We start from the raw sequence: 111,486 nt of genomic DNA on the forward strand, positions 1-111,486 counted from the left end.
CTCGGCCACCGGGGCGCCCTGCCCGGGGAGCTCGACCGGCGGGTCGGTCTGCGGATGGAGCGTCAGCGGGTGTTGCGTCGCAGCGACCCGCCCCAGCTCTGGGCGGTGCTCGACGAGGCCGCGCTGCGCCGGCCGATCGGCGGCGTCGAGGTGATGCGCGAGCAGCTCGACGCGCTGATCGAGGCCACCGCCGTGCCGCAGGTCCGGCTTCAGATCATCCCCTTCGACGCCGGTGGGCACGCCGCCGCCAGCGGCGCCTTCAGCATCCTCCGCTTCGGTGACGTGGACCTGCCGGACATCGTCTACATCGAGCAGCTCACCAGCGCGATCTATCTGGACAAGCGCGACGATCTCGACTACTACGCGCTGGCCATGGAGCGGCTCTGCGTGGAGGCCACGCCGCCGGAGCGGACCCGCGAGCTGCTGACCCGGGTCCGCGACGAGCTCTACGCGGGCTGACCGGATTTTCCCGTTGACCCTCGCCGGCCGTGCGAGTAATCTCTGAATCGATTCAGTAACTGGATCGATTCAGAAGGGGGTGCCGGGTGAAACCGACCCTGCAGGACGTCGCGGACGCGGTCGGCGTCTCCCGGAGCACCGTCTCCAACGCCTACAGCCGGCCCGACCAGCTCTCGGCCGCCCTCCGCGCGAGGATCCTCGACGCGGCGGGTCGCCTCGGCTATCCCGGCCCCAACCCGACCGCCCGCTCGCTGCGTCGCGGCGTCGTCGGGGCGGTCGGCGTCCTCTTCACCTCGCGGCTGTCGTACGCGTTCACCGATCCGTTCGCGGTGCGCTTCCTCGCCGGCGTCGGCGAGGCGGTCGAGCGGCACGGCAGCAACCTCCTGCTGGTGCCGCTGCCCGCCGAACGCGCCCGGGTCCGCGCCGCCATCGACAACGCGGCCGTCGACGGCTTCTGCGTCTACTGCGCCGGAGACGAGGACTGGGCCCTGAACGCCATCCGTGCCCGAGGGCTGCCGTACGTCACCACCGCCCCCCGGGCGGACGCCGGCCCGACCGACCGCTACGTCGGCATCGACGAGCGGGCGGCCGCCCGGTCAATCGCCGACCACGTCGCCGCGCTCGGCCACCGCCGGGTGGCCCTGCTCGGCGAGTCCGTGCTGCCCCAGGCCGCCGCCGGACCGCTCCGCCTGGCCGGCCCGGCCGACGCCCCGCACCCGACGACGCGCGGCCGGCTCACCGGCTTCGCCGAGGCGTTCGCCGCCGTCGGCGTGGAGTGGTCCGCCGTCACCGTGCTCAACGCCACCGACAACAGCCGCGCCGCCGGCGCCGCCGCCCTCAGCGCCGCCCTGGCCGGCGACCGGCCGCCCACCGCCGTGCTGGCCTGCTCCGACGTGCTCGCCCTCGGCGCGCTCGACGCGCTCGCCCGGGCCGGCGAGCGGCTGGCGCATCCCGTCTCGGTCACCGGCTTCGACGACATCGCCGAGGCCGCCTCCGCCGGGCTCACCACCGTCCGGCAACCGGCCGAGGAGAAGGGCCGGCTCGCCGCCGCGCTGCTGCTGGAACCGCCGGCCGACCCGGCCGACGGACACGTCCTGCTCCCCACCGACCTCGTCGTCCGCACCTCCACCGGTCCCGCCCCAAGGAGTTGACCATGGAACACCACACCGGTTTCGTCCTCGCCGTCGACGCCGTGACCCGGCACGTCAACTCGGCCCGCCCCGACGCGCCCGTCCGCCCCGACCGGCCCCGTACGCCCCGGCTGGCCCCCACCCGGCTGGCCGCGGCGAGCGCCCTGCGCCGGCTCGCCGACCGCATGGAACCCCGTCCGGTTTCCGCGCCCACCTGCTGCTCCTGACCCAGGTCGGGGAGGCGTCCTCCGGGTGACCGGTGCCACCCGGAGCGCCCCCCGACCATCCCGGACCCGTCCCCGCCGGGCGGAACCGGGCACCGGGCTGGTGCCGCGCGTGACGCGCCAGGCAGACTGGATCACCATGTCGCCGTTCACGCCCGCACTTCGGCTGCACGATCGGTACGTCCTACGCGAGCGCATCGGGCTCGGCGGGATGTCCGAGGTGTGGCGCGCCGACGACGAGGTGCTGCACCGCCCCGTCGCGGTCAAGGCCCTCGCCACGCAGCTCGCCGCCGACCCGCAGCTGCGGGCCACCATCCAGCGCGAGGCCCGCGCCGCCGCCCGGCTCACCCACCCGCACGTCACCCAGGTGTACGACTACGCCGAGGCGACCCTGCCCGACGGTTCCCTGGTGCCGTACCTGGTGATGGAGCTGGTCGAGGGGCACACCCTCGCCGACCGGCTGGCCGGTGGGCCGCTCGCCTGGCCCGAGGCGGTCCGCCTGGCCGGTCAGGTCGCCGCCGCCCTCGCCGCCGCGCACCGGATCGGCGTGGTGCACCGCGACATCAAGCCCGGCAACGTGATGCTCACCGAGACCGGCGCGAAGGTGCTCGACTTCGGCATCGCCACCCTCGCCGGGCCCCGGCACCCCCTCGCCGGCCAGACCGGGGAGCTGCTGATGGGCACCCCCGCGTACTTCGCCCCGGAACGGATGACACCCGGCCCGGCGAATCCGGCCAGCGACGTGTACGCCCTCGGCGCGCTGCTCTACCGCACCCTCACCGGGCTGGCCCCGCTGCCCGTGCAGACCTGGCAGGACGTGCTCGACGTGCAGGCCCGGCAGACGCCGATCCCGCCGCTGCGCGTCCCCGGGCTCCCCGCCGACGTCGCCGAACTCACCCTGGCCTGTCTCTCCGTGGACCCGGCCCGGCGACCCACCGCCGGCCAGCTCGCCGCCCGGTTCGGCGCCGGCCAACCGGCCGACCCGCCCACCGCGATCCTGCCCACGGTCACCCGGTCCGAGCACCCACGAACCCTCATCGACCGTTCCGCCGTGCCGGTGCGCCCGGTCCCGCCGGTGGCCGCGTCCCGCCCGACCGCTCGGTCGAACCGGCTGCTCGGCGTACTGGTCGCCGCCGGGGTGGCGCTCCTGATCGGCCTGGGGGGCACGCTGCTGCTCGGCGGCGGCACGGCGCAGCCACAGGACGGCGGCTCGGCCGCCACGACGCCGGCCGACGAGGCCGCACCGGAGTCCACCACTCCGGAGCCGTCCGCCCCGTCGGAGCCGGCCACCACGGCCCCGTCGGCGCCGCTCACCGCGCGTCAGCTCGCCGTCGAGTTCGCCGAACTGCTCGCCCAGGCTCAGGCCGTCGGGCACATCGACCGCAAGACCGCGGAGAGCCTGGGGAAGAAGGTCGCCGAGCTGGAGCGGGGCAAGCCGAAGGACCGGAACAAGCGCCTCGCCGACCTGCGCGAACGGATCGCCGACGCGGCCGACGACGGGAAGATCGACGCCGGCACCGCCGCCAACCTGCAGGGGCTGCTCGACGTCTACGAGCAACTCAGCGGCGGCGGCCGGGACGAGGACTGACCCGGCCAGCCCGGGGACACCGGCCGCCTGCGCGTCCCGCGTCCGGAGTACGCCGTCGCGTCGGGTTTCGGGTCCGCACCCCGGCCCGACGAACGCGCGTGGGCCTCGATACGGCGCGCGAGGCGCACGCGCGGGTGGCGTGGGCGAGGGGACGTGCGCCCCGTGGGGCCACTTTCGGGGAAGTTGCGGCTTCGTCATCCAGGGATAGGCCCCTTTCGGGGATATTGTGTGGATCTTGGCGGCATCGCCAAACCGGCCTGGGAGATACGCGTCGGGTGTCCGGTTCCGGGGCGGCGGGGGTGGCGTCGTGGAGGGAATGGTCGGCGGTCGGCGGGTGTTGTACCGGGCTGCACGGCCGAGGAAGGCCCCCGAACCTGGGGGCTGGTGGCCGCCCGCTGCGATCGGGGTGGCCCGGGCCCGGAATGTTGGTGGGTCGTCGGTCGTTGTACATGGTCCCGGCGCCGCGAAGAGGCGATCCCCCGCCCCGCGAGCCAGCCGGTCGAAGACCTTCCCCCCTTGTTTGGGCGCCTGACGGTGCTTGCGCATGCCCCGACCCCCGGTCGGCGTGTGTGCCAAACCCCCGAATGGAGCTTTGGTCATGAATACGATGCTGCGTAAGAGTGTTCTGGGTGTTGCTGGTCTGGCTTTCGCCGGTGGTGTGTTCGCCGGTCCGATCGCCGCTCACGCCGCCGCCCCCGTACACGCCACTCCGGTTGCTGCGGTGCAGGGCGCCCAGTCGAAGATCGACCTGAACGGTGAGCAGACCGCGAACGCGAAGGCGATCGTCGCGGCGACGAAGAAGGCCGGCATGCCGGAGCGGGCCGCGGTCATCTCGATCGCCACGTCGCTTCAGGAGTCGAAGCTGGAGAACCTGGGTCACCTCGGTGACCAGAACGATCACGACTCGCTGGGTCTGTTCCAGCAGCGGCCGTCCTCTGGTTGGGGTAGCCCGGAGCAGATCACCGACCCCGAGTACGCGACGACCGCGTTCCTGAAGGGTCTGAAGCAGGTTGACGGGTGGCAGGACATGCCGTTGACCAAGGCCGCGCAGACGGTGCAGGTGTCGGCGTACCCGGACGCCTACGCCCAGTGGGAGCAGCAGGCCGCTGACCTGGTCGCCCAGAACTGGAACAGCTGACCGACCCGAAAGGACCCCTCCCCCCTGGGAGGGGTCCTTTCGTATTCGGCCCTTGCCGGGGTGGGCCTTGGGCAAAGGTCCTGGAATGAGGATGAGACTCGGCGTCGCGGTGCTGCTGGTGCTGCTGGCGGGGGCGTGTACGGAGCCGGCACGAGTGGCTCCGCGTCACTCCGCCGCTCCGCGCGCCACATCCCCGGACCCGGGGACGGGGACGGGCCCGAAGAACCAGCTCACCGTGGTGGCCGCCGGGGATCTGCTGGTGCATCCGCTGCTCACCGAGCAGGCCGCCGAGGACGCGCGGGCGGCGGGCCGCGCCGGCCACGACTTCAGTCGGGTGCTCGCCGCGATCCGTCCACGGGTGAGCGCCGCCGACCTCGCCATCTGCCACATGGAGACGCCGCTGGCGGACCCGCAGGGTCCGTTCACCGGATGGCCGGCCTTCAGCGTTCCTCCGGAGTTGGCCGACGCGGCGGCCTGGGCCGGGTTCGACACCTGCTCCACGGCGTCCAACCATTCCCTGGACGAGGGCATGGCGGGCATCACCCGAACCCTGGACAACCTTGACCGGGTCGGGCTACGGCATGCCGGCACGGCCCGCAGCGCGGAGGAGGCGGCTCGGACGAACCTCCTCGACGTGGGAGGCGTGAAGGTCGCGCAGCTGTCGTACGCGCTGAGCTTCAACGACATCCCCCTGCCGGAGGGCAGGCCGTGGGCGGCGAACCTCATCGACCGGGACGCCATCCGCACGGCGGCGCACCGGGCGCGAGCGGCGGGCGCCGAGATCGTCATACTCTCCATGCACTGGGGGACCGAGTACCAGAACGCGCCGAACGACGACCAGCTGGACCTGGCCGAGCAGTTGCTCGCCTCGCCCGACATCGACCTGATCATCGGGCACCACGTCCACGTGGTGCAGCCGTTCGAGAAGATCGGCCGGAAGTGGGTCGCCTACGGGATGGGCAATCTCACCGCCCGGTTCGACGACGGCTCCCCGGAGAACACGCAGGACGCCGTGGTGCCCGAGTTCACCTTCACCCGTACCGAATCGGGCGGCTGGGAGGTCACCAGCGTGAGTGTGCTGCCGACCTGGATGGAGTACCGCCCGGCGGCGCGCGTGGTCGACCTGGTCGGCGCGGCCAGGGATCCGGCGGTGCCCGACGCCCAGCGGGCGCACTACGCCGAGATCGAAAAGCGGATCAACGGGTACGTGGGCATGCGCGGTGCGTTCGAGGCGGGGCTGCGTCCGCTCTCCTGACGGCCCTGAGGGCGGCCGGGTGACCGTGACGGAGCCACGGTCACCGGCTCGGCCGTCAGGGGCAGGGCGCGTAGAGCCGCCGGGTTCCGGAGCCGGCCGCGTACGCCGCCGGGTCGCTGAACCGGCAGCCGAAGTCCGGCGCCGCGACCGCCTTCGGATCGGTGACCGCGTCACCGGCGGGTCGCCGGCCGGTGCGTACCCAGGAGACGAGGTCGTCCCAGGCGGCGCCGGCCTCGGCCGGGCTGAACTCGCAGTGCTGCGCGGCGCGGACGGCGCGCTGTACGACGAGCCGGCTCCGCCCGTGCCCCGCCGCGTCCCGGGCGTACGCCTGCTCCATGCTGAACGGTACGAAGAGGTCGCCGAGGTCGTGCAGGGTGAGCACCGGTACGGTCGGTCGGCCGCTGATCCGCGGCACCTCGGTCAGGGTCGGGGACAGCCGCTGGCGCGGGTTCTCCGGGGCGACCCGCTGCACGGTGGCGTTGACGTTCACCGGGCTGTTCGGGGAGTACCGGGTGAGCAGGTTGGTGGCAAGCTGGCCGGGCCGCTGGGCGGGGGAGTCGCCGCCGTCGGTGACGGCGATGCCGAAGAGGAAGTCCTTCCACACCGCGAAGGCAGCCTCCGCGCCGGGCCGTTCCCCGCCCGAGCGGTTGACGGTGACGGCCCGCAGTTGCCGGCCGAGGTCGTTGGTGGTGTCCGGCCCGCCTGGCCGCAGCCCGGCCAGGCCGAGCGCGACCTGGATCCTCGGCACGGCGTTGGTGAGGTAGTCGGCCGGCGGCGGGTACGCGGGCAGCCCGGCGAGGGCCTGCGCGACCAGGTTGTAGTCCAGGAAGAAGTCGAACAGTTCGTGGTCGCCGAGGACCCCGCACATCGGCAGCGCCCCGGCGTAGTAGTTCGGGTACTGCTCCAGGGAACGACCGATGACGTGCCCGCCCATCGACACCCCGGCGATGAGTGTCCGCTTGGGCCGCTTCACCGTCCGGGCGAAGAGGTCGGCGAGGTCCCGGGTGCCCAGCACGCCGGAGCGGATGTCGTAGCCGTTGCGGTCGTACGAGGAGGACGCCCAGGCGTATCCCTGGGCCAGCATCCGCTGCCGCAGCTCGAACGCGGGCGGCTCGGGGGTGAGCACGCTGGTCTGGCCACGGTAGCCGTGGGCCCACATCACCAGGTCGCCGTTCCACCGGGCGGGGGTCTCGATGATGTAGCCGGCGTGCCGGTGCACGCCCTGCCGGACGGTGCTGGCCGCGCCGTCGACGACCAGCGGAGCCAGCGGTGGGTTGCTGATGGTGTGGCCGGGTAGCGGCTGGCTGCCGTCGTCGTGGGCGGCGACGGCCGGCGTCGCGCCGGTGAGCCCGACCGTGAGGATGAGGGCCGCGCCGACGGCGCGCAGCCCGCGACCCAGGCGGGTGGTTGAGGCCAGCATCGTTGCTCCCCCGGGGGACGGTGCCGCCCACCCGGGCGGCCGGGCGGGACGGATGCCTACCGGCTGGTAGCGTCCCTGAACCTAGGTCTGCCGTCGACCTCTGTCAATCGCTGCCGGCCGAACGGCCAACCATCCCGATCCGTCCATCCACTGTGGCCGATCAGATCAGGCCCTGCGCGAGCATCGCCTCCGCCACCCGCCGGAAACCGCTGATGTTCGCGCCGGCCACGTAGTCGCCGGGCAGGCCGTACTCCTCAGCGGTGGCCCAGCAGCGGGCATGGATGTCGCGCATCGTCTCCCAGAGCCGCGCCTCCGACTGGGTGAAGTTCCACGAGTCCCGGCTGGCGTTCTGCTGCATCTCCATGGCGCTCACCGCCACGCCGCCGGCGTTCGCCGCCTTGCCCGGCGCGAACTTCACCCCGGCCGCGGCCAGGATGCGGACCGCCTCCGGGGTGGTGGGCATGTTCGCCCCCTCGACCACCGCGACGCAGCCGCCGGCCACGAGCGCCGCCGCCTCCGCGCCGCCGATCTCGTTCTGCGTCGCGCAGGGCAGCGCCAGATCGCAGGGCACCTCCCAGACGGTACGACCGGAGACCGCCACCGCGTGCGGCACGTGCCGGACGTAGTTGTCGAGCCGGACCCGGCGTTCCTCCTTCAGCTCGCGCAGCAGCTCCAGGTCGATGCCGGCCTCGTCCAGCACGTACCCGTCGGAGTCGGAGCAGGCCACCACCCGGCCGCCGAGCTGGTGCACCTTCTCGATGGCGTAGATCGCCACGTTGCCCGATCCGGAGACCACCACCCGCTTGCCCTCCAGGCTTTCCCCGCACTGCTTCAGCAGCTCCTCGGCGAAGAACACCGCGCCGTACCCGGTGGCCTCGCGGCGCACCTGCGCGCCCCCGTAGGCCAGGCCCTTGCCGGTGAGCACCCCCGACTCGTACCGGTTGGTGATCCGCTTGTACTGGCCGAACAGGTAGCCGATCTCCCGGCCGCCGACGCCGATGTCGCCGGCCGGCACGTCGGTCTGCGCGCCGATGTGCCGGTACAACTCGGTCATGAAGCTCTGGCAGAAGCGCATCACCTCCCGGTCCGAGCGGCCCTTCGGGTCGAAGTCCGCCCCGCCCTTGCCGCCGCCGATCGGCAGGCCGGTCAGCGCGTTCTTGAAGATCTGCTCGAAGCCGAGGAACTTCACGATGCCCAGGTAGACCGACGGGTGGAAGCGCAGGCCGCCCTTGAACGGGCCGAGCGCGCTGTTGAACTCCACCCGGAAACCACGGTTGACCCGGACCCGGCCGTGGTCGTCCTCCCACGGCACCCGGAAGATGATCTGCCGCTCCGGCTCGCAGATCCGTTCGATGATCCGCGCGTCCGCGTACTCGGGGTGGCGGGCCAGGGCCGGGCCGATGCTCTCCAGCACCTCCCGTACCGCCTGGTGGAACTCGGGCTCACCCGGGTTGCGGTTGACCACGCTCGTGAACACCGTCTCGACGGTCTCCGGCATCACCGACACGTCCCTTCCGGTCACCGGGGCAGCCCGGTCGTCCTCCCCGTATCGGTCCGCGCTGACCGTCACCGCACACGATAATCACCGCCATCGGGTTCACTGGTCCGGTGGACGAGTTGATCTGGAACACAGCCCGGGCCTCCCGTGACTGGCTGGACGCCGCCAACGGCGTCGGAGACACCGAGCTGACCTGCCGCATCCTCAAGCTGACCGAGGAGGCGGGGGAGGCCGCCGCCGCGTGGATCGGGACGCTCGGGCAGAACCCGCGCAAGGGCGTGACCCACACCCGCGAGGACGTCGCGGCGGAGCTGGCGGACGTGGTGTTCACGGCGCTCGTCGCGATCGAGAGCCTGGGGCTGGACGCGCGGTCCGTGGTGTCGGGGTGCGCGGCCAAGGTGCGGTCCCGCCTGACTGTCTGACCGCCGGAGGAGCCAGCGCGTACAGTCGGGCGGTGGACCGTACCGAATCCCTGCCGGCGCAGACCGTCCCACCTGGTGTGGGGCCGACGGACCCGGGCAGCGTGCTGCTGCCCGGCCACGACGTGCCGCTCGGCCGTTACACCACGGTGCGGCGACTGCTGCCGCAGCGACAGCGGCGGATGGTCGGGGCCTGGTGCTTCGTCGACCACTTCGGACCGGACGATGTCGCCGAACGGCCGGGCATGGAGGTGCCGCCGCACCCGCACACCGGGCTCCAGACGGTCACCTGGCTGCTCGACGGCGAGATCCTGCACCGGGACAGCCTGGGCAACGTGCAACCGATCCGCCCCGGACAGCTCAACGTGATGACCTCCGGTCACGGCATCGCCCACTCGGAACGGTCCCCGGTGGTGCATCCGCCGGTGATGCACGGCGTCCAGCTCTGGGTGGCGCTGCCGGACCCGGCCCGCGCCGGCGCGGCCGACTTCGCCCACCACGCGGATCTTCCCGGGTGGCGCGACGGCGACCTGGAGGTGATGCTGCTGGTCGGCGAGCTGGGCGGCGAGCGTTCCCCGGCAGTGGTGCACACGCCGCTGGTCGGGGCGCAGCTGGAGGTGCGCGGGTCGGCCCCGGTCAGCCTGCCGCTGCGCCGCGACTTCGAGTACGGGTTGCTGGCGATGTCCGGCTCCGCCGAGGTGGACGGGGTGCCGTTCGCCCCGGGCGCGTTGCTCTATCTCGGCACCGGTCGGGACGCGCTGACCCTGCGCGCAGCCCCCGGCAGTCGGCTGCTGCTGCTCGGCGGGACCCCGTTCGAGGAGCCCCTGGTCATGTGGTGGAACTTCGTCGGCCGGTCGCACGAGGAGGTCGTCGCCGCCCGGGAGGACTGGATGGCGGGTCGACGCTTCGGCACGGTCGCCGACGACCCGGCGCCTCCGCTGCCCGCCCCGGCGCTGCCCAGCACCCGGCTGAAGGCCCGGGACCGGCACGGTGGCCTGCTCGGCTGAATGCCCGGCCCCGGTCCGGGTACACCCGGGCATGCCGACCAGTGGGATTTCCAGCATCGAGGAGAAGAAGCGGCTGGTCCGCCGGCTCGCCGGGGACGGTCGCGGGTTCGCCGAACGGTACGGGTTCCGGGTCACCAACAACCCGTCCCAGCTGTTCCAGGTGCTCTATCTGTCCGTTCTGCTCGCCCGACGGGGAGACTTCCGCAAGGCGGTCGACGCCGCGCAGGCGTTGCGGGACAACGGCTGGGACAGCGCCGCCCGGATGGCCCGGTCGCTGCACGCCGACCGGGTACGCGTACTGCGCGAGGCCGGTCAACGGGGCGATGTGGACGGGCTCGCGGACACCCTCGGCGACCTCGCCCGTGCCGTGGTGGACCGCTATCGGGGCGACCTGCGCCGGCTGCGGACGGCGGCGCAACAGGATCCGGCTCGGGAGCGGCGACTGCTCGCCGCTCTGCCCGGGGTGGACGACCAGGTGATCGACCTCTTCCTGCGCGAGACGCAGGCGGTGTGGCGTGAGGTGGCGCCGGTCGCCGACCGGCGGGCGCTCGCCGCGGCCCGCCGGCTCGGTCTCGGACGGTCCGCCGACGACCTGGCCGGGCTTGCCGGCAGCGGTGAGTCGGAACGGCTGGCCTGGCTGGTGGGCGCACTGGCCCGGGTGGACCTGGAGAAGCGGTACGCGGAGCTGACCGGCTGACCCGCCGCGACGTGCGCCTGGCCACAGTTTCGCGATAGTCACCCGTTCGGCTGATCCCATCTCGTATGATGATCGTGGCAGCGATGCCCGCCCGGTTCGGGCGAACACTCACCGCCTGGCGGTCGCGACCCGGTTCGGGCGCGGAGCGGCAGGGACAGGTGTTGCGTGGCGCCCCAGGTCGCGGTTCGTGACCCGGGGCGCCCGCCTGTTCGTGGTCGCTATTTCGCCAGGCCGGCGAGCAGGTTCACCACCGTCGCCACGATGACCGCACCGAACAGATACGACAGCACAGCACGTGCGGCGCAGCTCACTGCTGCTCAGGTTGGTGTCCGAGACCTGGAACGCGCAGCCGACGGTGAACGCCAGGTAGGCGAAGTCCACGGAGCAGGGCGGCTCGCTCTGGTGGAAGTCGACGCCTCCCGGCTCACCGCCGTAGAACAGCCGGGCGTAGCGCGTGGTGAAGACGGTGTGCACCACGAACCAGGACACCACCACGCTGAGTACGCCCACGCCGCGGTTGGCGTCCAACGGGAGGCCGGGCCGCATCCGGCGTCCGGCGGTCGGTAGCACACCGACCGCCAACAGGCTGACCAGGAAGGCGGCCAGCAGCAGCACGTCCCGTACGGCCCGGTCCGGGTCCTCGCGCCGGGCCAGCCGTGCCGCCGCCGCGGCGTCCATCCGCCACAGCCGGTGCCAGACCAGGCCCAGCCAGGCCAGCGCGGCGGCGTCCCAGCCCACCAGCGGGCCGAGCGCCGGCGACGTGAGCGCCCCGACGAGTCCACCGCAGACGGCCCCGACCAGCCCCATCACGGCGAGCTGGAGCCCGGCCGTGAGGTGCCCGGCCGGATGGTCCGCTCCGCGCGCCGGTGGGTGTCAGATGCCGCGTAGGTGCTGCGAGACCCGCTGGTGGCGCTTGTCCCGGGACTGCGCCGCGCGCTGGGAACGGCCGACCTCGGGAGCGGCGTCGATGCCGGCCGACCGGGCCACCTCGCTGCCGTTGGCGTAGTCCACCGGAGGTAGCGCCCGCAGCGCCTGCAACACGTCCGGCGGTGCGCCCTCCCGCTCGGCCTCGCGGATGACGTCGTCCTTGCCGGCCGGGTAGTCCAGCGCCGACAGGTACTCAAGGACGTCCGTGTAACTCGCCATGGGTCGGGCTCCTCGCGCCTGTGGTTGCGGTCACGACCGGCGGCGGTTACCCGGCGGGCGGCCGGTCACGCACGACCGCCGCGAATTTCGCGGTCGTTTTCGTCGCGCCGAGGTGGGTAGGCGGCACGGCGCCAGGCAGCCGCGAGGGGGGACGACGGATGAATTACGAGACCTTCGTCGACAAGGTCGCACAGCGGGCCCGAACATCTCCGGAACGGGCGGTCGGCCTGACCCGGGCCACGTTGGAGACCCTGGCCGAGCGGCTGACCGGGGGTGAGGTGCTGGATCTGGCAGCGCAGCTGCCGAGGCCGCTGCAACGGATCCTGAAGCCGCACCCCGACACCGAGGCGGCCGACCGGTTCGGGGCGGCCGAGTTCATCGCCCGGGTGGGACAGCGGGCCGGTGTCGACGGCAACGCCGCCCGGAACGCGGTGCGAGCCGTCTTCACCACGCTGCGGGAGGCGGTCACCGGCGGCGAGTTCGACGACGTGGTCGTCCAGATGCCACGCGACTACCGGGACATGGTGGAGCCGGCCCTGGCACCCGGCGCGATGCGGCGCTGAGCCCCGGCGGCTGCCGACCCGCCGACGGTCGGTCCATCGACGCGGGGTCTGACGGTCGTTGCGAGCGGCCGGATCCGCCGGGTCAGGCGACCGCGCCGGCGGCGCGCAGCGCGGCGATCCGCTCGGCGTCGAAGCCGGCCTCCGCGAGCAGTTCGTCGGTGTGCTCGCCCGGCCGCGGCGGCGGCCGGCGTACGGAGGTGGGGGTCGCGGAGAAGCGTGGCGCGGGGGCCGGCTGGGTGACCCCGCCGTGGTCGACGAAGACACCCCGGGCGGCCAGGTGCGGGTGTGTCGGGGCCTCCGTCCAGTCCAGCACGGGCGCGACGCAGGCGTCGGTGGCGGCCAGCAGCTCCGTCCACTCGTCCCGGGTCCGGGTACGGAACAGCCGCGCCCACGCGGCGCGCAGCGCCGGCCAGTTCGCGGGGTCGGTCCGGTCCGGGGCCTCGTCGCCGTCGACGGGGAAGCCGGTGAGCCGGACGAGTTCGTCGTAGAACCGCGGCTCCAGCGCACCCACCGCGAGATACCGCCCGTCGGCGCACTCGTAGGTGTCGTAGAAGGGCGCCCCGCCGTCGAGCAGGTTCACCCCGCGCGGGTCCTGCCACCTGCCGGCCTGGCGCAGCGCCTGGATCTGGGTGGCGAGCACCGACACCCCGTCCACGATGGCCGCGTCGACGACCTGACCGGGGGCGCCGGCGCGGACCGCGTACAGGGCGGCGACGACGCCGAGGGCCAGCATCATCCCGCCACCGCCGAAGTCGCCGAGCAGGTTCATCGGCGGCACCGGACGTTCACCGGCCCGGCCGATGCCGTGCAGCGCCCCGGTCAGCGCCAGATAGTCGATGTCGTGGCCGGCGGTGCGGGCGAGCGGGCCGTCCTGTCCCCAGCCGGTCATCCGCCCGTACACGAGTCCGGGGTTGGCGGCGAGGCAGTCGTCGGGGCCGAGGCCGAGCCGTTCGGTGACCCCGGGCCGGAAGCCCTCGACCAGCGCGTCCGCGCCGGCGACCAGGGCCAGCGCCACCTCGCGTCCCGCGGCCGACCTGAGGTCGACGGCGATCGAGCGGCGGTTGCGGTTCAGCAGGTCGCCGGGGATGTCGCCGAACCCGCCGGGGGTGGTGCGGTCGACGCGGACCACCTCCGCGCCGAGGTCGGCCAGCATCATCGCGGCGAAGGGGCCGGGCCCGATGCCGGCCAGCTCGACCACCCGTACGCCGGTGAGCGGCCCGTGGTTGCTCATGGCGCCACGATAGGACGGCCGGGCGACTTGGTAAACGAGATGAGGTTGCCCTAGCCTGGAGCGCGGCGAGGGGAGTACTTCCCACGAATCATCCCGGTCAGTACGGCACGCCCCGGGCGCGCCCCGGGTGGTTGCCCACGAAAGTGGGTGAAGGAGACCTCGAACATGACATGGTGTTCGAGGAGTCCCTGTGCCCGAATTGTCGTATCTGTCCGCTGGCGCGCTGTCGTCGATCGGCACCCCCACCCTCTGGGCGGTGACCATCGCCGGTGTGCTCGGCCTGCTGGTACTGGACTTCCTGGTCACCCGCCGCCCGCACGAGGTGTCGCTCCGTGAGGCGTTGGGCTGGTCGGCGTTCTACATCGCCCTGCCGCTGGCCTTCGGCGGCTGGCTCTGGTACCGCTACGGCTCGGCGCAGGGCGTGGAATATCTCACCGGCTACCTGGTGGAGAAGTCCCTCTCGGTCGACAACCTCTTCGTCTTCATGCTGCTGCTGGCGGCGTTCGCGGTGCCCGCCGTGCTCGCCCAGCGGGTGCTGCTCTACGGCATCGCCGGCGCACTGGTGCTGCGCGCGGTCTTCATCGCCATCGGCGCCGCCGCGCTCCAGACGCTCGACTTCGCCTTCCTGATCTTCGCGGTCGTCCTGATCGCCACCGCGGCCAAACTGCTCCGCGACGCCCTCTCCGGGCACGAGCAGGAAGTCGACATCAACAGGATGCGGTCGGTCCGGCTGCTCCGCAGGTTCATGCCGGTGGTCGACGAATACCGGGGCACCCGGATGACCGTCCGGGAGCAGGGCCGGCGGACGCTCACCCCGCTCGCCCTCGTGGTGGTCGCGGTGTTCGCCACCGACGTGGTCTTCGCCGTCGACTCGGTGCCCGCCGTCTACGGCATCACCGAGGACCCGTACCTGGTCTTCGCCACGAACGCGTTTGCCCTGCTCGGCCTGCGCGCGCTCTACTTCGTGCTGTACGCCGCGCTGAGCCGCCTCGTGCACCTCAGCTACGGCCTGGCCGTCATCCTCGCCTTCATCGGCGTCAAGCTCGGCCTGCACTGGGCGCACGGCATCTGGTCGGGCGTACCGCAGATCCCCACGCTCGCCTCGCTCGGCGTGATCATCGGCGTGCTGGTGGTGGTCACCCTGACCAGCCTGCGCGCCACCCGCCGCTGAGGGGAGTTGGCCGGAAGCGGTCGGGCGGTGCGCCGGCAGGTGGTACGACAGACGGGTGGGAATCGTGTCGCCGGGGTTCCAGGGCCGGCCCCGCTCGGCCGAGCCGGCCCTGCCGCCGGGGCAGTACCTCGTCGAGGACTGGCCGGTGCTCTCCGCCGGCCCGACGCCGAAGGTGCCGCTGGACACCTGGGAGTTCGTCGTCACCGCCGAGACCGGCGCGGAGTACCGCTGGTCCTGGGACGAGTTGATGGGCCTGCCGCAGGAGACCCCCACCGTCGACATCCACTGCGTGACCCGCTGGTCCAAGCTCGGCACCACCTGGCAGGGCGTCTCGTTGGACACCCTGCTCGACGGCATCGACACCACCGCCCGTTACGCGCTCGCCCACTCGTACGGCGGCTACAGCACCAACCTGCCGCTGGACGACCTGCGCGGCGGTCGGGCCTGGGTGGTGCACACCGCCGGCGGCGGCCCGCTCCCCGCCGAGCACGGCGGACCGGCCCGGCTGCTCGTCCCGCACCTGTATTTCTGGAAGTCGGCGAAGTGGGTGCGCGGCGTCCGGCTGCTCGTCGACGACCAGCCGGGCTTCTGGGAGACCGCCGGCTACCACGACTACGGCGACCCCTGGCGCGAGCAGCGCTACCAGGGCGACTGACGTGTCCGCGCCCACCGCCGGCGGCCGGGTCGCCACACCGCTGACCTGGCGGGTGGCCCGCCTCGCCGAGCGCCGGATCGAGACGCCGACCGCGCAGACCCTGGTGCTGGACGTGCCCGGCTGGCCGGGGCACCTGCCGGGGCAGCACCTCGACGTCCGGCTCACCGCCGCCGACGGCTACCAGGCGGCCCGGTCGTACTCGCTCGCGGCACCCGTGGCGGACGAGCGGATCGCGCTGACCGTGCAGCGGGTACCCGACGGCGAGGTGTCGCCGTACCTGACCGAGGTGTACTCCGAGGGCGACCCGGTGGAGGTGCGCGGGCCGGTCGGTGGCTGGTTCGTCTGGCGTACCGACGAGACCGCGCCGGTGCTGCTGGTGGCCGGCGGCTCCGGCGTGGTGCCGCTGATGGCGATGGTCCGGGCCCGTCGCGCCGCCGGCAGCCGGACGCCGTTCCGGCTGATCTACTCGGTACGCACGCCCACCGACGTCTTCTACGCCGACGAGCTGCGCCGCCGGGCCCGCGACGACCACGGCCTCGACGTGGCGTACGTCTACACCCGCCAGGCGCCGGAGGGATGGCGCGGCGATCCGCACCGGATCAACCTGGCCGACGTGAGCGCCCACGGCTGGCCGCCCGACCTGGAGCCCCGCTGCTACGTCTGCGGCCCCACCGGCTTCGTGGAAACCGTGGCGGACCTGCTGGTGGGGCTGGGCCACCCGACCCGGCGGGTGAAGACCGAACGCTTCGGTCCGACCGGCTGAGCACCGAGGAGGACGCATGACGGACATGTCCTACGTGGACGGCAACATGCTCGACGGGCCGTTGCGGGAACTCTTCGCGGTCGACCTGAGCGCCGCCACCGGACGGTGCGCGTCCTGCGGCGCGGTCGGCCCGATGGCCGGGCTGCACGTCTACTCCCACGCACCCGGCCTGGTCGCCCGCTGTCCGGCCTGCACCGGGGTGATGCTGCGGCTGGTCCGCGCGCCCGACCGGGCCTGGCTGGACGTGCGCGGGTCCACCTACCTGGAGGTGCCGATGCCGTTCGACCAGCCCCACCCGGGCCCGCTGTGACGGCTCGCCCCGGGCCGGCGGCGGATCGCCCGCCGCCGACGTGGGCGATTCAGGCCGGGACGACGTACCCGATCTCACCCGTGCTGGCTGACGGCGCCGACGGTGGCCGCCGGGGAGCCGGCCGGGTGGACGGCTGCCGGCGCGGCCCGGCGCCAGCGTCGGCGTAGCCGGCTGACCAGTTGGCCCGCGGTCACCGGGACCACGGAGAGGACGAGCTGCCCGTTGCGCGGGTCGACGGTGGCGGCCACCCCGTACAGGCGGGTGCCGTGCCGGAGCAGCCGGGGCCGGCCGGCGGCGAGCCGGGGGGCGCGGACCGGGGCGCTGCCGTGGCCGTGCGAGCCGGTCACCTCGGCCCGGACCGGGTGACGCCGGCCGGTGGCGGCGCTGGCGGCGAGGAGCCGGTCGACCGGGAAGTCGGTCCGGACGGTTCGGCCGCTCGGGTCGGTGGCGTCCAGCAGGGTGGTACCGGCGACCTGCCCGGCCGTCAGCCGTACCGGTCCGGCCTCGGCGGCGAACCGGGGATGAGGGCTGCGCGTGGTGACCGCGAGGGTGTGGCCACCGTCCCAGCGCACCTCGACGGTGTCGAGCTTGGCCAGCCAGTCGGCGCGTACGTCGGTGACGTCCGCCCAGCCGGCCGGGGTGCCCGGGTAGCCGGCGTACCACCGACCGCCCTCGACCACGGTCGCCGGTACGCCCCGCGCGGCGTCCTGGTCGATGACCGCGAGCAGCTCGTCGACGCCCCCGGCGGTGACCGCGCCGAGCCGCAGCCGGGCCTCGATGCCGAGCCGGTCCCGCAGCCCGGCGGTGACGTACCGCTCGACCAGCCGGCGGACCACCGCGTGCACCCGCTCCTGCTCGGCGCGGTCCAGCCGGCGGAAGTCGTCACCGACCAGGTTGGCCAGCTCCAGCCCGACGTGGCGGCGCAGCACCGCGTCCCGGCGCGGGCCGGCCGGGATCAGCTCGGCCACGAACGCGAACAGCCTCTCCACGCTGACCAGCCGCTTCTCCATCCGGCTGTGGTAGGTGATGTTGCGGGCGTCGAGCCGCCGCACCGCGTGGTAGTAGTCGTAGTCGGCGAGCACCGAGATCCGCCGCGCGTGGTAGCAGGCGGCCAGGGTGAACGGCTGGTCGCTGAGCACCGGCATGTCCTCGGGGAACCGCAGCCGGTGCCGGTCGACCAGCTCGCGGCGGAACAGCTTGGTGTTCGCCAGCGACCAGGGCAGCGCGGAGCCGAAGAGGTCCACGTCGACCGCGTTGCCGCCGTCGAAGACGTCGGAGAAGACGTGCCGGCCGTTGACCCCGACCACCCTGCCGAGCACCACGTCCGACCCGTGCCGGTCGGCGGCGGCGACCAGCCGTTCCAGGGCCTCCGGGCCCAGGTGGTCGTCGGAGCCGAGGAAGAAGACGTACCGGCCGGTGGCCAGCTCCAGGCCCCGGTTGCAGGGGGCGGCCGGGCCACCGGAGTTGGCCTGGTGGGTGACCTTCAGGGTGCCGGGGTGCCGGGCGGCGAGCCGGTCGAGCAACCGCCCGCTGCCGTCGGTGGAGCCGTCGTCGACCGCCACGATCTCCATCCGCTCGGGGCCGATGGTCTGGCGCAGCAGCGAGTCGAGGCAGGCCCGCAGGTACGGCAGGGTGTTGTAGACGGGTACGACGACGCTGACGTCGGGGCCGGTCATCGGGGCGCTCCTCAGGGTCCGCAGCTCGCTGGACCTTTTATCAACGAGCGTGGCCCCCGGCCGCAGCGTGGCGGCGGCTTGTCGTCCACTGGTGGTCCTCGGCTGGTCGGCCGGCGGGTGCCGGCGCGAAACCACGCTGGTGGAGCCAGTCGTCGCCGGGGGGACGCCGAGATGACGCAGGGGCGACCCCCAGGCGTCGGTTGGGTGGTGACCCCGCCCGGACGGGACGCCGGTGGGCAGACCGGGTACGCGAACTCGACTGGACAGCGGGCGGGCCGGTGGCCGAAAGTGGGGCAACGTGAGATACCTGCGTACCGACGGGCGGGTCGGCATCCGCCGTCCGCGACCCGCCGACGAGGCGGAGTTCGTCGCCGCCGCCCGGCGCAGCCGGGACCTGCACCACCCGTGGCTGTCGGCCCCCGACGACGCCGAGCGGTTCGCGGCGTACCTGCGCAAGATCCGGGGGCGGCACGACTCCGGTTACCTGTTCTGCGACGTGGCCACCGGTGAGATCGCCGGCTACGCCAACATCAGCGGCATCGTCATGGGCGCGTTGCGCGGCGGCTACCTGGGCTACGCCGCCTTCCGGCCGTACGCCGGCACCGGGCACGCCTCGGCCGGGGTCCGGCTGGTCGTCGCGCACGCGTTCACCGCGCTCGGTCTGCACCGGCTGGAGGCGAACATCCAGCCCGGCAACGAGCCGTCGAAGCGGCTGGCCGGCCGCCTGGGCTTCCGGCAGGAGGGCTACTCGCCGGACTATCTCTTCGTCGACGGCGCCTGGCGGGACCACGAGCGGTGGGCGATCACCGCGCCGCTACCGGGCTGACGTCGCGTTCGTGGTCGACGCCGGATCGCGGAAACGGCGGCATCCACCAGCACGGACACCGCCGTCTCCGGAACCGGAGTTGATCACGGTCGGCGCGCCTCCGGGCGCTGCCCGGTCAGCCGTCGCACCTTCGCCTCCTTGTGCTCCACGCGCCGGCGCTGCCGGGGCGTGAGCTGCGGGCGGCGACTCTGCTGCCGGTAGTTGGACACGCGCCGGTCGGTCGGCAGGATGCTCACAGCGGGCTCCCCTCGATCGTCTGGACGGCGAGCGGGACGTCCCGCAGCGCCGGCACCTCCTGCCGCTGCGGCTCCCGGGTCAGCGTCGCGGTGCCCCGGTCCGACCGGACCTCCAGGTACGGCGGGGTGTCGCCCTCGGCGTGACCGGCCATCGCGACCGCCACCGGGGTTCGGCACTGCCGGTCCGGCCGGACCTGGATGGTCTGCCCCGGGCTGACCAGGTACGAGGCCCGGTTGACCTTGCCGCCGTCGACCGTGAACGTGTTGTGCGCGACCAGATCGCGGGCCTCGTTGATGGAGCGGGCGAACCCGGCGCGGTGCACCAGCGCGTCCATCCGCTGCTCCAGTTGGCCGGCCAGGTTCTCCGCCGAGTCGCCGGGCTGACTGACCGCCGCCACCAGGGCCCGGGCGAGTTGCCGGTCCCGCAGCTCGTAGCGGGCGCGTACCCGGTGCCGCGCGGTGTCGTCCAGCCAGGGTCCCCCCGGGGCGGACCGCGGCCCACCGCGTACGCCCACCGGGTGCCGTTGTCGCCGCATCCGGTAGCCGTACGCGGGGTGGATCGGGAACACGTCCTCGGGCGAGGGACGTACCGTGGTCCGGACCGCCATGTCGTTTCCTCCCTCGGCTCTCGCGGTCCCACCACCCTCCGCCGCCACCGGGTGAGGACACCCCACCCGGTCCGGGTGAACCGGTCGTCAGCTGCCAGGCTTCGGGAAGGCCACCGGGCTGCGCTGTCCGTCCCGGTCCACCGCCCGTACGCCGAAGAAGACGTTGTCCTTCGACAGCGCGATGGTCACCTCGGTGACGTCGCCGACCGCGAGGACCTTCTGCCAGTCGGCCGCGGTGGTCTCCCGCCACACCACCTCGTAGCCGGCCAGGTCCGGCTCGTCGCCGCGCTGCCAGCGCAGCGTGGTGTCATTGGTGAGGTTGGTGGTGACGACGGTGACCCGCTTCGGGGTGCCCGGCGCCTGGGCCAGCGACCAGAGCGTCGCGCCGTTCACCCGGGCCACCCGGGTGATGTAGTCGAAGTCGCAGAACTCCGGCAGGTCGCCGTACTGGACGCCGTCGACCACCCGGACGTCCTGGTGCTGGTGGGCGAAGTCCTCGGCCGGCTCGGTGAACCGGCCCGCCGGCCAGCCCTCGCGCAGGAACGAGATGTGGTCGCTGCCGCGCAGGTAGCGGTCCCGGCGGTAGATCACCCGGACCCGCATCCCGGTGGCCCCGTTGTCCGCGACGTCGGTGACGAACCGGGCGAGCTGCCGGGACGGGGAGTCGTTCTCGCCGCCCACGGACTGCCGGGTGCTCGCCTCGGACGAGGTCTCCGCCGTCGGCACCCCCTCGGCGAAGAGCCGGACGCTACGCGGGTCCCGGGTGCCGTCGTCGGCGGTGCTGCTGCCGATGATGTCGTTGCTGAACATGCCCTGCACGTCCGCGCCGGCCGCCTTGAGCTGCTTCGCCAGGTACGTCGAGCCGTACAGGTTCTGCTCCTCGCCGGCGACGGCGGCGAGGACGATGGTGGCCTCGGTACGCCGGGTGGCCAGCACCCGGGCCAGTTCCAGCACCACCGCCACGCCGGAGGCGTCGTCGTCGGCGCCCGGGGCGTCGCTGACCGCGTCCATCACGTCGGTGGCGCGCGAGTCGTAGTGGCCGGTGATCACGTAGACCCGGTTCGGGCTGGAGTCGCCACGCAGGGTGGCCACCACGTTGGTGATCCGGGTGGGGGTGGGGATCCGGGTGGCGGGCTGCTGGACGTACGACTGGAGTTCGACGGTCATCCGGCCGCCGGAGGCGGCGGCGTACCCGGAGAGCTGCTCGTAGATCCAGTCGCGGGCGGCGCCGATGCCCCGGACCGGGTCGTCCTGGCTGGAGAGGGTGTGCCGGGTGCCGAACGCGGCCAGCCGGCGTACGGTGGCCTCGATCCGCGCCCGGTCGACCTCGCGCAGCAGCGCGGTCAGTTCGCGGCCGGGCTGCTGCGGCTTTGCCGGATGGCCCGGGCCGGGCGGCACGACGGCCTCCTCGGCGGCGGCGGGGCCGGCGGCGACGGTGGCGGCGACGGTGGCGGCGGTGGCCGCGGCGGAGGCGGTCAGGAACGTGCGCCGGGTCGACCTCGTGGGGCGCCCGTGTCCGGTGTGGCGGTCCATCACCGAATCCTGCCCGGATGCATGCATCTCTGTCTATCTTCACGCGACGGAAGCAGTCGGCCTCCGACCCTACGTTTGTCGGCCGTGTCGGCGGGAACGGGAGCGGGCATGACGAAACCTCGTGTGGTGATCGTGGGGGCCGGGTTCGCCGGATACCACGCGGCGAAGACGTTGAGTCGGCTGGCCGCCGAGCGGGCCGAGATCGTTCTGCTGAACACGACCGACTACTTCCTCTACCTGCCGCTGCTGCCCGAGGTCGCCGCCGGGGTGGTCGAGCCGACCCGGATCTCCGTGCCGCTCGCGGGCACCCTCGACGGGGTACGGGTGGTGATCGGCGAGGCGGACCGGGTGGACCTGCAGAACCGCTGGGTCGGCTACCGCTCCCCGGAGGGCGACCACGGCCGGCTCGCGTACGACCGGCTGGTGCTCTCCGTCGGCAGCGTCAACAAGCTGCTGCCCATCCCCGGGGTGACCGAGTACGCGCACGGCTTCCGCGGCCTGCCCGAGGCGCTCTACCTGCACGACCACGTGGTCCGTCAGATCGAGCTGGCCGAGCTGACCGAGGACCCGGCCGAGCAGCGGGCCCGGACCACCTTCGTGGTGGTGGGCGCCGGCTACACCGGCACCGAGGTCGCCGCGCACGGGCAGCTCTTCACCGACCGCCTCATCGCCCAGCGTCCCCACCTCAAGGTCCGCCCGCGCTGGATGCTGCTCGACGTGGCGCCCCGGGTGCTGCCCGAGCTGGACCAGCGGATGTCGGTCACCGCCGACCGGGTGCTGCGCCGGCGCGGGGTGGACGTGCGGATGGGCACCTCCGTCTCCGAGGCCACCCCGGACGGCGTCATGCTCACCGACGGCGAGTACGTGCCGACGTGCAGCCTGGTCTGGTGCGTCGGGGTACGCCCCGACCCGTTCGTCGCCGAGCTGGGACTGCGTACCGAGAAGGGGCGCCTGGTGGTCGACGAGTACCTCAACGTCCCGGGCTGCCCCGAGGTGTACGCCTGCGGCGACGCGGCGGCGGTGCCCGACCTGAGCCGCCCCGGGCAGATCTGCGCGATGACCGCGCAGCACGCGCAGCGCCAGGGCAAGCTCGCGGCGCACAACATCGCGGCCTCGTACGGGCAGGGCACGCGGAAGCCGTACAAGCACTACGACCTGGGCTGGGTGGTCGACCTGGGCGGCAAGGAGGCGGCGGCCAACCCGCTGAAGCTGTCGCTGTCCGGCCTGCCGGCGAAGGCCGTCACCCGCGGTTACCACCTGTTCGCCATGCCGGGGAACCGGGCCCGGGTGGGCGCCGACTGGGTGCTCGACGCGACGTTGCCCCGCCCGGCGGTGCAGCTCGGCCTGGTACCGGCGAACGCGGTCCCGCTGGAGAGCGAGTCCCCCGAGGTGGTCGTCCGCGGCCGCTGACCTCCGCCGTCCGGCGCGGACGGACTCCGCCGATCATGGAGTCATGGACTTTCCGGTTTGTCGTCTGCCGCACCTCGTCGCCTCAGCCGTGGCAGGTGGAGCCGCCCGCCCGCGCCGGTCGCCGGCGGGGGCAGGGCGTGCCCGGCGGGGGTGAACTCGCGCAGCAGGATCTGCACGATCCCGGCGGCCGGGATGGCCAGCAGGGCGCCCACCAGGCCCGCCAGTTCGGCCCCGAGCAGCACGCTGATCAGCACGGCCAGCGGGTTGAGCCGTACCGCCCGGGACATGATGACCGGTGCCAGCAGGTGGTTCTCCGCCTGCTGGTAGACGATGAAGAAGCCCAGCACCACCAGGCCGGTGGTGGGGGAGTGCACGAAGCCGGCGGCGGCGGCGATGATGGCGCCCAGCGTCGCCCCGACCAGTGGGATCAGGTCCGCGATGGCGACCAGCAGGGCGATCACCGCGGCGAACGGGACGCCGGTGAACAGGAGCACCAGGAAGGTCATCCCGCCGAGCAGCACGCTGATCAGCAGGTTCCCGCTGAGGTAGCCGGTGATGGTGCGGGAGGATTCGCGGCCGATCCGGCGCAGCCGCTCCGCCCGGCGGTCGCCGGCCAGGGTCAGCGTGGTGTCGATGATCCGCGGCGCCTCCAGCACCATCAGGTAGGCGAGCACCACCACGGTGACGAGCCCCGCGACGGTCTCGACCACCCCGCGCAGCACCCCGACGGCCGGCTGGCCGAGGCGGGAGCCGAACTGTTCGAGCTGGGCGGCATGGGAGACGGCGAGCTGGCGGAGGTGGAACCGCTCCAGCAGCCGGCCGACCGGACCCTGGCCGGCGCGGGTCTCCCGGAGCAGCTCGGGTGCCCGTTCGGCGAACCGGCTCAGCTCGTCGACCAGCGGGACCAGGATCACCGCGGCCAGCGCGGCGAGCAGTACGAAGGTGGCCACGAAGACCAGCAGGGTGGCCAGTGCACGACGCCGGACGAACCGGCGTTGCAGCCGGTCTACCAGGGGATTCAGGGCGACCGCGAAGAACGCCGCGACCAGGATCCAGATCAGCACCTGTTGGGTCGCCCGGATCAGCGCCAGGGCGATCAGGGTGGCGAGCACCAGGCCGATGACGATCAACGTACGCCGGGCGGTGGACCGGTCGTCGGCGTTGCTCATCCGGCGCGGCTACCCGCGCCCGCCTCGGGGAAACCACGCCGGCCGGGGACCCCGGAACCGGCCCGTCGATCACTGGCCCTCGCGCCCGAGGGCGAGCCGGCGTCGGGTGGGCGGGTCAGCCGCCGGCGAGGCCGGCGTCGGTGGCCGGGCGGGCGCCGGCGACGAACGCGTCCAGCTCCGCCCCGTGCAGCACGCCGCCGGGCACCGGGTCCCTCGCGACCCGGGCGGCGAGTCGGCGTACCGGGAGCCGGTCGGGGTGGTGGGCGGCGGCGAGCACCAGGTTGCCGTAGCGCCGGCCGCGCAGCATGCGCCGGTCCGCGACCAGGCAGACGTCGGCGAAGACGGCGCGCAGCGTGGCCACCTGGGTACGGGAGAAGACCAGCGGCGGCAGATCGGTGACGTTGACCAGGTAGACGCCGTCCGGGCGCAGCACCCGGGCCACCTCGGTGACGAACTCGACGCTGGCCGCCTGCGGGGGCATCTGGGCCGCCCGGTAGACGTCGGCGAGCACCAGCTCGTACCCGCCGGACGGCGCGTGGGTCACCGCGTCCCGGGCGTCGCCGACCTCCACGGCCACCTCGGCGGGCGTCGGCGGCAGCTCGCGGCGCACCAGCTCGACCACCGCCGGGTCCCGCTCGATCACCCGCTGCGGGGAGCCGGGCCGGGCGGCGGCCAGCCAGCGCGGCAGGGTGAGCGCCCCGCCGCCCAGGTGCAGGGCGGTCAGCGGCCGGCCCGGCGGCGCGGCCAGCTCGACCACCGCGGCCATCCGGCGGACGTACTCGAAGTGCAGGTGCCACGGGTCGGCCACGTCCACGTAGGACTGTTCCACCCCGGCGGCGAGCAGCGTACGCCCGGTCGGCCGGGCCCGGTCCACGACGATCTCCAGCCGCTCCGCGCTCCCCACGGCGGGCAACGGTACCCGGTGCGGGCCGGCGGGCGGGGTGCCCGCCGGCCCGGGGCGGCTCAGCCGGCGTTCACACCGGCACCCGCCTCGTCGATGGCGTCGTCGACCCGCCGGGCCAGGTCCACGTCCAGCGCGGTCACCCCGTCGACCTGCTGGGTCTGTACGGTCAGCACGGCGCTGTCCGCGTCGGGGCGGCCGATCTGCGGGCCGCGTCCGGTCTCGCCCCGGAGCTGGTCGAGGCGGTCGAGCACCCGGTCCAGGTTCCCCGCCGGCAGTTCGATGGTGCGCACCAGCGACTGCCGGTCGCTGGACCAGTACGGCAGCCGGGCGAGCGCGTCGCGCAACTCCTGCTCGTCCAGGGGCGCGGTGGCGGACGCCGGGCCCACCAGCCCACCGCCGGGCGACGGCGGCGCCAGCAGGTCCCGCAACCCGTCCGGTACGCGCAGCGACTCGACCAGGTCACCGTCGGCGTCGGCCAGCGCGGCCAGGGTCGCCTCGGCCTGGTAGCGCGCCTGCTCCGGGGTGAGGCGGCTGCGGCGGCCCACCTCGGCCAGGAAGCCGGGCAGGTCCCGGTGCCGTCCGACGCCCTCCACCGGCACCACGTCGTGCAGCTTCAGCGGCACCGCTTCGAGCAGCCGTTCGCGCGCGACCTCGTCCAGCGCGCAGGCGAGGGCGAGCACGGTCGCCTCGGCCGCCACCTTGGCGGTGGAGAAGTCCACCCCGGCGCGCCGGCTGACGTCGTCGACGAGATCCCGGTAGCCCAGCGTGGTCACGCGCCCGCCCGGGGCCTCGTCGGGCCGGGGCCGGGGGCGTTCCGGTACGCCGGCCGGCGGCGGCGCCGGACCGCCGCGCGTGGTGTTGGGCTTGTGCCGCCCGGCCGGCGGCGGGCCGGACCGTTCCCGCTGGTCCAGCGAGGTGACCTGCTTGGACGCGCTCAGGCTGGCGCCGGTCTGGCTGGGCCGCCGACCGCGTTCCCGGGCCTCCCGCGCCAGGGTCCGGCGGCGCTGGTTGTCGCCCTCCATCTGCTTGCGCATCGTCGCACCTCGTTCCTCGTCGGTTCCGCCTTCCGCGGCCCGCCTTCCCGGCGCCGCCGGGAAGGAAACGGCTGCCGTCGGCGGCCGGCGAGCTTCACTCGCCGGGGGTGAGGGCCGCTCACCCCGCGGTGTTCCACGATCGGGGTGGACCGGAAGACTTCCGACGCACGCGGAAGGGAAGGTCGTCATGAAGAGGATCATCGAGATCGTCCCCGCCCGCCCCGGCTGGTACGCACGGTGGCAGGTCACCCCGGAGGCCACCCGCTGTTACCCGGTGACGCTGTGGGCGCTGCTCGAAGAGGCTGACGGGACCGGCCGCGAGGTGGTCGGCGTCGACTGTGTGGGGCAGTGGCCCGGAGCGGACGACAACGAGGCCGGTGCCGACTTCGTCCGCTATCTCTTCCAGACGCCCGACTCCGGCACCCCCGACGACGCCGCGTCGCCCACGGAGGCGGAGCTGCGCGAGTCGGGGCCGCGCCGGCAGCCGGTCCCGGCCTCCTGAGCCACCCTCCCCGGCCCCCGACCCCTGGTCCCAGGGTCGGGGGCCCTCCCCTGCCCGCGCCGTGTCCCGGCCGGGTCGGCGGGCCGTGCCGGTGTCCGGGTCGACCGGTCCGGCCGGGGTGCCGATGTCGTGGCACCGGTGGTGGCCGGGAAGGCGCGTATACTTGCCGCGCTGCAAACGTCCGTCTTGCGGTAGGAGCGGGAGGGGCCACGGTGACGTTCACCGTCACGTACGGCCAGCGGGTCGGGGGCGCGGCCCGCCTCCGGCTCGCCGGCGAACTCGACCTGGGCACCGCCGCGGAGCTGAACGCCGCCATCGACCGCCTGGTCGCCGAGGGGCAGCGGGAGCTGCTGGTGGACCTCACCGAGCTGACCTTCTGCGACTCGACCGGCATCGCCGCGTTCGTCCGCGGCGACAACCGCGCCGCCGCCGTGGGCGGCTGGCTGCGGGTCACCGGGGCGACCGGCCGGGTCGCCCGGGTGCTCCAGGTGACCGGGCTGGCCGACGTCCTCCGCTACGAGGGGGAACGGCCCGACCGTCCGTGATCGGTTAGATTTCCCGCCAACGGGTGGCCGCCCGGTTCCTGGCGTCGAGACGAAGCAGGTGTCCCTTGGGTCCACGCACCCCGAGCCCCGTGCGCATCCTCGTGGTGGACGACGACCCGGGCGACGTCCTGATGATCGAGGAGGCGCTCGTGGACTCCGACGTCGAGAAGGTCATCGACGTGGTCAACGACGGCCAGGAGGCGATGGAGTTCCTTCGGCGCGAGGGGCGACACCGCGACGCCCGGCGCCCCGACGTCATCCTGCTCGACCTGAACATGCCCCGGATGGACGGCCGGCAGGTGCTCGGCGCGGTCAAGCAGGACGTCGACCTGCGGACCATCCCGATCGTCGTGCTGACCACCTCCAACGCCGACACCGACATCGTCGGCAGCTACACGTTGCAGGCCAACGCGTACGTGACGAAGCCGATCGACCTGGACGACTTCAACGACGTGGTGCACCGTATCGACGAGTTCTTCGGGCGTGTGGTGGTGCTGCCGAAGCGTTCCTGAGCCGCCGGCGCTCGGATGCTGAACATTTTTGGCGAACCGCCGCGGCCGTGGCCGCCACCCAGGAACATCGTCAGGTGGGGGAAGTGACACCAGCTGCCTGGGGGGCGACAGTATGAGTTTCTCCGTCGTTGACACCGGTTACGACCAGCGGCAGGTGGACTCCTGCCTCGATGAGCTGGGGCTCCGGTTGGTCCGGCTCGCGGCGCGCGCGGAGAGCGCCGCCGGCGTCGGCCGCGAGTGGGACCGGATCCGGCAGGAGGCGACGCAGCTCTGCGACTTCCTGCGCCGGCGTGCCGTGCCGGGCGACGAGGCGGCCGTGCGGGCCGGTGCGGCCATCGTCGAGCGGGAGGCCGCCGAGCTGCTGGCCCGGGCGCGCGGCGAGCTGGACGCCGCCCGCGAGGAGGCCCGCCAGGTCCGCGAGCAGGCGTACGCGGAGGCGCTGCGGGCGCGCCGCGACGTCGAGGCGGCGCTGCTGGCCCGCCGGCGGCGGGAGGCCCGGGTGGAGGAGATCCTGTCCGGGGTACGCGGGGAGACGGTGCCGGCGGACACCCCGACCGCCGCGGCCGGGGTGCCGGCTACCCGGGTGGCCGCGGCCGCTCCCGGCGACCCCGCGACCGGGCCGACCGAGCGGAGCGCAGCCTGAGCCTCGGCTCAGACCAGCGCGGCGACGACGGTGGTGGCGCGCTCCTCGTGCTGGGCGTACGCGTCGGGGTAGGCGGAGACCTGCACCGCCTGGGCCGCCTCGGTGAGGCTGAGGTCCGCCCAGCCGGGCACCTCGGCGAGCGCCGCGAAGAAGGCGCGGGCCGCGTACGCCGGCTGCATCAGCTCGGCGACCGTGCCCCAGCCGCTGCTCGGCCGCTGCTGGAACAGCCCTACCGAGTCGTGGTCGGAGCCGCTGCCCTGGTGCGGGTAGTTGTACGACTCCGGCAGCACGTCGCTGGCCAGGTTGTAGAGGTTGCTCTCCTGCATGGCGGTGGCGACGGCCACGACGAGCGCCCGGCGCGGCAGGTTCATGGCCCGTCCGGCGTCGACGATCACCTTGGCGTTGTCCATCTGGCGCTGGTCGAGGCCGGCGACCGGGCGGGGGCGCGCCGGCCGGCTGGGCTTCTTCGTCGCCTGCCTGGTGGGCTTCGGGCTCGGGGTGGCCGTCGGGCTCGGGGTGACCGGGACGGCCGCCACCGGCGGCGAAGTGCGCGTGAAGTCGCGGGAGGCGCGTTGCTCGGCAACGGCGCGGTCGGCCAGCGCCTCGTGGACCGGCTCGTGGCGCTGCCCGTTGTCCCGGGCGCCGACGACGCCGATCACGCCGAGGCAGCAGATCACGCCGGCCGCGAGAGCGATCCGGGCGGGCGTCGACGTGAGCGGGCCACGGCGGGGCGGTGCGACCCGGTGTCGCCCGTTCCTCCGTTCGGCCGATGTGGGGTCCATCGGCTGGCCACAGACGCAGGTCACGGTCAGGTTCTGCTGCGGGGGGTGGTCGGGGTGCACCCGCCGAGGCTAGAGAGCTTTCCGGCGCGGGCCACCGGGGTGATTGGTGGCTTGCGCCACAATTTGCCATGATCCACCCCCGCATTGCGCTCAGCGGATGACGAATGCCGTGCGACTGGCTTTTCGGGTTTGTCGGTAATAGCGGAAAGGGCGGATCGGGACGGTCTTATGATCCATCTCCCGGTGGCTCGCCTCGGCATCCACCGTTCGGCGGACGGGCACCCCCGCCACCTGGGGCGCGGCTCCTCGGCGGAGCGGCCGGGACGGCGGCGGCCCGGATCTGCCGGGATCCCGGCAACCGGGGGCCTCCCCTCTCGATACGATGCGGGCGGTGACGCAGAAGGCCGATGAACGGGCCGCCGGCGATCCGGCCGGTCGCCGGGGCCGGCGGGGGCTGGTGGTCACCGTCGTCGCCGTCCTGCTGGCCGTGCTCATCGCCGGCCACCGCGCGGTGCCCAACGTGCACGGCGTGGGCAGCCTGGTCGACAGCGCCACCCCGTTGCTCGGGCTGGGCGTACCCCTGCTCGGGCTCGCGGCGCTGCTGCGCCGCTCCCGGCTCGCGCTGCTGGCGGTGCTCGTCCCGGCGGTCGTCTGGGGCACCCTCTACGGCCGTGCCTGGCTGCCGCCGGCGGCTGCCGCCGGGCCGGCCTCGCTCCGGGTGGCCAGCCAGAACCTGCGCTCCGGGAACCCCGACCCGGCCGCCACGGTCGGCGCGCTCGCCGCCACCGACGCGGACCTGATCGGGTTGCAGGAGGTCGACGACGACGACCGGGTCGACGCCGCGCTGCGCCAGCGGTATCCGCACCGGGCCGCGGTGTCGACGGTCGCGCTGTGGAGCCGGTGGCCGATCCGCGACTCCGTCGGCGTGGACACCGGCCTGGGCTGGGACCGGGCGCTACGCGCGGTGGTCGCCGCCCCGCAGGGCGACCTCGTGGTGTACGTGGTCCACCTGGGCTCCGCCCGTGCCGGGCACACCGCCACCCGGGACGAGACCCTCGCCGCGCTGGCCGCCACCGTGCGGACCGACGACGCGTCCCGGCTGGTGGTGCTCGGCGACCTGAACACCGCCACCACCGACCGGGTGTTCGTCCCGCTCACCCGGCTGCTGCACGACGCGCAGGCCGAGGCCGGGCAGGGGTTCGGCTTCACCTGGCCGGCGGAGCTGCCGGTGGCCCGCCCCGACCACGTGCTCTACCGGGGGCTCACCCCCACCACGGCGGGCGTGCTGCACACCCCGGACAGCGACCACCGGGCGGTGACCGCCGCGTTCCGCTGGTGACGGGTCAGCGCCGCCCGTTCTCGGCGGGGGTGACGGTGAGCCGGTGCCGGCTGGTGTCGCCGCTGGAGAACGGCCAGAGCCGGTCGGCGTAGGCGACCAGGTCGGCCAGCTGCCCGCGGGTCAGCCCGGCGGAGGAGATCTCGGCGTGCACGTCGGCCCGGTACCGGCCGTCGTCGTCGCGGCCGAGCTTCGCCTCCGCGGTCACCTCGACCGTGTGCGCCTCGTCGGTGATCTCGGCGGCCGCCTCCACCGCGGCGTGGTGCAGGCAGGACGCGAACGCCGCGGCCAGCAACTGCTCGGGCGTCAGGCCGGTGCAGTGCGGCGCCAGCGGGGACGCCAGGGCCGTGGAGAGCCCGCCGTCCTCGGTGCGTACGTGACCCCCCGCGGCGGTCGCCGTGGCCTTCTCCGGCAGCCAGGAACTCGGATTCGCCATCGCGTTCCTCCCGTCACTCACCCGCCCGGCTACCCGGCCCCCGCACCGCGAAACAGGCCCGGTCCCATGGAGTCAGCGGCCCGCACCGGTCGGACCCGCGTCGGCGGCCATCGCCTCGGTCGCCTCGCCGGCCGCCCGGTCGGTCCACGGGGACACCGGGGCCGGACGCCGCCGCGGCGGCGTCACCAGCATCGGCACGTACACCCGGGCGTCCACCGCCTCGGCGAGCAGCAGCGCGGCCATCAGGCTGGTCGGCCGGGTCACCGGCGCCTCGGCCAGGCAGCGCCGGCACAGCTCGGCGATCTCGGCCGGCAGGCCGGGGATCTCCGGCAGCGGCTCCGGTGGTCGGCGTCGGCGCGCGCCGAGCAACTGGGTGGTGCTGCCGGCGGCGTACGGGAGCCGGCCGGTCAGGCAGTAGTAGAGCAGTACGCCGAGGGCGTACATGTCGGCGGCGGGGGTGGCCGGCTGCCGGTCGAGCTGCTCCGGCGCCAGGTACGCGGGCGTGCCCACCACGACGCCGTCCGGGGTGTGGTCGGGCGCCCCGGCCGGGGCGGCGATGCCGAAGTCGAGCACCTTCACCCCGGACGGGGCGAGGATGACGTTCGCCGGCTTCACGTCGCGGTGCACGATGCCGTGCGCGTGCGCGGCGGACAACGCGGCGCTCACCTCGGCGCAGACCCGCGCCGCGATCCGCCAGTCCAGCGGACCGTCCCGCAGGTGCTCGGCGAGCGTCTCGCCCTCGGCCAGCTCCATCACGATGTACGGCACCTCCCGGCCGTCCGCCGCCGCGGCCGTGCCGAAGTCGTGCACGCTGGCCACGTTCGGGTGCACGAGGCGGGCCGCGGAGCGGGCCTCCGCCCGGATCCGGTCGACCGAGGTGATCTCTCCGGCCAGCCCCGGGGAGATCAGCTTCACCGCGACGGTCCGGTCCAGCACGAGGTCGTGCGCCCGCCACACCTCCGACATCCCGCCGACGCCGACGCGCCGTTCGAGGTCGTACCGCCCGCCCAGGGTTCGCATCGACCTCTCCTCGTCCCGCCCCGCCCGGGGAACCGTTCCCCCGGCGTCGCGGATTCGCGGTACCCCCGCCCCGAGCAGGGCAAACCGCCGGGAGTTTCGCGGTGCGGGGGCGGCCGTCCCGGGGTAGCTTCCGGGCAGCGGTGCCGTGCCGGGGCGGGCCGGCGGAGGAAGCGGAGGGCAGCGGTGGCTCTGGTGCGCGTACGGTTCGTCGGCGGGCCCGCCGACGACCTGGTCCGGGACCTGCCGGCCGACCCGGCCGGGGCGCCACCGCAGCGGTGGATCATGCGCCATCCGGGCCGCCCCGCTCCGGGCGGCGGCGAGGCCGACCACCTCTACGAACGGGACCACCGCGACGGCTGGGGCACCTGGACCATGCGGTACGTGCGCACCGAACCGTTCGGCGCCACCGAGTGAACCGGTCCGGCCGGCCCGGACCGTCACCACCCGGCCCGCCGGGGCCGCACAGCTGGTACACAGGATCGGGACAGGCTCGGCACAGCGGACCCGCCCACGATGGGGGACATGGTCATGGAGGGGCAGGCCGCGCAGGGCCGGATCGAACTGCGCCGACCGGACGGCGAACCGGTGCGCGTACTCGTGGTGGACGACGAACCCACGCTGACCGACCTGCTCTCGATGGCCCTGCGCTACGAGGGCTGGCAGGTGACCACGGCCGGCAACGGGATGGCCGCGATCAGCGCCGCCCGGCAGTTCAGGCCGGACGCGGTGGTGCTCGACGTCATGCTCCCGGACCTGGACGGTTTCCAGGTGCTGCGCCGGCTGCGCGAGGACACCCCGACCGTGCCGGTGCTCTTCCTGACCGCCAGGGACGCGGTGGAGGAGCGGATCGCCGGGCTCACCGTCGGCGGTGACGACTACGTCACCAAGCCGTTCAGCCTGGAGGAGGTGATCGCCCGGCTGCGCGCCCTGCTGCGCCGCTCCGGGTTCGCGGTCGCCACCCGCGAGGAGGCCGTGCTCACCGTCGGCGATCTCACCCTCGACGAGGACAGCCACGAGGTACGCCGCGGCGGCGACCTGATCACCCTCACCGCCACCGAGTTCGAGTTGCTGCGCTACCTGATGCGCAACCCGCGCCGGGTGCTGAGCAAGGCGCAGATCCTCGACCGGGTCTGGAACTACGACTTCGGCGGCCAGGCCAACGTGGTCGAGCTGTACATCTCGTACCTGCGCAAGAAGATCGACGCGGGCCGCGAGCCGATGATCCACACACTGCGGGGCGCCGGGTATGTCCTCAAGCCCGCGGAGTGAGCGGGCCGGACGGCTGCGTGGCTGGCTGGCCGGCTGGTCGCTGCGCCGCCGCCTGGTGCTTTCCGTGGTGGCGCTGCTCGCCCTGGTCAGCGTCGGCATCGGCGGCCTGACCACGGTCGCCCTGCGGCACTTCCTGGTGGCCCAGGTCGACAACCAGCTCACCGGGGACCAGCCGCGCCGGCAGGACCGCCGGACGTCCCCGTTCGACCTGCCCCAGTGGCGGGAGGGCAACGTCCCCCTCGGGGTGCCGCCCGGCTTTCCGCAGGACTCCATCTCCGCCAAGATCGTCAACGGGCGGGTCGTCCAGGCCAGCCGACTGACCGCCGCGAACGCCGTCCCGCTGTCGGCCGGCGAGGTGACCGCGCTGACCCGGGTGCCCGCCGACAGCCGGCCACACTCCGTGGCCCTCGACGATCGCGGGGACTACCGGGCGGTGGCCCGCCAGGTGCCCGACGGCGACGTGCTGGTCTTCGCCATCCCGCTCGCCTCGGTGGAACAGACGGTCATGTGGATGATGGTCGCCCAGGCGGGCGTGGTCACCGCCGGGCTGCTCATCGCCGGCAGCCTCGGCGCGCTGATCGTCCGGGCCACGCTGCGCCCGTTGAACCGGGTCGCCGCCACCGCCAGCCGGGTCACCGAGCTGCCGCTGGACCGCGGCGAGGTGGCGCTGTCGGTCCGGGTGCCGGCGGCCGACACCGATCCACGGACCGAGGTGGGGCAGGTGGGCGGCGCGCTCAACCGGATGCTCGGCCACGTCGCCGCCGCGCTCGCCGCGCGGCAGGCCAGCGAGACCCGGGTACGCCAGTTCGTCGCCGACGCCAGCCACGAGCTGCGTACCCCCCTGGCGGCGATCCGGGGATACGCCGAGGTGGCCCGCCGGGGTCGCGACGAGGTCCCGCCCGACGTGGCGCACGCGCTGCGCCGGGTGGAGTCGGAGAGCACCCGGATGACCAGCCTCGTCGACGACCTGCTGCTGCTCGCCCGGCTCGACTCCGGCCGGCCCCTCGTGGCCGAGCCGGTCGACCTCACCGCCCTCGTGGTGAACGCGGTCAGCGACGCGCACGTGGCCGGCCCCGAGCACCGCTGGGAGCTGGACCTGCCCGACGAGCCGGTCACCGTCACCGGCGACGGGCACCGGCTGCACCAGGTGGTGGCCAACCTGCTCGCCAACGCCCGGGTGCACACCCCGCCGGGCACCACGGTCACCACCCGGCTCGCATCGGGGGCCGAAGGCGTCGTGCTGAGCGTCACCGACGACGGCCCCGGCGTCCCGGCCGAACTCCAGCCGGAGGTCTTCGAACGGTTCGCCCGCGGTGACAGCTCCCGGTCCAGGGCCCACGGCAGCACCGGCCTCGGCCTGGCCATCGTGGCCGCCGTGGTGGAGGCCCACCACGGGCGGGTCGAGGTGTCCAGCCGTCCCGGCCGTACGGTCTTCACGGTGCTGCTGCCGCGATCCACAGCCGACGCATAGGCCGTTCATGGGGCCGGGCCAGCGGCCCGAACGAGGCTGGCCGGCATGGACAGAACAGAGAGCCTGCTGACCGCGCCCACGCCGCAAGCGGCGGCCACCGACCCGGCCCCCGCCCCGGAACCGCTGCCCACGACAGTGGCGCGGGCGCCGTCCGGGCCGCCCCGCCGCGACCCGCGCTGGGCGCGACCGGCCCTGGTCGGACTGTTGCTGGCCACCGCCCTGCTCTACCTGTGGGGCCTGGGCGCTTCGGGCTGGGGCAACGCGTTCTACTCGGCGGCCGTGCAGGCCGGCTCGGAGAGCTGGAAGGCGTTCTTCTACGGCTCCTCCGACGCGGCCAATTCGATCACGGTCGACAAGACCCCCGCCGCGCTGTGGCTGATGGCGCTCTCCGTCCGGCTCTTCGGCCTGAGCAGCTGGTCGATCCTGGTGCCGCAGGCGCTGCTCGGGGTGGCCTCGGTCGGCGTCCTGTACGCCGCCGTCCGCCGCTGGTACGGCCCGGTCGCCGGCCTGGTGGCGGGCGCGGTGCTCGCGGTCACCCCGGTGGCCACCCTGATGTTCCGGTTCAACAACCCCGACGCGCTGCTGGTGTTCCTGCTGGTCGCCGCCGCGTACGCGACGACACGCGCGATCGAGACGGCGAGCACCCGGTGGATCATGCTGACCGGCGCGCTGGTCGGCCTCGGCTTCCTCACCAAGATGCTCCAGGCGTTCCTGGTGATCCCGGTCTTCGCCGGCGTCTACCTGCTGGCCGCGCCGACCGGCTTCTGGCGGCGGATCCGGCAGTTGCTGCTGTCCGGGCTGGCGGTGCTGGTCTCCGCCGGCTGGTGGGTGGCGGTCGTGGAGCTGGTCCCGGCCAGCGCCCGCCCCTACATCGGCGGCTCGCAGCACAACAGCATCCTGGAGCTGACCCTCGGCTACAACGGCCTGGGCCGGATCACCGGCAACGAGGAGGGCAGCGTCGGCCCCGGCCGGATGGGCGGCGGTGGCGGTGGTCCGTTCTCCGGGCAGACCGGACTGCTGCGGATGTTCGACGCCGAGGTCGGCGGGCAGATTTCCTGGCTGCTGCCGGCCGCGGTGCTGCTGCTGGTCGCCGGGCTGGTGCTGGCCGGTCGGGCGGCGCGTACCGACCGGACGCGGGCGGGACTGCTGCTCTGGGGTGGCTGGCTGCTGGTCACCGGGCTGATCTTCAGCCTGATGTCCGGGATCTTCCACCCGTACTACACGGTGGCCCTGGCCCCGGCGGTCGGCGCGCTGGTCGGCATCGGCGTGACCCTGCTGTGGCGGGCCCGAACCAGCCCGGTCGCCTCCGGCGCGACCGCCGCCGGGTACGTGCCGGCCGTCGCGTCCGGCCCGCTGCCCCCGATCACCGGCGTCCCGGCCCCGCCCGCCGCGTCCGACCCGGTGCCGCCGGTCGCCGGCATCCCGGCCCCGCCCCGGTCGGACGCGACCGCGCCGGCCGGTGCCCGGACCGTCCCGGGTCGGCGCCGGGCGCTGGCGGCCACCACGACGCTCGCCGTCACCCTGGCGGTCACCACCTGGTGGTCCTGGCGGCTGCTCGGCCGCAGCGTCGACTGGTACCCGTGGCTGCGTACCGTCGTGCTCCTGGTCGGCCTGGCCGTCGCCGCGCTGCTCGTGGTCGTCGACCGGCTGCCCCGCCGGGTGGCGCCGCTGCTGTTGGCGCTCGGCGCGGCGACCGCTCTCGCCGGCCCGGTCGCGTACTCCATCCAGACCGCGTCGACCCCGCACACCGGATCGATCCCCAGCGCCGGCCCGTTCGTGGCGCGCGACTTCGGCCCCGGCCGTGGCGGGTTTCCCGGCGGCGGCCAGTTCCCCGGCTTCCGAGGGGGCGGCGCGACCGGCGGCGAAGGGCAGGCCGGGCTGTTCCCCGGCCAGAACGGCGGCACGAGCCAGAACGGCCAGTTCCCGGCCTTCCCGGGTGGCGGTCCGAACGGCCAGCTCCCGGGTTTCCCCGGCGGCCAGAACGGCACCGGCCAGAACGGCGGCACCGGGCAGAACGGTGGGTTCCCCGGTTTCCCGGGTGGCCAGGGGCAGTTCCCGGGCGGCGGCCGGTCGGCGCGCGGCGGCGGCATGGGCGGGCTGCTCGACGCCCGTGAGCCGAGCGCGGAACTGAAGGCGCTGCTGACGGCCGACGCCGACGGATACACCTGGGTCGCCGCGACCGTCGGTTCGAACAACGCCTCCGGCTACCAGCTCGCGACCGAGCGGCCGGTGATGCCGGTCGGCGGCTTCAACGGCAGCGATCCGTCCCCGACCCTGGCCCAGTTCCAGCGGTACGTCGCCGACGGGAAGATCCACTACTTCATCGGCGGCGGCGGGTTCCGCGCCAACGGCGGCAGCAGCGCCTCGCAGGAGATCGCCACCTGGGTCGCCGACAACTTCTCCGCGCAGACCGTCGACGGCGTCACCGTGTACGACCTGAGCAGCGGAAGGGAGGGCTGACCGTGACCTGGACGAGCGAACCCCGGGCCGCGGTGCAGGCCCGACCGACGACGCCGACGGCCGTACTGGACGTGGTGGTTCCCGTCTACAACGAGGAGGCCGACCTCGGGCCCTGCGTACGACGGCTGCACGCCCACCTCACCGCGCACTTCCCGTACCCGTTCCGGATCACCGTGGCCGACAACGCCAGCGTCGACGGCACCCTCGCGGTGGCCGAGGCGCTCGCCGCGGAGCTGCCCGAGGTGAGCGTGCTGCACCTCGACGCCAAGGGCCGGGGCCGGGCGCTGCGGGCCGCCTGGTCCGCCTCACCGGCGCCGGTGCTGGCGTACATGGACGTGGACCTCTCCACCGACCTGGCGGCGGTGCTGCCGCTGGTGGCACCGCTCATCTCCGGCCACTCGGACCTGGCCATCGGCACCCGGCTGGCGCGGACCAGCCGGGTGGTCCGGGGCGCCAAGCGGGAGGTGATCTCGCGCGGCTACAACCTGCTGCTGCGCGGCACCCTCGCGGCCCGCTTCTCCGACGCGCAGTGCGGGTTCAAGGCGATCCGCGCCGACGTGGCCGTCCGGCTGCTGCCGCTGGTCCAGGACACCGGCTGGTTCTTCGACACCGAGCTGCTGGTCCTGGCGCAGCGGGCCGGCCTGCGCATCCACGAGGTGCCGGTGGACTGGGTGGACGACCCGGACAGCCGGGTGGACATCGTCGCGACCGCCGTGGCCGACCTGCGCGGCATCGGGCGGCTGGGCCGGGCGCTGCTGACCGGAGCGCTTCCCCTGGCGGAGCTGCGCGAGCAGCTCGGCCGGGCGCCGTTGCACCCGCCGCCGGCGCAGGTGCCGGTCGGGCTGCCCCGGCAGCTCGTACGGTTCGCCGCGGTCGGGGTGGCCAGCACGCTCGCGTACCTGGTGCTGTTCGTGCTGGTCCGGGGTCCGCTCGGGGCGCAGCCGGCGAACCTGCTGGCGCTGCTGGTCACCGCGGTGGCCAACACGGCCGCCAACCGGCGGCTCACCTTCGGCGTCACGGGCCGCCGCCACGCCGGCCGGCACCACCTCCAGGGGCTGCTCGCCTTCGCCCTCGGCCTGGCCCTGACCAGCGGTTCCCTGGCGCTCCTGCACGCCGCCGTGGCCACCCCGCCCCGGACGCTGGAACTGGCCGTGCTCATCGCCGCGAACCTCGCGGCCACCGCCCTGCGCTTCCTCCTGCTCCGCCTGGCCATGCACCACCGCAGCCCCTGACCGTCCCGCCCCACCTCGTCCGGCCGATCAGGAGGTTGTTGTCGCGACCCGCCGGAAGGCCCGACCACGACGTCGTGATCAGCGGGGTCGGTGGGCGCGTGGCAGGGTGGGGGAATGTATCGGGAGGGGGCGGCGGCGGGGATCCCCGGGGCGGTGGTGTGGGAGAGCATCGCCGCCGGTGGGGCGGCGACCCGGGTGCTGCCGGACGGGTGCCTGGACCTGCTCTGGTCCAGCCGGGCCGGCCTGCTGGTCGCCGGTCCGGACCGGACCGCCCACCTCTCCGGCAGCGCACCCGGCGAGCGGTGGGTCGGGCTACGCCTGCCACCCGGCACCGGACCCGCCGTCCTCGGCGTTCCCGCCGACGCGTTGCGGGACCGCCGCGTCCCGCTCGCCGACTTGTGGGGCCGCGCCGCCGTCGAGTTGGCCGACCGGCTGGCGGTGACCGTCGAGGCCGACCACCCGCGACGGCCCGGCGTGGCGGACGCCGCCGCCCCGGGTCGTGCCGGATTTTCGGCCGGGCCCCCGTCCCCGGGTCGTGCCGGGTCGTCGGCCGGGCCCGCCGTGCCGGCCACCGGTGTGGCGCCCGACTGGCCGGGCCGCACGGAGCCGGTGGCCGCCGCGCTGGAGGCGGTCGCGGTGGCGCGGCTGCGGGCCGCCGGCGGGCCCGACCCGCTCGGCGCGCGGGTCGCCGCCCGGCTGGCGGCCGGGGCCACCGTGGCGGCCACCGCCGCCGAGGTCGGCCTCGGCGCGCGGGCGCTGCACCGACGCAGCCGGACCCTCTTCGGGTACGGCCCGAAGACCCTCGCCCGCATCCTGCGGATGCGCCGCGCCCTCGACCTGGCCCGCGCCGGCACCCCGTTGGCCGAGGTCGCCGCGCTGGCCGGGTACGCCGACCAGGCCCACCTCACCCGCGAGGTGAAGGAGTTCGCCGGGGTGTCCCCGACCCACCTCCTGCCCGCCCGCCACGCCTGACGGGGGTGCCGGCGTCAACCAGGTGTCCTCGCTACAGCGGGGCGAACAGGTCGACGCCGTTTCCGTCCGGGTCGTGCACGACCGCGTACCGCTGGCCCCAGACGGCGTCCCAGGGCGGCAGGTGGCCGTGGTGGCCGGCCGCGGTCAGTTCGGCGTACCAGCGGTCGACCTCGGCGGGGTCGGCACAGCGGAAGGCCAGGTTAACCCGGGGGCTTCCGGTCGCCGGGGTGTGGTCGGGGTCGAAGGTGCGGACCATCTCGACCGTGTCCCACGCCAGCCGGACGCCGTTGTCCAGGGTGATCTCCACGTGTGCTTCGCGCTCCGCGCCGGGCGGGATCGCCAGCCCGAGCCGGCGGTAGAAGTCCAGAGTGCGGCCCATGTCGGTGACGGCCATGCCGATCAGGTCGAGATGCGGTGTCATGGCCGCAACGGTAGGGGCGGGCGGGTCGGGGCGTCTTGAACGGAACGGACGTGGGTGGAGTGTCGGGTGTGCCCGACACCGCCGACTTCGGCGGCGTACGGTGGAGGGCAAGTCCGGCTTAAAGGTCGAAAGCCCCTATATCGGGCCGGCCTTCATCAACGGCGAGGGAAGGGGGCAGCCGTGACGCACCTGGCCTACCTGGATGCGGGTTCCGGCAGCCTGATCGTGCAGGCGGTGGTCGGCGGGGTGGCCGGCGCGGCGGTGGCCGCCAAGCTCTACTGGCGACGGCTGGTGGCCCGGTTCCGCCGGCAGCCCACCGACCGGAGCTGACCGGCGTGGCCGTCTCCGACGCCGACGCCCGGGTGGAGCCGGGCTCCTTCCGTGACCCGGGCAACCGGGTCTTCCACCGTCGCGGCGAGGTGCTGCGCGGCCTCGACGAGCGGTCCACCCGCGACTGGCGGGCCCTCGCCGCCAGTGACTTCTTCCGGGACCTGCTCGCCGCCGGCAAGGTGTGCGGCACCGAGGAACTGCTCCCGACCCCGGTCGACCTGCCCTGGGCCACGGTGCTGCGGCACGAGCGCATCCCGTTCGTCTCGCACCCCTACGAGTGGTCGTACGGGATGCTGCGCGACGCCGCGCTGCTGCACCTGGAGGTCCTGCGGTCGGCGGTGACCGCCGGCTTCACCACCAAGGACGGCTCGGCGTACAACCTCCAGTGGCGGGGCGCCACGCCGGTCTTCATCGACGTCGGCTCGTTCGAGCCGGCCCGCGACGGGGAGCCCTGGGCCGGATACCGGCAGTTCTGTCAGACCCTGCTCTATCCGCTGCTGCTCCAGGCCCACCTCGGGCTGGACTTCCAGCCCTGGCTGCGGGCCCGGATCGACGGCATCGAGCCGGAGCAGATGCGCCGCCTCTTCTCCGGCGCCCGCCGGCTGCGCCCCGGCGTACTCACCCACGTCCACCTGCACGGCGCGATGCAGGACCACCACGCGCACGCCAGCACCAGCGACGTCCGCGCCCAACTGCGGGCCGCCGGCTACTCCCGGGAACTGGTCCTGGCGACCGTACGCGGCCTCGAGAAGCTGGTCCGCCGGCTGGACGTCCGGCCGGGGGAGAGCCACTGGTCGGACTACCAGCGCACCTGCGCGTACTCGGTGCCGGACCGGCGGGCGAAGGAGGACTTCGTCGACCGGGCGGCGGAGGTGACCGTACCGGGGCTGGCGCTCGACCTGGGCGCCAACGACGGCCGGTACGCCCGGATCGCCGCCCGGCACGCCGACCACGTGGTCGCGGTCGAGCAGGACCCGACGGTGGTCGACGCGCTCTACCGCGTGCTGCGCGACGAGCGGGAGCGGCGGATCCTGCCGCTGGTGATGGACCTGGCCGACCCGTCGCCGGGCGGGGGCTGGCGGGGTGTCGAGCGGGCCGGCTTCGCCGACCGGGCGCGGGCCGACCTGGTCCTCGCCCTGGCGCTGGTGCACCACCTGGCGATCGGCCGGAACGTGCCGCTGGTCGAGGTGCTGGACCAGTTCGCCGGGCTGACCGTACCGGGCGGCACGCTGGTGGTGGAGTTCGTCCACCCCGAGGACCCGATGGCCCGGCGGCTGCTGGCCAACAAGCCGGACGGGCTCTTCCCGGACTACCGGCGCGAGGGGTTCGAGCGGCTGCTCGTGGCGCGCGGCCGGATCGTCCGCCGGGTCGAGCTGCCGTCCGGCACCCGGACGCTCTACCAGGTGGTGACAGGTGGCTGAGCAGACTCTCGCACCCCCCGAGGTACGCCCGGTCGCGCCGCCGCCGTCCGGCCGTCGCGGCGACTGGCGCGACGAACTGGGCCGGCTGCTGGAGGTGGTGGCGCTGGTCGGGCTGGTGGTCACCCAGCCGCTGCTGGACGTGCTGGGCCACAGCCCGGACTTCTTCCTGTTCCACCGCGCCTCCCCGGCCGACGTGCTGCTCCTGGTGGCCCTGATCGCCATCGCGCCGACCGTGCCGTTCGCACTGCTCGGCGCGGTCAGCCTGCTGGTCGGCCGGATCGTCCGGGCGGTCGTGCACACCCTCGTGGTGGGGCTGCTGCTGGCCGCCCTCGCCGTCCAGGTGGGACGGCACACGACGCCGCTGCGTGGCGCACCGCTGCTGCTGGCGGCGGGCGTGGTCGGCGCCGCCGCGGCGGTCGCGCACCGGCGCTGGCGGGCCCCGGGCCGGGTGCTGCGGCTGGCCGCCGCCGGACCGGTGGTCTTCGTCGCCCTCTTCGCCTTCGCCTCGCCGGCCTCGGCGGTGGTGCTGCCGAAGGGCCACGGCGGGGCCGCCGGGGTGGCCGGCGCCGGCGCCCACCCGCCGGTGGTCATGATCGTGCTGGACGAGCTGCCGCTGGTCTCGCTGCTCGGCCCGGACGGGCGGATCGACGCCACCCGGTACCCGCACTTCGCCGAACTCGCGAACGGCTCGACCTGGTACCGGAACGCCACCGGGGTGAGCGGCTGGACGCCCTACGCGCTGCCGGCGATGCTGACCGGCCGCTACCCGGCCGAGTCGGTGGCCCCGCACTACTCGCAGTACCCGGACAACCTCTTCACCGCCCTCGGCGGGCTGTACGAGATCAAGGCCGAGGAGAGCATCACCCGGCTCTGCCCGCCCAGCCGCTGCGAGCAGCCGGCCAGCCCGGAGCAGGGGCTCGGCGTCCTGGTGCGGGAGAGCGGCAAGCTGCTGCGCCAGGTCGCCGCGCCGGTGGACAGCCGGATCGACCCGGAGAACTCGTACCGCGAGCTGACCCGGGCCGAGGCGGGGCTGGACGCCGCCGAGCCGGTCCCGGCGGACCCGAAGTTCCGCTGGGACGCCCTGAACGCCAACCAGCCGGCCCGGTTCACCAGCTTCCTCGCCGGGCTGCGCCCGTCGTCCCGGCCCACCCTGCACTTCCTGCACCTGCTGATGCCGCACGCGCCGTGGGCGTACCTGCCGTCCGGTGCGCAGTACGCCGCGCCGGAGGACCTGCCCAACGACGGTGCCGGCTGGGTCGACCTGGCCCGCCAGCGGCACCTGGCCCAGCTCGGCTACACCGACCGGCTCATCGGCGAGACGCTGCGTACGCTGCGGGCCAGCGGGCTCTACGACAAGGCCCTCATCCTGGTCACCGCCGACCACGGGGTGAGTTTCCTGCGGGACTGGCAGGGCCGGGGGATGGACGCCATCAACCACGCCGCCGACCAGGTCGCCTGGGTGCCGATGTTCCTCAAGGAGCCCGGCCAGCAGGCCGGCCGGATCGACGACCGGAACTGGCAGCACGTCGACCTGCTGCCCACCATCGCCGACGAGACCCACGTCAGCGTCCCGTGGCGGGTGGACGGCCGCTCGGCGAAGCAGGCCCCGCGCGAGCAGGCCGAGAAGCTCTTCTACGACCGCCCCGGCGAGCCGGTACGGATCGGCGGCGGGGTGCCGTCGTCGCCCGCCCCGGTCGCCCCGGACCCGTTGGTCGGCACTCGGGTCGGCGACAAACCCGCCGGCGGTACGGCCACCGTGGCGAACCTCGCCGCGTTCCGCGCCGTCGACCCCGCGACCGGCGAACTGCCCGCCCTGGTGTGGGGCACCGTGCCCGCCTCGGTGCCGAACGGGACGAAGCTCGCGGTGGCGGTCAACGGCACCGTCGGCGCGGTCGTCCCGGTCGTCCCGCCCGACAAGGGGGGCCGACGGTTCGCCGCCTTCCTCCCGGACGACCGGCTCTTCGCCGCCGGGGCCAATCGCCTGGACATCTACCGCGTGGGCGCCGACGGTAGCCTGCGCAGCCTCCGCCTGTCCTGACCGCTTCCACCCCGTTCATCAGCCTGCCCGACCACCCCGGCTTTCGCCGGGGTGGTCGGGCGTGCACCGGGTTTCCGAGCCCGCCGGTCGGGAATCGGGTGACGCATACCTCACCACCGAACCACCACGAGCGGTGTCCTCCAGACCGTAAGTACGGTAAAAGCGAAGGCAACTCAACGAAGATCTTGCCGGCGAAGCGAGGAACAGATGACGGAAGTCAAGCTCGACCACCCTGGTGGCCAGCTGTCGATGCCGGTGCAGTCCGCGGTCGAGGGCCCCGGCGGAATCAAGGTGGGCACCCTGCTCAAGGAAACCGGGATGACGACCTACGACCCCGGTTTCGTGAACACCGCGTCCTGCTCGTCCGCGATCACCTACATCGACGGTGACGCGGGCATTCTGCGGTATCGGGGCTACCCGATCGAGCAGCTGGCCGAGAAGTCCTCCTTCCTGGAGGTCTCGTACCTGCTGATCTACGGCGAGCTGCCGACCCAGCAGCAGCTGACCGAGTTCAGCGAGCGGATCCGGCGGCACTCCCTGCTGCACGAGGAGATGCGCCGCTTCTTCGACGGCTTCCCGCGCGACGCGCACCCGATGGCCGTGCTCTCCTCGGCGGTCAGCGCGATCTCGACCTTCTACCAGGACAGCCTGGACCCGTTCGACTCCGAGCACGTGGAGATGTCCACGGTGCGGCTGATGGCGAAGGTCCCCACCATCGCCTCGTACGCGTACAAGAAGTCGATCGGCCAGCCGCTGCTGTACCCGGACAACTCGCTGGGCTACGTCGAGAACTTCCTGCGGATGACCTTCGGCGTGCCGGCCGAGCCGTACGAGGTCGACCCGGTGGTGGCCCGGGTGCTGGACATGCTGTTCATCCTGCACGCCGACCACGAGCAGAACTGCTCCACCTCGACCGTGCGCCTGGTCGGCTCCAGCAACGCCAACCTCTTCGCCTCGGTGTCGGCCGGGGTGAACGCGCTGTTCGGCCCGCTGCACGGCGGGGCCAACCAGGCCGTGCTGGAGATGCTCCAGGGGATCCAGGCCGACGGCGGCGACGTCCGCTCCTTCGTGCAGAAGGTGAAGGACAAGCAGGCCGGCGTGAAGCTGATGGGCTTCGGCCACCGGGTCTACAAGAACTACGACCCGCGCGCCGCGATCGTGAAGAAGGCGGCCCAGGACGTGCTCGGCCGGATGGCCAAGCCGGACCCGTTGCTGGACCTCGCGGTGCAGTTGGAGGAGATCGCCCTCGCCGACGACTTCTTCGTCTCCCGGCGGCTCTACCCGAACGTGGACTTCTACACCGGCCTGATCTACAAGGCCATGGGCTTCCCGACCAAGATGTTCACGGTGCTGTTCGCGCTGGGCCGGCTGCCCGGCTGGATCGCCCAGTGGCGCGAGATGATCAACGACCCGGAGACCAAGATCGGCCGTCCGCGGCAGATCTACACCGGCTACGCCGAACGGGACTACGTCCCCGCCGCCGAGCGCTGACCTCCGGCTGACGACGAAGGCCGCCGACCCCGCACGGGGCCGGCGGCCTTCTCGCGTACGAGGTGTGCGGGTCAGTGGCTCTTGTGGCCCGTGCCTCCGGTGACGGGCAGGTTGCCGAGCACCCGGTTGATGATGTGGATGCGGGCGTCGGCGGCCCGGTAGTCGGCGCAGACGGTGTCGGCCTTGTCGGCCAGCCGGGCGGTCGTCCCGCCGCCGGTGACCCTGATCTTCGAACCGGCGAGCGTGGTGACCTCGCCGGCGGCCTCCAGGTCGGCCAGCGACAGCGATCCGGCGACGAGGTGCTCGCGGAGCAGGTCGCGCAGCTTGTCCTTCTCGGCGATGAAGAGCTTGTCCACGTCGTCCTCGGAGAACTGCGCCTCGAACGCGTCGTCGCTGGGGGCGAGAATGGTCACCCCGGACGCGCGGTGCAGCTCGTTCGCCAGGCCGGCGGCCCGTACCGCCGACTCGAACGTGGTGAGGACGGGAATCCACTGCAGGGCCGCCTCGGGGGGCTCCTTGGTCAGCGATGCCGGGTTGCCCGGCTCGGTGCCCGTGGGCAGCGCGTCACACAGCGGCCCCTGGATGGCGACCGCCGCGGGCGCGCCCGCACCGCCGGCCGCTGCGGCCGCGCGGCTCTCCGACCCGCCGTCGGAGCAGCCCGTGCCGGCAAGCGTCAGGGACAGGCCCACCGCGGCGAGCGCGGCCAGCCGGCGTCGTGCACCGGGACGGCCCGGCCGACGAAGACGGGATGGTGCGGTGACGAACTGGTCCACTGCGTCTTCTCCAGGTCAAATTTGGCCGTACCGGCCGGACCGGCCCGAAGGCCGGCCCAGCCGGTACGACGTTCAGCGGGTTACAGACCGGCGCACTGGCCGCTCTTCGGACCCTGCACCGAGTTGGCCACCTCGAGGTTGAACGGAGCCGCGGCGTTACCGGCGCACTGCAGCGGGCCGGTAACCGTGTTGGCCGCCACCAGGGGCGCGCCGCCGCGGTTGTTCGACACCTCGACCGGGCCGGTCACCTTGGCATCGACGACGACCACCGGGCCGGCGGTCTCCGTGATCCGGACCGGGCCGTCGAACGTGCTGTTGGTCAGGAAGACACCCGCGGCGCCGTTGGCGTCCACCGGGCCGGTGAACGACGAGCCGGTCGCGACCAGCGTGGCGCCCGGCTGGACCCGGACCGGGCCGGTTACCGTGACGTCCTGCAGGCAGGCGAAGCCGGAGACGGTCAGCTTGCCGTTGTGCTTGCCGGTCAGGGTCGGGTACACCCGCTCGCCGGCCACCAGGTTCTCGGCGCCCTGCCCGTCGAGCAGCAGCGGGATCAGGCCCCGCTCCGGCTGGGTCAGCGGCACGACGTACCCGTCGGCGGTCTTGACGACCTGCCAGCCGTGCGAGGCGAGCCGCTCCGCGACGGTGGTGCGCAGGCCGGCCGGGCCGTCGGTACGGGCCCCGTTGTACTGCTCCTCGGTGAGCTTGTACGCGCACGGCGCGTTGTCGAGGATCTGGTTGGCGCCCGGGGCGTCGATCGGCGGCGGAGCCTCGCCCGGGTGCGGGGCCGGGTGGGCCGGGATCGGGCGGGACCCGCGGAAGACGATCCGGCCGGTGTTCGACACCTGGAACTTGATCGCCTCGGCCCGCGCCGTGGTGATCGCGTTCAGGTTCGCCCGGTGGTAGTCGAGGAACTGGTTGAACGTCCACAGCCCGGAGAAGGTCTTACGCCGCCGGTTGTTCGCCGTGTTGCCCTCGTCCGGGCGGGTGGTGCCGCCGGAGCTGCGCAGCTCCAGCAGCGAGTTGACGACGTTCTTGAGCCCGGCCGTGTTACGGAGGATCGTCTCCTCGCTCAGGCCCACGGCCCCGCCGCCGGAACACCCGTACGGGCACGGCCACCAGCCGTCCTTGGCGCCCTGGGTGTACATGTGGCCCTCGATCATGTGCTGCGACTCGTCGAAGATCGACTGGGCCACGTTCTGGTGCCGCGGCGGCAGCATGGGCAGGTCACCGGCGTTGGCGTTGCCGAACTCGTGCCCGTCGTAGCTGGCCACCGGGTGGTAGTCGCGCAGCATCCGCACGAACGCGGCGTTCTCCGGCTGGCGGATCAGCGAGTAGTCCCGGTTCAGGTCCTGCCCGGTCGAGTTGCCCCGGGTGTTGGCCGCCCGGCCGTCGCCGTTGATCGTCGGCACGATCAGCACGGTGGTGTGCGACAGCAGGTCGATGGTGCGGGCGTCGTTGCTGAAGGCCAGCTGGCGCGCCATGATCAGGCAGGCTTCCCGGTCACCGGGCTCGTTGCCGTGCACGTTGCAGTTGATCAGCAGCGGCGAGGTGGCCGCCACGGCCGCCGCGGTGGCCGCCGGCTTCGGGTAGCCGAGGACGAACATGTTGATCGGCCGGCCGAGCACGGTCCTGCCGATCTCGGTCACCCGGACCCGGTCGCTGGCCGCCGCGAGCGCCTCGGTGTAGGCGTACTCGTTGACGTCGCTCGTGTACTGCGCCGCCAGGGTGGTCTCCCACTGGGTACGCAGGTTCTCGCCCGGCACGTTCGGGTCGCCCCAGGGGGCCGAGGTGGCGCCGGAGATCGGCTCCGAGTACGGCTGCGCGGTGGTCCCGAAGCGGGCGCGAACCCGCCACTGGAACCGGACGCCCGGGTTGAATCCCGAGTCGGCGAAGGTCGGCGACTCGTTGTTGATCTGGCGGTTCGGCCGCCAGACGCCGGTGATCACGGCAGCGCCGGTCGCCGACCCGTCGTCGGCGATCGGGGTGCGCTCGATCTGGTAGTCGGTGGCGCCGTCGACCGGCGTCCAGGCGAGGGTGGCGTAGCCGTCACCCTGCACGACCGACAGGTTCTGTACCTGGTTCGGTTCGGCCTGGGCGGCGACGCCGGCCGGTTCGGCGTAGGCGGGCGCGGGCGCGACCGCTGCCGCGAGGGTGGCGGCGAGCAGGACGGAGAAGATGGTCGTCCGTCTGTCTCTCATGGATGCTCCAGAACAGGTGGGATGACACGGTGCGGACAGCACACGCCAGCCGTCCCGTCCACGAGCGAGCGTCCGAGATTTCTTGAGGATGATCTGAGAATCGATGGGAATCCCACGGCCGCCGGCTAGCTCGGCCGTAGCCGGTAGCCCACCCCGCGTACGGTCTCCACCAGGCCGGCGTCCGCGAGCTTGCCGCGCAGGGCCGCGACGTGCACGTCGAGGGTGTGTCCGGCCTTCCACGTGGTCTGCCAGATGTCCATCAGCAACCGCTCGCGGGACACCACCGTGCCCGCCTGCCGGGCCAACGCCATCAGCAGGTCGAACTCCTTGCGGGTCAGGCTCACCTCCCGGCCGGAGAGCCAGACCCGCCGGGCGTTGAGATCGACCCGCAGGTCGCCGACCTCCAGCGCCGTCTCGGCCCGCGCGGCACGGGCCGTCCGGCGCAGCACCGCCTCGATCCGGGCCTGCAACTCCGCCATGGAGAACGGCTTCACCACGTAGTCGTCGGCGCCCGCCCGCAGCCCCGCCACCCGGTCCCGCTCCTCGGACCGGGCGGTCACCGCGATGATGGCGACATCCTCGTTCTCCCGGCGGATCTGCCGGCACAACTCCAGGCCGTCCCGGTCGGGCAGGTTGAGGTCGAGCAGCACGAGGTCGACGGGTCCCGCCGTGGCCGCCTCCGCCACGGTCGTGGCCGGGATGACCGTGTAACCCCGGCGGCGCAGCGCGGCGCCCAGCGCGGACGCGACTCGTAGGTCGTCCTCCACCATCAGCACCCGCACCCGCGTCTCCTCGGCCGTCGTCCCGACAGGTCCACGCGAGTCTGTCCGATGGGCACCGGCCGTGACCAGCCCGGACGCAAGATCGTGACCGCACGACGACGCGCCTCTGCCCGTCTCGGTGATCTCTGCGGCCGGGCCGCCGCCGCACCGTCAGCGTAGGCCGGCTCCGGCGAGCAGGTTGCCGTCCGGCACCGGGGGCAGGGCGTTGCCGACGGCCATCCGCAGTTCGGCCCGCTCCGCGGTGAACGCGGCGTCCCTGGCGATGGCGGACGCGTACGTGGCGGCGGTGCGGGAGGCGATGGCCGACCAGGCGTACCGCTCGTGGACCATGGCGCGGGCACGGCGGGCGAGGGCGCGGGCCCCTTCCCGGTCCGACAGCAGCGCGTGCACCGCCTCGGTCAACCCGTCCGGGTCCTGCGGGGCGAAGGTCATCCCGGTGACGCCCGGCTCGACGATCTCGGCGAGCCCGCCGGTCCGCGTCACCGCGAGGGGCGCGCCGGCGGCGGCGCCCTCCAGGGCCACCATGCCGAACGGCTCGTAGATGCTCGGCACGGCGAAGCAGTCCGCGGCGGCGATCACCGCGGGCAGGTCGGTGCCGCCGAGGAAGCCGGGCAGGCTCACCGCGCCGGCCAGGCCGAGCCGCTGCACCTCGGTCTCCAGGACCGACCGGTACGGCCCGTCGCCGACGATCACCGCACGCAGCCCCGGGTGCCGCTCGCGCAGCGCCGGCAGCCCGGCGAGCAGGTGCTGTACGCCCTTCTCGTAGACCAGTCGGCCGGCGAAGGCGACCAGTGGGCCGTCGCCGCCGAAGCGGGCCCGGGCGGCGTCCACCGCCGCCGCCGGCACCCGCCAACGGTGCGGCTCGACCCCGTTGGGGACCACGTCGACCCGCCCGGCCGGGACGTCGAACAGCGCGGTCACCTCGTCGCGCATGTATCCGGAGCAGACGATCACCCGGCCGGACTCGCTGGCCAGCCAGTGTTCGACGCCGTGGATGGTGCGGTTCATCTCCTCGGGGAGCCAGCCCTGGTGTCGGCCGGCTTCGGTGGCGTGGATGGTGGTGACGAGTGGGATGTCGAGGTGTTGGGCCAGGGTGATCGCGGTGTGGGCGACGAGCCAGTCGTGGGCGTGGATGACGTCGTAGTGGCTGGTTTGGGTGGCGCGGAGGGCGGTGCGGGTGAGGGTGTGGTTGAAGGCCATGGTCCAGGGGAGCAGGGAGTTGGTGGTCAGGGGGAAGCGGACGGGGTCTTCGGGGGCGCGGAGGATGCGTACGCCGTCGGCGTATTCCTCGAGGGGTGCGCCGTCGGTGTGTCGGGTGATGACGGTGACCTCGTGGCCGGCGGTGGCCAGGGCGACGGAGAGGGCGTGCACGTGGCGGCCGAGGCCGCCGACGAGTACGGGCGGGTACTCCCACGACAACATCAGGATGCGGCGCGGCCGGGACGGCCCGCCGGCCGGCCGGGGGATCGTGGGGTGGGAGGGGAGGGTGGGCCGGTGGGTCCGGTCGGTCGCGGTGGCGGGCTGCTCGCCGACCCGCAGGAGGGTCACATCAATCTCCGTCCATGCATGCTGATCCGCGCCGGCGACACTGGCGGCGAGGGAAGCGCGGGGTGGGGGTGGCCGATGGGCCGGACGGACGGGCGGGCGCACACGTCCGACATCCAGGAAAGGCCATCCCGCGCGAATCCGCCATGGTGAAACGGGCGATCGTGATGGACGACACCCGAAGTTCGCGCCGGGCCCCAGGTGCGGCGAACGCCGCTGACGATTTCCGGTCATCGTGTCAGGGACATGTGCACCGGTCGGGTCTACAGTGGGTCTGAGCTGCTCCTTCATGATCTGTCGAGGACCTGTCCCGTCGCCCCGCTGGCTCCCACCGATTCCGTGGAGGCTGCCGCATGACCGAGTTCACGGTGTGGGCGCCCGAAGCCGCCCCGGTCCGGCGTCGCCTGCCCGGCAGCATCCGCTACGAGCTGCACGTCGGCGCCTTCACCCCGGAGGGCACCTTCGACGCGGCCATCGGCCACCTCGACCACCTCGTCGACCTCGGCGTCGACCTGGTCGAGCTGCTGCCGGTCAACGCCTACGACGGGGTCGCCCGGTACGCCCCGCCCCAGCCGGACGGCGGGCCGGACGGTCTCAAGCGGCTGGTCGACGCGGCCCACGCCAAGGGGCTGGGGATGATCCTCGACGTCGCCTACCACCACTTCGGGCCCCGGGTACGCCGCCGCTTCGTCGACGGCGTGCTCGGGTGGCTGCGCGACTACCACGTCGACGGGCTCCGGCTGGACGGCGTACCCGCCGCGCCGGGTTCCCGGCTCGTGGACGAGTTGACGGCGGCGGTCGAGTCGCTCGCCGTTCACCTGGGCCGGCCGCTGTCGCTGATCGCCGAGCCCGACCTGAACGGTCCGGCGCAACCCGCCCTGCCCACCCTGCTCACCGGGGACCGGGCCGCCCAGCCGCTCTCCGCCGGCCTGCTGCGCGTCGGCGCCACCCTGCTGATGACCGCGCCGCTCACCCCGACGCTGTTCATGGGGGAGGAGTGGGCGGCCAGCACGCCGCGGCAGCTCGTCGGGCGCGGCTGGCCGGCGGGAGCGACGCCCGACCGGGGGACCCTGGTTCGGTCCCGGCTGGACTGGGCCGAGCTGGACAAGCCCGAGCACCGCGAGATGTACGACCTCCACCGGCGGCTGATCGCCCTGCGCAGGAGCCGACCCGACCTGTCCGACCCACGGCTGAACCGGATCGACGTGCGGCACGGCGACCAGTTCCTGCTGATGCGCCGGGGCGAGTGCCTGGTGGTGGCGAACCTGGCCGGCAAGCCGCAGCGGATCAACCTGCCCGGCCGGGTCCGCAACGTGCTGCTGGCCACCGCGACCGGCGTCACCGTGATGCGCGACGGGATCGAGCTGCCGCCCGAGTCGGCGGCGATCGTCGCGCTCTGACCGCCGGACGGCCGGCTGCCGGCTTCCTCCGGACGGGCGGGGGCGGTCAGGGGATCGGCCACTCGTGGACCGGGCGGTTGCTGTGCATCAGGTCCACGTAGTGGCGCATCACCTCGCGCAGCGCCGCCGGGCGGTCCAGCTGGTCGGTCGACTCCAGCCGGTGCAGCGTCTCCACCTGCCAGGTCGCGCCGTTGCGGCCGGTCAGGCAGCGCTGCTCGACGATGCCGAGCAGCCGGTCCCGCTCGCCCGGGTCGAGGCCCCACCGGTCGAGCCCCTGGTGGGCCAGCGGCAGCAGCCGGCGCAGCACCAGCTCGGTCGCCGGCAGGTAGCCCAGCCCCGGCCAGAACACCTGGGCGTCGATGCCGTGCCGGGCACAGCTGGTGAAGTTCTCCTCGGCCGCGCTGAACGACATCTGCGACCAGAGCGGCCGGTCGGATTCGGCCAGCGCGCGGACCAGCCCGAAGTAGAAGGCCCCGTTTGCGACGGTGTCCAGCACGGTCGGGCCGGCCGGCAGCACGCGGTTCTCCACCCGCAGGTGCGGGCGTCCCTTCAGCACGTCGTACACGGGGCGGTTCCACCGGTAGACGGTGCCGTTGTGCAGGCGCAACTCGGCGAGCTTGGGTACGCCGCCGCTGGCCAGGGCCTCGGCCGGATCCTCCGGGTCACAGACCGGGAGCAGCGCGGGGAAGTAGCGCACGTTCTCCTCGAACAGGTCGAACACGCTCGTGATCCAGCGTTCCCCGAACCAGACCCGGGGGCGTACCCCCTGGGCCTTGATCTCCTCGGAGCGGGTGTCGGTGGCCTGCTGGAACAGCGGCACCCGGGTCTCCCGCCACAGCTCCCGGCCGAACAGCAGCGGCGAGTTCGCGCCGAGCGCGACCTGGACGCCGGCGATGGCCTGGGCGGCGTTCCAGTAGTCGGCGAACTGGGCGGGGTTGACCTGCAGGTGGAACTGGGTGCTGGTGCAGGCCGCCTCCGGGGTGATGGTGTCCGCGGTGACGGCCAGCCGCTCCACCCCGCTGATCGCGATCCGCAGGTCCTCGCCGCGGGCGGCGAAGATCTGTTCGTTGAGCAACGTGTAGCGCGGGTTCGCCGAGAGGGTGGCGGCGGTCAGGTGCTCGGGTCGCAGGGTCGGCAGGATGCCGATCATCACCATGTGCGCGTCGACCGTACGGGCCTTCTCCTCGGCGGCGTTGAGGCTGGCCCGCACGTTCTCCTCGAACTGCGCGGTGCCGGTGCCGGCGAGCCGGCGCGGGGCCACGTTGATCTCCACGTTGAACTGGCCCAGCTCGGTCTGGAAGCTGGGGTCGGCGACCGCCGCCAGCACGTCCGAGTTGCGCATCGCCGGCTGGGAGTCCTCGTCGACCAGGTTGAGCTCGATCTCCAGCCCGGTCATCGGCCGGTCCACGTCGAAGCGGGACTCGCGCAGCATCTCGGCGAAGACGTCGAGGCAGCGGTGGACCTTCTCCCGGTAGCGGGCCCGATCCTCGCGGCTGAAGGTGCGCGCTCCCACATCCTCGCCCATGGTCACCACCCTGTCACCGTTGGCTCCTCCTAACCTCGCACGGGACGGCGGGGCGGGGAAGACCCGAAGGACCGTTAACTACCCGATCGCGGGCAGCGTGATCCCCGCCGCGTCCGGCGCGTGTGTCGCGGTCCGGCCGGGCCGGCTGGCTAGCATGGCCGCCGAGGGTGGGAGGAGTGGCTGATGCGCGAGAAGATGGTCCGGCTGTTCGTGGCGGCGGCGATCGCCGAGGCCGGCTCCTGGGCGGCCCTGCTGGCCAGCATGGCGGTCAAGTACGGCCCGCCGCGCGACGAGATCGGCGTGCACGTGTTCGGGCCCGTCCACGGCGCGCTCTTCGTAGCGTACGGGATCCTCGTGCTCGTGGTGGCCCGACAGCGGCGCTGGTCCCTGGCGCACACGGCGGTCGCGCTGGTCTGCGCGGTGCCGCCCTTCGCCACGGTGTTCTTCGAGCGCTGGGCCCGCCGGCGCGGCCTGCTCGGCGAGCCGGCGCGGGCCGCGCGTCCGCTCAACCCGGTGGGCTGACCCACCCGGCGGGCCGGGCTCGACGCGCCGGCCGACCCCGGGCCGGCGCGGAGGTTCGGCTGGGCGCGGAAACTCAGGTGAGCGCCGAGCAGGCGGCGACGCCGAGCACCAGCAGCACGCCGAGCGCGGCCTGGAGCAGCAGCGGCGGGCCCAGGTGCGACCAGACCGTGGCGGTACGCGGGGTCAGCAGTTGACCGGTGGTGAGGTTGACGATCCGCTCGATCCGCTGCGGCAGGTCGGCGTCCCGCTGGGGGCGCAGGGTGAGCTGCACGTGGTCGCCGGGGTGCAGCGCGCTCTGCGGCAGGTGGCCGTGCAGTTCCACCTCCAGCAGCCGGTCCGCGGTGTCGCGCAGGCGTACCGGGGTGACCAGGTACTCGGGGCCCTTCTTCAGCTCCTTGAAGCGGCGCCCGCCGCCCCCGCCGCCGCTGCGCAGCACCCGGGTCAGCAGCCGTACCACGCCGGCGGCGGTCAGCACCGCGAGGAGCACCGGCTGGCCGACCCGCACCTCGCGCGGGTAGCCCTCCATGAAGCGGAGCAGCCGTCCGGTGACGATCCGCTCGGTCGGGTGGACGACGCGCCGGATGTGGAGGTCATTATCCATGGTCACCACCGAGAGTCCGGTTCCGTTCACTGATGGTAGCGGCTCTGGAGGTTGAAGGACGTGAATGAACTTGGTCACGCGGCCGGCGGCTCAGGTGACATCCCCGGTGGCGCGGGTATGCGTGCGGCCGAGCTGGAAAGGGGTCGAGCATGCAGCTGTCCTTCCTGCGTCCGCTCTACGACCGTCCCGGGCCGTGGTGCTCGGTGTACCTGGACGCCTCCCGGGACACCCACGACTCCCGTCCCGCGGTCGACCTGCGCTGGCGGGCCCTGAAGGGGCACCTGCTGGAGCAGGGCGCCGACCCGGTGACCGTCGACACGGTCGAGGAGGTCGTCCGGCGGCACGACCCGATGCCCGGCGACTACGGCCTGGCCGTGTTCGCCACCCGGGGTCGGGTGGTGCTCACCGAGTACCTGTCCGCGCCACCACTGCGGGACCTGGCCACCTGGGCCCTGGTGCCGCACACCATGCCACTGGTCGCCCAGCGGGGCGAGCAGGTCGCCTGGGTCCGGGTGCTGGCCGACCGGACGGGGGCGGACGCCGTCGCCGTCAGCGCCGGCGGGGTGCCCCGGCGGGCGCACGTCAAGGGGCGGGAGAGCTACCAGCTACGCCGGGTGAAGCCGGGCGGCTGGTCGCAGTCGCGCTACCAGCGCGCCGCGATGGAGGCCTGGCACCACAACGCCGGGGACGCCGCCGCGGCCACCGCCGAGCTGGCCGACAAGGTCGGCGCGGACGTGGTGGTGGCGGCCGGGGACATCCGGGCCACCGGCATGATCGCGGCCCAGCTGCCGGAGCGCTGGCAGGACGTCCTCGTCCGCACCGACGCCGGCGCCCGGACCGGCGGCGCCGACCCGGCCGCCATGGACGACCTCACGGTGCAGACCATCGCCGAGGTCGCCGACAAGCGGATAGCCGCCGCGCTGGACCGGTTCGGCATGCAGGAGGACGTCGGGGCGGGCCTCGACGCGGTGGTCGCCGCCCTGCAACGCAACCAGGTGGACACCATGCTGATCGTGGACGACCCCTCCGCGGACGGCGAACTCTGGATCGGCCCCGAGCCGACCGAGATCGCCACCGACCCGCGGCAGCTGGAGGCGATGTCGGTGGCCGACCCGCAACGGGTCCGCGCCGACGCCGCGCTGCTGCGCGCGCTGGTCGGCACCGACGCGGAACTCACCGTGCTCGCGCCCGAGGAGGCACCGGAACTCACCGACGGGGTCGGCGCGGTGCTGCGTTACGTCGACGCGAGCACGCCCGGGCGGGGAAATGGCTGACCGTACGGTCGCGGACCTGGTCGTCGAGCGACTGCGCGCCTGGCACGTACCCCGGGTCTTCGGCTCTCCGGGCGCGGCGATCGCCCCCGTGGTGGCCGCGCTGGACGCCGCCGGTGGGGACCCGGAGTTCATCCCGGCCCGGCACGAGGAGTCCGCGGCCTTCATGGCCTCCGGCCATGCCAAGTTCACCGCCGAGGTCGGCGTCTGCCTGGCCACCCAGGGCCCGGGCGCGGTGCACCTGCTCGACGGCCTCTACGACGCCAAGCTGGACAGCAAACCGGTGGTGGCGATCGTCGGCGAGGACGTCACCGGCCCGCTCGGCGGGGCGTACGAGGAGATCGGGCTGAGCCGGCTCTTCGGCGACGTCTGCCACCAGTTCGTCCGGTACGGGCGGCTGCCCGGACAGGTGCCGGCCCTGCTGGACCAGGCATTCCGTACCGCCACGGCGACCCGGAGCCCGACCTGCGTGGTGCTGCCGCACGCGTTGCAGGTGGCCACCGTGCCGGACCTGCAACCGCAGGCCGCCGGCGTGATGTCGGGCGTTCCCGGGGGGCCGCTGGCCCGGGTGCTGCCGCACGACGCCGACCTGGACGCCGCCGCCTCGCTGCTCACCACCGGCCGGCGGGTGGCGATCCTGGTCGGCCAGGGCGCGCACGACGCGGCCGCTGAGATCGTCGCGCTGGCCGACCGGCTGGGCGCGGGCGTGGCCACCTCGTTGCTCGGCAAGCCCGTGCTCGACGAGCGGCTGCCCTTCCACACCGGCGTGCTCGGCGAGGTCGGCACCACCGCCGCCGCCCAACTGATGGGCGGGTGCGACACCCTGCTGCTGGTGGGCACGAACGACCCGTGGACCGACTGGTTTCCGCTGCCCGGCCAGGTACGGACCGTCCAGGTCGACATCGACGGCCGACGGATCGGCACCCGCTACCCGGTCGACGTCCCGCTGGTCGGCGACGCCACCGAGACGCTGCGGGCGCTGCTGGCCCGGGTGCCGGCCCGACCCAACCAGCGGTGGCGGGGCGTCGTGGAGAGCGCGGTGGACCGGTGGCGGCAGACCGCCGCCGAGCGGGCCGCCGCGCCGGCCGAGCCGATCAACCCGCAGCGCGTGCTCCAGGAGCTGTCCGCCCGGCTGCCGCACCGGGGAGCCGTCGCCGTCGACGTCGGGTCGGTCATCTACTGGTACGCCCGGCACCTGGAACTGCCTCCGGGCGTCCGGGCCCAGCTCTGCGGCACGCTCGGCTCGATGGGCTGCGCCCTGCCGTACGCGTTGGCCGCCAAACTGGCCCGACCCGACGAGCCGGTGCTCGCGCTGCTGGGCGACGGGGCGATGCAGTTCAACGGCCTGGCCGAGCTGATCACCGTGGCGCACCACTGGCGGCGGTGGCGGGACCCACGGCTGGTCGTGCTGGTGCTCAACAACCGGGACCACTCCGGTGCGGGCGGTGACGGGCGGGGTCCCTTCGGTGCCCTCGGCGACCGTCGACCCGACGTGCCGTACGCCGGCTGGGCCCGGCTGCTCGGCCTGCACGGCGTCCGGGTGGACCGCCCCGAGCTGGTCGGTCCCGCCTGGGACGAGGTCCTCGCCGCCGACCGACCCAGCGTGCTGGAGGCCGTGGTCGACCCGGCGGTGCCGTTGGAGTCGCCGGAGCCGGCCTTGGCCGACCTGCGCGGCCTCGTCGCCGACGGGGACGCCGCGCGCCGCGTCCGGGATCGGATGCTGGACACCCGGATGACGGTGGAGGCGGAGGACCTCAGGTAGCGGGACCGCCGTCCCGCTCGGCGGCGCCCCCCGACGGGGCTCCGCCGATTCGTTCGTGCCATCAGCTCGACAGCCGGCACCGGACACCGTGCCGGCTCTCCGGCGGTCCCCCGCCCGTCGCCTACCGGCGTGCCGGCCCGCCGTCCCGGTACGGCCGAAACCCGTCCCGCACTCCGGTTCCCGCCCTGGGCGGCGGGCCACGGTGCCCTCGACGTGCCTGGGTTCGGTGCGCGGCTCGGACCCTGCTGCGGGACACCCGAGGATTGGACCGGCCCGTGGGGTGATGCCCGTTTAGGCCCCATAGGGACGGGAAGTCGGGCCGCGTGGTGAGCGAACGAGGCAAGGTGGGGCCGGTGCGGAAGGTGTCCGTGGGGCAGGTGGGCGACGGCGCGAGCCTGGCCGGCGACCGGGTGGTGGCGGCGGGCAGCGCGGCCCGGGTCCTGGTGGCGGCGACGGTGCGGGCGCTGCGCGGCGACGACTGCGCCGACCTCGGCCACGCCACCCCGCTCTCCCGGTTCACCGGCGCACCCGAGCCGGTGCGGCGGGCCGCCGCGGCCCGGGCCGCCGGCCGGCTCGCGCTGGCCCCGGAGCAGGTCGCCGAGGTGGACGCCGAGCGGGTGGCGACCTGGATCGTCGACCAGTACCCGTCCCACCGCTGGCCCGGCGTGCTGGTCGGCTCGCCGCACGGCGCGGCGGCCCACCTGGCGGTGGCGCTGGGCGTGCCCTGGCTGCCCGCCGGGTTCGAGATGACGGTGCACTGGACCCGTGGCGCGGTCGACCGGCCCCGGGCCGCGCTCGACCACGGCGCCGCCCTCGCCGGCCGGCTGCTCGCCGGCAACGGTGCCGTGCACGTCCGGCAGGTGCACTGCCCGGCCAGCCGGGGCGCCTCGGCCGGCGCCACGGTCGCCCTCGCGGTGCGGTGGCGCGCCCTGCCCGGGGCGTACGCCCGGTTCCTGGCCGAGAACCTGGCCCCCGGCGCGCCCGTCCTGCTGCTGCACGACGCCCGTACCTGGCCGGTGCTGGACGAGGGGCGGGGGCACAGCTTCCAGCTCGGCTCCCCGGTCAGCGGTCTCGATCCGGTCGACTTCCACCCCGACGCGCCCGCGCTGCGCCAGGTGCTCCGCGCGGCCGGCGGCGACGGGGCGTGCTGGGAAGCGCCGGACGTCTCCTGCCCGGCCGCGTACGCCGAGAACGGGGTGGAGCCCGGTTTCGAACACAGCGCCCGGTACTGGACCGGCCGGCACGGACATCCGTTGCACCGGGTGCTCGTCCCGCAGCCCGACGCGTTGAGCGCCGCCACCGCCGACCTGTACCGGCGCTGGCTGCGCCGGGCGGGCAAGACCGGCGACCGTCTCGTGGTCGAGTGCGGTCGGCTGCTGGACCCGTGGCAGGTGATCCGGGCCGGGATGGTGCCGTACTGGTGCGAGAACGCGACCCGACGTCGGGTGGAGGGGGTGGAGTGGTGGCTCGCCGGCAGCGAGCCGTTCAGCTCGGTGGACGTGCTGCCGGAGCCGCCGGGCGTCCGGTCGCCCGCGCTGGCCGGCCTGCCGCAGTGGCTCGCCGTGGCCGGCTTCGGGCTGCGCCGCCGAGCGCTGGACCGGGGGGTGGCGCGCGGCTACCCGGTCGCCTCGGTGCCCACCCGGCGGGCCACGGAGGTGCTCCGCAACCAACCGTACGACCTGCCGGTCCCGCCGGCGCTGCGGATGGCCGACGCCCTCGCGGCGCTCCGGGACGCGGGCGCCCACCAGGGGCTGCTGGTCTCCTGACCGCGCCGACACCAACCCCGGCGAAACATCCTCGCGATCCTGCGGTCCGTGATTGAGTACCTACGGAGCGGGAACACCGCTCGCTGCGAAGACGGCCCACGACGCCGTGCGGCGGGCTGCCGCCGCTCCTGGCGTTCCGTCACGTAACCCACTTCCGGCCCGGTGCGTGGCCCGACCACGCGCACGACCGGTCTTCCCGATCCGGGCGGGGGACCTTCCTGAGGGAGGCGCGGATGTTCGGACAGACCACCACACCCACACCACCACCCACCGAACGGGGTCTGGAGGACCTCGACGCGGCGGCCCTGGCGTACGCGGCACGGATCGAGGGACTGCCGCCCGAGCGGCGACAGGAGGCCCGGGACGATCTGGTCCGCTTCGCGCTGCCCTTCGCCGGCCGGCTCGCCCGTCGCTACCGGGGTCGCGGGGAGCCGCTGGAGGACCTGGAGCAGGTGGCCCGCCTCGGCCTGGTCAACGCCGTCGACCGGTACGACCCGGAACGGGGTTCGTTCACCGCGTACGCGGCGATCACCATCGTCGGGGAGATCAAACGGCACTTCCGGGACCGCACCTGGGGCGTGCACGTGCCACGCCGGCTGCGCGACCTGATCCTGGAGGTGGGGCAGGCGACCGCGGCGCTGACCAGCGAGTTGTCCCGCGCGCCGTCGGTCGCCGAGCTGGCCCAACGGCTGGAGACGCCGGAGGAGGAGATCCTCGCCGCGCTGGAGTCGGCCGCCGGTTACAGCCCGGCCTCGCTCAACGCGCCGGTCGGTGGGGAGAGCTCCGCCGAGTTCGGTGACCTGGTCGGCGAGTCGGACAACGCGCTGGAGTCGGTCGACGACCGGGTCACCGTCAGCGGCCTGCTGCACCGGCTGCCCTGGCGGGAGCGGCGGATCCTGGCCATGCGCTTCTACGGCAACCAGACCCAGGCGGAGATCGCGGCCCGGTTCGGCATCTCCCAGATGCACGTCTCCCGGCTGCTGTCGCGGGCGTTGACCTGGCTGCGGCAGGCGATGCTCGCCGACGCCCCGCCGCCCTGGCAGAACGGCGCGGCCGAGGCCGAGCCGGTGAAGACGAGGATCTCGGTCCGGCAGAACGGCGACCGGGTGGTCGTCGAGGTCGGCGGAGAGGTCGACCGGGACGGCGCGGACCAGCTCCGCCGGGCGATGCTGGAGGCGGTGACCGGGCAACCCCGCGAGGTGGTCGTCGACCTGGTCGGGGCGGGCGGCTTCGACGCCGGTGGGATCGCCGCGCTGATGGCCGGCCGGGACGCCGCCGCCCGTACCGGGGTGCCGCTGCGGCTGACCCGGGTGCAGCCGGCGGTCCGCCGATCGCTCGCCGCCGCCGGCCTGCCGCCGGCCGACTGACCGAACCGTACGGGAGGTGGTGGACGGGCCGGCGCCTCACGGCGCCGGCCCGTCCGCCGGTGTCCCGATCAGCTCTCCGTGGTGTCGCCGGGGCCGCGCGGGTGCCGCCACCGGTCGTCGTGTTCCGGTTCCCGCTGCGCGCCCAGGATGGTCTCCTCGGGCTCGTCGGTCTCCTCGAAGCTGGGCCGGATGATCTCCTCCGGCTCCGGCACGTCGACCGGCCGGGCGCCGGAGAGCGGTGCGGGCTGGTACTCGACGGCCTCGCGGGCGCCGTGCGCGCCCTCGGCGGCCGGTGACTCCGGGGCCCGTGGCACGTGGTGCAGCTCCTCGGCGAAGTGCTGCGGCGGCTTGGTGGTGCGCTGCGGCAGATCGCGGCCGAGGTCGGCGACGAGGGGGCCGTACTTGGCGTCGAACGCCGGCCGCTCGGAGCGGATCCGCGGCATCCGGTCGAAGTTGCGCAGCGGGGGCGGGCAGGTGGTCGCCCACTCCAGCGAGTTGCCGAAGCCCCAGGGGTCGTCCACGGTCACCCGCGCCCCGTACCGCCACGACTTCCAGACGTTGTACATGAAGAACAGCGTGGAGACGCCGAGGATGAACGAGCCGATCGTGGAGACCGCGTTCAACGTGGTGAATCCGTCGCTGGGCAGGTAGTCGGCGTAGCGGCGGGGCATGCCCTCGGCACCCAGCCAGTGCTGGACCAGGAAGGTCACGTGGAAGCCCACGAACATGGTCCAGAAGTGGATCTTTCCCAGCCGTTCGTCGAGCAGCCGCCCGGTCATCTTCGGGAACCAGAAGTAGACCCCGGCGAAGGCGGCGAACACGATCGTGCCGAAGAGCACGTAGTGGAAGTGCGCCACCACGAAGTACGTGTCGGTCAGGTGGAAGTCGGCCGGCGGGCTGGCCAGCATCACCCCGGTCAGCCCGCCGAGCAGGAAGGTGACCAGGAAGCCGACGGAGAAGAGCATCGGCGTCTCGAAGGTGATCTGTCCCTTCCACATCGTGCCGATCCAGTTGAAGAACTTGACCCCGGTGGGCACCGCGATCAGGTAGCTCAGGATGCTGAAGAACGGCAGCAGGACCTGGCCGGTGCCGAACATGTGGTGCGCCCACACGCTCATCGACAGCACCGTGATCGAGATCGTGGCGAGCACCAGACCGGTGTAGCCGAAGATCGGCTTGCGGGAGAAGACCGGGATGATCTCGGTGATGATGCCGAAGAACGGCAACGCCACGATGTAGACCTCGGGGTGCCCGAAGAACCAGAACAGGTGCTGCCACAGCATCGGCCCGCCGGTGGTCGGATCGAAGACGTGCGCGTGCAGGAGCCGGTCCGCGCCGAGGGCGAGCAGCGCGGCGGCCAGCAACGGGAAGACCAGGATCACCAGGACGCTGGTGAGCAGCAGGTTCCAGGTGAAGATCGGCATCCGGAACATGGTCATGCCGGGGGCGCGCAGGGTCAGGACCGTGGTGATCATGTTGACCGCGCCGAGGATCGTGCCGAGGCCCGAGATGACCAGGCCCATGATCCACATGTTCCCGCCCACTCCCGGGCTGTGCTGGTAGTTGCTCAGCGGGGTGTACGCGAACCAGCCGAAGTCGGCGGCCCCGCCCGGGGTGAAGAAACCTCCCACCGCCAGTGACCCGCCGAAGAGGTACAGCCAGTACGCGAACGCGTTCAGCCGCGGGAACGAGACGTCCGGCGCGCCGATCTGGAGCGGGACGATGTAGTTGCCGAAGGCGAACACCAGCGGGGTGGCGAAGAGCAGCAGCATGATCGTGCCGTGCATGGTGAACGCCTGGTTGTACTGCTCGGGGGAGAGGAACTGCATCCCCGGCTCGGCCAGCTCGCCCCGGAGCAGCAGCGCGAGCACCCCGCCGATCAGGAAGAACCCGAACGAGGTGACGAGGTAGAGCAGGCCGATCTGCTTGGCGTCGGTCGTACCGAGGAGCTTGATCAGTTGGCTGCCCTTGGTCGACTCCCGGACCGGGCCGGGATAGCCGCCGAAGTGGGCCGGCGCGAGGATCGCCGGACCCCGGTCTCGCGCCGGCTCCGTGACTACCCGATTGGGCATAGCTCTCACCCCGTCGTCCGACAGAAAGGGACGGGCACACCTACCCGGCCCTCTGCCCATGAAACCAGGCGAGAGCGGTGATTTCGGTCAGTTCGCCGGTAGTATTGCCAAGACGACTTCTCCGGCGTCGGTCAGCGGGGGAGCGGATCACGGACGGTGAGCAGCCCGAGCGTGATCATCCCGAGGCCGAGCCCGAAGTGCAGCCAGTTGTCGGCGAGGTTGACCGGGATGAAGTTCGCCGCGCTGCCGCGGTTGATCACCAGACCGTAGAGCCAGAGCACGACGTAGATCGCCCCGCCGCCGACCAGGAAGATCCGGGCCCCGGGGACCGTGCGGGACATCGCCAGGCCGGCGACGCCGAAGGCGAGGTGCACGAGGTTGTGCAGCACGGAGACCTGGAACGCGCCGAAGAGCTTCGCGCCCGACTCGTGCCCGGCCCAGTACAGCTCGTGGAAGTTGCTGGTGATCCCCGGGATGAAGCCGAGCACCCCGACGATCAGGAAGAGCACGCCGACGGAGGCGGATGCCCGACGGGCCGGGGCCCGGCCGTCGGCCGGATTGCGCCGCCCGCGCGAGTGCGCCATCGCGTTCGTCATGCCGGCCTCCTCAGCGGCTGACCCAGAGGACCGGGCGGCTTACCCGCCGGCACCGGCGGCAAACGGCGCCGCCGGCCGCGCCGGCATCGACGGCTCAGGCCGGCAGCAACGGTCGCGCGGTGAGCTGGCGGACCCGCTCGTACAGGCTCACGTACCGCTCGGCCATCGAGGCCGGGGTGAACCGGGCGGCGGCCTCCCGCCGGCACTCGTCCGGGTCGAGCAGGCCGGCGGCCAGCACCAGGTCGCCCAGCTCCTCCTCGTCGGTGGTGAGCAGGCCGGTCCGGCCGGGCTCGACCAGCTCCGGCAGGCAGCCGCGGGCGACGGCCACGACCGGGGTGCCGAGGGAGAGCGCCTCGACCACCGCCGTGCCGCCCGGCTCCTCCCAGCGCAGCGGGAAGAGGGCGGCGCGGGCACCGGCCAGCAGGTCGTCCCGCTCCCGGCCGGCGACCGTGCCGACCCAGCGGATCCGGTCGCCGTCGACGAACGGGGCGACATGGTCGTGGAAGAACCGCACGTCCGGGTTCTGCCGGGCCTCGTCGCCCGCCGCGGCCAGGTCCGCCGGCCGGTGGTACGGCCCGACCGGGCCGGCGAGCACCAGCGAAAACCCGACCTGCCGGGCCAGCCGGGCCCCCAGGTCCTGCCCCTTGCCCGGGTTGATCCGGCCCAGGATGACCGTGTGGTCGCCCTTCTCCACCGTGGGCCGGCGGTCGGCGTCGACCGCGAGCGGCGTGGAGAGGTGCACGTGCCCGACCGAGTGCTCCCGCAGCGCGCGGGGCGCCCGGGCGAGCTGCGCGGCGGAGACGCCGTTGACGCGTACCCGGTCACCGCCGTCGAGGTTGCCGTACAGCTCCGGGTGCTTGGCCAGGTCCCAGTGCAGGGTGTGCAGCACCGGCGGGGCGTCCGATCCCATCGCGGCCATGGTGGCCAGCCCGACCGCCTCCACGTGGTCGTGCACCAGGTCGATGTCGTCGCGGGTGTGCAGCGCCCGCACCACCCCGTTGAGGTGCGCCTGGGACACCCCGCAGACCTGGTTGTACGGCCGCTGGAGAGCGTGGAACTGCCCGTCCGGGAAGACCCAGATCTTCTCGTCGACCGGCAGCGCGCTGCTCTCCACTGAGGCGAGCACCACCCGTACGCCGAGTCGGCGCAGCTCCGGTACCAGGGTGGCGACCACGTTCTCGATCCCGCCGTAGCCCGGCGGTGGTACGGACAACCAGGGACCCGCGTTCATCAGCACGGTGAGACTCATGGCCGGCTCCTTCCCGCGGCGGTCACACCGCGACCCGGCGCCGGGGCAACCGGTGCCGCAACTGGGCCAGCGGCGGACGCTCCTCGATCGACACGTCGCTGACCACGATCTCCCGGTCGAGGTTGGGCAGCGCGTTCGAGCCGCCGCGCCGGAACTGGGTCAGCAGGGCGGCCGGCACGGCGTCCGGGCTCGCCGAGCCCCGCCGCTGCAACCGGGCCCAGGTGGTGAGCAGGATCTGGGCGGACATCCGGCCCAGGGCGGCGGTGTCCTGGTGGCGGTGCTTGCGCTCACCCAGGTCCACCTGGGCGAGGGCGTCCAGCCCGACCAGCTCCAGCAGGTCGATGAGCATGGCCGTCTCCACCCCGTACCCGGAGACGAACGGCACCTGCTCCAGTACGTCGCGGCGGCCGGCGTACTCCCCGGCGAGGGGCTGTACGAAGCCGGCCAGCTCCGGCCAGAAGAGGTTGAGCAGCGGGCGGGCCATCAGCTCGGTCACCCGTCCGCCGCCGTCGGGCTCCACGCTGGTCACCCCCACCAGCGGCCGGTGATAGAAGCCCTTGACGAAGTCGACCGACGGGTCGGTCAGCAGCGGGCCGAGCAGCCCGGTGACGAAGTGCGGCCGGAACTCGCGCAGGTCGGCGTCGACGAAGGCGACGACATCGCCTTCGGCCGCCGCCAGCCCGGCCCAGAGCGCGTCGCCCTTGCCGGTCAGCCGGGGCAGCCCCCGGGTCATCACGTCCTGGCTGACCACCTCGGCGCCGGCGGCCCGCGCCACCTGGGCCGTCCGGTCGGTCGAGCGGGAGTCCACCACGAGCAGCTCGTCCACCAGCGGCACCCGGTCCATCAGGTGCTCCCGGATGGTCGACACGATCGCCCCGACGGTGGCCTCCTCGTTGCACGCCGGCAGCACCACGCTGACCCGGCTGTCGCCCTTGGCCCGCAGCAGCCGCCGTACCGGCCAGTCCGCCGCGGACGTGGTGCGGTACGTCGCCCATGCCTCCACCACCGGTGAGACGATCGTTCCTGAATCCCGCACGGGCACACCCCCAGGTCGTGGTGGAAACGCGGGGCGAGGTTTTCCCCGTAACCAACCCGCGCTAACCGGATCATGCCTAACAGCCTGCTGCGGGCCCGCGCGCCCGCGGGTTCCCCGTCGATGAACGTTTGATTGCGCGCCCACCCGGGGAGAGCTGACGACAGCCTTCGGGTGACGGCGGCGAGGGGACGAGAGTATGCGGACGTGCCGGGTGGGACTGGTGGGAGCCGGCGGGGTGGCGCGACGCCACGCCCGGGTGCTGACCGGCTTCGAGGACGTGGAGCTGCTCGGGGTGACCGATGTCGCCCCGGACGCGGCCCGGGCGCTGGCCGAAGCGTACGGCGGTCGGCCCTTCGTCGACGTGGCGGATCTGCTCGCCGCCGGCCCGGACGTGGTGTACGTCTGCGTGCCGCCGTTCGCGCACGGGCCGGTGGAGGAGCTGGTGATCGAGGCCGGCGTGCCGATGTTCGTCGAGAAGCCGGTGGCGGCGGACCTGGAGACCGCCGAGCGGATCGCCGCGCTGGTCGAACGGCGGGGACTGCTGACCGGGGTCGGCCACCACTGGCGCTACCTGCACGCGGTGCGGCAGGCCCGGGAGCTGCTGGCCGACCGCCCGGTGCGGATGGTCAACGGGGCCTGGCTGGACAAGGTGCCGCCGGTGGCCTGGTGGGCCCGGTGCGACCGCTCCGGCGGCCCGGTCGTCGAGCAGGCCGCGCACGTGCTGGACCTGGTCCGGCTGCTGGCCGGCGAGGTGACCGAGGTGACCGCGTACGGCGACGGCAGCCCGCCGCCGGTGGCGGACGCCGACATCGACTCGGTCACCGCGGCCACCCTGCGCTTCGCCTCCGGCGCGGTCGGCACCCTCGCCGCGGCCTGCGTGCTCACCTGGAAGCACCGGGCCGGCGTGGAGGTCCTCGCCGACGGGCTGTCGCTGTCGCTGGCCGAGGACGGTCTGCTGATCCGCGACGCCGACGGCGAGCGGCGGGTGCCCACCGACCCGGACGGTGCCCGGGTGGCCGTCGACCGGGCCTTCGTCGACGCGGTCCGGGGCGTCGGCGACGACGTCCGGGTCCCGTACGCCGAGGCGCTGCGCACCCAGCGGCTCGCCCTCGCGGTGGCCGAGTCGGCGCGGACCGGACGGGCTGTGGCGCTGCCCACCGGGGCGGCCGCGCGGCTCACCACGCCGGTCGCCGACGCGGCGCCGGCCGAGGCGACCCTGCCGGGAGTGACCATCGATGCGTGACCGGGTGGTGGTGGTCACCGCGCCGGGCGTGGTCGAGCTGGTCGAGCAGGAGGCGGCCGAGTTGCGCGAGGGCACCTTCCGGGTGGCGACCGTGTACAGCGGCGTCTCCGCCGGCACGGAGCTGAGTTACGTCAAGGGCACCAATCCCTACCTCAACGTCACCTGGAACGCCGAACTCGGGCTGTTCCAGCCCGGCGCGGCGAGCACCCCGTACCCGGTGACCCGGCTCGGCTACATGCAGGTCGGCCGGGTGGTGGAGAGCCGTACCCCGGCCGTCGTGGTGGGCACGCTGGGCGCGATGACGTACGGCCACCGCAGCGGGCACGTGGCGGACCCGCTCGCCGAGCGCTTCGTGCCGCTCCCCGACGGACTCGATCCGCTGCTCGGTGTCCACGTCGCGCACATGGGCCCGATCTGCGCCAACGGGCTGCTGCACGCCGCCGCCGACCTCTGCGGCGCCGACGTACGCTCGCTCGGCGACGGCGTGCGCGGCCGGCGGGTGGCGGTGGTCGGCAGCGGGGTGGTCGCCCTGCTCACCGCGCTGTTCGCCCGGCGGCACGGCGCGGCCTCGGTGGTGGTGCTCGATCCCACCCCGGCGCGGCGGGGGGTGGCCGAGGCGCTCGGCCTGGAGACCCTGGACCCGGCGGCGGACGACCCGGCCGTGGTGCTGAAGACCCGGTGGCACCACGCCGCCGGCGACCGGGGCGCCGACGTGGTCTTCCAGTGCCGGGGCCAGCCCTGGGCGCTGCGGCTCGCGCTGCGCCTGCTGCGTCCCCAGGGCACCGTGATCGACCTGGCGTTCTACCAGTCCGGAGCGGACGAGGTCAGGTTCGGCGAGGAGTTCCACCACAACGGGCTGTCGCTGCGCTGCGCCCAGATCGGGCGGGTGCCGCGCGGGCTCGCCCCCAACTGGGACCGGGAGCGGCTCTCCGCGGAGACCATCGAGCTGCTGCGGCAGTACGGCGACCTGATGCGCGAGCACCTCGTCTCGGCGGTGCTGCCGCTGGACGAGGCGCCGGCGCTGCTGACCGACCTGGCGCAGCGCCGCCGGCAGGAGCTCCAGGTGGTCCTCACCGGCTGACCCCGGCCGGCCCGCCGTCCCCCGGGGCAATCGGTCAGACCGCCTCTGAGCTGGGGAAACGGACACGGATTCGGGCACCCGGCAACGCTGCGCCCGGGCGGGGGTCACAATCGGCCCCGGTTCGCGTACCGTTGCCGCTCATGGGTGTGTCGCAACGGTTGAAGAGCAGGTTCCGGCGGTTCCTCCAGCGCCCGGGGACGACGGTCGACCTGGCCCCGCTGGAGAAGCTGCTGCCGGCCGTCGAGGCCCGCGAGGCGGAGCTGGAGAAGCTCACCGACGCCGAGCTGACCGAGGCCGCCGGGCAGGCCGAGGGGTACGAGGAGATCTGCGCGATCGGCCGCGAGGCGGCCCGCCGCGGCCTCGACCAGCGGCCGTACGACGTCCAGTTGCTCGGCGCGATGGCGCTGTTGTCCGGCAAGGTCGCCGAGATGGCCACCGGTGAGGGTAAGACGCTCACCGCGACCGTCGCCGCGTACGGGCACGTGCGGATGGGCAACGGCCCGGTGCACGTGCTCACCGTCAACGACTACCTGGCCCGCCGCGACGCCGAGTGGATGGGGCCGGTCTACACCCTGCTCGGGCTCACCGTCGGCTGGGTCAACGAGGCATCCACCCCCGACGAGCGGCGCGCCGCGTACGCCTGCGACGTCACCTACGTCTCGGTCAGCGAGGCCGGCTTCGACTTCCTCCGCGACCAGCTCGTCACCGACCTCGCCGACCGGGTCCAGCCGGCGCTGAAGACGGCCATCGTCGACGAGGCCGACTCGATCCTCATCGACGAGGCCCGGGTGCCGATGGTGCTCGCCGGCGCGGTCCCCGGCGAGCAGGACCCGGTGCACGCGGCCGCGGCGCTGGTCCGCGGCCTGCGCAAGGGCAAGCACTACACGATCGCCGAGGACGGCCGCAGCGTCGCCTTCACCTCGGACGGCCTGGCCACCGTCGAGGCCAAGCTCGGCGACATCGATCTGTACGACGAGGAGCACGTCGGGCAGCTCTCCGCGGTCAACGTGGCGCTGCACGCGCACGCCCTGCTGCACCGGGACGTCGACTACATCGTCCGGGAGGGCTCGGTCGAGCTGATCGACGAGATGCGTGGCCGGGTGGCCCAGCGTCGCCGCTGGCCGGACGGGCTGCAGGCGGCGGTCGAGGCGAAGGAGGGCCTGGACGCCACCGCCGAGGGCGAGGTGCTGGGCACCGTCGCGGTGCAGGCGTTCATCGCGCTCTACCCGAAGATCTGCGGGATGACCGCGACCGCGGTGCTCGTCGGCGACCAGCTCCGCGAGTTCTTCGGCCTCGAGGTGGCGGTGATCCCGCCGAACACCCCGTGCGTCCGCGAGGACGAGCCGGACCGGATCTACGCCACCCGCGCCGAGAAGGAGGAGGCGCTGATCGACGAGATCAGGCGCTGCCACGAGGCGGGTCGCCCGGTGCTGGTCGGCACCCTCGACGTGAAGGAGTCGGAGGGGCTGGCGGCCGGGCTGCACGCCGCCGGGGTGTCCTGCGTGGTCCTCAACGCCAAGAACGACGACGAGGAGGCGGCGATCATCGCCGAGGCCGGCGCGTACGGCGCGGTGACCGTCTCCACCCAGATGGCCGGCCGGGGTGTCGACATTCGCCTCGGCGGCAGCGACCAGTCCGACCGGGAACGGGTGGCCGACCTCGGCGGCCTCTACGTGATCGGCAGCGGCCGGCACGACAGCCGCCGGGTCGACGACCAGCTCCGCGGCCGGGCCGGCCGGCAGGGCGACCCGGGCGGCTCGGCGTTCTTCGTCAGCCTGGAGGACGACCTGGTCGTCCGGCACGCCGGCGACACCGTCCCGGCGTCGCCCCGGATGAACGCCGACGGCCTGGTCACCGACCCGCAGGTGGACTACGCGGTGGAGCACGCCCAGCGGGTCGCCGAGGGCGTCAACCACGAGATCCACCGCAACACCTGGCGGTACAGCGTGGTGATCGAGCAGCAGCGCAAGGCCCTCGCCGAGCGCCGGGAGCGGCTGCTGACCAGCGACATCGCCGCGCTGATGCTGCTGGAGCGGTGCCCGGAGAAGGCCGGCGAGATGGACGAGGACCTGCTCGCCGAGGTGGCCCGGAAGATCGCCCTCTACCACCTGGACCGGCTCTGGGCCGAGCACCTGGCCGAGCTGTCCGAGGTGCGCGAGGGCGTGCACCTGCGGGCGCTGGGCCGGCTCGACCCGCTGGACGAGTTCCACCGCAGCGCCGTGCCGGCGTTCAACGCGCTCGTCCCGGAGATCGAGGCGCGGACCATCGCCACCTTCGAGGAGACTGAGTTCGACGAGGGCTGGGAGCCGGACGCCGCGAAGCTGGTGCGGCCGAGCGCCACCTGGACGTACCTGGTGCACGACAACCCGTTCGGCTCGGAGCTGGACCGCCTGATCGCCTCGGTGGGCCGGCGGCTGATCTCCGGGTCGCGCTGACCCGACAAAGGGGTCCCGTCCGGCAGGTACCGCGCCGGAAGGGACCCCTTTGTGCTGTTTCGAACCGGGTCTGCGAGGGTAGTAGCCCGGGGCTTTCGGGTCGGCCGGGGCTTTCGAGTCAGGGAGAGAGACAGCGGATGGCACAGGCAACGGCGTCGGACGGGAACCTCGCGCGGGCGGGGGTGGCGGGAGCCGCCCGGTGAATCTGGACACGCGGGAGCCCATGTTCGACACGCTCGGGGTGCTGGAGACCGCCGCGCTGCTGCGCGAGCTGACCGCCGGCCTCATCGCGGTCGCCGACTTCGACGAGGCGCTGGCCCGGCTGGTCCGCGTCGCCCGGGACGCGGTACCCGGGATCGACTGCTGCGGCTTCACCGCCCTGCGGGCCGGCGAGCCCGCCGGGGTGGCGGCCTCGGACGCCGGCCGGGCCGAGTTGGACGACCTCCGGCACGGCCCGGACACGCCGGCGATGACCGCGATCCGGCGCCGCGAGATGATCATCGCGCCCGACCTCGACCGGGAGGCGCGCTGGCCGGCCTGGACCGGCCGGGCGCGTGGCCTCGGCGTACGCGGGGCGATCTCCGCGCCGGTCGACGTGGACGAGCAGGTGATCGGCGCGATCAACCTGTACGCGGGGTCCGCGACCGCGCTCACCACCCGGCACCAGCTCGTCGCGATGCTGCTCGCCGAGCACGCCGGGCTGCTCCTCGCCGCCGTGCGGGACCGGGAGCGGCAGGCCGCCCGGGCCGACCAGCTCGACTCGGCGCTGCTGGAGGAGGGGGTCGTCGGGCAGGCCGTCGGTGTGATCATGACCCAGCGCGGCTGTCCGGCGCCGGAGGCACTGGCCGTGCTCCGCACCGCCGCCTCCTCGTTGGACATACCGCTGCGCGAGGTGGCCGAGCGGCTGGTCCGCACCGTCTCCCGGCCCAGGGACAACTGAGCGACACTCGTTTCGCCCCGGTGGCCCTCGGGTAGCACCCTGGACTGGTGAGCCGCGCCGACCCGGGGAGGGACCGATGGAGAGCCGACTGCGGGTGCAGGGGCAGCCCATCCAACCGATGCTGGTGACGTTTCCGTTCGGACTCTTCGTCAGCGCGGCCGTCTTCGACCTGGCCGACGTCGCCGGTGGCCCCGCGTTCCTCGGCGAGGTGGGTTACTGGACGGCCGTCGCCGCCCTGGTCGCCGCCGCGCTCACCGCCGTCGCCGGGATGGTCGACCTGTGGGACGTGCGGGCCGACCGGACCCGCCGTACGGCCGTCGCCTGCCACCTTGTCAACGCCGCGATGGCGGCGCTGTTCCTGCTCACCTGCCTGGTCCGGGCGCAGGAACCGCAGCGCGGCGTGAGCGGCGGCGAGCTGGCCACCGAACTGGTCGCGTTGGTGGCCGGGTCGGTAGGCGTGTGGCTCGGTGCCCGGCTGGTGCGCCAGTACGACCGCGGCCGGGCCGTCGAGTCGAGCGGCCTGGAGACGCTCGGCGACTCTCCCGTCTCCACTGTGGAGATCATCCGGCCGCCGGCCTGACCGGTCGGAAAACGCCTTGCCGTCCGCTGTCCGGGCCGAGAGGCTCGGCGGATGAGCGTGGACCGTGACGTCGAGGAGTTGATCGCCGAGGGCGCCGCCGAGCCGGTCGAAGGCTGGGACTTCTCCTGGTTCGCCGGCCGGGCCACCGAGGAGCGCCCGCCCTGGGGGTACGCCCGCCTGGTCGGTGCCCGGATGGCCGCCGTCGACGCCGCGTTGGACGTCGACACCGGCGGGGGAGAGGTGCTGGCGGAGGTGCCCAGCCCGCCGCCACTGCTGGTCGCCACCGAGGCATGGCCGCCGAACGTCGCGGTCGCCCGGCGTACGCTGCGCCGGGTCGGTGCCACCGTCGTCCAGGTGGCCGGGCGGCCGCCGCTGCCGTTCCGGGACGCGTCGTTCGACCTGGTGGTCAGCCGGCACCCGGTGGAGACCTGGTGGGACGAGATCGCCCGGGTGTTGCGCCCCGGCGGCAGCTACCTGTCCCAGCAGATCGGCCCCGGCACGATGCGGGAGCTGAGCGAGGCGATCCTCGGGCCGCTCCCGCCGGCGGCCAACCGCCACCCCGAGCAGGCGGTCGCCGCCGCCGAGGCCGCCGGGCTGCGGGTCGTGGACCTGCGTACGGCCGCCCTGCGCGCGGTGTTCCACGACATCGGCGCGGTGGTCTACTTCCTGCGCAAGGTGATCTGGACGGTGCCCGGCTTCACCGTCGAGCGCTACCACGCCGAGCTGCGCCGCCTGCACGACCGCATCCGCGCCGAGGGCGCCTTCGTCGCCCACGCCCACCGCTTCCTCATCGAAGCCCGCCACCCCTGACCCGGGGCCCGCCCGCGTGGCCCCGGTCGAGCACGGAGTTCGCGTCGCAGTCGATCTCGAACTCCTTGCCCGACAGGGCGGACCGGTGCGGGTGGGGTCAGTGGGCGGTGGTGTGGTGGGCGGCGAGGATGTCGGTGCCGAAGTCGCTGGCCGGGCGGCGCAGCACGGTGTGCGCGTGGTTGCCGTCGTCGGTGGTGTTGTCGTACTCGATCAGCAGGTCGTCGCCCTGGATCCGGTAGTAGTGCCGCTGCCCCGGTTGGGGAGCGCCGGCCCAGGCGAAGTGCAGCTCCCCGCCGGCCAGCCGGCTGGCCTCCCGTGCGGCCAGCTCCGGCGGGAGCCGGTCGAGGTAGAGCGCGACGAGCCGGTCGAGCAGCGCTCGCCCGGTCGGGGTGAGCCGGTCCCGGGGCACGCCGAGCGGTTCGAGCCGGTCGGGGGCCGTGGGCCGGGTCGCGCTGATGATGTCGGCCGGCGCCTCGTCGGCGATGATCGCGGCGGCCCGCCCGGCCGGGCCGAGCACGTCGAGCAGCTCCCGGGCCAGGTCCTCCTCGGGGCCGAGCGGCCGGGAGACCGGCCGGCCGGCGTGCCGGACGGTGGCCGGGTTGGCGCCGAGGAAGAGCGGGGCGGGGGAGACCTGATCGTCGACCACGGTCATGCTCACCGACAGGTGGTGGCCCTCGTACCGCCACCCCCACCGGTCGTCGTGGGCCGGGTCGCCGAAGAGGGCCACCCAGTAGTCGCCGCTGTGCCGGCCGCGCCGCCAGCCCTCCGCCCGGTCGAGCACCTCCTCCAGCGCGACGACCGCCATCGCCTGGGCGTACGCGGCCGGGCTGAGCGCGGTGGCGAGCAGCCGGTGGGCGGCCTTGCGGGCGGTGACGTCCAGGTCGGCGAGGCTCACCCCGGGCCGGGGCCGGGGCCGGTACTCCAGCCATCGCCGGGCCGCGTCGTCGTCGAAGTCGTGCCGGGACTGCTGCCGGGCCGGCTCGTCGAGCGCCGCCAGCAACGCGCCGGCCGCCGCGCGCATCTGTTCGGGTACGGGATCCTCCACCGCCCCTGTATACCGCGAGCGGGCCCGCCGGGCGCACCCTGGTAGCTTGCCGACCCGGTGCGGAAGGGGCGGGCGGATGGACGATCGGGTGTACGTCGGCAACGCGGCCGTGGACGGCGCGACCGACGCGGGCTGGCTGCTCGGCCACTTCAAGCCGCCCGGCGACGTCCGGCACAGCGACGAGGTCGAGGTGAAGTGGGGCGTGCATCCCGCCGGGGAGACCCGTTCGGCGTGGGCGACGGGCGAGCGGCGTACCGCCCTGCTGGTGCTGGTCAGCGGCGCGTTCCGGATGGAGCTGCCGGACCGCACGGTGGTGCTGCGTGACCCGGGTGACTACGTGGTGTGGGGCCGGGGCGTGGACCACTCCTGGTACGCCGAGCGGGATTCGGTGGTGCTCACCGTGCGCTGGCCGTCGGTGCCCGGCTACCGGGTGGAGCCGCCGGTCCGGCGCTGAGTGGGGCGTGATCGACGTCGGCCGTCCCAGCATTCGGTATTACCTACTAAACCTATAGGCTTTGCCTCCTATAGTGGTGGAGCACGGGCCGCTCCGTACCCGGGAGGACGAACCGCCGATGACCCGCACCGACCCTGCCGATCCGCTCGCCGTCGCCGCCCGCTGGGCCGATCCGGCCGGCTGGCCGGTCCGGCTGCGCTTCGACCCGACCGAGCGGTGGTACGCGCGCCTGGCCACCACCGACGAGCACGAGGTGTGGGCGCTGAGCTGGCTGCCCGGGCAGGGCACCGACCTGCACGACCACGGCGGGTCGTCGGGCGCCTTCCTGGTCGTCGCCGGCACCCTCACCGAGGAGACGGTCAGCGGCGGACGGCTGCGCCCCCACCCGCTCGCCGCCGGCGCCGGCCGGCGCTTCGGCGCCCGCCACGTGCACGTCGTCACCAACCGGGGGCACCGGCCCGCGGTCAGCGTGCACGTCTACCGGCCCGCGCTGCGCCGGATGACCCGCTACCACCTCGTCGCCGGGCAACTCCTGGTGGCCGAGGTGGCCGAGGCCGGCGTCGCCTGGTGAGCCGCCCCGCATTCGCACCCCTGACCTCAGCCGCACGGGAGGACCCGACGATGCCGCAGACCCCGAACCCGACCGAGCACTGTCCGGTCCCGCCGCCCGGCTCGCGGGGGATCGACGAGATCCTCGCCGCCGCCCGCGCCCGGCTGGACCGCCTCGACCCCGAGCAGGCGCACGTCGCGTACCGGCGCGGGGCGCTGCTGGTCGACATCCGCCCGGCCGGCCAGCGTGCCGCGCACGGCACCGTCCCGGGCGTCCTCGCCGTGGAGCGCAACGTCCTCGAGTGGCGCTTCGACCCGCGCTGTCCGGCCCGGCTGCCCCAGGCCGTCGACTACGACGTGCCCGTCGTGATCCTGTGCCAGGAGGGCTACACATCCTCGCTGGCCGCCGCCGCGTTGCAGGACCTCGGCCTGCACCGGGCCACCGACGTGGTCGGCGGGTTCGCCGCCTGGCGCATCGCCGGGCTGCCCACCCTCGGCCCCACCCCGCCGCTCCGACCCTCGTCCGTCGCGCCTCCGGTCACCGCCGGCCAGGCGCCCCGCTGACCGCCTCGCCACACCCGGCGGGGCGGGCGCGACCACCAGCCCAGGAGGATCAATGTCCGTCGTCGCCATGTCCGCCCGCCCGTACCGGCCCGGCCGCCCCGACCGGAGCGGGTCGCCCCGCCCCCGCACCGCGCCGACCCTGACCATCACCCTCGACCTGGCCGCCGCCGCGTCGACGCCCGCGCTGGCCCGCCTGGTCGACGTGCTCGACGAGCTCGCCGCGGCCGGCGAGGGGGTGCTGCGCCCGGCGGAACACGACGCCGCCCGCGCCGTGATCGAACTGCGCCGCCCGGCGCCGTCGCAGCCCGCGCCAACCGACGCCGAGGAGCGTGACACGGTACGCATCCTGGCCGGCACCCGGGTGGTCAGCCAGGGCGGCGAGCGGATCCCGCTGACCCGGATCGAGTACGACCTGCTGCTCTTCCTCGCCGAACACCCCCGGCGGGTGTTCACCCGGTTGCAGCTGCTCACCAACGTCTGGGGATACGAACACGCGGTGGCGCGCACCGTGGACGTCCACGTGCGCCGGTTGCGGGCCAAGCTCGGCACCGGCACGCCGGTGGTGACCACCGTGTACGGAGTCGGCTACCGGCTCGCCGACGAGGCGCGGATCCTGGTCGACCGCGAGCCCTGAACGCACGTGCCCGCGTCGCGCGGCGTGCCCGGCCGACGGGCGCGTCGCGCTCACGTTTGCGTGCCCCACCGCCCATACTGAATCGGGCGGGGACCCCCCGTAACGGGTCATCTCGGCGCTCTGCTGTAATCATCAGGCCTCGTACGCAGAGCGAGCATTCGGCTCCGATGTGTTCGTCAATTGTCACATTCATGCAACGTAGCCGCCCCTTGACCCTCGTGAAGGCGCCGGGAAGCATCGATGAAGCGGCGTCCCGGGCCGTGGGGACAAACCCGGACCAGCCAAGGAGGACCATGTCGGTCAGCCCCGCCTCGTCGCGCGCCGGATGGCATACGTCCCAACCCGCGGTTCCCGGTCGTCCCCCCGGCGGCCAGCGTCGCCCCGCCAACACCACCCCCGTGCTCACGGTCACCCTCAACATCCCGCTGTCCTGTGAGGAGTCGCTGAGCCCGGCCGCCCGACGGCTGCTGGAGGCCGCCCGTGAACTGCTGGAACGCGGAGACGCCGTGATCAGCGGCGGTCCGGCGGAGCGCCGGCCGGACCCGGTGCCGGCCGGACGCTCCCCGGCCCGGTCGCTCGCGCCGACCGTCCCGGTCCTGCACATCCTGGCCGCCTCCCGGTCGGTGCTGCGCGACGGCGAGCCGTTGGCGCTCACCCGGCTGGAGTTCGACCTGTTGCTGCACCTGGTCGCCCACCCCCGTCGGGTGTTCACCCGGTTGCAGCTGCTCAACGCCGTCTGGGGCTACGAACACGCCGGCGTGCGCACCGTGGACGTGCACGTGCGCCGGCTGCGCGGCAAGGTCGGGGTCGACGTACCGCTGGTCACCACCGTCTACGGCGTCGGCTACCGGCTCGCCGACGACGCCCGCGTCACCATCGACCGCGCCGGCTGACCCGGGCCGGGCGCCCCGCCGCGTCCGTCCGCAAGGAACCCCCGACGGTCCGGCCGATCGGCGTGGTCACCGCCGCCGCAGCCGGGCACCATGGTCGGATGCGCGTCCGTCCGATCTCCCCCGAGCGACTCGTCACCGAGCTGACCGACCGGCTCGCCGGCGCCGCCGTACCCGGCCGGCTGCGGGTGGCGGTCGACGGTCCACCGGCCGCCGACCCGGACGCCCTCGCCGCCGCCCTGATCGATCCGCTGCGCGCCGCGGGGCGTCCGGTGCTGCACGTACGGGCCGCCGACTTCCTCCGGCCCGCCTCTGTCCGACTCGAACACGGCCGGACCAATCCCGACGCGTACTACGCGGGCTGGCTCGACGAGGCCGGGCTGCGCCGGGAGGTGCTCGACCCGGCCGGCCCCGACGGCTCCGGGCGGCTGCTGCCCTCGCTCTGGGACGCGGGCGCCGACCGGGCCAGCCGGGCGTCGTACGTCGAACTGCCACCCGGCGGGGTCGTGCTGGTCAGCGGGTCGCTGCTGCTCGGCGGCGGGCTGCCGTTCGACGTCACCGTGCACGTGGAGCTCAGCCCGGCCGCGTTGGACCGGCGGACCGACCCCGGGCTGCGCTGGACCCTGCCCGCCTTCGCCCGGTACGCCGACGAGGTGGCCCCCACCTCCTTCGCCGACGTGGTGGTCCGGGCCGACGACCCCCGGCACCCGGCCCTGGTCGAGGCAGCCTGACCCGACCCGGCCCGGACACCTCCGCCCGGCCCGGCGGTCCGCGGACGACCGGCCCGACACCGGCACGCCGGGGGACGGACCGGCCGGCGCAAGCGCACCCGAACCCGGCGAAGAACCCGGAAGTCCCCGGTTTGATCCGCGAGGGCGGCGGGTATTCGCCCGGCTCACAGAGCACGGGTGATCCGCCCGTGCGTCCCGTCGGACCACGTCCGGGGCGTTCGTCGCCCCGGACGTGCATGAGGCGCCAGGAAAGGCAGGCAGCGATGCTCGTCCACGACACGACAGCCACGGGCCGCTCCCAGGCGGAGGTCGACCAGATCCGGCAGTCCCTCCGGTCGCGGTACGACGAGCTGACCGCGGAGTACGAACAGGCCGTGGCGCAGAGCCAGGTGCTCCGGCTGGTCGAGATCGGCGACACCGCCGGCGACGACCAGGCCGACAGCGGCACCAAGACCGCCGAGCGGGACACGGCCCAGTCCCTGCTGCGCAGCATCCTGGACCGGCGCGCCCAGTTCGAGCACGCGCTCACCCGGCTCCACGAGGGCACCTACGGCTTCTGCGAGGGCTGCTCGGCGCCGATCCCGGTGGAGCGGCTGGAGATCTTCCCGTCCGCCACGTCCTGTGTGTCCTGCAAGCAGAACCGGGAGCGGCGGGCGGCCTGAAGAGTTCTCCGGTTGCCGGTCGGCCGCGTACCCGGTGGACTCGCCTGATGGGTGAGATCAAGGTGGGCACCGCGTCGTGGACCGACCGGACCCTGCTCGACTCCGGCTGGTACCCGCCGACCGCCGACACCCCGGAGCGGCGGCTGGCCTTCTACGCCCGACAGTTCCCGCTGGTCGAGGTGGACGCCACCTACTACTCGCCGCCCGCCGAGCGGACGGCCCGGCTCTGGGTGGCGCGTACCCCGCCCGGCTTCATCTTCAACATCAAGGCGTTCAGCCTGCTCACCGGCCACCCGACCCGGGTCGGCGCGCTCTACGCGGACCTGCGCCCGACGACCGGGAAGAAGAACCTCTACCCGGACGACCTGCCGCCGCAGGCGTACGAGGAGGTCTGGGCCCGGTTCCTGTCCGCTCTCGACCCGCTGGTCGAGGCGGGCCGGCTCGGCGCGGTGCTGTTCCAGTTCCCGCCCTGGTTCACCATCAAGCGGGACAACAAGCAGTACCTGCTCGAGGTGGCCCGACGGTGCGCCCCGCTGCGCCCGGCCTTCGAGTTCCGGCACGCCTCCTGGTTCGCCGGCGACAACGCCGACGAGACGCTGGGCTTCCTGCGCGAGCACGAGCTGACGTACGTCTGCGTCGACATGCCGCAGGGGCACCGTTCGTCCGTACCGCCGGTGCTGGCGGCCACCGCCGACCTCGCCGTGGTCCGCTTCCACGGCCACAGCGACAGGTGGACCAGCAAGGACATCCACGAGAAGTTCGGCTACGACTACTCCGACCGGGAACTGCGCGACTGGGCGCCGAAACTGCGCGAGCTGGCCGGCACGGCCGAGCAGACCCACGTGCTCATGAACAACTGCTACCGCGACTACGCCCAACGCAACGGGCAGCGCCTGCGGGCGCTGCTCGGCGCCGGCTGACCGCGGAATCACCCGGGTGGGGTGAGGTCCGCTCACCCGGTTCCCGGCCAGCCTGGACGGTGTGTGCGGTCCGTCGAGCGACGTGACCGCGAGGCCGACAGGAGGTGGGCCATGACGGTGCGGGTCGTAGCGGATCGACGTCGCGGCGGGGTGCTGCACGTGGTCGGGAGATCCGAGCCGCCCCGGCGGGGCGCACGGCCCGGTCGGTTCAGCCCGACCCGGCTCTGGCGGGGCCCCAGCGGCCCGCCGCGACGCACCGACGATCGACGCTGGGAAACCGACGCACGGGGGTGGGCAGATGGCTGAGCAGCTGATTTCCGCGTTCGAGTCCTCGCTGGACAAGACGAACGTGATCCTCAAGGAGATCGAGCAGGCGTACGGCTGGCCGAAGGAGCAGCGCAACCAGTCCTACGCGGCGCTGCGTACGGTGCTGCACCTGCTGCGGGACCGGATGCCGGTGCAGGAGAGCGCCGAGTTCGCCCAGCAGTTGCCGGTGCTGCTGCGCGGCATCTACTTCGACGGCTGGCAGCCGGAGAGCGTGCCGATCAAGTTGAACCGGGACGACTTCCTCTACGAGGTCCGCCAGGGCTTCCCGTACGACGTGGAGGGCGGCCCGCAGCGGGTGGTGCAGGTCGTGCTCGACACCCTGCGCCGGCACGTCAACCAGGGCGAGTGGCAGGACGTGAAGTCGTCGATGCCGCAGGACCTCAGCCGGATGATTCCCTGACCGACGCCGTCCCGGCCCGCTCCGCCGTAGCGCGGGGCGGGCCGTGCGCGTACCGAGCCGGCGACCCGGACCGGCGAACCGTCCGTTTTGCCGGGGCGCGCGGTCTACCGTGTGGTTAGAGAAGATCGCGCGTGGGTACCACCCGCCGCACGCGGAACCCCGGCGGACGACGGGGCGGCACACGAGGGGGACACCCATGGCACTCAACGACGACGACATGCAGACCACCGGCGGCGGCCCCGAGGGTCCGGCCGACGGTGGCGCGACCCCCGGCCAACGGGACGGTGGCGCGGACGGCAGCGCCGACCGCGGCGCGGAGCGTGGGGTCGACCGCGGCGCCGACCGGGGTGCCGAGGGCCCGGCCGACGGTGGTGCCACCCCGGGCAAGCAGGACGGCGGCGCGGACGGCGGCGCCGAGGGCCCCGCCGACGGTGGCGCGACCCCCGGCAAGCAGGACGGCGGCGCCGACGGCAGCGCCCGCTGACGGCTCGCCATGACGTACATCGACCCGCCGGGCGGCCGAGACCGCCCGGCGGTTCCGTCTCCCCCGACCGCGGCCCTCGCTCGTTGCGTGGCCGTCGACCCGGCCAAGTTCACCGCCGACCACTGGGGGCGCAGCCCACTGCTGTCCCGGGCGGCCGAACTGCCCAACCGGGACGGCTTCGCCGACCTTTTCAGCCCCGCCGACGCCGACGAGTTGCTCAGCCGCCGCGGCCTGCGTACCCCGTTCCTGCGGGTGGCCAAGGACGGCGAGCTGGTGCCGGCGGCGCGCTACACCGGCGGCGGGGGCGCGGGCGCCGAGATCGGCGACCAGGTGCTCGACGAGAAGGTCCTCCAGCTGTACGCCGACGGCGCGACCCTGGTGTTGCAGGGCCTGCACCGCATCTGGCCGGCACTTGTCGATCTCGCCCGTGACCTGAGCGCGGCGCTGGCCCAGCCCACCCAGGTCAACGCCTATCTGACCCCGGCCGGCAGCCAGGGATTCGCCACCCACTACGACACCCACGACGTCTTCGTGCTCCAGGTCGACGGCCGCAAGCACTGGCGGATCCACCCGCCCGTGCTGCCCGACCCGCTGGAACGGCAGCCGTGGGGCGGGCGGGCCGACGAGGTCTCCGCCACGGCCGAGGGCCGACCCGCCCTGGACGTGGTGCTCGCCCCCGGCGACGCGCTCTATCTGCCTCGCGGCTGGCTGCACAGCGCCCAGGCACAGGAGTCCAGCTCACTGCACCTGACCGTGGGCATCCGGGCGCTGACCCGGTACGCCCTGGTCGAGGAGCTGCTGGCGCTCGCCGCCGAGGACCCTCGGCTGCGGGCGGGGTTGCCCCTCGGCGTCGACGTGGCCGACCCGGACGCCGTCGAACCGGAGCTGACCGAGACGGTGGACGCGCTGCGCGACTGGCTGCTGCGGGCCGATCCGGCGGCGGTGGCCGCCCGGCTGCGGGACCGGGCCTGGTCGGCCGGCCGCCCGGCACCCATCCGGCCGCTGGCCCAGGCCGCCGCGCTGGCCGCGCTGACCGCGGACAGCCGGGTCGCCCCGCGGGAGGGCCTGCGCTGGCAGCTCACCCCGACCGGGGACGCCGGCAGGGTGGCGCTGCGCCTGTTCGACCGCACCATCACCCTGCCCGGCACCTGCGAGCCGGCGCTGCGCGCCGTGCTGGCCGGCGAGGTGGCCCGGGTCGGCGACCTGCCCGGCCTCGACGACGACGCCGACCGCCTGGTCCTGGCCCGCCGCCTCCTCAAGGAGGCCGTCCTCACCCCCGCCTGACCCGCCCGGTCGGTGGCGGGGCGAGGGCTCAGCGGGTGAGGGCGAGTAGGAGGACGGTGGTCACCAGGGCGGCGGCGACCACCAGCGTGATCGGGCGGGGGGTCAGCACGGCGTGCCGACGGTCGGCCAGCAGCCGCGCCGGTGCCAGCCCGACCAGCGGGCCGAGCAGCGTCACCACCAGCGCCAACACCGGCATCCCGACCGCCAGGTCCCCGCCGGAACCGGTGCCCAGCGCCCGCGCGCCCGCCCCCAGGGCGTACGCGACGATCGAACCGCCGACCCCGCAGCCGACCAGCAGCGGGTTCGCCGAGCCGGGCAGCTCGCCCCGCTGGCGGATCCGGTCCAGCAGCTCCCGTACCCCGTGCAGCCGGGGCACCGGGTCGCCGGTGGCGTCCCGCGCCGGCCCGGGCGGGTCGCCCAGCCGCCCGCCGGAACGCACCCGCGTCCGCAGCTCCCCCCACAGGTGGGCGGCCTCGGCGTCCACCCGTTCCACCAGCTCCCGCGCCTCGGCCGCCTCCGCCTCGGCCCGGCGGACCTGCTCGGCGGCCTCGGCCACGGCGCGGTCGGCGGCGGCGCACTGCTGCGCGTACCAGGTGTGCGCCTCGGCGCGCTGGGCGGCCACCCGGGCGGTCAGCTCGGCGAGCCGACGGAGCTGGGCGGCGTACGTCTCACTGGCGACCGGTTCGTTCATCGGGACGGACCATAAGGGATGATCACCTGTCCGGTGCGGTGCACCGCGCGGTCGAAATAGAGGCCGCGCCACGGACGGGGGTACCAGTCCGGCCCGCCGGTGCCCGGGTACAGCGAGGAACCCAGCTCCGCGCCCTGCACGTCGAGCGCCACCCAGGCCCCGATCTGGTCGGTACGCGCCGCCGGGCCACCCAGGTCGGCCCGCATCCGGGCCACCCCCCGCCACCAGGCCAGCACATGGGTACGCCGTTCCGGCCCGTCGTGCAGGATCCGGCGCAACTGCTCCAGCCCGGTCCGCCGCCCCGCCTTCCCGGCGAGTTGCCCGGCCGCCGCGTCGACCGCGTACAGCAGCAGGTAGTGCGGGCTCGGCGGGGTGCCCGGCGCGCCGAGCCCGTCGCCCACCTCGGCCATCAGCTCGGGCACGGTCTCCTCGTCGTACCAGGCCGCGTCGTCGGCCAGGTCCTCGTAGAGGGCGCGGGCGGCCGGGTCGGCGTCCGGGTCGAGACAGGCGATGGAGAACCGGGCGGTGCCCGGCCGGTGCTGCCGGGCCAGGGAGCGGGCGGCGGCGTCCAGCACCGCGCACGCCTCGTCCACCCGGGTGCCGAGCACGGCCAGGTTCCGACCGGGCGCGCGGGGCAGCCGCAGCGCCGCCGAGCGGGCCTGCACGTCGATGATCTCCCCGAGCAGGGCCACCGGGTTGCGCGGCACCCCCTGCTCGGGGAAGGTCAGCGCGCGGAGGTCCGGCGCGTCGGCCAACCTCGGGATCGCGTCGCCGTCGAAGAGCCGGGCCGGGGAGGCGTCCTGCGGGCGCATGCGCCACAACCGGTGCTGCAGCTCGCTCCACGTCTCCCAGTCGCTGGCCGACGGGATCCGCGCCACCTGGTTCCCCTCGACCAGCCCCGACTCGGCGTTGACCACCGCGTGGTGCCGGGGCAGCGACTGCGCCGCGTCGTTGCGTTCGGCCAGGATGCGCAGCGCCTTCGGCAGCGCGATCCGCAGGGTGAACTGGGCGACCAGCGCCGGGCGCCCCCACAGCGCCTCGATCCCGCGTACGTCCTGCGAGGCGAGCACGAGGTGGATGCCCTGCGAGCGACCCCGCCGGGCCAGGTCCTCCAGCAGGTCGGCGGCCTCCCGGGCGACCACGTCCCGGCCGGCGAGCAGCGCCTGGAACTCGTCGACCACGGCCACGATCCGGGGCCAGTGCCCGGTCGGGTCCACCGCGCGCAGCTCGGCGAGCTTGGTGACCTCGTGCTTCTTGGCCGCGTCCGCCCGCCGGCGCAGTTCCTCGGCGAGGAAGCGCAGCAGGGCCAGCCCGAACTCCCGGTCGGTGTTGACGTTGATCCCGACCAGCCGCATGTGCGGCAGCCAGCTCGGGTCCCGCCGGCCCTGGGCGAACCGGGCGAAGGACACCCCCTCCTTGAAGTCCAGCAGATAGAACTCCAGCTCGGCGGGGGAGTAGCGGGCGGCGAGCGCGCCGATCCAGGCGAAGATCAGGTTGGTCTTGCCGGTGCCGGACGGGCCGCCGATCAGCGCGTGCGGCGGGTAGTCGCCGAGGGCGAGCAGCACCGGCCGCCCGTGCCGGCCCTCGCCGATCGGCGCGGTCAACCCGTGCGCCGAGTCCTCCCGCCAGTAGTCCTCGGGCGGGGGGAGCAGATCGGTGAAGGGCGCCGGTGGAGGGCCGGCGTTGACCCGGGAGGCCACCTCCCGACAGGTCTCGGTGACCAGCCCGGCCGGGGGCGGCTCGTCGAGCACGACCGGCAGCCCGGCGATCCGGGCGTCGCCCGGCTCCACCACGATCCGGGTCACCGTCGGGTCGTCCGGCAGCTCGATGCCGCGTACCACCAGGTGCACGCCGCAGGCCGCCCCGGTCCGTACCACCCGGTCCAACTGGCCCCGCTCCTGCCGGGACAGCTCGTCGCCGCCGAGCAGCACCGCCACCCGCCACGGCTCCGGCCGGCGGCCGGTGGCGGCGGCCAGCTCGCGCAGCGACGCGTACTCGCCGGCCAGCACGGTCTCGTTGATCCGGCGGATCTGCTCCACCAGGTCGTCCAGCAACCGGCCCAGCCCACCCGGGCCGACGAAGGTGAGCAGCCCGGCGGTGCCGAGCGGGGCGAACCCGGCCAGACCGCCGCCGAGGCGCTCCGGGTCGTACCCGAACAGCCGGACCGTGCCCGGCTCGGCGCGTCCCAGCGAGCGCAGCAGCAGGGCCGGCACCACCGCGGCGATGCCGTCCCGGTCACCGCCGGCCAGGTGCACGTGACCGGCGTCCAGCAGCGGCACCAGCGCCGGCACCGGCTCGGCGCCGGGGATGCGTACCGTGCCGACCCGGACCACGCCGGGCGTCTCGGCCCGGTCGGCGGGGGTGACCCGCCACCGGTCCCACGCCGCGGACGCCGCGCCGGGCGCCTCCCGCTCCGCCGCCGCTGCGGCCCGCCGGACCAGCTCCGCGATCCGGGCGCTGTGCCGGGCGTCGATCTCGGCGAGCCGGCCGTCGCGGGCGTCGCCCACCCGCTCGGGTACGGCCGCCGCGGCCCGCCGTACCCGGGCCAGCCGGTCCCGGCCGGCGGCCAGCTCGGTGTCGGCGTCGGCCAGCCGGTTCCGGGCCGCGCCGATGGCCTCGGAGAGCATGCCCCGGACCCGCGACACCAGTTGGGTGCGGACGTCAGCCATGCGTACCCCGGGAGGGTTCCCGCTCCTCGGCGTCCTTCGGCAGGTCGCGGCCGAGCCGGTCCAGCAGCACTCCGGTGACCACCCCGGCGGTGACCGCCGGATCCGCGGCGTGCGGCTGCTCCTGGTCCTCGGCGCGACGGGGCGGGGGCATCCGGCAGACCCGGGTGAGCAGGGTGTCCAGCACCGGCGGCGGAAGCCCCGGCAACAGGTCGCGGACCCGTCCGTCCAGCTCCCGGCGCAGCCGGCCCAGGTCGTCGGCGCGGGGCGGGTGCCCGAGCAACTCCCCGGCCAGGTCGCGCAGCAGCGGCGGGGCGATGGCGGCCAGTCCCAGCCCCACGTCGGCGTGCGCCCGGCGCAGCTCGCGGTGCAGCCCGTCCCGGTCGCCCGAGCGGACCCCGGTCACCACCCGACGCAGCAGCTCCCGGGAGTCGTCGATCCGCTCGTCCGGCTCGTCCGGCGGGCCCTCCCGGCCACCGGTCAGCTCCGCCACCCGCACCGACCACCAGCGCCGCGCCGTCGGCTGTTCGCCCTGCTCCGGTACGCCGCCCGGGGCCGGCGGCGCCTCGCCCCGGGGCGCGTCGTGCTTCGGCCGGCGTTGCTCGCCGGTCGGGGCGGGCGACCCGTCGGCGGCCAGCCCGATCGCGGCCAGGTACCCGGACAGCTGCTCCTGGGCCACCCGCAGCGCGTATCCGGCGGTCTCGGCGTGCTCGGTGGCGGCGGACAGCTCCGGCGCCCCCATCGGGTTGGCCGACTCCTGCCGCACCCAGCGCAGCCGCTCGGCGGCCTGGCCGAACTTCTCCAGGGCCAGGGCGAGCTGGGCGAGCGGCAGCTCGTCGGCGGCGGCGCGGACCTGCGCGCCGATGTCCTCGACGATGGACACGGCCGGCCCCTAGAGGGTCGAGACGTAGAGCTGCGCCTGCTCGACCGCGACCAGGGTGGCGGCGAGGCACTCCTCCAGCTCCTGGCTGGCCTGGGTCAGTGACGCCTGGGCCGCCTCGACCGTCTCGTGCCCGCTGCCCTCCAGCGCGCCGGCCAGGGTCTGCTGCGCCTCGGCCAGCTTCTCGCCGGCCGCCTGCACGGCTGTCTGCCCGTCACCTATCTGCTGGAGGGCGACATCGATGGCTGCCTTCAGCTCGGCGACGCTCGCCACGGGGGACCTCCTGGGGGCGGGGAGATCTCCATTACAACCCATCCCGACGGGTGGGCGAACATCCGCCCTCGCGGTGTTTCTGCCCGGCTGCCCGATTACTGCCCTGACGTGCGCGGAGAGCCTCCGCGCCGGGCCGGACAGGTCCCGTCGGCGAGTCACCCGATCCCGTACACGGACCGCCCGGGCGTCGGGTGGGCCCGGCGGCGGCGCTCAGCGGTCCCGGGGCAACCAGCGCGGGCCGTACACCTCGGCGCCCAGCGCGCCCACCCGGGCCCGCAGCTCCCGGTCGGCGGTGACGACGACGCGGCGGCGGTCCGCCGCCGCCGCGACCAGCTCGACCATGGTGTCGTCACCGGAACCGGGGGCGGCGACCACCCCGACCCCCGGCACCGCCGGCACGCCCCGCGCCGCGCCCTCCACCACCAGCACCACCTCTACCGGCGGCGGCAGCTCCGGCGGTACGCCGGCCTCGGCCAGCGGCACCAGCGCGTCGCGCAGCCGGGTTGCCGCCCCGGCCCGGTCCCGCCACCAGCCGTCCGGCCGCGAGCCCACCACGTTCGCCCCGTCGACGATCAGCAGCGCCCTGGTGTCCATGCCCCCAAGCCTGCCACCGAGCCGGCCGCCACCCCGCTCTGGACCCGCCCGCGTTTGCCGCGCCGGCCGCCGGGTAGCCACCGCCGACCGTGCCGCGCCCTGTCGCCTCGGCGGCCGTGGCGCGCCAGGTCGTCTCGGTGACCGTGCCCGCCCGAGCAGCGGAGGACAGAGATGATGGGACCCGGTGACTTCGGCTCCGACCCGTGGGACGAGTTCCTGGCCCGGTACTTCGGCCGGGGCGAGGGGGGACGCCGGCCGGCGCATCGGGTCGACATCACCCGGCTGATGACCGCCGACGCGCGGGAGATGCTCGCCGACGCAGCCCGGCGGGCGGCCCAGAAGCACAGCAACGACCTGGACACCGACCACCTGCTCTGGGCGGCGCTGCAACGCGAGCCGCTGCGCGACCTGGTACGCCGTGCCGGCGCCGACCCGGACGCCCTGGTCAACGCCCTCGGCGGGCGTGGCGACGGGGCGCCCGGGGGCGAGGTGCCCCCGAACCTGTCGCTCACCCCGGCGGCCAAGCGGGCGCTGCTCGACGCCCACCAGCTGTCCCGGGCGATGGGCGCCAACTACATCGGTCCCGAGCACATCCTGATGGCGCTGCCGCTGAACCCGGAGTCGCCGGCCGGCCGGATGCTCGCCGCCGGCCGGATCCAACCGGAGTCGTTGCAGGCGGCCAGCGCGGAACGCGGCGGCACCCCGCGGCCCGACCGGGGCACCCCCACCCTCGACCAGTACGGCCAGGACCTCACCGAACTGGCCCGCAACGACCAGATCGACCCGGTGATCGGGCGGGCGGACGAGATCGAGCAGGCGGTGGAGATCCTGTCCCGCCGGACCAAGAACAACCCGGTGCTCATCGGTGAGGCCGGCGTCGGCAAGACCGCCATCGTGGAGGGGCTGGCCGAGCGGATCTGCGACGGGGACGTGCCGCAGACCCTGATCGGCAAGCGGGTGGTCCAGCTCGACCTGCCCGGCCTGGTCGCCGGCACCCGCTACCGGGGCGACTTCGAGGAACGGCTCAAGAAGGTGATCGACGAGATCCGGGCGCACCGCGACGAGCTGATCATCTTCCTGGACGAGATCCACACCCTGGTCGGCGCGGGCGGCGCCGGCAGCGAGGGCGGCATGGACGCGTCCAACATGCTCAAGCCTGCCCTGGCGCGGGGCGAACTGCGGGTGATCGGCGCGACCACGCTGGACGAGTACCGGCGCAGCATCGAGAAGGACGCCGCGCTGGCCCGCCGGTTCCAGCCGGTCTTCGTGCCCGAGCCGAGCGTCGAGGACACCATCACCATCCTGCGCGGCCTGCGGGACCGGTACGAGGCGCACCACCAGGTCCGGTTCACCGACGAGGCGCTCGTCGCCGCCGCCGAGCTCGCCGACCGGTACGTCACCGACCGCTACCTGCCGGACAAGGCGATCGACCTGATCGACCAGGCCGGCGCCCGGGTGCGGCTGCGTACCCGGACCCCTGCCGAGGACGTGCGGGAGCTGGAGCGACAGCTCGACGAGGTACACCGCAACAAGGATCAGGCGGTCGCCGACGAGCAGTACGAGCGCGCCTCCGAACTGCGCGACCGGGTGTCCGAACTGGAGGACCAGGTCCGCCGCGCGAAGGGCGAGGGCGAGCCGTCGAACGTGCCGACGGTCGGGCCGACGGAGATCGCCGAGGTGGTCTCCCGGGCCACCGGCATCCCGGTCAACCAGCTCACCGAGGAGGAACGGGACCGGCTGCTGCGCCTGGAGGGACAGCTGCACGAGAAGGTCATCGGCCAGGACGACGCGGTCCAGGTGGTCGCCGAGGCGGTCCGTCGCTCCCGTACCGGCCTGGCCGACCCGAACCGGCCGATGGGCAGCTTCCTCTTCCTCGGTCCCACCGGGGTCGGCAAGACCGAGCTGGCCCGGGCCCTGGCCGAGGCGCTCTTCGGCGAGGCGGACCGGATGGTCCGGGTGGACATGAGCGAGTTCCAGGAGCGGCACACGGTCAGCCGGCTGATCGGCGCCCCGCCCGGTTACGTCGGCTACGAGGAGGCCGGCCAGCTCACCGAGGCGGTCCGCCGTCGCCCGTACGCGGTGGTGCTGCTCGACGAGATCGAGAAGGCGCACCCGGACGTGTTCAACATCCTGCTCCAGGTGCTCGACGACGGCCGGCTCACCGACAGCCAGGGCCGGACGGTGAACTTCAAGAACACCGTACTGATCATGACGAGCAACCTGGGTTCGGAGCTGATCACCGGCACCCAGCGTGCGGTCGGCTTCGCCACCGGCGCGTCCGGCCAACAGGAGGCCACCGAGCTGCGGGAGCGGTTGATGCGCCGGCTCCAGGAGAATTTCCGGCCGGAGTTCCTCAACCGCATCGACGAGGTCATCATCTTCCAGCGCCTGGAGGCGCAGCAGCTGCGCCAGATCACCGAGCTGCTGCTGGAGGAGACCCGCCGCCGGCTGCACGCCCAGGACATCCAGGTCGACTTCACCACGGCCGGGGTGGACTGGCTCGCCGAGCACGGCTACCAGCCGGAGTTCGGCGCCCGCCCGCTCCGCCGGGTCATCCAGCGGGAGGTCGACAACCGGCTGTCCCGGATGCTGCTGGAGGACCGGATCTCACCCGGACAGCGGGTCACCGTCGACGCGCAGGACGGCCAACTCTCCTTCGAGGTGGCCGCCGGCGAGCGCGGCTACCGCGCCGCCGCGACGTCGCATCCACGATGAGCCGTGCGGCGTCGTCCGCGAGGCGCGGCGAGGCTCCATCCCCGACGGACCGGAGGGCGGGCATGACCGAACCCGAGGAGACCCGGGAGGACACCGAGCGCAGCGAACCGATCATCGCGCCCCCGACGGCCAACCCGTCCCGGGTGAAGGTGCCGCCGGAGGGCCTCAAGCAGCACACCGACAAGGGCGGGGGCGAACCGATGCCGTCCGGGCCGCCGCCGGGAGAGGAGGCGTGATGGTACGCGAGGCGCGACTCGACCCCGAGGTCGAGGTGATCTGGGACGACTTCCACGCCGAGGTGAACGTCCCGTCCGAGAAGCTGCGGCAGTGGCTGCTCACCCGCGGCTCCGGGGAGGAGGCGTTCGGGCCGAACCCGGACCTGGACCTGCCCGAGCCGGGCCGGCAGATCCTCGCCGTGCTGACCAAGCGCAAGGTGGACCTGACCCCGGAGGACATCGAGGTGATGCGGGAGGCCATCGACCGGATCCGGGAGCTGGCGGCGGCGAAGCCGAGCCGGGGCAACGCCGACGACGAGTGGCGGCACTCCCTGCTCGACCTCGGCCACGACGTCCTCGTCGAACGCTGACGCGGCGCCGACGGCACCCGGACCGGTCCGGGTGCCGTCCGCGTTGCCGGGCTATTCGGATTCCATGCTGGGTAGCTGCAGGCCGGCCGCGTCGGCGGCGGCCTGCCGGTCGGCGCGGGCCCGCTCCTCCCGGCTGAGCAGGTTGGCGTACTCGGTGATGTCGGTCGCGTCGGGCACCTCCGGCAGCCGGCGCAGGAAGGTCTCCACGTCCTCGGAGGCGGCGCTGTGCGTGGCGGCCGCCTGGCGCAGCAGCTCGCGCTGGTCCGCGGCGGGGTACAGATCAGTCATGCCGCCGTGATACCCGCGCTCAGGCGGTTCGCACCCCGCCGGTCACCACCGGCCGCGCCGAAGTCGGGGTGCCGCAGCAGCCAGGCCAGGTAGTCCGGATGGTTCGCCAGCGTGTCGGTGTACGCGGCCACCGCCGTCTCCAGCACGGTCTCGGCGACCCCGACGGCCGGCGCGTCCGGGTGCCAGCCCAGCAGCAGCCGCCAGCGCAGCGGCGCCCCGGCCAGCCGGCGGGTCACCAGTCCGGCGGGCGGCCGGAAGGTGGCCTGGCAGAGCGCCACCCCCTCGCCCGCGTCGACCAGGTCCACACAGCCGCGTACGTCCGTCTCGTAAACCTTGCGGGGGGTGAAGCCGGCGCGGGCGCAGGCGGCGGCGAAGCAGTCGCCGAAGCATCCCTCTCCGGGCGCCGCCACCCACTGCTCCCGCCGCAGGTCCACCAGGCGCACCTCGTCCCGGTCGGCGAGCGGATGGTGCTGCGGCAGGAGCACGGAGACCGGGTCGACGGCCACCTCCCGCCAGGTCAGCCCGAACTCCGCCGACGGGCTGGCGTCCCCGCACACCCCGGTCAGCGCGAAGTCGAGCCGGCCACCGGCCACCAGTTGGGCCAGCTCGTCCACCGACCAGGACGCGTACGTGGTGATCCCCACGTCCGGGCGCTCGGCGGCGAGCCGGTGCACCAGCCGGCCGAGGATCGGGCTGTTCACCCCGCCGAACCGGTACCGGCTCAGCGGGTCGCCCGCGCCGGCCAGCCGGGCCGCCTCGTCCTGGAGGCCCTTCATCGCCGGCAGCAGCACCCGGGCCCGGTCCAGCACCAGCTCGCCGAGCGCGGTGGGGCGGGCGCCGCGCCGGTCCCGTTCGAAGAGCGGACCGCCGAGGGCCCGCTCGATGCGCTGGAGCTGGGCGGTCAGTGCCGGTTGGGCCAGGCCGAGCGTCGAGGCCGCCTTGGTGACGCTCCCCGTCTCCGCGATCGCGCAGACCACCCGCAGGTGTCGCAGCTCCAGATTCATACGGTGACGGTAGGACCGCGAACGGGTATGGGGAAGAGCCGTACGCCATCGGCGTACCTCGATCAGCCGAGGCCGGTCCGCGGTGGGTCGGCCCGGACGTGGCGCGCCCGCCGCCGCGCCAGGTCGGCCAGGCGGGTACGCCGGCCGGTCACCACGTCACGGACCTTGTCCAGCACGCCCAGCGCCGGCTCGACGAGCTTGTTCCACGGCGGGGTGGCCGGGGTGCCCGGGTGCGGCCGGGTCGGCGCCGCCTCCTCGGCGATCTCCCACCGGTTGCCGAGCCGGATCAGCTCGGCCTCGGTGGCCACCCGACGCAGCGGCGTGACCAGCGCGGCGACCCGCTCGACGTGCCGGCGTACCCGGTCGGTCACGTCGGCCAGCGCCGGGTCCTCCGGCCCGGACAGTCCCTTCAGGGCGGTGAGCAGCCCGGCGTCCGCCTCGATCTCCCGGTCCACCAGCTCCGCGCTCTCCGGCAGGGCGGCCCGGGCGGCGGGGAAGAGATACTGCTCCTCGGCGGAGAGATGCCGGGACAGCACGGCGGTGAGCACGTCGAGCACCTCCCGGCGGTGCGCGGCCGGCAGGTCCGGCCCGGTGAGCCGCTCGGCCAGGCCGAGCAGGGCGCGGTGCTCCGCGGCCACGATCTCGGCCAGGCTCCGGCCGCCAGGCCGGTACGCGTCGTCGGCGGCGGGCGGCAGCGGCGGCAGGGGGACGGACATGATGCCCTCCTCGACAGGTGGCCGGCGGGGAGCGGGTGGGTCCGGCGCCCCGCCGGTCGGTGCGGGGACGTCAGCGGCGGTACCCGGACGCGCGATCCGCGAAACCACGCGCGGACGGGGTGGGCCGGCCGCCGGTGCCGGCTGGTATGAAGAAGCGATGACGAGCGACGCCGCCTCCGCCCGACCGGACCCCACCGACGAGGTCGTGGACCTCTGCCGCGACCTGCTGCGTATCGACACCACCAACACCGGGGACAACGACACCAGCGTCGGGGAGCGGCGCGCCGCGGAGTACGTCGCGGCGAAGCTCGCCGAGGTCGGCGTCGACGCGGAGATCCACGAGTCCGCGCCGGGCCGGGCCAACGTGGTCGCCCGGATCGCCGGCACCGACCCGGGGCGGGACGCCCTGCTGGTGCACGGCCACCTCGACGTGGTGCCCGCCGACCCGGACGAGTGGTCGGTGCACCCGTTCTCCGGCGAGATCCGCGACGGCTACCTGTGGGGCCGCGGCGCGATCGACATGAAGGACTTCGACGCGATGGTGCTCGCCGTGGTGCGCGGCTGGCAGCGCGCCGGGACCCGCCCGTCGCGGGAAATCGTGCTTGCCTTCACCGCCGACGAGGAGGCCGGCGGCGACTACGGGGCGCACTACCTCACCCGCGAGCACCGCGGCGTCTTCGACGGCTGCACGGAGGCGATCGGCGAGGTCGGCGGCTTCTCGTACTCGGTCAGCGAGCAGCAGCGGCTCTACCTGATCGAGACCGCCGAGAAGGGCCTGGACTGGCTGCGCCTGCACGCCAAGGGCCGCCCCGGCCACGGCTCGATGGTGCACGACGACAACGCGGTCGTCGCGCTCGCCGAGGCGGTCGCCCGGATCGGCCGGCACCGCTTCCCGGTGGTCGTCACCGACACCGTACGGGCGTTCCTGGCGGAGGTCTCCGACGTCCTCGGCATCGAGATCGACCCGGAGGACCCGGAGACCGCGATCGCCAAGCTCGGCCCGATCGCCAACATCATCGGCGCCACCATCCGCAACACCGCCAACCCGACCCGGCTCGACGCGGGTTACAAGGACAACGTCATTCCCGGCCGGGCCACCGCCACCATCGACTGCCGCAGCCTGCCCGGCCAGTCGGAGCTGCTGGAGCGGCAGCTCCGAGAGCTGATCGGCCCGGACATCGCCATCGAGTACATCCAGCGCCAGCCCGCCCTGGAGACCACCTTCGACGGCGACCTGGTCGACGCCATGTCCGCCGCGTTGCGCGCCGAGGACCCGGGCGCCCGCCCGGTGCCGTACATGCTCTCCGGCGGCACCGACGCCAAGGCGTTCGCCCAGCTCGGCATCCGCTGCTTCGGCTTCGCGCCGCTGCGGCTCCCCGCCGACCTCAATTTCTCCGGCCTGTTCCATGGCATCGACGAGCGGGTTCCACTGGACGGACTACAGTTCGGCGTGCGGGTTCTCGACCGGTTCCTCCGCAGCTGCTAACCGTGTCCGTCGCGTCACCGTCGGCGCGGATTCTCCCCCCATCGTGAAAGGGACTGCCTCACATGACCGACCAGCACGGTGAGCTGGACGCCGCACTCGAGCGGGTGATCGACGCGGCCCGCGCCCACCTGGCCGCCGTCCGCGCCGCCCAGGGCCGGATCGACGACGACGCCGTCTGGCAGGCGTACGTCAACCTGAACAACGCCTCGTTCGCGTACGACGAGCAACTGCTCGACGCGTTCGGCGAGGTGACCCCGTGGGACGTCGAGTCGATCGACCCGGACGAGGCCGACGAGCGCTTCGGTGCCGTCGAGGGCGTCGAGGCCACCGACCCGCACCCGCGGGTCATCTCGGTGCGGCAGCGCCGCGACTACCGCGTTCCGAGCGTGTCCGCCCTGATCCGGGCGGCCGAGGCGGCCCGCCGTGAGGGCACCCCGGAGGAGGACGAGCCGGCCCCGGTGGAGGGCGTCGGGGAGGCCGTGCTGGAGCTGCTGCAGAGCGGTGACGGCTCGCTCAGCGCGTTGGACGTGCCCGAGCTGGAGCCGCTCGACGGCCTGGTCATGGTCAGCGAGGTCGGCACCCCGGTCGACCTGGAGTCGTTCGACGACGACGACCCGCTCGGCCCGTTCCAGCCGGCCGCCGACGACCGCCTGGTCGGCCGGCTCGACGAGCACCCGTTCCTGGAACTGGACGAGGAACACGACCACGCCCACTAGATAGACCGTCCCGGCCCCGGGACGCGGCCCACCCGGTCCGCGTTTCGGGGCCTCGGCGGGTGGCCGCCGGTTCGGTCCGGACCGCGTCGGCCCGGCGTCCAGAACGGCTCGACCACCGTGCTGCCCGGCCAGCCGCGTTTCCGCGGGGCCCGGAGGATCCCGTCGGGGCCGTCGGGTCAGTACGACAAACCCGGCTGCGGCTGGTTGATCAGGCGGCGACGCAGCATCACCTGCCGCGTGCCGTCCCGGTACAGCCGCACCCGGGCCAACTCCCAGCCGGAGAACTCCGCCTGGATCGCCAGCTGCGCCGTGGCGGTCACCCGGTCGACGTTCGATGGCAACCGCAGCGGCGCGTATTCGTAGTCCATGACCCCTATGCTGCCCAGCCCAGTGGCCCACCGCCACCCCCTGAGGGTGACCCGGACCGCGTGTCGGCCGCCCGGCGCCGGACGGCCGGGCTCAGCCGTCCCGTTCCGGGTAGCCGACCGGCACCGCCGAGACGTCGTCCAGGGCGGTGACGATCTCCTCGGGCAGGGTCATCCGCTCCACCTGGAGGGCGCCGAGGAGCTGCCCCACGGTGCGGGCGCCGAGGATCGGCGCGGTCACCCCGGGCCGGTCCCGGATCCACGCCAGCGCCACCTCCATGGGCGACACGCCCAGCCCGCCGGCGGCGGTGGCGACCGCCTCCACGATGCTGGAGCAGCGCGGCTCCAGGTACGGCGTGACGAAGCGCTCGAAGTGCGGCGATGCGGCCCGGGAGTCGGCCGGGCGGCCGTTGCGGTACTTGCCGGTGAGCACCCCGCGACCCAGCGGCGACCAGGGCAGCACCCCCAGCCCCAGCGCCTCGCAGGCGGGCAGCACCTCGCGCTCGACGCCCCGCTCCAGCAGCGAGTACTCCACCTGGGCGGCGACCACCGGGGCGCGCCCCGGCCAGGCGGCCTGCCAGGCGGCGGCCCGGGCGGTCTGCCACCCGGAGAAGTTGGAAACCCCCACGTACCGGGCCTTGCCGCCGGACACCGCGTGGTCCAGCGCGGCCAGGGTCTCGTCGAGGGGGGTGTCCGGGTCGTATCCGTGCACCTGCCAGAGGTCGACGTGGTCGGTGCCGAGCCGGCGCAGCGACGCCTCAAGGGTCCGCAACAGGTGCCCCCGCGAGCCGTCCCGGCGGCGACCGCTGCCCGGCCGCAGCCCCGCCTTGGTCGCGATGAGCAGTTCGTCCCGGGGTACCAGGCTGCCCAGCAGCGAGCCGATCACCGACTCGGCGTCGCCGTCGGCGTACACGTCGGCGGTGTCGACGAGGTTGCCGCCCGCGTCCAGGTAGCTCTTCAGCTGGGCGGCCGCGTCGTCGGCGTCGGTGTCCCGTCCCCAGGTCATGGTGCCGAGCGCGAGCCGCGAAACCGCCAGCCCGCTTCGGCCGAGCGGTCGCTGTTGCATGGGTGAACCTTATTTCGAACCTCGCGTCACGGATATCCTCACCCGGAGTCAAGTTCCTGCTCCACCGAGCGGTCACGGTTGTGACGCGTTCGGGGGTGAGCCGGTGATCGGTTCGGCCACCCCCATTGCGTAACCTGATGCGACCTGTGGTGCGGACGGTGGGAGGACCAGTGCGACTCGGGCTCAGCCTCGGATACCAGACGGCGTGGAGCACGCCGGCCGATCATCTGGCCCTGGCACAGGAGGCGGACCGGCTCGGCTACTCGGTGGTGTGGGCGGCGGAGGCGTACGGCTCCGACTCGCCGAGCATGCTGTCGTGGATCGCCGGCCAGACCGAGCGGATCGACCTGGGCAGCGCGGTGATGCAGATCCCGGCGCGTACGCCCGCGATGACCGCGATGACCGCGGCCACCATCGACGCGCTCTCCGGCGGCCGGTTCCGGCTCGGCCTGGGCGTCTCCGGCCCGCAGGTCTCCGAGGGCTGGCACGGCGTCCGCTTCGCCAAGCCGCTGGCCCGCACCCGCGAGTACGTCGACATCGTCAAACTGGCGGTCGCCCGCAAGGAACTCGCGTACGACGGCGAGCACTACACCCTGCCGCTGCCCGACGGGCCGGGCAAGGCGCTGCGGCTGGGCTTCCATCCACCGCGCGAGCACATCCCGATCTACCTGGCCGCTGTCGGCCCGAAGAACCTCGAACTGGCCGGCGAGATCGCCGACGGCTGGCTGGCCGTCTTCTACGCGCCCGAGTTCGCCGAGGAACAGCTCGCCGCCGTCCGCGCCGGCCGCGCCAAGGTCGGCAAGGAGCTGACCGGCTTCGACGTGGTGCCGTCCGTCCCGGTGGTGGTCGGCGACGACATCGCCTCCTGCGCCGAGCTGGTCCGCTGGTACGCCGCCCTCTACGTCGGCGGCATGGGCAGCCGGCAGCAGAACTTCTACAACCAGCTCGCCACCCGGATGGGCTACGGCGACGCCGCCCGCGAGGTGCAGGACCTCTACCTGGCCAAGCGGCAGCGCGACGCCGCCGCCGCGGTGCCGATGGAGTTCATCGACCGCACCTCGCTGCTCGGCCCGAAGGAGCGCATCGCCGAGCGGATGCGGGAGTACGCCGCCGCCGGTGTCACCACCCTGTCGGTGACCCTGTTCGTCGCGGATCGGGAGAGCGGTGTGCAGACCCTGCGCACCGTCGCCGAGGCCCTGGAGCTGTCGGGAGTCGGCGAGTGACCTGGGTTGAAGCCATCGTCCTCGGCATCGTCCAGGGGCTCACGGAATTCCTGCCCGTCTCGTCCTCCGGGCACCTGCGGATCACCTCGGCGCTGTTCTTCAACCGGGATGCGGGCGCGTCCTTCACCGCGGTGACCCAGCTCGGCACCGAGGCGGCGGTGCTCATCTACTTCTTCAAGGACATCTGGCGGATCCTCCGTACCTGGGTGGTCGGCATGTGGGACCGCTCGGTCCGGTCCAGCCTCGACTACCGCATGGCCTGGTACGTCATCGTCGGCACCATCCCGATCGGGCTCCTCGGGCTGCTGTTCAAGGACCAGATCCGCACCGCCGGCCGGAACCTCTACCTGGTCTCCTTCACGTTGATCTTCTTCGCGCTGGTGCTGGCCTTCGCCGAGTACTGGGGGCGGCAGACCCGCACGCTGGAGAACTTCCGGATGCGCGACGGCATCGTCATGGGCCTCGGCCAGGCCATGGCGCTCATCCCCGGGGTGTCCCGCTCCGGCGGCACGCTCACCTTCGGCCTCTTCCTGAACCTCACCCGGGAGACCGCGACGCGGTACTCGTTCCTGCTGGCGATCCCGGCGGTGGTGATCTCCGGGGTGTTCAGCCTCCCGGACGTCTTCGAGCCCTCCGCACCGGGGACCGCGGCACCGAGCGTGGCCCAGATGGTCGTCGCGACGGTGATCGCCTTTGCCATCGGTTACGCGGCGATCGCCTGGCTGCTGCGCTACGTGGCCCACCACACCCTGTACCTCTTCGTCCTGTACCGGGTGGCGCTCGGTTCGCTGGTCCTCTGCCTGCTCCTCACCGGGGTGATCAACCCAACCTGATCTGGTTCCGGAGACGCCGCTGGCCGGCACCCCGTGCTCGGGTGCCGGCCAGCGGTGTTGTTCATGTTCGGTTGTGTCAGCTGTTCCAGTTCTGGGCGACCAGGTCAGCGGCCTGCTGCTCCCACTGGGCGTAGGCGTCCGGGTACGCCGACACCTGCACCGTCTGCGCGGCCTTGGTCAACGGCATGTCCTGCCACCCGTCAACCTGCTTCAGACCCTTCAGAAACGCGGTCGTCGCGTACCCGGGGTCGGTGATCTGCTCCGGGCTACCCCAACCAGAGGACGGGCGCTGCTGGAACAGACCCAGCGAGTCGTGATCGTTCTGGTCACCGAGGTGACCCAGGTTCTCCAGCTTCGACTCCTGAAGCGACGTCGCGATCGAGATGACCGCGGCCCGCTCCGGCATGCCGGCCTTCTTCGTCGCCGCGATGATCGCCTTCGCGTTCGCGGTCTGCTCACCGTTCAGGTCGATCTTCGACTGGGCGCCCTGGACAGCAGCAACCGGAGTGGCGTGTACGGGGGCGGCGGCGTGAGCGGCGATCGGACCGGCGAACACACCACCGGCGAAAGCCAGACCAGCAACACCCAGAACGCTCTTACGCAGCATCGTATTCATGACCAAAGCTCCATTCGGGGGTTTGGCACACACGCCGACCGGGGGTCGGGGCATGCGCAAGCACCGTCAGGCGCCCAAACAAGGGGGGAAGGTCTTCGACCGGCTGGCTCGCGGGGCGGGGGATCGCCTCTTCGCGGCGCCGGGACCATGTACAACGACCGACGACCCACCAACATTCCGGGCCCGGGCCACCCCGATCGCAGCGGGCGGCCATCAGCCCCCAGGTTCGGGGGCCTTCCTCGGCCGTGCAGCCCGGTACAACACCCGCCGACCGCCGACCATTCCCTCCACGACGCCACCCCCGCCGCCCCGGAACCGGACACCCGACGCATACCACCCACGCCGATCAGGTGACCCCACCAAGATCCACACAATATCCCCGAAAGTGGCCCTTCAGGCACCCCATGAGGCCACAACCTCCCCGAAAACGGCCCATCCCAGCACGACGAAGCCACAACCTCCCCGAAGTGGCACCTCGATGGCGCGGCGCGACAACGTCCTGGGAGATGGCCTATCCCGGCACGACGAAGCCGCAACTTCCCCGAAGTGGCCCCTCCGCCCCAGGATGAGGCCACAACCTCCCCGAGACTGGCGCTCAGCGGCCTCGCCCAGTAGCCCCTCCCTCACGGGCTCGTGGCCGCCGCTGAGCGGCGCACGCGGGCCGCCGGTTTCGGCCTGATCGGTCTGAGACGGCCCGGCGGTCCCATGATCGCGGACAGCGACCCGGGCCAACGGGCACGGCGGGACACAGCCGACGTCGTACCGCCTTAGGGTGGTCAGGGTGGCGATCCTTCTGCTTCTGCGACACGGCCGGACCACCGCGAACGCCGACGGCGGCCTGGCCGGCCGGCAGCCGGTCGAGCTGGACGAGACCGGCCGCGCCCAGGCCACGGCCGTCGGCGAGCGGTTGACGGGGCTGCCCCTGGCGGCGGTGGTGACCAGCCCGCTGATCCGCTGCCGGCAGACCCTGCGACTGGCCTTGCCCGACGTCGAGCCGGTGGTGGAGGAGGGGCTGATCGAGTGCGGGTACGGCAGGTGGGAGGGACAGCCGCTGAAGAAGCTGGCCAAGGAGCCGCTCTGGCCGGTGGTCCAGCAGCATCCCAGCGCGGCCGTCTTCCCGGAGGGGGAGTCGATGGCGGCGATGTCGGCGCGGGCGGTCGCGGCGGTGCGTTCCTGGGACGCCCGGGTCACCGCCGAGCACGGGCCGGAGGCGGTCTGGCTGGCGTGCAGCCACGGCGATGTGATCAAGTCGATCGTGGCGGACGCGCTCGGCGTACACCTGGATCTTTTCCAGCGGATCGTCGCGGACCCGGCGTCGGTGACGGCGATTCGCTACACCCCGCTGCGGCCGTTCCTGATCCGACTCAACGACACCGGCGGCGACCTCGGGGGCCTGGTGCCGCCGCCGCCCAAGCGGCGCCGGCGGGCGGTGCGTGCGACGGATTCGGACGCGGCCGTGGGCGGCGGCGCGGGGGCGGCCCCGTGAGCGCGAGGAGTGAGCCGGTTCTGCGAGCCCCGCAGTCGCGAAGAGCGGTGAGCCGGCTCGCCACGCCCGGGAAGGGCCCCCGTGTGCCCTGGCGTTTCGCCCTGGGCGGATTCAACGTCGGTGCGCTGCGCGGCGGTTCCGGCGTCCGGATAGGGTCGTGGGTATGACCCACCAGGTGCACGCCTTCGAGCCGCCGGAGCGGTTCGTCGCCGGAACCGTCGGCCCGCCGGGGGAGCGTACGTTCTTCCTCCAGGCGCGCGGCGGCGGCCGGCTGGTCAGCGTCGCGCTGGAGAAGGTCCAGGTGTCCCTGCTCGCCGAGAAGCTGGAGGAGCTGCTCGCCGAGGCGCAACGCCGGTTCGGCGTCCAGTTGCCCGAGGCGCCCGCCGTGGCCGGCGACAACGACCCGCTGGACACCCCGGTCGACGAGGAGTTCCGGGTCGGCACGCTGGGCCTGGCCTTCGACGTGGACTCCGCCACCGTGGTGATCGAGGCGATCGCCACCGGCGAGACGGAGGTCGAGGTCGCGCTGGGCGAGGCGGACGACGACGAGGACGAGGACCCGGACGAGCCGGACGATGACCTGGACCGGCTCCGGGTGCGGCTGACCCCTGAGGCGACCCGCGCGTTCATCGAGCGGGCCCGCCGCGTGGTCAACGCCGGCCGCCCGCCCTGCCCGCTCTGCGGCCAGCCGTTGGACCCGGCCGGCCATCTCTGTCCACGGCACAACGGCTATCACCGGTGACCTCGTCGGAACTCCAGCCCCGACAGGACGGTGCCGCCGCGTTGCGGCTGCTCACCGACGGTGAGCTCGCCCTGGAGGGGCGGCTCGTCGACGCCTCCAACACCACCCTGCGCGGGATTCTCACCCTCGACGGGCTGACCGCCCGCTGCGTCTACAAGCCGGTCCGGGGCGAGCGACCGCTCTGGGACTTTCCGGACGGCACGCTCGCCGGCCGGGAGATCGCGGCCTACCTGGTGTCCCGGGCCACCGGGTGGGACCTGGTGCCGCCGACCGTGCTGCGGGACGGGCCGTTCGGGCCCGGCTCGTGCCAGCTCTGGATCGACGAGCCGGAGGAGGTCGAGCCCCTGGTCGGGTTCGTGCCGGCCGCGGCGGTGCCCCCGCGCTGGTTCCCGGTGGCCGCGGCCCGCGACGACGACGGTGCCGCGTACGCCCTCGCCCACGCCGACGACCCGCGCCTGGCCCGGCTGTCGGTCCTCGACGCGGTGATCAATAACGCCGACCGCAAGGGCGGTCATGTGATCGTGGGCCCGGACGACCGGATCTACGGCGTGGACCACGGCGTCTGCTTCCACGTCGAGGACAAGCTGCGGACGGTGCTGTGGGGCTGGGCCGGCCGGCAGCTCCCGCCGGACGCGGTGGAGATGTTGGCCGGGCTGGCCGGGCAGCTCACCGGACGGCTCGGTGACGAGCTGTCCGAGCAGCTCACCATCGGTGAGGTCGCCGAGCTGGCGGCCCGGGTGGACCGGTTGCGGGAGACGGGGCGGTTCCCGCTGCCCCCGCAGGACTGGCCGGCGATGCCCTGGCCGCCCATGTGAGCCGCTGTCGCGTTGATCACTCCGGGCCCGACACCCGAGCCACTGACGGATCGTTAGGCTGGCGGTCATGGAGTCTTGGGTGGGGCACGAGGTGCCACGGCTGCCGGGCTTGGGCCAGCCACTGAGGTTGTACGACTCGGCGCGGCAAGGTGTCCACCCCAGCCAGCCCGACGGCGTCGCCTCGATGTACGTCTGCGGCATCACCCCGTACGACGCGACCCACCTCGGGCACGCCGCCACCATGATCACCTTTGACCTGGTGCAGCGGATGTGGCGGGATGCCGGCCTGACCGTGCGGTACGTGCAGAACGTCACCGACATCGACGACCCGCTGCTGGAGCGGGCCGAGCGCGACGGCGAGGACTGGAAGGTCCTGGCCATGCGGGAGACCGCCCTGTTCCGGGAGGACATGGAGGCGCTGCGGATCATCCCGCCGGCGCACTACGTGGGCGCGATCGAGTCGATCCCGGACATCGTCGAGAAGGTCCTCGTGCTGCTCAAGGACGGCGCGGCGTACCGGCTCGACGACGGCACCGGCGACGTCTACTTCGACATCACCGCCGCGCCGGCGTTCGGCTACGAGTCGAACCTGACCCGGCAGCAGATGCTGGAGATCTTCCCGGAGCGTGGCGGCGACCCGGACCGGGCCGGCAAGCGCGACCCGCTCGATCCGCTGCTGTGGCGTGGCGCCCGGGTGGGCGAGCCGTCCTGGCCGGGCGGCGAGCTGGGCGCCGGCCGGCCCGGCTGGCACATCGAGTGCGCGGTGATCGCCCTGAACCTGCTCGGCGACCGGATCGCCGTGCAGGGCGGCGGCAACGACCTGCTCTTTCCGCACCACGAGTGCTCGGCGGCGCACGCCGAGCGGCTGACCGGCGAGGCGCCGTTCGCCGACCACTACGTGCACGCCGGCATGATCGGCCTGGACGGCGAGAAGATGTCGAAGTCCAGGGGCAACCTGGTCTTCGTGTCCCGGCTGCGAGCCGACCGGGTGGATTCGATGGCGGTCCGGCTGGCCCTGATGAGCGGGCACTACCGCGCCGACCGGTCCTGGACCGACGAGCTGCTCGCCGTGGCGCAGCGGCGGCTGGCCCGCTGGCGGCAGGCCGCCGCCGCGCCGTCCGGGCCGTCCGGGGCCGAGCTGCTGGCCGGGGTACGCGCCCGCCTCGCCGACGACCTCGACACCCCCGGTGCCCTGGTGGTGGCGGACGCCTGGGCCGAGCAGGCACTGGCCGGCGTCGCCGAGGATGCCGCCGCCCCGAGGCTCTTCGCGGAGACCGTCGACGCCCTCCTGGGCGTCCGCCTCTGACGCGGTCCGTCCGCGCCGCCCGCCCGAAGATCGCGCCGCCGGGCGAGATCACGCTCGATCCGGGAGTTAGTGGTCTCGCCGACGCGCTGAGGCCACTACTTCCATGTTCGAGCGCGAGCGCGCCGGGCCGACGGTCGCGGTCAGCCGAGGACGAGACCGGGGTCCGGGTCCGGGTCGGCGGCCGGGGCGGGGACCTTGTACTCCTCGGTGAGGGTGGTCATCGGGCCGGGCCAGGTGGCCTGGGCGACCTCGATCGGCTTGCGCCGCTCGTCGTACGCGACGTGCAGCAGGTGCAGCACCGGGGTGTCCGGCCGGATCTGGAGGATCTCCGCCTCCTCGCGGCTGGGCTGGCGGGCGCTGATCGTGTCGGTCGCGGTGACGTACCGCCGGCCGGTGGCCTCCTCGGCCTCCTGGTAGAGCGGGCGGCCGAACGCCTCGGCCCGTTCCAATGGGGTGCCGGCCGTGTCGCCGGGCAGGAACCAGGAGGCGCCCACCTCGACCGGTGACTCGTCGGTGCGGACCAGGTGCCGCCGGCAGAGCAGGTCGGTGCCGTCGGGCACGCCGAACGCGTCGGCCACCTCGGGTGGCGCGGGGGCGCGGCCGACCGAGGCGAGCTGCTGTCGGTACCGGGCGGCCAGGTCGGTGTGGTAGCCGCGGAAGCCGCCGTACCGGCCGCGGGAGAGCCGGTTGAGCCGGCGCCGGGTGCCCCGGACGTACGTACCGGAGCCGGGCTTGGTGATCAGGATGCCCTCGACCCGCAGCTGGTCGACGGCGCGCTGCACGGTCTGCTTCGCGACGCCGAACATCTCGGCGATGGCCGGGATGGACGGCAGTCGCTCGCCCGGCCCCCAGTCGCCGCGGCGAACCTGGGCCTTGAGCTGCGCGGCGATCTGCCGGTGCGGAAACTCCGCCGCCCCCGGGTTGATCTGCATGCCCGCCTCCTCATGACAGCTAGGTTCCTAGGATGCCGTAGGGGGAGCGGGCGCGCCACCCCGGACACGAAGAAAACCGGGCCCCGAACGGAGCCCGGTTTCCCCGGCGGTTACCAGGAGCCGGCGGTCGGGCCGGCGGAGCCGCCGCGGCGGCGCAGGTACTTCTCGAACTCCTGGGCGATCTCGTCCCCGGTCAGCGGGGTGATGCCGGCGTCGCCGACCCGTTCCTCCAACTCGCGGACGTACTCGCCCAGCTCGGCGTCCTGCTCGGCGGCGCTGCGTACCCGCCGCTCCCACTCGGCGGCCTCCTCGGCCAGGTCGGCCATCGGCACCGGCAGGTCGAGGACCTCCTCGACCCGGTGCAGCAGCGCCAGGGTGGCCTTGGGGCAGGGCGGGTTGTTGGCGTAGTGCGGCACGTGCACCCAGAACGACACCGCGTCGACCTCGGCCCGGGTGCAGGCGTCGTGCAATACCCCGACGATGCCGGTCGGCCCGTCGTAGCGGGTGGGGGTGAGCTGGTAGCGCTTGGCGGCGTCGACGTCCGACGCGCTGCCGCTGATCGGCAGCGGCCGGGTGTACGGCACGTCGGCCAGCAGCGCGCCGAGCAGCACCACCCGCTCGACCTCCAGGCTGTGGCAGATCTCCAGCACCTGCTCGCAGAAGGTGCGCCAGCGCATGCTCGGCTCGATGCCGCGGATCAGCACGACGTCCCGCTCGGTGCCGGCCGGGCTGGCCACCATGAAGCGGGTGGTCGGCCACTCCACCCGGCGGGTCTCGCCGTCGGCCATCGTGATGGTCGGGCGGCTCACCTGGAAGTCGTAGAAGTCCTCCGGGTCGAGCTCGGCCACCTGCCGGGCCTGCCAGACCTGTTCCAGGTGCTCCACCGCCGCGGTGGAGGCGTCCGCGGCGTCGTTCCAGCCCTCGAATGCCGCGATGGCGACCGGGGAGCGCAGCACCGGCAGCCCGTCGAACTCGGTCACGCCGTCACCCCGTCCCATTCGTCGGGAGCGCCGCCGGGCCGCCGCCCGGACGTCCACCCGCCTACGACAACTCCAGCTCGGCGCGTCTGGCGCCGCGCCGCGACCTGGAGCCGTCGCACGGTCGCGTCCCTGATGTCCCTCACGCCCGTCAGCCTACGTGCCGGCGTGGGAGGCGGCCCGCCGGCCGCGCCGGTCGGGGCAGCGGACCATCCGGTCGAACCAGACTAAAGGTACGGCGTGCTCCCGCTCACAGTATGTGGGAAGGCGTGGTTGCGGTGACCCGACTTCCTTCCGCCGCACTAACCTGGCTCTGTGCGGACTTCGTTGCTCGATGTGCTGGCGGAGCGGATCATCATCGCCGACGGGGCGATGGGGACGATGCTCCAGGCGGCTGACCTGACGCTGGACGACTTCGACGGCCTTGAGGGCTGCAACGAGATCCTCAACCTGACCCGGCCGGACGTCGTGCGCGGCGTGCACGACGCGTACCTGGCGGCGGGCGCGGACTGCGTCGAGACCAACACCTTCGGCGCCAACCTGCCGAACCTCGCCGAGTACGGCATCGCCGGACGGATCCGGGAGCTGTCGGAGGCGGCGGCGCGGCTGGCCCGGGACGCCGTCGACGCGTACGCGACGCCGGAGCAGCCCCGTTACGTACTCGGCTCGATCGGCCCCGGCACCAAGCTGCCCACCCTCGGCCACGCCGCGTACGCCACGCTGCGCGACGCGTACCAGGCGAGCGCCGCCGGCCTGATCGAGGGCGGCTCGGACGCACTGAGCGTGGAGACCTGCCAGGACCTGCTCCAGGCCAAGGCCGCGGTGATCGGGTCGAAGCGGGCGATGGCCGAGCTCGGGCGGCAGGTGCCGATCATCTGCCACGTCGCCGTCGAGACCACCGGCACCATGCTGCTGGGCAGCGAGATCGGCGCGGCGCTGACCGCGATCGAGGCGCTCGGGGTGGATCTGATCGGGCTCAACTGCTCGACCGGCCCGGCGGAGATGGGCGAGCACCTGCGCTACCTGTCCCGGCACTCGCGCATCCCGCTGTCGGTGATGCCGAACGCCGGGCTGCCGGTGCTGACCGCCGACGGGGCGTACTTCCCGTTGACGCCGGTCGAGATGGCCGACGCCCTGGAGCGGTTCGTCGCCGACTACGGCGTGTCCCTGGTGGGTGGCTGCTGCGGCAGCACACCGGAACACATCCGGGTGCTGGTCGAGCGGCTGCGCGGGGCGCGGCCGGTGGCCCGGGAGCCGCGGCCGGAGGCCGGCGTCTCGTCGATCTACCATCACGTGCCGTTCGCCCAGGACGCCAGCGTGCTGATGGTGGGGGAGCGGTCCAACGCCAACGGTTCCAAGGCGTTCCGGGAGGCGATGCTCGCCGGCGACTGGCAGGCGTGCGTGGAGGTCGCGCGGAGCCAGGCCCGGGACGGCTCACACCTGCTGGACCTCTGCGTCGACTACGTCGGCCGGGACGGCACGCAGGACATGCGGGAGTTGGCCGGCCGGTTCGCCACCGCCTCCACCCTGCCGATCATGCTGGACTCCACCGAACCGGCGGTGATCGAGGCCGGGCTGGAGATGCTCGGCGGGCGCTGCGTGGTCAACTCGGTGAACTTCGAGGACGGCGACGGCCCGGATTCCCGCTATGCCCGGCTGATGCCGGTGATCAGGGAGCACGGCGCCGCCGTGGTCGCCCTGCTCATCGACGAGGAGGGCCAGGCCCGCACCCGCGACTGGAAGGTACGCGTCGCGGCCCGGCTGATCGAGGACCTGACCGGCCGGTGGGGGCTGCGCCGGGAGGACATCCTCATCGACGCGCTGACGTTCCCGATCGCCACCGGCCAGGAGGAGACCCGCCGCGACGGCATCGAGACGATCGAGGCGATCCGGGAGATCGCCTCCCGCTACCCGGGGGTCAACTTCACCCTGGGCATCTCCAACGTCTCCTTCGGCCTGAACCCGGCCGCCCGGCAGGTGCTCAACTCCGTCTTCCTGCACGAGTGCGCGGAGGCCGGGCTGACCTCGGCGATCGTGCACGCCAGCAAGATCCTGCCGATGTCGAGGATTCCCGACGAACAGCGCGAGGCCGCCCTCGACCTGATCTACGACCGCCGCCGCGACGGCTACGACCCGGTGCAACGGTTCATCGAGATCTTCGAGGGCGTCGACGCCGCCTCGGCGCGCGCCAGCCGGGCCGAGGAGTTGGCCGCGCTGCCCCTGGACGAGCGGCTCAAGCGGCGGATCATCGACGGGGAGCGCAGCGGCCTGGAGGCCGACCTGGACACCGCCATGGCGGAGGGGCGCTCGGCGCTGTCCATCATCAACGACCTGCTGCTCGACGGGATGAAGGTGGTCGGCGAGCTGTTCGGCTCCGGCCAGATGCAGCTGCCGTTCGTGCTCCAGTCCGCCGAGGTGATGAAGACCGCGGTGGCCTACCTGGAGCCGCACATGGAGAAGGCCGACGACGGTGGCAAGGGGCGCATTGTCCTTGCCACCGTCAAGGGCGACGTGCACGACATCGGCAAGAACCTGGTGGACATCATCCTGTCCAACAACGGCTACGAGGTCGTCAACATCGGCATCAAGCAGCCGATCAACGCGATCCTCGACGCGGCCGAACAGCACCGGGCCGACGCGATCGGCATGTCCGGGCTGCTGGTCAAGAGCACGGTCATCATGAAGGAGAACCTCGCCGAGATGGCCGCGCGCGGGGTGGCCGAGCGCTGGCCGGTGCTGCTCGGCGGGGCGGCGCTCACCCGGGCGTACGTCGAGGACGACCTGCGGTCGATGTTCCCCGGGCAGGTGCACTACGCCCGGGACGCCTTCGAGGGGCTGTCCCTGATGGACCGGGTGATGTCCGCCAAGCGCGGCGGCGTACCGGTGGTCGACCCGGAGCGGGAGGCGGCCCTGGCGGCCCGCCGGGAGCGGCGGGAGCGGCAGCGGGCCATGGTGCGCGAGGCGCTGCCGGAGCTGGACGACGCCTCGGTCCGCTCCGACGTGGCCACCGACGTGGAGGTGCCCACGCCGCCGTTCTTCGGCACCCGGGTGGTGAAGGGGGTGCCGCTGGCCGACTACGCGGCACTGCTCGACGAGCGGGCCACCTTCCTCGGCCAGTGGGGGCTGCGCGGCGCCCGCGGCGGCAAGGGCCCGTCGTACGAGGAACTGGTGGAGACCGAGGGCCGGCCGCGGCTGCGCTACTGGCTCGACCGGCTCATCGCCGACCAGGTCCTTGAGGCGGCCGTGGTGTACGGGTACTTCCCGGCGTACGCCGAGGGCAACGACCTGGTGGTGCTGGACGAGAACGGGCACGCCGAGCGGGCCCGGTTCTCGTTCCCCCGTCAACGGCAGGAGCGGCGGCTCTGCCTCGCCGACTACTTCCGGCCCGGCGGCGACCAGCTGGACGTGGTGGCATTGCAGTTGGTCACCGTCGGGCAGCCGATCAGCGAGTACACGGCGAAGATGTTCGCCGGCAACGAATACCGCGACTATCTGGAGGTGCACGGCCTGTCCGTGCAGCTCACCGAGGCCCTCGCCGAATACTGGCACCGGCGGATCCGGTCCGAGCTGGTCCTGCCCGGCGGGCGTACCGTCGCCGACGACGACCCGGCGGACCTGGCCGGCCTGCTGCGCACCGACTACCGCGGCTGCCGGTTCGCGTTCGGCTACCCGGCCTGTCCCGACCTGGAGGACCGCGCGAAGATCGTGGAGCTGCTGGGTGCCGAGCGGATCGGCGTGCAGCTGTCGGAGGAGTTCCAGCTCATGCCGGAGCAGGCCACGGACGCGATCGTGGTGCACCACCCGGAGGCGAACTACTTCAACGCCAAATAGTCGGGGCAGGTGCGCTGACCTGCACTTTCACCCCCGGTGAGGGCTGTGGAACCATGATCATGCCGTCTCCAGGCCGTCACCGGCTTCCGGGCCGTCGTCGGCGGCCCGGACCTCACCGAACGCCTTGTCGATGGCCCGCCGAGTACGGTCCTCACTGCTCGGCAACAGGTGGGTGTAGGTCCGGAGGGTGAAGCCGGGATCGGCATGGCCCAGGTAGGCCGACAGGGCCTTGATGCTCTCTCCGGCGTCCAGGAGCACCGAGGCGTAGGTGTGCCGGAGAACGTGCATCCCGTTGCGTCGATCCTCGGGTATGCCCGTGGCCCGGATCGTTGGCCTCCAGACGCCAGGGTTGAACTTGGAGCGACTGAGGGCGGTGCCGTCAGGAAGCGTCAGGTAGACCTTGACGGCTACCGGGTCGCCGGTCGAAGTTCCCCACGGCAAGGTGACCTCGACGGGCGCGTACTGCTTGGCATGAGCCTCCAGGCGGCGGGCCACCGAATCAGGGAGGGGGACCTCTCGGGTCTTTCCGCCCTTGGGTAGAGCGAAAATCATGGTGCCCCGCACAAGCTTGATTTGGCGGCTGACGTGGAGGATGGGGCGGGTTGCGTCCAAGTCGTCGGGGCTCACCGCGAAGATTTCTCCTTGACGGAGGCCGCAGCCCGCGCCCAGGTCAACGGTTACGCGGTACCGGTCAGGCATCTTCGCGCGAAACGCCGTGAGCCGGTCGACGGACCACGGTACGACCTTGTTGGGGACGTGCTTCGGACGCTGGATGCTCCTGACCGAGAACGGGTTGCTGACGATCTTCTTGTCGTCCACCGCCGCGTTCAGGATCATCGACACGTCGCTGAACAGGACCCGGCGGTAGCCGGCGGATAGTCCTTTCTCCTGCAACCCGCGCGCCCACGCTCGGATCGTCGCTGGTTGGATGGAAGCCATCGCCTTGTGACCGAGCACGGGGTACACGTGCAGCCGGAGTTCATATTCGATGCGGTCGCGGGTGAGAACGTCGGTCGTCGTGGCGGCGAGCCATTCGTCCGCGTACTGCTTGAAAGTGATGCGGCCCGCGTCAGGATCGACGTAGGTGCCTTTGAGGATGTCGGCCTGGACGCTGGCGAGGAACGCCTGTGCCTCGCGCTTCTTCTTGTCGGGGAACGACTGCGACTTCTCCTTGCCGTCCGGCGCGATGTACCGGACGCGGTAGCGCATCCCCTGTCCGCATTCCGGCTTCGGCTCTTGCCGCGATTTCCCGTCCGGGCCGACGATGGCGCGGTACCAGCGGTCGACAATGTGGGCCATGTCAGGCCGCCTTCGACTGGTCGGCGAACCATGCGCGCACCAGGTCGGGGTCGTAGCGCAGATGGCGGCCGACGCGGCCGGCAGGTGGACCTATCCGGCGCTTGCGCCAGGTGTAGAGGGTCTGGACCGGGACACCGAGGTACGCCGAGACGTCGTCGACGGTCCAGAGCTGGGACGGTTGGGCGGTGGTCATGTCATCTCCCGTGGTCGAGGGGTCAAGCGGCAGCGGGCGCGGTGCCGGCCGGGGTGGTGGTGAGTTCGTGGGCGAGTTCTTCGCGGCCGGTGGTTCGTCGTTCGCGGGCGAGGGCGGCGGCGGTGTTGGCGAGGAGGGCGTCTCCGGTGGTGTGCCAGCCGACGCCGGCGAAGGTGAGGGTGCCGACGATGAGCGTTGTTTCCTCGTCGGGCTGTTCGGTGGGTGGGCCGCCGGCGGTGGGGTGCTCGTGGGCCTGGCCCTCGTGCCGCCGATAGCTGACGCGGGTGTCCCGTAGGAGTTGGAAGGTGACGGAGTAGCGGCGGCCTTTGGTGAGGAAGTGGCCGCCGTAGCCGAGCATGTGAGCCCATCGCCGTAGCCGGGCGTAGGGGTTGCCCGTCGCGGGTTTCGTCGGTTCGGTGTCAAGGGCGGCTTGACGTTCGGCGACGCAGACGGGGCAGGCCGGGTAGCGGGTGTGGGTGCCGCAGTCGGGGCACTCCCAGCGGTCGACGAAGCCGGGCCGAGGCCGAGGCTCACGGGGCCGCTCGGACAGGGGGACCGGGGTTGCGGTGGGTCGGCCGATGCGCCAGCAGGCGTCGATGAGGCGGGCGGTGTGGTCGCCGTCGGGGTCGGCGTAGTCCCCGATCGAGTCGGCAGTCAGGCGGGTGGAGGTGTGCCCGGTGGCCTCGGTGCTTTTGGTGGCGTACTTGGCAAGGTAGCCGGCGACCAGGCCGTCAGTGACCTCGCCGGTTCCCGTGGTGGTGATCGGTCGGATGTCGAGCTGCTCGCCCCAGGCGATGAGCCACCCGTCGGGCTGGTCGGGGTGTGGCGGGGTGTGGAACGCGACCTGTCCGGCGGCGTGGCGGAGCGCGTCGACGAGGTCATCGGTGGTGAACCCGGCCGGTGGTGGGACGACCGCGTCAGGGTCGGTGGGGTTGACGCCGTCGAGTCGGGCGATGGCGTGGAAGTGGACCGCGCCCCGGGCTTGGAGTTCGGCGACCTTCCCGGGTGACAGCCGCACGGGGGCGACCTTCCGGGTTTTGCCGGAGGCGGTGATGATCTCAGCCTTGGGGATGCCGCGTCGGCGGGCGAGTTTGGCGAGCCAGCGTTCTGCGGCTTGCTTGGTGCGGTGCCACAGTTCGCCGGAGAACAGGTTCCACACGGCCTGGTGGTCGTGGTCGTAGCAGTCCAGGCACAACGGCCGGCCAAGGACGGCGTCACCCTGCTCGTGCCTCGCCCAGCAAACCGAGGGGCGGCCGTGGGGGCAGAGGCCGGCGGTCGGGTCGGTGGTGCGGCGGGCGTGGCAGGGTTCGGCGCGGCAGTCGCAGCGCTTGCGGTTGCCGCAGGTGTGCTTGCGCACGACCCGGGCGTGGACCGGCCCGAAGGACGGGGCGGTGAAGGTGGCGAACACGGCCGGATGCTCGGCGACCGTCTCGGGGACGCCTTTGCCGCCGACGAGGCCGGCGCGCAGGAGTTGGAAGGCGTCGCGTTGGTAGGTGTGGGCGCAGGACGGGCAGACGGTGGCGCGGCGGTTGCCGCAGGCGGTGTAGATGACCGAGTCGGGCATGCCGTCGGTGTGCCGCTGGTCGAGGACGCGGCCGGTGGCGGGGTCGACGGTGAGGAGCTGCCCGGCGAGGCGGATGGGGCGGGTGCAGCCGCCGGCGGCGCGGACGTGTTCGATCCAGCCGAAGTAGTCCGGCCGGGTGGCCCGTTCGAAGGCGGAGCCGGCGGCGGTGTAGCC

General features: G+C 73.7%; 109 protein-coding genes (2 of these 109 running past the window's edge). 66 read left to right on the forward strand and 43 right to left on the reverse strand.

What is annotated here, in order from left to right; genetic code table 11:
- The 6 genes from GA0070621_RS06065 to GA0070621_RS06090 form a co-directional block, all read left to right on the forward strand.
- Positions 1-459, forward strand: partial view of a helix-turn-helix domain-containing protein gene (locus tag GA0070621_RS06065; RefSeq protein ID WP_091202067.1) — the 3' portion only. It extends 429 nt beyond the left edge of the window; 459 of the gene's 888 nt are visible here — the last part of the coding sequence; its start codon lies beyond the left edge, outside the window; the stop codon is at positions 457-459.
- Between the two features lie 86 nt (positions 460-545).
- Positions 546-1,610 (forward strand): LacI family DNA-binding transcriptional regulator, encoded by a 1,065-nt coding sequence (locus GA0070621_RS06070; protein WP_091192232.1) that lies wholly within the window; start codon positions 546-548, stop codon positions 1,608-1,610.
- A 2-nt stretch (positions 1,611-1,612) separates the two neighbouring features.
- On the forward strand, positions 1,613-1,816 hold the full coding sequence (locus tag GA0070621_RS06075) for a hypothetical protein (protein WP_091192234.1): 204 nt from the start codon (positions 1,613-1,615) through the stop codon (positions 1,814-1,816).
- Positions 1,817-1,925: 109 nt separating this feature from the next.
- Positions 1,926-3,401 carry a serine/threonine-protein kinase gene (locus GA0070621_RS06080; protein WP_167666644.1) on the forward strand — a complete coding sequence of 492 codons (1,476 nt, stop codon included), beginning with the start codon at positions 1,926-1,928 and terminating at the stop codon, positions 3,399-3,401.
- 598 nt (positions 3,402-3,999) lie between these two features.
- Complete coding sequence (locus GA0070621_RS06085) at positions 4,000-4,539, forward strand: hypothetical protein (protein ID WP_091192235.1); 540 nt, start codon at positions 4,000-4,002, stop codon at positions 4,537-4,539.
- An 85-nt stretch (positions 4,540-4,624) separates the two neighbouring features.
- Positions 4,625-5,794 (forward strand): CapA family protein, encoded by a 1,170-nt coding sequence (locus GA0070621_RS06090; protein ID WP_167666645.1) that lies wholly within the window; start codon positions 4,625-4,627, stop codon positions 5,792-5,794.
- Positions 5,795-5,849: 55 nt separating this feature from the next.
- On the opposite strand, the gene GA0070621_RS06095 is transcribed toward GA0070621_RS06090, so the two are convergent.
- Both GA0070621_RS06095 and gdhA read right to left on the reverse strand, forming a co-directional pair.
- Positions 5,850-7,214, reverse strand: a complete 1,365-nt coding sequence (locus GA0070621_RS06095) for an alpha/beta hydrolase family protein (protein WP_091192238.1) — start codon at positions 7,212-7,214, stop codon at positions 5,850-5,852.
- Positions 7,215-7,374: 160 nt separating this feature from the next.
- Complete coding sequence (gene gdhA / locus GA0070621_RS06100; protein WP_167666646.1) at positions 7,375-8,736, reverse strand: NADP-specific glutamate dehydrogenase; 1,362 nt, start codon at positions 8,734-8,736, stop codon at positions 7,375-7,377.
- Positions 8,737-8,822: 86 nt separating this feature from the next.
- Here gdhA and GA0070621_RS06105 point away from each other — a divergent pair, with 86 nt between their 5' ends.
- From GA0070621_RS06105 to GA0070621_RS06115, 3 genes are read left to right on the forward strand one after another with little or no spacing between them, the layout of a single operon-like run.
- Positions 8,823-9,134, forward strand: a complete 312-nt coding sequence (locus tag GA0070621_RS06105; RefSeq protein ID WP_091192240.1) for a pyrophosphohydrolase domain-containing protein — start codon at positions 8,823-8,825, stop codon at positions 9,132-9,134.
- Positions 9,135-9,166: 32 nt separating this feature from the next.
- A complete protein-coding gene (locus GA0070621_RS06110) occupies positions 9,167-10,138 on the forward strand; it encodes a pirin family protein (RefSeq protein WP_091192242.1) in 972 nt (323 codons plus the stop codon).
- A 31-nt stretch (positions 10,139-10,169) separates the two neighbouring features.
- On the forward strand, positions 10,170-10,835 hold the full coding sequence (locus tag GA0070621_RS06115; protein WP_091192244.1) for a hypothetical protein: 666 nt from the start codon (positions 10,170-10,172) through the stop codon (positions 10,833-10,835).
- 108 nt (positions 10,836-10,943) lie between these two features.
- On the opposite strand, the gene GA0070621_RS06120 is transcribed toward GA0070621_RS06115, so the two are convergent.
- Entirely contained in the window at positions 10,944-11,642 is a 699-nt protein-coding gene (locus GA0070621_RS06120; RefSeq protein WP_091192247.1) for a DUF1345 domain-containing protein, read from the reverse strand.
- A gap of 66 nt (positions 11,643-11,708) precedes the next feature.
- Positions 11,709-11,981, reverse strand: coding sequence for a DUF2795 domain-containing protein (locus GA0070621_RS06125; protein ID WP_091192248.1), 273 nt, complete (start codon positions 11,979-11,981; stop codon positions 11,709-11,711).
- Between the two features lie 158 nt (positions 11,982-12,139).
- On the opposite strand from GA0070621_RS06125, the gene GA0070621_RS06130 reads away from it, so the two are divergent.
- On the forward strand, positions 12,140-12,544 hold the full coding sequence (locus GA0070621_RS06130) for a DUF2267 domain-containing protein (protein WP_091192250.1): 405 nt from the start codon (positions 12,140-12,142) through the stop codon (positions 12,542-12,544).
- 82 nt (positions 12,545-12,626) lie between these two features.
- Here the strand turns inward: GA0070621_RS06130 and GA0070621_RS06135 are convergent, their stop codons facing one another.
- Positions 12,627-13,775 carry a CaiB/BaiF CoA transferase family protein gene (locus GA0070621_RS06135; protein WP_091192251.1) on the reverse strand — a complete coding sequence of 383 codons (1,149 nt, stop codon included), beginning with the start codon at positions 13,773-13,775 and terminating at the stop codon, positions 12,627-12,629.
- A 190-nt stretch (positions 13,776-13,965) separates the two neighbouring features.
- Between GA0070621_RS06135 and GA0070621_RS06140 the strand changes: the two genes are divergently transcribed.
- From GA0070621_RS06140 to GA0070621_RS06155, 4 genes are all read left to right on the forward strand, one after another.
- A complete protein-coding gene (locus GA0070621_RS06140; RefSeq protein ID WP_091192253.1) occupies positions 13,966-14,946 on the forward strand; it encodes a TerC/Alx family metal homeostasis membrane protein in 981 nt (326 codons plus the stop codon).
- A 64-nt stretch (positions 14,947-15,010) separates the two neighbouring features.
- Complete coding sequence (locus GA0070621_RS06145; RefSeq protein ID WP_197673990.1) at positions 15,011-15,601, forward strand: sulfite oxidase-like oxidoreductase; 591 nt, start codon at positions 15,011-15,013, stop codon at positions 15,599-15,601.
- 1 nt (position 15,602) lies between these two features.
- Positions 15,603-16,364 (forward strand): ferredoxin reductase, encoded by a 762-nt coding sequence (locus GA0070621_RS06150; RefSeq protein ID WP_091192256.1) that lies wholly within the window; start codon positions 15,603-15,605, stop codon positions 16,362-16,364.
- 16 nt (positions 16,365-16,380) lie between these two features.
- Positions 16,381-16,674 (forward strand): DUF6510 family protein, encoded by a 294-nt coding sequence (locus GA0070621_RS06155; protein ID WP_091202074.1) that lies wholly within the window; start codon positions 16,381-16,383, stop codon positions 16,672-16,674.
- Between the two features lie 74 nt (positions 16,675-16,748).
- Here the strand turns inward: GA0070621_RS06155 and GA0070621_RS06160 are convergent, their stop codons facing one another.
- Positions 16,749-18,350: a glycosyltransferase family 2 protein gene (locus tag GA0070621_RS06160; protein ID WP_167666647.1), complete on the reverse strand. Its 1,602-nt coding sequence runs from the start codon at positions 18,348-18,350 to the stop codon at positions 16,749-16,751.
- A gap of 298 nt (positions 18,351-18,648) precedes the next feature.
- On the opposite strand from GA0070621_RS06160, the gene GA0070621_RS06165 reads away from it, so the two are divergent.
- Positions 18,649-19,176 (forward strand): GNAT family N-acetyltransferase, encoded by a 528-nt coding sequence (locus tag GA0070621_RS06165; RefSeq protein WP_167666648.1) that lies wholly within the window; start codon positions 18,649-18,651, stop codon positions 19,174-19,176.
- 83 nt (positions 19,177-19,259) lie between these two features.
- On the opposite strand, the gene GA0070621_RS29430 is transcribed toward GA0070621_RS06165, so the two are convergent.
- From GA0070621_RS29430 to GA0070621_RS06175, 3 genes are all read right to left on the reverse strand, one after another.
- The gene (locus GA0070621_RS29430) at positions 19,260-19,412 is read right to left on the reverse strand and encodes a hypothetical protein (protein WP_157739871.1); all 153 of its coding nucleotides are present in this window, start codon (positions 19,410-19,412) and stop codon (positions 19,260-19,262) included.
- The gene (gene rpsD / locus GA0070621_RS06170; RefSeq protein ID WP_091192257.1) at positions 19,409-20,020 is read right to left on the reverse strand and encodes a 30S ribosomal protein S4; all 612 of its coding nucleotides are present in this window, start codon (positions 20,018-20,020) and stop codon (positions 19,409-19,411) included. Before rpsD ends, GA0070621_RS29430 begins: the two co-directional genes overlap by 4 nt.
- A gap of 87 nt (positions 20,021-20,107) precedes the next feature.
- Positions 20,108-21,553 (reverse strand): M20/M25/M40 family metallo-hydrolase, encoded by a 1,446-nt coding sequence (locus GA0070621_RS06175; protein WP_091192259.1) that lies wholly within the window; start codon positions 21,551-21,553, stop codon positions 20,108-20,110.
- Between the two features lie 108 nt (positions 21,554-21,661).
- On the opposite strand from GA0070621_RS06175, the gene GA0070621_RS06180 reads away from it, so the two are divergent.
- Positions 21,662-22,963, forward strand: coding sequence for an NAD(P)/FAD-dependent oxidoreductase (locus tag GA0070621_RS06180; protein WP_091192260.1), 1,302 nt, complete (start codon positions 21,662-21,664; stop codon positions 22,961-22,963).
- A 41-nt stretch (positions 22,964-23,004) separates the two neighbouring features.
- Here GA0070621_RS06180 and GA0070621_RS06185 read toward each other — a convergent pair whose 3' ends face one another.
- The 3 genes from GA0070621_RS06185 to GA0070621_RS06195 all read right to left on the reverse strand — a co-directional run bounded on the left by GA0070621_RS06185 (position 23,005) and on the right by GA0070621_RS06195 (position 26,070).
- Complete coding sequence (locus GA0070621_RS06185) at positions 23,005-24,132, reverse strand: AI-2E family transporter (RefSeq protein ID WP_091192262.1); 1,128 nt, start codon at positions 24,130-24,132, stop codon at positions 23,005-23,007.
- A gap of 115 nt (positions 24,133-24,247) precedes the next feature.
- Entirely contained in the window at positions 24,248-25,036 is a 789-nt protein-coding gene (locus GA0070621_RS06190; RefSeq protein WP_091192263.1) for a spermidine synthase, read from the reverse strand.
- A 59-nt stretch (positions 25,037-25,095) separates the two neighbouring features.
- Positions 25,096-26,070 (reverse strand): DUF2267 domain-containing protein, encoded by a 975-nt coding sequence (locus GA0070621_RS06195; RefSeq protein WP_091192265.1) that lies wholly within the window; start codon positions 26,068-26,070, stop codon positions 25,096-25,098.
- Between the two features lie 187 nt (positions 26,071-26,257).
- On the opposite strand from GA0070621_RS06195, the gene GA0070621_RS06200 reads away from it, so the two are divergent.
- The 4 genes from GA0070621_RS06200 (at position 26,258) to GA0070621_RS06215 (ending at position 28,272) form a co-directional block, all read left to right on the forward strand.
- Positions 26,258-26,572, forward strand: a complete 315-nt coding sequence (locus tag GA0070621_RS06200) for a hypothetical protein (RefSeq protein WP_091192267.1) — start codon at positions 26,258-26,260, stop codon at positions 26,570-26,572.
- Positions 26,573-26,784: 212 nt separating this feature from the next.
- Positions 26,785-27,117 (forward strand): STAS domain-containing protein, encoded by a 333-nt coding sequence (locus GA0070621_RS06205; protein WP_091192268.1) that lies wholly within the window; start codon positions 26,785-26,787, stop codon positions 27,115-27,117.
- 65 nt (positions 27,118-27,182) lie between these two features.
- Complete coding sequence (locus GA0070621_RS06210) at positions 27,183-27,629, forward strand: response regulator (protein WP_091192270.1); 447 nt, start codon at positions 27,183-27,185, stop codon at positions 27,627-27,629.
- Between the two features lie 112 nt (positions 27,630-27,741).
- Positions 27,742-28,272: an ATPase gene (locus GA0070621_RS06215; RefSeq protein WP_157739872.1), complete on the forward strand. Its 531-nt coding sequence runs from the start codon at positions 27,742-27,744 to the stop codon at positions 28,270-28,272.
- An 8-nt stretch (positions 28,273-28,280) separates the two neighbouring features.
- Here GA0070621_RS06215 and GA0070621_RS06220 read toward each other — a convergent pair whose 3' ends face one another.
- Positions 28,281-29,114, reverse strand: a complete 834-nt coding sequence (locus GA0070621_RS06220) for a hypothetical protein (RefSeq protein ID WP_167666650.1) — start codon at positions 29,112-29,114, stop codon at positions 28,281-28,283.
- A 331-nt stretch (positions 29,115-29,445) separates the two neighbouring features.
- On the opposite strand from GA0070621_RS06220, the gene GA0070621_RS06225 reads away from it, so the two are divergent.
- Entirely contained in the window at positions 29,446-30,393 is a 948-nt protein-coding gene (locus GA0070621_RS06225; RefSeq protein ID WP_167666651.1) for an endonuclease/exonuclease/phosphatase family protein, read from the forward strand.
- Positions 30,394-30,397: 4 nt separating this feature from the next.
- Here the strand turns inward: GA0070621_RS06225 and GA0070621_RS06230 are convergent, their stop codons facing one another.
- Both GA0070621_RS06230 and GA0070621_RS06235 read right to left on the reverse strand, forming a co-directional pair.
- The gene (locus tag GA0070621_RS06230) at positions 30,398-30,826 is read right to left on the reverse strand and encodes an OsmC family protein (protein ID WP_091192272.1); all 429 of its coding nucleotides are present in this window, start codon (positions 30,824-30,826) and stop codon (positions 30,398-30,400) included.
- Between the two features lie 72 nt (positions 30,827-30,898).
- A complete protein-coding gene (locus GA0070621_RS06235; RefSeq protein WP_091192274.1) occupies positions 30,899-31,846 on the reverse strand; it encodes a serine/threonine-protein kinase in 948 nt (315 codons plus the stop codon).
- A 183-nt stretch (positions 31,847-32,029) separates the two neighbouring features.
- On the opposite strand from GA0070621_RS06235, the gene GA0070621_RS06240 reads away from it, so the two are divergent.
- The 6 genes from GA0070621_RS06240 to GA0070621_RS06265 all read left to right on the forward strand — a co-directional run bounded on the left by GA0070621_RS06240 (position 32,030) and on the right by GA0070621_RS06265 (position 39,250).
- Positions 32,030-32,260, forward strand: a complete 231-nt coding sequence (locus GA0070621_RS06240; protein ID WP_091192275.1) for a hypothetical protein — start codon at positions 32,030-32,032, stop codon at positions 32,258-32,260.
- 114 nt (positions 32,261-32,374) lie between these two features.
- Positions 32,375-33,115 carry a response regulator transcription factor gene (locus GA0070621_RS06245; RefSeq protein WP_091202080.1) on the forward strand — a complete coding sequence of 247 codons (741 nt, stop codon included), beginning with the start codon at positions 32,375-32,377 and terminating at the stop codon, positions 33,113-33,115.
- The gene (locus GA0070621_RS06250; RefSeq protein ID WP_091192277.1) at positions 33,093-34,586 is read left to right on the forward strand and encodes a sensor histidine kinase; all 1,494 of its coding nucleotides are present in this window, start codon (positions 33,093-33,095) and stop codon (positions 34,584-34,586) included. Before GA0070621_RS06245 ends, GA0070621_RS06250 begins: the two co-directional genes overlap by 23 nt.
- Positions 34,587-34,631: 45 nt before the next feature.
- Positions 34,632-37,046, forward strand: coding sequence for an ArnT family glycosyltransferase (locus GA0070621_RS06255; protein ID WP_091192278.1), 2,415 nt, complete (start codon positions 34,632-34,634; stop codon positions 37,044-37,046).
- A 2-nt stretch (positions 37,047-37,048) separates the two neighbouring features.
- Positions 37,049-38,278 (forward strand): bifunctional glycosyltransferase family 2/GtrA family protein, encoded by a 1,230-nt coding sequence (locus GA0070621_RS06260; RefSeq protein ID WP_091192280.1) that lies wholly within the window; start codon positions 37,049-37,051, stop codon positions 38,276-38,278.
- 114 nt (positions 38,279-38,392) lie between these two features.
- On the forward strand, positions 38,393-39,250 hold the full coding sequence (locus tag GA0070621_RS06265; RefSeq protein WP_091192281.1) for a helix-turn-helix transcriptional regulator: 858 nt from the start codon (positions 38,393-38,395) through the stop codon (positions 39,248-39,250).
- 31 nt (positions 39,251-39,281) lie between these two features.
- Here the strand turns inward: GA0070621_RS06265 and GA0070621_RS06270 are convergent, their stop codons facing one another.
- Positions 39,282-39,671 (reverse strand): VOC family protein, encoded by a 390-nt coding sequence (locus GA0070621_RS06270; protein ID WP_091192283.1) that lies wholly within the window; start codon positions 39,669-39,671, stop codon positions 39,282-39,284.
- Between the two features lie 180 nt (positions 39,672-39,851).
- Here GA0070621_RS06270 and GA0070621_RS29850 point away from each other — a divergent pair, with 180 nt between their 5' ends.
- The 4 genes from GA0070621_RS29850 to GA0070621_RS06285 all read left to right on the forward strand — a co-directional run bounded on the left by GA0070621_RS29850 (position 39,852) and on the right by GA0070621_RS06285 (position 44,951).
- Positions 39,852-40,001: a hypothetical protein gene (locus GA0070621_RS29850; RefSeq protein ID WP_167666652.1), complete on the forward strand. Its 150-nt coding sequence runs from the start codon at positions 39,852-39,854 to the stop codon at positions 39,999-40,001.
- A 5-nt stretch (positions 40,002-40,006) separates the two neighbouring features.
- Entirely contained in the window at positions 40,007-41,422 is a 1,416-nt protein-coding gene (locus tag GA0070621_RS06275) for a class I SAM-dependent methyltransferase (RefSeq protein ID WP_091192284.1), read from the forward strand.
- Positions 41,415-43,460 carry a sulfatase-like hydrolase/transferase gene (locus tag GA0070621_RS06280; protein ID WP_091192286.1) on the forward strand — a complete coding sequence of 682 codons (2,046 nt, stop codon included), beginning with the start codon at positions 41,415-41,417 and terminating at the stop codon, positions 43,458-43,460. Before GA0070621_RS06275 ends, GA0070621_RS06280 begins: the two co-directional genes overlap by 8 nt.
- A gap of 207 nt (positions 43,461-43,667) precedes the next feature.
- Positions 43,668-44,951, forward strand: coding sequence for a citrate synthase (locus GA0070621_RS06285; protein WP_091192289.1), 1,284 nt, complete (start codon positions 43,668-43,670; stop codon positions 44,949-44,951).
- Positions 44,952-45,022: 71 nt separating this feature from the next.
- Here GA0070621_RS06285 and GA0070621_RS06290 read toward each other — a convergent pair whose 3' ends face one another.
- From GA0070621_RS06290 to GA0070621_RS06305, 4 genes are all read right to left on the reverse strand, one after another.
- The gene (locus GA0070621_RS06290) at positions 45,023-45,724 is read right to left on the reverse strand and encodes a fasciclin domain-containing protein (protein WP_091192290.1); all 702 of its coding nucleotides are present in this window, start codon (positions 45,722-45,724) and stop codon (positions 45,023-45,025) included.
- An 80-nt stretch (positions 45,725-45,804) separates the two neighbouring features.
- Positions 45,805-47,922, reverse strand: coding sequence for a M14 family zinc carboxypeptidase (locus GA0070621_RS06295; protein WP_091192291.1), 2,118 nt, complete (start codon positions 47,920-47,922; stop codon positions 45,805-45,807).
- Positions 47,923-48,047: 125 nt separating this feature from the next.
- On the reverse strand, positions 48,048-48,704 hold the full coding sequence (locus tag GA0070621_RS06300) for a response regulator transcription factor (RefSeq protein WP_091192292.1): 657 nt from the start codon (positions 48,702-48,704) through the stop codon (positions 48,048-48,050).
- Between the two features lie 150 nt (positions 48,705-48,854).
- The gene (locus GA0070621_RS06305) at positions 48,855-50,252 is read right to left on the reverse strand and encodes a glycosyltransferase family 4 protein (protein WP_091192293.1); all 1,398 of its coding nucleotides are present in this window, start codon (positions 50,250-50,252) and stop codon (positions 48,855-48,857) included.
- 350 nt (positions 50,253-50,602) lie between these two features.
- On the opposite strand from GA0070621_RS06305, the gene GA0070621_RS06310 reads away from it, so the two are divergent.
- A complete protein-coding gene (locus tag GA0070621_RS06310; RefSeq protein WP_091192294.1) occupies positions 50,603-51,649 on the forward strand; it encodes a DUF3459 domain-containing protein in 1,047 nt (348 codons plus the stop codon).
- Between the two features lie 46 nt (positions 51,650-51,695).
- On the opposite strand, the gene GA0070621_RS06315 is transcribed toward GA0070621_RS06310, so the two are convergent.
- Positions 51,696-53,174, reverse strand: coding sequence for a glutamate--cysteine ligase family protein (locus tag GA0070621_RS06315; protein WP_091192296.1), 1,479 nt, complete (start codon positions 53,172-53,174; stop codon positions 51,696-51,698).
- A 183-nt stretch (positions 53,175-53,357) separates the two neighbouring features.
- On the opposite strand from GA0070621_RS06315, the gene GA0070621_RS06320 reads away from it, so the two are divergent.
- The gene (locus GA0070621_RS06320) at positions 53,358-53,696 is read left to right on the forward strand and encodes a DUF3817 domain-containing protein (RefSeq protein ID WP_091192297.1); all 339 of its coding nucleotides are present in this window, start codon (positions 53,358-53,360) and stop codon (positions 53,694-53,696) included.
- A gap of 73 nt (positions 53,697-53,769) precedes the next feature.
- On the opposite strand, the gene GA0070621_RS06325 is transcribed toward GA0070621_RS06320, so the two are convergent.
- Positions 53,770-54,306, reverse strand: a complete 537-nt coding sequence (locus GA0070621_RS06325) for a hypothetical protein (RefSeq protein ID WP_197673992.1) — start codon at positions 54,304-54,306, stop codon at positions 53,770-53,772.
- A 140-nt stretch (positions 54,307-54,446) separates the two neighbouring features.
- Here GA0070621_RS06325 and GA0070621_RS06330 point away from each other — a divergent pair, with 140 nt between their 5' ends.
- The 4 genes from GA0070621_RS06330 (at position 54,447) to GA0070621_RS06345 (ending at position 60,463) form a co-directional block, all read left to right on the forward strand.
- Entirely contained in the window at positions 54,447-55,571 is a 1,125-nt protein-coding gene (locus tag GA0070621_RS06330) for a baeRF2 domain-containing protein (RefSeq protein WP_091192299.1), read from the forward strand.
- Positions 55,564-57,330, forward strand: coding sequence for a thiamine pyrophosphate-binding protein (locus tag GA0070621_RS06335; RefSeq protein ID WP_091192301.1), 1,767 nt, complete (start codon positions 55,564-55,566; stop codon positions 57,328-57,330). The genes GA0070621_RS06330 and GA0070621_RS06335 overlap by 8 nt, the downstream gene beginning before the upstream one ends.
- 362 nt (positions 57,331-57,692) lie before the next feature.
- Positions 57,693-59,096, forward strand: a complete 1,404-nt coding sequence (locus GA0070621_RS06340) for a hypothetical protein (protein ID WP_407940341.1) — start codon at positions 57,693-57,695, stop codon at positions 59,094-59,096.
- Positions 59,097-59,329: 233 nt separating this feature from the next.
- Entirely contained in the window at positions 59,330-60,463 is a 1,134-nt protein-coding gene (locus GA0070621_RS06345; protein WP_091192302.1) for a SigB/SigF/SigG family RNA polymerase sigma factor, read from the forward strand.
- A 68-nt stretch (positions 60,464-60,531) separates the two neighbouring features.
- Here the strand turns inward: GA0070621_RS06345 and ctaD are convergent, their stop codons facing one another.
- From ctaD to GA0070621_RS06365, 4 genes are all read right to left on the reverse strand, one after another.
- Positions 60,532-62,535, reverse strand: coding sequence for an aa3-type cytochrome oxidase subunit I (ctaD, locus tag GA0070621_RS06350; RefSeq protein WP_091192304.1), 2,004 nt, complete (start codon positions 62,533-62,535; stop codon positions 60,532-60,534).
- Positions 62,536-62,666: 131 nt separating this feature from the next.
- Positions 62,667-63,131, reverse strand: coding sequence for a DUF4383 domain-containing protein (locus GA0070621_RS06355; RefSeq protein WP_091192305.1), 465 nt, complete (start codon positions 63,129-63,131; stop codon positions 62,667-62,669).
- A 94-nt stretch (positions 63,132-63,225) separates the two neighbouring features.
- Positions 63,226-64,380 (reverse strand): glycosyltransferase, encoded by a 1,155-nt coding sequence (locus GA0070621_RS06360; protein WP_091192307.1) that lies wholly within the window; start codon positions 64,378-64,380, stop codon positions 63,226-63,228.
- A 22-nt stretch (positions 64,381-64,402) separates the two neighbouring features.
- Positions 64,403-65,383: a glucosyl-3-phosphoglycerate synthase gene (locus tag GA0070621_RS06365; RefSeq protein WP_231921024.1), complete on the reverse strand. Its 981-nt coding sequence runs from the start codon at positions 65,381-65,383 to the stop codon at positions 64,403-64,405.
- 229 nt (positions 65,384-65,612) lie between these two features.
- Here GA0070621_RS06365 and GA0070621_RS06370 point away from each other — a divergent pair, with 229 nt between their 5' ends.
- From GA0070621_RS06370 to GA0070621_RS06395, 6 genes are all read left to right on the forward strand, one after another.
- On the forward strand, positions 65,613-66,659 hold the full coding sequence (locus GA0070621_RS06370; protein WP_091192310.1) for a Gfo/Idh/MocA family protein: 1,047 nt from the start codon (positions 65,613-65,615) through the stop codon (positions 66,657-66,659).
- Positions 66,652-67,740: a zinc-dependent alcohol dehydrogenase gene (locus GA0070621_RS06375; RefSeq protein ID WP_091192311.1), complete on the forward strand. Its 1,089-nt coding sequence runs from the start codon at positions 66,652-66,654 to the stop codon at positions 67,738-67,740. Before GA0070621_RS06370 ends, GA0070621_RS06375 begins: the two co-directional genes overlap by 8 nt.
- Before the next feature lie 140 nt (positions 67,741-67,880).
- Positions 67,881-70,175, forward strand: coding sequence for an accessory Sec system translocase SecA2 (gene secA2, locus GA0070621_RS06380; RefSeq protein ID WP_091192313.1), 2,295 nt, complete (start codon positions 67,881-67,883; stop codon positions 70,173-70,175).
- 199 nt (positions 70,176-70,374) lie between these two features.
- The gene (locus tag GA0070621_RS06385; protein ID WP_091192314.1) at positions 70,375-71,115 is read left to right on the forward strand and encodes a GAF and ANTAR domain-containing protein; all 741 of its coding nucleotides are present in this window, start codon (positions 70,375-70,377) and stop codon (positions 71,113-71,115) included.
- A 76-nt stretch (positions 71,116-71,191) separates the two neighbouring features.
- Positions 71,192-71,695 carry a DUF2231 domain-containing protein gene (locus tag GA0070621_RS06390; RefSeq protein WP_091192316.1) on the forward strand — a complete coding sequence of 168 codons (504 nt, stop codon included), beginning with the start codon at positions 71,192-71,194 and terminating at the stop codon, positions 71,693-71,695.
- A gap of 51 nt (positions 71,696-71,746) precedes the next feature.
- Complete coding sequence (locus GA0070621_RS06395; RefSeq protein WP_091192317.1) at positions 71,747-72,505, forward strand: class I SAM-dependent methyltransferase; 759 nt, start codon at positions 71,747-71,749, stop codon at positions 72,503-72,505.
- A 97-nt stretch (positions 72,506-72,602) separates the two neighbouring features.
- On the opposite strand, the gene GA0070621_RS06400 is transcribed toward GA0070621_RS06395, so the two are convergent.
- Entirely contained in the window at positions 72,603-73,526 is a 924-nt protein-coding gene (locus GA0070621_RS06400; protein WP_091192319.1) for a DUF3500 domain-containing protein, read from the reverse strand.
- 100 nt (positions 73,527-73,626) lie between these two features.
- On the opposite strand from GA0070621_RS06400, the gene GA0070621_RS06405 reads away from it, so the two are divergent.
- From GA0070621_RS06405 to GA0070621_RS06460, 11 genes are all read left to right on the forward strand, one after another.
- Positions 73,627-74,004 (forward strand): cupin domain-containing protein, encoded by a 378-nt coding sequence (locus GA0070621_RS06405; RefSeq protein ID WP_091192320.1) that lies wholly within the window; start codon positions 73,627-73,629, stop codon positions 74,002-74,004.
- A 118-nt stretch (positions 74,005-74,122) separates the two neighbouring features.
- A complete protein-coding gene (locus GA0070621_RS06410) occupies positions 74,123-74,575 on the forward strand; it encodes a cysteine dioxygenase (RefSeq protein ID WP_091202087.1) in 453 nt (150 codons plus the stop codon).
- 50 nt (positions 74,576-74,625) lie between these two features.
- A complete protein-coding gene (locus tag GA0070621_RS06415) occupies positions 74,626-75,117 on the forward strand; it encodes a rhodanese-like domain-containing protein (protein WP_091192321.1) in 492 nt (163 codons plus the stop codon).
- A 139-nt stretch (positions 75,118-75,256) separates the two neighbouring features.
- Positions 75,257-75,751, forward strand: a complete 495-nt coding sequence (locus GA0070621_RS06420) for a winged helix-turn-helix domain-containing protein (RefSeq protein ID WP_231921025.1) — start codon at positions 75,257-75,259, stop codon at positions 75,749-75,751.
- A gap of 293 nt (positions 75,752-76,044) precedes the next feature.
- Positions 76,045-76,644, forward strand: a complete 600-nt coding sequence (locus tag GA0070621_RS06425; protein ID WP_091192324.1) for a winged helix-turn-helix domain-containing protein — start codon at positions 76,045-76,047, stop codon at positions 76,642-76,644.
- Positions 76,645-76,742: 98 nt separating this feature from the next.
- Positions 76,743-77,372, forward strand: a complete 630-nt coding sequence (locus GA0070621_RS06430; protein WP_091202090.1) for a nucleoside/nucleotide kinase family protein — start codon at positions 76,743-76,745, stop codon at positions 77,370-77,372.
- Positions 77,373-77,635: 263 nt separating this feature from the next.
- The gene (locus GA0070621_RS06435) at positions 77,636-78,034 is read left to right on the forward strand and encodes a TraR/DksA family transcriptional regulator (protein ID WP_091192326.1); all 399 of its coding nucleotides are present in this window, start codon (positions 77,636-77,638) and stop codon (positions 78,032-78,034) included.
- Positions 78,035-78,081: 47 nt separating this feature from the next.
- Complete coding sequence (locus tag GA0070621_RS06440) at positions 78,082-78,954, forward strand: DUF72 domain-containing protein (protein ID WP_091192327.1); 873 nt, start codon at positions 78,082-78,084, stop codon at positions 78,952-78,954.
- 298 nt (positions 78,955-79,252) lie between these two features.
- Positions 79,253-79,681 carry a DUF2267 domain-containing protein gene (locus GA0070621_RS06450; RefSeq protein WP_091192330.1) on the forward strand — a complete coding sequence of 143 codons (429 nt, stop codon included), beginning with the start codon at positions 79,253-79,255 and terminating at the stop codon, positions 79,679-79,681.
- Between the two features lie 196 nt (positions 79,682-79,877).
- Positions 79,878-80,165: a hypothetical protein gene (locus tag GA0070621_RS06455; protein WP_091192332.1), complete on the forward strand. Its 288-nt coding sequence runs from the start codon at positions 79,878-79,880 to the stop codon at positions 80,163-80,165.
- Between the two features lie 9 nt (positions 80,166-80,174).
- Complete coding sequence (locus GA0070621_RS06460) at positions 80,175-81,449, forward strand: cupin domain-containing protein (RefSeq protein WP_091192333.1); 1,275 nt, start codon at positions 80,175-80,177, stop codon at positions 81,447-81,449.
- A gap of 28 nt (positions 81,450-81,477) precedes the next feature.
- Here the strand turns inward: GA0070621_RS06460 and GA0070621_RS06465 are convergent, their stop codons facing one another.
- From GA0070621_RS06465 to GA0070621_RS06485, 5 genes are all read right to left on the reverse strand, one after another.
- Positions 81,478-82,140 (reverse strand): hypothetical protein, encoded by a 663-nt coding sequence (locus GA0070621_RS06465; RefSeq protein WP_091192334.1) that lies wholly within the window; start codon positions 82,138-82,140, stop codon positions 81,478-81,480.
- A complete protein-coding gene (locus tag GA0070621_RS06470) occupies positions 82,137-84,809 on the reverse strand; it encodes an FtsK/SpoIIIE domain-containing protein (protein WP_091192336.1) in 2,673 nt (890 codons plus the stop codon). The genes GA0070621_RS06465 and GA0070621_RS06470 overlap by 4 nt, the downstream gene beginning before the upstream one ends.
- Positions 84,802-85,689 (reverse strand): hypothetical protein, encoded by an 888-nt coding sequence (locus GA0070621_RS06475; protein WP_091192337.1) that lies wholly within the window; start codon positions 85,687-85,689, stop codon positions 84,802-84,804. The genes GA0070621_RS06470 and GA0070621_RS06475 overlap by 8 nt, the downstream gene beginning before the upstream one ends.
- Before the next feature lie 9 nt (positions 85,690-85,698).
- Entirely contained in the window at positions 85,699-85,959 is a 261-nt protein-coding gene (locus GA0070621_RS06480; RefSeq protein ID WP_007076395.1) for a hypothetical protein, read from the reverse strand.
- Between the two features lie 210 nt (positions 85,960-86,169).
- Positions 86,170-86,553: a hypothetical protein gene (locus GA0070621_RS06485; RefSeq protein WP_091192339.1), complete on the reverse strand. Its 384-nt coding sequence runs from the start codon at positions 86,551-86,553 to the stop codon at positions 86,170-86,172.
- Between the two features lie 171 nt (positions 86,554-86,724).
- Here GA0070621_RS06485 and GA0070621_RS06490 point away from each other — a divergent pair, with 171 nt between their 5' ends.
- From GA0070621_RS06490 to GA0070621_RS06495, 3 genes are all read left to right on the forward strand, one after another.
- Positions 86,725-89,268: an ATP-dependent Clp protease ATP-binding subunit gene (locus GA0070621_RS06490; RefSeq protein WP_091192340.1), complete on the forward strand. Its 2,544-nt coding sequence runs from the start codon at positions 86,725-86,727 to the stop codon at positions 89,266-89,268.
- A gap of 62 nt (positions 89,269-89,330) precedes the next feature.
- Positions 89,331-89,504: a hypothetical protein gene (locus tag GA0070621_RS29435; RefSeq protein ID WP_157739873.1), complete on the forward strand. Its 174-nt coding sequence runs from the start codon at positions 89,331-89,333 to the stop codon at positions 89,502-89,504.
- Entirely contained in the window at positions 89,504-89,854 is a 351-nt protein-coding gene (locus GA0070621_RS06495; protein WP_091192341.1) for a DUF3140 domain-containing protein, read from the forward strand. The genes GA0070621_RS29435 and GA0070621_RS06495 overlap by 1 nt, the downstream gene beginning before the upstream one ends.
- 51 nt (positions 89,855-89,905) lie before the next feature.
- Here GA0070621_RS06495 and GA0070621_RS06500 read toward each other — a convergent pair whose 3' ends face one another.
- From GA0070621_RS06500 to GA0070621_RS06510, 3 genes are all read right to left on the reverse strand, one after another.
- The gene (locus GA0070621_RS06500) at positions 89,906-90,142 is read right to left on the reverse strand and encodes a hypothetical protein (RefSeq protein ID WP_091192343.1); all 237 of its coding nucleotides are present in this window, start codon (positions 90,140-90,142) and stop codon (positions 89,906-89,908) included.
- On the reverse strand, positions 90,139-91,146 hold the full coding sequence (locus GA0070621_RS06505) for a LysR family transcriptional regulator (RefSeq protein ID WP_091192344.1): 1,008 nt from the start codon (positions 91,144-91,146) through the stop codon (positions 90,139-90,141). The genes GA0070621_RS06500 and GA0070621_RS06505 overlap by 4 nt, the downstream gene beginning before the upstream one ends.
- 62 nt (positions 91,147-91,208) lie before the next feature.
- Positions 91,209-91,862, reverse strand: coding sequence for a hemerythrin domain-containing protein (locus tag GA0070621_RS06510; protein ID WP_091192346.1), 654 nt, complete (start codon positions 91,860-91,862; stop codon positions 91,209-91,211).
- A gap of 157 nt (positions 91,863-92,019) precedes the next feature.
- Here GA0070621_RS06510 and GA0070621_RS06515 point away from each other — a divergent pair, with 157 nt between their 5' ends.
- On the forward strand, positions 92,020-93,348 hold the full coding sequence (locus tag GA0070621_RS06515) for a M20/M25/M40 family metallo-hydrolase (protein ID WP_091192347.1): 1,329 nt from the start codon (positions 92,020-92,022) through the stop codon (positions 93,346-93,348).
- A 62-nt stretch (positions 93,349-93,410) separates the two neighbouring features.
- The gene (locus tag GA0070621_RS06520; protein WP_091192349.1) at positions 93,411-94,064 is read left to right on the forward strand and encodes a hypothetical protein; all 654 of its coding nucleotides are present in this window, start codon (positions 93,411-93,413) and stop codon (positions 94,062-94,064) included.
- Between the two features lie 176 nt (positions 94,065-94,240).
- Here the strand turns inward: GA0070621_RS06520 and GA0070621_RS06525 are convergent, their stop codons facing one another.
- Both GA0070621_RS06525 and GA0070621_RS06530 read right to left on the reverse strand, forming a co-directional pair.
- A complete protein-coding gene (locus GA0070621_RS06525; RefSeq protein WP_091192350.1) occupies positions 94,241-94,432 on the reverse strand; it encodes a DUF5703 family protein in 192 nt (63 codons plus the stop codon).
- A 91-nt stretch (positions 94,433-94,523) separates the two neighbouring features.
- Positions 94,524-95,495: an aldo/keto reductase gene (locus GA0070621_RS06530; RefSeq protein WP_091192352.1), complete on the reverse strand. Its 972-nt coding sequence runs from the start codon at positions 95,493-95,495 to the stop codon at positions 94,524-94,526.
- Positions 95,496-95,665: 170 nt separating this feature from the next.
- Here GA0070621_RS06530 and GA0070621_RS06535 point away from each other — a divergent pair, with 170 nt between their 5' ends.
- Both GA0070621_RS06535 and GA0070621_RS06540 read left to right on the forward strand, forming a co-directional pair.
- Complete coding sequence (locus tag GA0070621_RS06535; RefSeq protein ID WP_091192353.1) at positions 95,666-96,718, forward strand: LLM class F420-dependent oxidoreductase; 1,053 nt, start codon at positions 95,666-95,668, stop codon at positions 96,716-96,718.
- Positions 96,715-97,551 carry an undecaprenyl-diphosphate phosphatase gene (locus tag GA0070621_RS06540; protein ID WP_091192355.1) on the forward strand — a complete coding sequence of 279 codons (837 nt, stop codon included), beginning with the start codon at positions 96,715-96,717 and terminating at the stop codon, positions 97,549-97,551. The genes GA0070621_RS06535 and GA0070621_RS06540 overlap by 4 nt, the downstream gene beginning before the upstream one ends.
- 76 nt (positions 97,552-97,627) lie before the next feature.
- Here the strand turns inward: GA0070621_RS06540 and GA0070621_RS06545 are convergent, their stop codons facing one another.
- Positions 97,628-98,167 carry a hypothetical protein gene (locus GA0070621_RS06545; protein WP_091192356.1) on the reverse strand — a complete coding sequence of 180 codons (540 nt, stop codon included), beginning with the start codon at positions 98,165-98,167 and terminating at the stop codon, positions 97,628-97,630.
- 772 nt (positions 98,168-98,939) lie between these two features.
- Here GA0070621_RS06545 and GA0070621_RS06550 point away from each other — a divergent pair.
- From GA0070621_RS06550 to mshC, 4 genes are all read left to right on the forward strand, one after another.
- Positions 98,940-99,653 carry a histidine phosphatase family protein gene (locus GA0070621_RS06550; protein ID WP_091192358.1) on the forward strand — a complete coding sequence of 238 codons (714 nt, stop codon included), beginning with the start codon at positions 98,940-98,942 and terminating at the stop codon, positions 99,651-99,653.
- Positions 99,654-99,816: 163 nt separating this feature from the next.
- Positions 99,817-100,395 (forward strand): DUF3090 domain-containing protein, encoded by a 579-nt coding sequence (locus GA0070621_RS06555; RefSeq protein ID WP_091192359.1) that lies wholly within the window; start codon positions 99,817-99,819, stop codon positions 100,393-100,395.
- Positions 100,392-101,210, forward strand: a complete 819-nt coding sequence (locus GA0070621_RS06560; protein ID WP_091192360.1) for an SCO1664 family protein — start codon at positions 100,392-100,394, stop codon at positions 101,208-101,210. The genes GA0070621_RS06555 and GA0070621_RS06560 overlap by 4 nt, the downstream gene beginning before the upstream one ends.
- Positions 101,211-101,277: 67 nt before the next feature.
- A complete protein-coding gene (gene mshC / locus GA0070621_RS06565) occupies positions 101,278-102,516 on the forward strand; it encodes a cysteine--1-D-myo-inosityl 2-amino-2-deoxy-alpha-D-glucopyranoside ligase (RefSeq protein ID WP_091192362.1) in 1,239 nt (412 codons plus the stop codon).
- A 140-nt stretch (positions 102,517-102,656) separates the two neighbouring features.
- Here the strand turns inward: mshC and GA0070621_RS06570 are convergent, their stop codons facing one another.
- Both GA0070621_RS06570 and GA0070621_RS06575 read right to left on the reverse strand, forming a co-directional pair.
- On the reverse strand, positions 102,657-103,448 hold the full coding sequence (locus tag GA0070621_RS06570) for a GntR family transcriptional regulator (protein WP_091192363.1): 792 nt from the start codon (positions 103,446-103,448) through the stop codon (positions 102,657-102,659).
- Between the two features lie 110 nt (positions 103,449-103,558).
- The gene (locus GA0070621_RS06575; RefSeq protein ID WP_091202093.1) at positions 103,559-104,428 is read right to left on the reverse strand and encodes a PAC2 family protein; all 870 of its coding nucleotides are present in this window, start codon (positions 104,426-104,428) and stop codon (positions 103,559-103,561) included.
- A 312-nt stretch (positions 104,429-104,740) separates the two neighbouring features.
- Between GA0070621_RS06575 and metH the strand changes: the two genes are divergently transcribed.
- Complete coding sequence (gene metH / locus GA0070621_RS06580) at positions 104,741-108,256, forward strand: methionine synthase (protein ID WP_167666661.1); 3,516 nt, start codon at positions 104,741-104,743, stop codon at positions 108,254-108,256.
- 57 nt (positions 108,257-108,313) lie between these two features.
- Here metH and GA0070621_RS06585 read toward each other — a convergent pair whose 3' ends face one another.
- The 3 genes in view from GA0070621_RS06585 to GA0070621_RS06595 are tightly spaced (at most 22 nt apart) and all read right to left on the reverse strand, a layout consistent with a single transcriptional unit that may run on beyond the window.
- The gene (locus GA0070621_RS06585) at positions 108,314-109,555 is read right to left on the reverse strand and encodes a tyrosine-type recombinase/integrase (RefSeq protein WP_091192366.1); all 1,242 of its coding nucleotides are present in this window, start codon (positions 109,553-109,555) and stop codon (positions 108,314-108,316) included.
- A 1-nt stretch (position 109,556) separates the two neighbouring features.
- On the reverse strand, positions 109,557-109,748 hold the full coding sequence (locus tag GA0070621_RS06590) for a helix-turn-helix domain-containing protein (protein WP_091192368.1): 192 nt from the start codon (positions 109,746-109,748) through the stop codon (positions 109,557-109,559).
- A 22-nt stretch (positions 109,749-109,770) separates the two neighbouring features.
- Positions 109,771-111,486 carry the 3' portion of a replication initiator gene (locus tag GA0070621_RS06595; RefSeq protein WP_091192369.1) on the reverse strand. It continues 75 nt past the right edge of the window, so the window shows 1,716 of its 1,791 coding nt (coding positions 76-1,791); the start codon falls outside the window, past its right edge; it ends in the stop codon at positions 109,771-109,773.

The organism is Micromonospora narathiwatensis (assembly GCF_900089605.1).
GTDB lineage: Bacteria > Actinomycetota > Actinomycetes > Mycobacteriales > Micromonosporaceae > Micromonospora > Micromonospora narathiwatensis.

Bases quoted from the DNA above. Each gene is read 5' to 3' on its own strand.
- GA0070621_RS06345 (WP_091192302.1), top strand. From the start codon at position 59,330: ATGTTCGGACAGACCACCACACCCACACCACCACCCACCGAACGGGGT.
- GA0070621_RS06450 (WP_091192330.1), top strand. From the start codon at position 79,253: ATGGCTGAGCAGCTGATTTCCGCGTTCGAGTCCTCGCTGGACAAGACG.
- GA0070621_RS06530 (WP_091192352.1), bottom strand. From the start codon at position 95,495: ATGCAACAGCGACCGCTCGGCCGAAGCGGGCTGGCGGTTTCGCGGCTC.
- GA0070621_RS06390 (WP_091192316.1), top strand. From the start codon at position 71,192: ATGGAGAGCCGACTGCGGGTGCAGGGGCAGCCCATCCAACCGATGCTG.
- GA0070621_RS06250 (WP_091192277.1), top strand. From the start codon at position 33,093: ATGTCCTCAAGCCCGCGGAGTGAGCGGGCCGGACGGCTGCGTGGCTGG.
- GA0070621_RS06400 (WP_091192319.1), bottom strand. From the start codon at position 73,526: ATGCGCGCGGCGGCCGGCGCGTTGCTGGCGGCGCTCGACGAGCCGGCC.
- GA0070621_RS06155 (WP_091202074.1), top strand. From the start codon at position 16,381: ATGACGGACATGTCCTACGTGGACGGCAACATGCTCGACGGGCCGTTG.
- GA0070621_RS06230 (WP_091192272.1), bottom strand. From the start codon at position 30,826: ATGGCGAATCCGAGTTCCTGGCTGCCGGAGAAGGCCACGGCGACCGCC.
- GA0070621_RS06500 (WP_091192343.1), bottom strand. From the start codon at position 90,142: ATGACTGATCTGTACCCCGCCGCGGACCAGCGCGAGCTGCTGCGCCAG.
- GA0070621_RS06255 (WP_091192278.1), top strand. From the start codon at position 34,632: ATGGACAGAACAGAGAGCCTGCTGACCGCGCCCACGCCGCAAGCGGCG.
- GA0070621_RS06545 (WP_091192356.1), bottom strand. From the start codon at position 98,167: ATGAATACGATGCTGCGTAAGAGCGTTCTGGGTGTTGCTGGTCTGGCT.
- GA0070621_RS06470 (WP_091192336.1), bottom strand. From the start codon at position 84,809: ATGGCTGACGTCCGCACCCAACTGGTGTCGCGGGTCCGGGGCATGCTC.
- GA0070621_RS06130 (WP_091192250.1), top strand. From the start codon at position 12,140: ATGAATTACGAGACCTTCGTCGACAAGGTCGCACAGCGGGCCCGAACA.
- GA0070621_RS06310 (WP_091192294.1), top strand. From the start codon at position 50,603: ATGACCGAGTTCACGGTGTGGGCGCCCGAAGCCGCCCCGGTCCGGCGT.
- secA2 (WP_091192313.1), top strand. From the start codon at position 67,881: ATGGGTGTGTCGCAACGGTTGAAGAGCAGGTTCCGGCGGTTCCTCCAG.
- GA0070621_RS06125 (WP_091192248.1), bottom strand. From the start codon at position 11,981: ATGGCGAGTTACACGGACGTCCTTGAGTACCTGTCGGCGCTGGACTAC.
- GA0070621_RS06570 (WP_091192363.1), bottom strand. From the start codon at position 103,448: ATGCAGATCAACCCGGGGGCGGCGGAGTTTCCGCACCGGCAGATCGCC.
- rpsD (WP_091192257.1), bottom strand. From the start codon at position 20,020: ATGGCGGTCCGGACCACGGTACGTCCCTCGCCCGAGGACGTGTTCCCG.
- GA0070621_RS06410 (WP_091202087.1), top strand. From the start codon at position 74,123: ATGACCCGCACCGACCCTGCCGATCCGCTCGCCGTCGCCGCCCGCTGG.
- GA0070621_RS06075 (WP_091192234.1), top strand. From the start codon at position 1,613: ATGGAACACCACACCGGTTTCGTCCTCGCCGTCGACGCCGTGACCCGG.
- GA0070621_RS06585 (WP_091192366.1), bottom strand. From the start codon at position 109,555: ATGGCCCACATTGTCGACCGCTGGTACCGCGCCATCGTCGGCCCGGAC.
- GA0070621_RS06135 (WP_091192251.1), bottom strand. From the start codon at position 13,775: ATGAGCAACCACGGGCCGCTCACCGGCGTACGGGTGGTCGAGCTGGCC.
- GA0070621_RS06085 (WP_091192235.1), top strand. From the start codon at position 4,000: ATGAATACGATGCTGCGTAAGAGTGTTCTGGGTGTTGCTGGTCTGGCT.
- GA0070621_RS06265 (WP_091192281.1), top strand. From the start codon at position 38,393: ATGTATCGGGAGGGGGCGGCGGCGGGGATCCCCGGGGCGGTGGTGTGG.
- GA0070621_RS06490 (WP_091192340.1), top strand. From the start codon at position 86,725: ATGATGGGACCCGGTGACTTCGGCTCCGACCCGTGGGACGAGTTCCTG.
- GA0070621_RS06095 (WP_091192238.1), bottom strand. From the start codon at position 7,214: ATGCTGGCCTCAACCACCCGCCTGGGTCGCGGGCTGCGCGCCGTCGGC.
- mshC (WP_091192362.1), top strand. From the start codon at position 101,278: ATGGAGTCTTGGGTGGGGCACGAGGTGCCACGGCTGCCGGGCTTGGGC.
- GA0070621_RS06295 (WP_091192291.1), bottom strand. From the start codon at position 47,922: ATGAGAGACAGACGGACGACCATCTTCTCCGTCCTGCTCGCCGCCACC.
- GA0070621_RS06525 (WP_091192350.1), bottom strand. From the start codon at position 94,432: ATGGACTACGAATACGCGCCGCTGCGGTTGCCATCGAACGTCGACCGG.
- GA0070621_RS06270 (WP_091192283.1), bottom strand. From the start codon at position 39,671: ATGACACCGCATCTCGACCTGATCGGCATGGCCGTCACCGACATGGGC.
- GA0070621_RS06235 (WP_091192274.1), bottom strand. From the start codon at position 31,846: ATGCGAACCCTGGGCGGGCGGTACGACCTCGAACGGCGCGTCGGCGTC.
- GA0070621_RS06315 (WP_091192296.1), bottom strand. From the start codon at position 53,174: ATGGGCGAGGATGTGGGAGCGCGCACCTTCAGCCGCGAGGATCGGGCC.
- GA0070621_RS06355 (WP_091192305.1), bottom strand. From the start codon at position 63,131: ATGACGAACGCGATGGCGCACTCGCGCGGGCGGCGCAATCCGGCCGAC.
- GA0070621_RS06590 (WP_091192368.1), bottom strand. From the start codon at position 109,748: ATGACCACCGCCCAACCGTCCCAGCTCTGGACCGTCGACGACGTCTCG.
- GA0070621_RS29435 (WP_157739873.1), top strand. From the start codon at position 89,331: ATGACCGAACCCGAGGAGACCCGGGAGGACACCGAGCGCAGCGAACCG.
- GA0070621_RS06405 (WP_091192320.1), top strand. From the start codon at position 73,627: ATGGACGATCGGGTGTACGTCGGCAACGCGGCCGTGGACGGCGCGACC.
- GA0070621_RS06120 (WP_091192247.1), bottom strand. From the start codon at position 11,642: ATGGGGCTGGTCGGGGCCGTCTGCGGTGGACTCGTCGGGGCGCTCACG.
- GA0070621_RS06215 (WP_157739872.1), top strand. From the start codon at position 27,742: ATGAGTTTCTCCGTCGTTGACACCGGTTACGACCAGCGGCAGGTGGAC.
- GA0070621_RS06425 (WP_091192324.1), top strand. From the start codon at position 76,045: ATGTCGGTCAGCCCCGCCTCGTCGCGCGCCGGATGGCATACGTCCCAA.
- GA0070621_RS06175 (WP_091192259.1), bottom strand. From the start codon at position 21,553: ATGGACCGCCACACCGGACACGGGCGCCCCACGAGGTCGACCCGGCGC.
- GA0070621_RS06505 (WP_091192344.1), bottom strand. From the start codon at position 91,146: ATGAATCTGGAGCTGCGACACCTGCGGGTGGTCTGCGCGATCGCGGAG.
- GA0070621_RS06370 (WP_091192310.1), top strand. From the start codon at position 65,613: ATGCGGACGTGCCGGGTGGGACTGGTGGGAGCCGGCGGGGTGGCGCGA.
- GA0070621_RS06335 (WP_091192301.1), top strand. From the start codon at position 55,564: ATGGCTGACCGTACGGTCGCGGACCTGGTCGTCGAGCGACTGCGCGCC.
- GA0070621_RS06180 (WP_091192260.1), top strand. From the start codon at position 21,662: ATGACGAAACCTCGTGTGGTGATCGTGGGGGCCGGGTTCGCCGGATAC.
- GA0070621_RS06395 (WP_091192317.1), top strand. From the start codon at position 71,747: ATGAGCGTGGACCGTGACGTCGAGGAGTTGATCGCCGAGGGCGCCGCC.
- GA0070621_RS06195 (WP_091192265.1), bottom strand. From the start codon at position 26,070: ATGCGCAAGCAGATGGAGGGCGACAACCAGCGCCGCCGGACCCTGGCG.
- GA0070621_RS06495 (WP_091192341.1), top strand. From the start codon at position 89,504: ATGGTACGCGAGGCGCGACTCGACCCCGAGGTCGAGGTGATCTGGGAC.
- GA0070621_RS06440 (WP_091192327.1), top strand. From the start codon at position 78,082: ATGGGTGAGATCAAGGTGGGCACCGCGTCGTGGACCGACCGGACCCTG.
- GA0070621_RS06185 (WP_091192262.1), bottom strand. From the start codon at position 24,132: ATGAGCAACGCCGACGACCGGTCCACCGCCCGGCGTACGTTGATCGTC.
- GA0070621_RS06115 (WP_091192244.1), top strand. From the start codon at position 10,170: ATGCCGACCAGTGGGATTTCCAGCATCGAGGAGAAGAAGCGGCTGGTC.
- GA0070621_RS06515 (WP_091192347.1), top strand. From the start codon at position 92,020: ATGACGAGCGACGCCGCCTCCGCCCGACCGGACCCCACCGACGAGGTC.
- GA0070621_RS06430 (WP_091202090.1), top strand. From the start codon at position 76,743: ATGCGCGTCCGTCCGATCTCCCCCGAGCGACTCGTCACCGAGCTGACC.
- GA0070621_RS06245 (WP_091202080.1), top strand. From the start codon at position 32,375: ATGGAGGGGCAGGCCGCGCAGGGCCGGATCGAACTGCGCCGACCGGAC.
- GA0070621_RS06330 (WP_091192299.1), top strand. From the start codon at position 54,447: ATGCAGCTGTCCTTCCTGCGTCCGCTCTACGACCGTCCCGGGCCGTGG.
- GA0070621_RS06510 (WP_091192346.1), bottom strand. From the start codon at position 91,862: ATGTCCGTCCCCCTGCCGCCGCTGCCGCCCGCCGCCGACGACGCGTAC.
- GA0070621_RS06460 (WP_091192333.1), top strand. From the start codon at position 80,175: ATGACGTACATCGACCCGCCGGGCGGCCGAGACCGCCCGGCGGTTCCG.
- ctaD (WP_091192304.1), bottom strand. From the start codon at position 62,535: ATGCCCAATCGGGTAGTCACGGAGCCGGCGCGAGACCGGGGTCCGGCG.
- GA0070621_RS06455 (WP_091192332.1), top strand. From the start codon at position 79,878: ATGGCACTCAACGACGACGACATGCAGACCACCGGCGGCGGCCCCGAG.
- GA0070621_RS06090 (WP_167666645.1), top strand. From the start codon at position 4,625: ATGAGGATGAGACTCGGCGTCGCGGTGCTGCTGGTGCTGCTGGCGGGG.
- GA0070621_RS06285 (WP_091192289.1), top strand. From the start codon at position 43,668: ATGACGGAAGTCAAGCTCGACCACCCTGGTGGCCAGCTGTCGATGCCG.
- GA0070621_RS06415 (WP_091192321.1), top strand. From the start codon at position 74,626: ATGCCGCAGACCCCGAACCCGACCGAGCACTGTCCGGTCCCGCCGCCC.
- GA0070621_RS06520 (WP_091192349.1), top strand. From the start codon at position 93,411: ATGACCGACCAGCACGGTGAGCTGGACGCCGCACTCGAGCGGGTGATC.
- GA0070621_RS06555 (WP_091192359.1), top strand. From the start codon at position 99,817: ATGACCCACCAGGTGCACGCCTTCGAGCCGCCGGAGCGGTTCGTCGCC.
- GA0070621_RS06160 (WP_167666647.1), bottom strand. From the start codon at position 18,350: ATGACCGGCCCCGACGTCAGCGTCGTCGTACCCGTCTACAACACCCTG.
- GA0070621_RS06485 (WP_091192339.1), bottom strand. From the start codon at position 86,553: ATGGACACCAGGGCGCTGCTGATCGTCGACGGGGCGAACGTGGTGGGC.
- GA0070621_RS06320 (WP_091192297.1), top strand. From the start codon at position 53,358: ATGCGCGAGAAGATGGTCCGGCTGTTCGTGGCGGCGGCGATCGCCGAG.
- GA0070621_RS06375 (WP_091192311.1), top strand. From the start codon at position 66,652: ATGCGTGACCGGGTGGTGGTGGTCACCGCGCCGGGCGTGGTCGAGCTG.
- GA0070621_RS06435 (WP_091192326.1), top strand. From the start codon at position 77,636: ATGCTCGTCCACGACACGACAGCCACGGGCCGCTCCCAGGCGGAGGTC.
- GA0070621_RS06360 (WP_091192307.1), bottom strand. From the start codon at position 64,380: ATGAGTCTCACCGTGCTGATGAACGCGGGTCCCTGGTTGTCCGTACCA.
- GA0070621_RS06465 (WP_091192334.1), bottom strand. From the start codon at position 82,140: ATGAACGAACCGGTCGCCAGTGAGACGTACGCCGCCCAGCTCCGTCGG.
- GA0070621_RS06200 (WP_091192267.1), top strand. From the start codon at position 26,258: ATGAAGAGGATCATCGAGATCGTCCCCGCCCGCCCCGGCTGGTACGCA.